This is a genomic window from Sphingomonas rhizophila, from assembly GCF_014396585.1.
Taxonomy (GTDB): domain Bacteria; phylum Pseudomonadota; class Alphaproteobacteria; order Sphingomonadales; family Sphingomonadaceae; genus Sphingomicrobium; species Sphingomicrobium rhizophilum.
The window spans coordinates 57,672-168,309 of the sequence record NZ_CP060717.1; the positions used below are offsets into that span (position 1 = coordinate 57,672).

A 110,638-nucleotide genomic window follows, 5' to 3' on the forward strand; every position below is an offset into this window, starting at 1 on the left:
AAGGGGGCGCCGTCGACGCGTCCCTTGGCCGGGCAATTCGCGCTGCTGGGATCAGCGGAGCATCGTGCGGTCGCGCGGCAGGCCGTTCGCGAATCGCTCGTCCTGCTCAAAAACCAGGGCCAGATCCTTCCCTTATCGCCGAAGGCTCGTGTGCTCGTCGCGGGCGATGGCGCGGACAACATTTCGAAGCAGTCGGGCGGTTGGACGATCACCTGGCAGGGCAGCGACCTGACCAATGCGGACTTTCCCAAAGCGGATTCCATCTTTGCCGGAATCCGCGAGGCCGTCACCGCGTCCGGCGGAACCGCGACGCTGAGTGTCGACGGTGCCTATTCCCAAAAGCCGGACGTCGCGATCGTCGTCTTCGGCGAGAATCCTTACGCAGAGATGGTCGGCGACCGGCCGACGCTGGAATATAGCCCGACCGACAAGCAGGACCTCGAGCTGCTGCGCAAGCTGAAGTCGGCCGGTATTCCGACGGTTGCGGTGTTCCTGTCGGGTCGCGCCATGTGGGTGAACCCCGAACTCAATGCTTCGGACGCGTTCGTTGCGGCATTCCTGCCCGGCAGCGAAGGCGCGGGCATCGCCGACGTCCTGTTCAAGGATGGCGCCGGCAAGACCCGCTACGATTTCCGCGGCAGGCTCAGCTACAGCTGGCCGAAGCGCGCCGACCAGACACCGCTCAACCGCGGTCAGGCCGGATACGACCCGCTGTTCGCCTATGGCTACGGCCTGACCTACGCCGATCGTGGCGACCTGCCGAAACTGTCGGAGGTCAAGCCGCCGCGGCCGGACGACGGAAGCGACGGCATCTTCTTCGCGCGCGGCACATTGCCGGCGGGCTGGACGATGTCCGCCACGGCACCGGCCACGGTTCGCGGAATCGACCGCCGCAACCAGGAGGATGCGCGGATCGTCAATTTCACCGGCGCGGGCATGCAAAGCCTTCGCCTGACCGCCGCCAGGCCGCTCGACCTGTCGCGGGAAACCAACGCGCAGCTCAGCCTGATGTTCGACATCCGGCGCGAGTCGGGACCGAGCGCGGAAGTGACATTGGCCATGGCGTCGGGCACGGCCGCCGCGCTGCCGATCGGTGGCCGCATCGCCGCGGCGCCCGTGGGACAATGGCAAACGATTTCCGTGCCGCTGGGCTGTTTCCAGCGGGCCGGCCTCGACGTCACGAAGGTCAGCCAGCCGTTTGTCCTGTCGACCGGCGGCGCGCTGCGTTTGAGCATTTCCGATATCCGGATTGCCAGCTCGACCGGCGGGCAGGCGACCTGCGCCTGGCCCAAGCTATGATCGAATGAACTTCGCGGACCATCTTTTCCCGGAAGACGCCGACCGGTCGGTGCTCGCCGGCCGGCTGTTGCTTGCCGACGGTCCCACCCCGGTCATCATCCGGAGCGGGGAGGTGTTCGATGTCTCGCGCGCCGCCGCGACCGTCGCCGACCTGCTTGAGCTGGACTCCCCGGCTACCGTCGAGGGGAAGCGCCTTTTTTCGTCTCGAGAACTGGCCGATCTCCCGGCGCGCCAGTTCCTTGCCCCGTTTGACTTGCAGATCGTCAAGGCGGCGGGGGTCACCTTCGCCGTTTCGGCGCTGGAGCGGGTGATCGAGGAAAAGGCGCGTGGCGATTTTCGCGAGGCGGCCGCGATCCGGGCGCGGTGCGAAGAGGTTATCGGCGGCGCGCTGCGCTCCGTCGTTCCGGGCAGCGACGCGGCGGCACGCCTGAAGGAATCCCTGATCGCTGACGGCCTGTGGTCGCAATATCTGGAAGTCGCGATCGGGCCGGACGCCGAGATTTTCACGAAGACCGCGCCTTTGGCCAGCGTCGGGACGGGCGCCATGATCGGCGTTCGTTCGGACAGCGACTGGAACAACCCGGAACCCGAGATCGTGCTGGCGGTCGACAGCAGGGGGCGGATCCAAGGCGCCACCCTCGGCAACGACGTCAACCTTCGCGACTTCGAAGGGCGGAGCGCGCTGCTGCTGAGCAAGGCCAAGGACAATAATGCGTCGTGCGCCATCGGTCCCTTCATCCGGCTGTTCGACAAGCATTTCTCGATCGATGACGTGCGCAACGCCGTCGTCGAGCTTCGAATCGAAGGCGAGGAAGGCTTCGTGCTGCAGGGCCGAAGCGTGATGAGCGAAATCAGCCGCGATCCCCAGGAACTGGTCCGCCAGGCGATGAGCGAACATCATTATCCCGACGGCTTCGCCTTGTTCCTGGGGACATTGTTCGCACCGGTGGAGGATCGCGACGTGCCGGGCCGTGGCTTCACCCATCGCCGCGGCGATTGGGTGCGGATTTCGACGCCCGCCATCGGCGGCCTGGTCAACCGGGTGACGACATCCGCCGACGCGCCGGCATGGACCTTCGGATCGCGCGACCTGATGCGAAACCTGGCAGAGCGGGGACTATTGGGGGCGACGGGTCAATGAATGTTCAAAAGGAAAGCGGCCCCTTCAGTGACGAGCGACCGTCGATCATGAAAGCGATCTATCCGAGCCTCAAGGGCAAGCGCGTGCTTGTTACCGGCGGTGGATCCGGGATTGGCGCCGGATTGGTTGAAGCGTTTCGCCAGCAGGCTTGCGACGTCTGCTTCTTCGATGTCAGCGCGGAAAGCCGGGCGGTGGCCGACGCGACGGGCGCCACATTCATTCGCACGGACCTCCGCGACATCAGCGCGACCAAGGCCGCCATCGACAGGCTGATCGCGGACGGCGGACCGATCAATGTCCTCGTCAACAACGCGGCCAATGACGACCGCCACGCCATCGCCGACGTCACCGAAGAATATTGGGACGACCGCATTGGCGTGAACCTGAAGCACCTGTTCTTCTGCGCCCAGGCCGTTGCGCCGGACATGAGGGCCAGCGGGGGCGGATCGATCATCAACCTGGGGTCGATCAGCTGGCACCTCGCGCTGCCGGACCTAGTCCTTTACCAGACCGCCAAGGCGGCGATCGAAGGCATGACCCGCGCGCTTGCCCGCGATCTCGGTCGTGACAACATCCGCGTCAATTGCGTCGTCCCTGGCAACGTCCGAACACCGCGCCAGCTGAAATGGTATACACCGGAAGGGGAGGCGGAGATCGTCGCCGCGCAGTGCCTCGACGGTCGGTTGGCCCCGGAGGATATCGCGGCGATGGTATTGTTCCTGGCATCCGACGACGCGCGGCTGATGACCGGCCACGAATATTTCGTCGACGCAGGCTGGCGCTGATCATGGCGGCACCGGCGATCATCTGGGACCTCGAGGCCGAACTCGGCGAAGGCCCGCTTTGGCATGACGACGCGCTGTGGTTCGTCGATATCAAGAAGCCGGCGGTTTATCGCCATGACCCCGCGACCAATGACCGTACGTCTTGGGCGGCGCCGAAGGCGGTCGGGTTTATCGTTCCGCGCAAACGCGGCGGTTTCATCGCCGGGCTGAGCGATGGTTTGTACGCCTTCGACCCTGCACGCGGATCGTTCGACCGGATCGTCGAGGTGGAGCCGCACCTCCCGGTAACCGACTCAACGACGGCTGTGTCGATCCCTCGGGCCGGCTCTGGTTCGGGACGATGGACAATGGCGAAGGCAGTAACAGCGGCGCCATCTATTGCTACGACGGGAAGCTGCGCGAAACGGGGATCAAGGGTGTCACCATCACCAACGGTCCCGCGGTGTCGCCCGACGGCCGAACGCTGTACTGGGTCGACACGCTGGAGCGGAAGATTTCCGCCTGCGCTATCGCTGCTGACGGGTCGCTTGGGCCCTCAAGGACCTTTGTAACAATCGACAAGGGCTATCCCGACGGACCGATCGTCGATTCTCAGGGCCATGTGTGGATCGGCCTATATGCGGGCTGGGTCGCGCGGCGCTACGCCCCCGACGGGACGCTGGTGTCGGAAGTCGCCTTCCCGGTCGGCAACATCACTAAGGTCGCATTGGGCGGCCCGGACCTGCGCACCGGCTTCGCGACCAGTGCGCGCCAGTTCCTGAAGGCTGACGAACTGGCGCGCCAGCCGCGGGCGGGAGCGCTTTTCCAGTTTTCCGTCGACGTACCGGGGGTGCCATGTCCGTCCGTCATCGATTGATCGCCGCCGCGCTGGCCGGCGCGGCAACACCGGCGATGGCTGGAGTCGGCCTTCCCGCAACACTGTCGGATCATGCCGTCATCCAGCGCGGCACGCCGATACCCATTTGGGGAACGGGAACGCCGCGGACCCGCGTGACGATTACGTTCAATGGCAGGACGGCACGCTCGGTCGTCGGCGCGGATGGGCGGTGGCGCGCGCAATTGCCGGCGATGAAGGCGGGCGGCCCCTACCGTCTCGATGTCACGTCCAGCGACGGTTCGCGGGCCAGCGCCGACGATATACTGGTCGGCGATGTCTGGCTCTGCTCCGGGCAATCGAACATGGAATATCCGCTCCGCCGCACCTTGGACGGCGATGGCGAAGTGGCGGAAGCGGATGACCCGCAACTGCGGCTGATGAAGGTCGAAAGGCAATTGGCGGACAGCGCGCAAGCGTCGTTCGCGAAAGCGCCGCAATGGCAACGCTCGACCCCCGGCAGCGCCCGCGATTTCTCGGCGGCCTGCTTCATCATGGCGAAGGATCTGCGCGACAGCGGCGGCGTCGCGATCGGCGCGATCGACGACAGCTGGGGCGGTACCCCTGTGCGGGCCTGGATGAGCGAAGGTGCGGCGCGGGCCAGTGGCAATGCCGAGCCTGCTGCGCTGCTCGACGCCTTCCGGCGCGACCGGCCGACGGCGCTCCGTCAATTTGGGGAGCAGTGGGGGGCGTGGTGGCGCGGCCAGACCGGCGACAAGCCCGGCGAAGAACCGTGGAATGCGCCGGGCCGGTTGGCGTGGAAACAATTTCCGTCGATGGCCTACTGGAACGACTGGGGCGGCGACTGGCCCAAGTTCGACGGGCCGATCTGGGCCTATCGCACTGTCGACCTGTCTGCGGCTGAAGCGGCGCAGGGAGCGACATTGTCACTCGGCGTCATCGATGACATGGACCAAAGCTGGATCAATGGCGTCGCCGTGGGTGGTAGCAGCGATCCCGCCGCGCCGAGGGTTTACAAGATCGCCCCAGGGGTGCTGCGCGCGGGCCGAAACAACATTGTCGTCTATGCCCGCGACTTGTGGGGCCCGGGCGGTTTCAAGGGGCCGGCGGAGGTGCTGGAGCTGACGCTGGCCGACGGAAGCCGTAAACCGCTGGGGACGGGCTGGCGATACACACGAATGGCCGAGAATGACGGCCCGCCGGTGCCCCCCTGGGGCAACTCGTCTGGCGTCTCGACGATCTACAACGCGATGGTCGCGCCGCTCGGACCGATCCGCCTGACCGGCGTTGCCTGGTATCAGGGCGAGGCTGATGTCGGGCAAGCGGGCTACGACCGGCGGCTCTCGGCGATGATGGCGAATTGGCGCACCCAGTTCGGCGACCCGAAACTGCCGTTCCTCATCGTCGGGCTCGCGGCGTGGGGCAAACCTTCGGCCACGCCCACCGACAGCGGCTGGGCGGCGACGATCGACGAACAGCGCCGCGCTGTGGTCGCGGACCGCCGGTCGGCGCTGGTGAGCGCGATCGATCTTGGCGAATGGAACGACATCCACCCGGCCAACAAGACGGACCTTGGCCATCGTCTGGCGTGGGCCGCGAATACGCTGATCGCTGGCGGAAAGTCAGGCAAGGTCGGACCGCTTCCGCTTCGTGCCGTCCGCCAGGGCGGCGACGTCGTCGTGACCTTTTCGAAGCCCTTGCAGGCTCTGAGTTCGTCGCGCCCAATCGGCTTCGAACTGTGCGCGGCGACCTGCCGCTACGCAGAGGCGTCGATTGAGGGGGCGACAGTGCGCTTGAGCGGGACGGGCACCAGCGTTCGCTACGCCTGGGCCGATGCGCCAGTGGTCAACCTCTACGACCTCGACCTTCTGCCCGCGCCGGTTTTCCAGATCCCCGTTCAGTGATTGTGCCGCGGCACCTTCCTGGAGGTGCCGCGATACTTCACCGTGAAGTCGAGCACCGCGCCGTCGGCTAGCTGCCCGGTCATCTGCCGGTAAAGCTCCTCCCACGGGGTATTGCTTTGCGGAATTTCCGGAAGGCCCTCGCCCCGGCGCCGCTCGATCTCCTGCTCGTCGACCAGCGCGTCGCATCGCCCCTTGTTGAGGTCGATGCGGATGATGTCACCGGTGCGTAGCCAGGCAAGGCCACCGCCGGCCGCGCTTTCCGGGGAAGCGTTGAGGATCGAGGGACTGTCCGATGTCCCCGACTGACGCCCGTCACCCAGCGTCGGAAGGCTGGTGATGCCGCGCTTCAACAGGGCATCGGGCGGCTGCATGTTGACCACCTCCGCGCTTCCCGGCCAGCCGATCGGGCCCGATGAGCGAATGACGAGGATGCAATGCTCGTCGATCTGAAGCGCCGGGTCGTTGATGCGGTGATGATAATCGTCCGACCCGTCGAAGACGATTGCGCGAACGTCGAACACGCCTTCGGATCCTCGCGTCGAAAGATACCGGGCGCGGAAATCATCCGAGATGACGCTGGTCTTCATGATCGCGAAATCGAACAGGTTTCCGCTAAGCACGAGGAAGCCGCCGTGGGTCATCAGCGGCTCGCCGTACGGCCTGACGACCTCGCGGTCTGATGATTCCCGCCCCGCTAGGTTGTCGGCCTGCGATCGACCGGTGCAGGTTAGCGCCCCGCCCGAAAGCTTTCCGGCTTGCAGCAATTCCCACATCACAGACGGTACGCCGCCGGCGCGATGGAACCGCTCGCTAAGGAATTTGCCCGCCGGCTGGACATTGGCGAGCAGCGGGATTTCATACCCGTACTCGGTCCAGTCCGATGGCGTCAGTTCGACGCCGGCATGGCGGGCCATGGCGACGATATGCGGCTGGGCATTGGTGGACCCGCCGATTGCGCTCACCGTGCGGATGGCGTTGAGGAAGGCGTCGCGGGTCAGGATCTGCGACGGGCGCAAATCCTCGTACGCCATGTCGACGATCCGGCGCCCGGTTTCGTAGGCCATCTGCGCGCGCTCCCGGTACGGCGCGGGAATGGCGGCATTGCCGGGCAGGCACATGCCGAGCGCTTCGGCGACCGCATTCATCGTCGATGCGGTCCCCATCGTGTTGCAATGACCCGCCGACGGCGCACTGTCGGTGGCGCGGCGGAGGAACTCTTCTTCGTCGATTTCACCCGCGCCGAGCAGTCGCCGCGATCGCCAGATGACGGTGCCCGAACCGACCAGCTCGCCCTCATGCCATCCGTCGAGCATCGGCCCGCCCGACAGGGTGATGGCCGGAACATCGACCGTCGACGCGGCCATGATCCCCGCCGGCGTGGTCTTGTCGCATCCGGTCGTAACCACCACCGCGTCGATCGGGTAGCCGTTGAGAATCTCGACGAGCCCGAGATAGGCGAGGTTGCGATCCAGCGCCGCCGTCGGCCGGCGGCAATTCTCGAATATGGGATGGGTCGGAAACTCCATCGGAATGCCACCGGCATCGCGAATGCCCTCGCGGATGCGCTGCGACAGTTCGAGATGGATGCGGTTGCACGGAGTCAGGTCGCTGCCCGACTGGGCGATGCCGATGATCGGTTTGCCGGACCGCAGCTCCTGTGCGGTCAGGCCATAGTTCATGAACCGCTCCAGGTAGAGCGCGGTCATGTCGCTACGCCCCGGCGCGTCGAACCATTCGCGTGAACGGAACGGGCGGCGGGGCGTACGCGTCACCTTGGTCGTCCCTAGCCCTGCATTTCCTCAAGCTCCTTGCCCTTCGTTTCGTGGACGGCCCACTGGACGAGGAAGAAGCTGATGACGGCGCAGATTGCATAGAAGGCATAGCTGGTGGTCAGGCCGAGGCTCGCCGCCATCACCGGGAAGCTCATGGTGATGAGGAAGTTCGCGAACCACTGGAAGAATCCCGCCACCGCCAGCGCCGACCCGCGGATCTGGTTGGGGAACATCTCTCCTAGCATGACCCACATCACCGGGCCCCAGCTGACGTTGAAGAAGATGACGTACAGGTTGGCCGCGACCACGGCGATGGTGCCGAGTTGCTGCGACAGCTGCAGATTACCGTCCGCATCGAGCGAACCCTGGCTGAAGGCGTAGACCATTACGAACAGGGTGACGGCCATGCCGGCCGACCCGATCAGCAGCAGCGGCTTGCGGCCGATCTTGTCGATTACCGCGACGGTGATCAGGCACGCCGCGATCGAGACCGCGCCCGACACGATATTGATCAGCAGCGACTGGTCTTCGGTGAAGCCGGCCAGCTGCCACAGTGTCGCGCCGTAATAGAAGATGACGTTGATGCCGACGAGCTGCTGGAACACCGCCAGCATGATGCCCGCCCACACCACCGGGCGGATGCCGCCGCCGGGCGACTTGATGTCGCTGAGGCGCGGGCGATGGTCTTCGGCGAACGTGTTGCGGATTTCGACGAGCTTGGCATCGGCGATTTCCGCACCGAACAGCGAGGTGAGCACGCCGCGCGCTTCCTGGTCGCGATTCTTCGAGACGAGGTAACGCGGGCTTTCCGGAATGAAGAATAGCGCGACCAGGAAGATCGCGGCCGGCAACGCCTGCATCAGGTACATCCAGCGCCACGCCTCGATCCCGGCCCAGTGGACGCCCGTCGACGTGCCGGCAGACTTGGCGAGGAAATAGTTGACCACGAACGCCGCCGTCAGGCCGGTGATGATCATGATCTGCTGGATGGTGGTCATCCGGCCGCGAATGTCGGCCGGCGCGACTTCGGAAATGTAGGCGGGGGAGAGCACGCTGGCCGCGCCGACCGCCATGCCGCCCATAATGCGGGCCAGCAGGAACAACGTGTGATCGTGCGCAAAACCCTGAAGCAGCGCGCCGACGAGGAACAGCACGGCAGCGATCCGCATCACGCTGCGGCGTCCGGCAAGGTCGGCGAGCCGGCCGGCGAAGAATGCGCCGATGGTGCAGCCGATCAACAGGGACGCGACCGTAAAGCCAAGGCCGTCACTGATTGAAAAGCTTCCGGGGACGAGGCCGAACGCAGCTTTCAGTCCATCCTGCGTGCCGTTGACGGCGCCGCTGTCGTACCCGAACAGAAAGCCGCCGATGGTCGCCACCGCGACGATCGAGCTTATGAAGCCCATGTTGGCACGTTGCGATACGGTGTCGGTCATTCCACTCCCCTTGAATGCCATCGCCCGTTCGTCCGGGCTTCATTGTTACCGGTAACTTCTCCATCCTTCGCCGCGAAATGCAACCGCGCCGGCAATGAAAATTTGCGCGTGGGTCAGGCCTGCGGCGGGGCAGCGGATTCGCGAATTACCAATTCGTAATCCAGGATGCGTTCCTCGGGCGCCGGCTCCTCGCCGCTTCGGCGCAGGCGCAGGTCCGCCAGCAACAGTTCAAGGGCCGAGCGGGCCATGGCCGACACCGGCTGGCGGACGGTCGTCAGTTCGGGCCACACGGCGGTTGCGAGGTATGTGTCGTCGAAACCGACCACACTGAGGTCGCGGGGCACGTCGAGCGATCGCCGGTGGGCTACGCCGATGACCGCAGCCGCCATGTCGTCGTTACAAGCGAAAATCGCCGTCGGCGGGGTGGGCAGGTCGAGCAGCTTTTCCGCGGCTTCCAGCCCGGAGCGAAAGGTGAAATAGCCCTGGGCGATCAATTCCTCGTCCACCGCAATTCCAGCGTCGGCCAGCGCGGCGCGATATCCGCGCTCGCGCTCGATCGTGGCGATATGATCCGGGCTGCCCTTGATGAATCCGATCCGCTGATGCCCAAGCGACAGGAGGTATTCCGTCAGATCGACGGCCGCCTTGCGATCGTCGATCCGGACATTGAGCGGATTGGGGTGTTGTTCGCCCATCGCGACGGTCACGACAGGCGTCCCGCTCGCCGCCAATTCCTTCAGGATCGGTTCGGCCTCCGACAATGGCGGCGGAAGGATGACGCCTTCAACGGGACCGGTCGCAATATGGCGGGCCACCGCCACCCGGTCGGCGTCCGCGTCGGTTTCGCAGGCTTCGATGACCAGATGGCAGCCCGCCGCCCGCGCACCTTCCAGCGCGCCGACCAGGAACTGGCTGAGGTAGGCGGCGCTGGGGTTGGAATAGATGAGGCCGATATGTGTCGCTTCCCCGCGGCCAGGCTTCGGGCGGCGGTGTTGGGCGTGTAGCCAAGTTCGGCGATGCTGCGGTGGACCTTTTCGCGGGTCTTTTCGCGGACATTCTTTTCGTCGTTGACCACGCGCGAAACCGTCATCGCGGACACGCCGGCATGACGCGCGACATCCTGGATTGTGACCGTGCCGCGGCTGCGGCGGGTCTGCTTTGTCATGGGCCCTCCAGCCGCGACCCTTAGGCTTGGCCCAAAATCATTGCAACGCCACCGGGAGCGCCTATGGTAGCGCTATCAATAAGAAGAAGACGTTCGGAGGGGACATGAGCCGGAAATTGTGGGCGCTGCCAAGCCTGGCGGCCATTGGACTGACGCTGGCCTGGCCCATAACCGGCGCCGACGGCGCCCCGGCGAAGGCCGTTTCGTCCGCGATCTACAAGGATCCGAAACAGCCGATCGAACGTCGCGTTGAGGATTTGTTGCGGCGCATGACCCTCGAGGAAAAGGCCGCGCAGCTGCAGACGATCTGGGAGCAGAAGGCGAAGGTCCAGGATGCCGCCGGGACGTTCGATCGGGCCGCCGCATCGCGTAACTTCCCCGACGGCATCGGCCAATTCGCGCGGCCCTCCGACCGGCGCGGTGTCAGCCAGTCGAACACTGGCGCGGCCGGCGCGGCCAGCGACGGCCGCAACCGTACCGCTCGCGAGACCGCGGACTATGTCAACGCGGCGCAGCGCTGGGCGGTCGAGGAAACGCGGCTGGGCATCCCGATCCTGATGCACGAGGAGGCGTTGCACGGTTATGTCGCGCGCGACGCGACCAGCTTCCCGCAATCGATCGCGCTCGCCAGCAGCTGGGACCCGGTATTGGTCGAGCGGGTGTTCGGCGTCGCCGCACGCGAGATGCGTGCCCGTGGCGCGACCCTGGCGCTGGCGCCCGTCGTCGACGTTGCTCGCGATCCGCGCTGGGGACGGATCGAAGAGACCTATGGCGAGGACCCGTATTTGGTTGGCGAGATGGGTCTGGCGGCGATCCGCGGCTTCCAGGGCAGGACCCTGCCGCTGGCCAACGACAAGGTGATGGTGACGCTGAAGCACCTCACGGGTCATGGCCAGCCGGAAAACGGCACCAATGTCGGGCCCGCTGAAATCAGCGAGCGTACCCTTCGCGAGAATTTCTTCCCGCCGTTCGAACGCGCGGTGAAGGAGCTGCCGATCCGGTCGGTGATGGCGTCGTATAACGAAATCGACGGCATCCCCAGCCATGCCAACCGCTGGCTGCTGACCGACGTCCTGCGCAAGGAGTGGGGGTTCAAGGGCGCGGTGGTCAGCGACTATTTCGCGATCAACGAGATGATCACTCGCCACAAGCTGTACGGCACCACAAGGGTGGCGGCCGAGCAGGCGATCAAGGCGGGCGTCGATAGCGAGACGCCCGATCCGCAGACCTTCCCCGACCTTCCCGCGCTGGTTCGCGACGGCAAGGTGCCGCTGGCGCTGGTCGATGCTTCGGTGCGGCGTATGATGCGTCTGAAGTTCGAGGCTGGCTTGTTCGAGCATCCCTATGTCGATGCAGGGTCGGCGGACTCGAAGACCGCGACGCCGGACGCGGTGGCGCTGGCGCGGCTCGCTGCGCAGCGATCGATCGTCCTGCTGAAAAACGAGCGCCAGCTGTTGCCGCTCGACCCGTCCCGCATTCGCCGGATGGCGGTGCTGGGCACGCACGCGCGGGACACGCCGATCGGCGGCTACAGCGATGAACCGCGGCACGTCGTCAGCGTGCTGGAAGGGCTGCAACGGGCGGCGGCGGGCAAGTTCGCCGTCGACTATGCCGAAGGCGTGCGGATCACCGAGGAGCGCATCTGGGCGAAGGACGAGGTCAAGCTGGTCCCGGCCGACGTCAACCGCCGCCTGATCGCGCAGGCAGTCGCGACGGCGCGCAAGGCGGATGTCGTGGTCATGGTGCTGGGCGGCAACGAACAAACCAGCCGCGAAGCGTGGGCGGACAATCACCTTGGCGATTCTTCCGACCTGAACCTGCCCGGACAGCAGGAAGAACTGGCCCGGGCCGTGCTGGCGCTCGGAAAGCCGACGGTTGTCGTGCTGCTGAATGGCCGGCCTTTGTCGGTCAACTATTTGGCGGAGCAGGCGCCGGCGATCATCGAAGGATGGTACCTGGGCCAGGAAACCGGCCACGCCATTGCCGACGTCCTTTTCGGCGCGGTCAATCCGGGTGGGAAGTTGCCCGTTTCCATCGCCCGCCACGTCGGCCAGTTGCCGATCTTCTACAATCACAAGCCGACGGCGCGGCGCGGCTATTTGTTCGATACGACCAAGCCGCTTTATCCGTTCGGCTTTGGGTTGAGCTACACCCGGTTCGACATGTCGGCGCCGCGCATCCTGACGCCGTCGATTGGCAAGGGGCAGACCGCACGAGTTGCAGTTGATGTGGCAAACGTCGGCGCGCGAACGGGCGACGAAGTGGTGCAGCTTTACGTCCGCGACGATGTCGCGACCATCACCCGGCCGGTGCTCGAGTTGAAACGGTTCCAGCGGATCACGCTCGCCCCCGGTGAGCGTCGCACGGTGACGTTCGACCTGACCCCGGACGACCTGTCGTTCTACAACATCGCGATGAAGCGGGTGGTCGAACCCGGCACCTTCACCGTTTCTGCCGGTCCGAACTCGGTCGAGCTCAAGTCGGCGACGCTGACGGTCAAGGAGTAGAGGTCGCCGGACCCGCGCCCGGGCACATCGTCATCACGCGCGAATAGTCGGGCTCCGGCGGAAGGGCGATGCCCAAGTCGCGGGCGCGCGGCGCGAAGAACTGGTTGCGCGGCGGCAGGCGCGGGTCGTTATCCTCGGCATAGGCCGGATCGGATTGGGCTTCGGCCAGCGACACGAACTGAAAGCCTTCGCGGCGGTAGAGATCGAGAAGGCGCGGCATCATGTGCGCGGTCATGCCGCCGACATGCAGCAGCAGGACGTGCGGGATGTCGCGCCCGTACATTCGCTTCGAGACCAGCCGGCTGTAGTCGATGTCGGCTTTCGCCGCCTCCATGTAGGTCCGCTCGAGTTCGGCCATGGCGGCGCGATCGCCAGCCGCGGTGCAACGCGCGTAGGGCGCCGACCACTGCCAATCGCTGAAGCTCATCGACACGCTGGCAATGCGATAGCCGTGGTCTGCAAGCCAGGTCCGAACGGCAAGGCGCTTGGCCGGATCATCGCCCTCGGCAAGGTAGGGGAAGCGATACCATTTGAAATCGTCGCGGCCATTCAGCGCTGCCAGGACAGGTTCGTTGCGTTCGATCTCGCGTTCGTAATCGGTGACGGTTAGGTCGTTGAGGTTCTTGTGCGACCAGCCGTGGTTGCCGAGCGGGATTCCGGCATCCCGCCACGCGTCCAAAGCCTTTTCGGTCGAAGGATCGACCTCGACCGAGGCGGCATTGACGAACGCGGTCACGCCAGGGACTCGAGCCTTCACCAGCGCGTCGATCAATTGAAAATTGACGTCGTTGGGCGAGACGCCGGGCGGGAACGGCGCGTGCGTCGGAAGGTCGTCGATGGTGATCGCCATCTTCGGGGCCGACGTCGGTGTCGTGGTGGCGGCACAGCCCGTTAGAAGGGCGGCAAGCATCAGCGTAATCGGTTTGGCAATCATCTGGGCGTCCCCGGAATGCTGTTGAAACGGAGCGAACGATAGGTTTCGAGAGAGTGCAAGGGCCGTGCGTGACCAGCGGGGACTTTTAAGCCCGATTGTCGTTCGAAATAGGCCAGCGAAGCGTCACGCCACCATTGCGCTTCGCGTCGCTGCCGGCTGAGCCTTGCCGAGACCGCATCGAACCGCTGGCGATCGACCCGGCCTTGCAGCGACGCCCAATCCATTTGCATCCGATCAACCTCGCCAAGGCCGTGGTCGTACCGGTTGGCCAGTGCCTGCCACAATGTTTCGCCCGACCGCATCCGGTAGGTCCATGGCACGTGGTGGAACCACAGCAGCAGCCGATCGGGCACACAGCCGAGCGATGACCAGCATGAGGCGACGGGCGCGGCATATTGATCCGCCGCGCCGCCGCCGCGCGCGGTCCGGTCGAAGCCGATGCCGCCGCGATCCGCCTGATGATAATAGGTGGGGTTCCAGTCGGGGCGCGGCATGTTGTCGACCCACGGCGCCGGGCCATGATGATGATCGCTTCCCATCAGATGGGTCAGGCCCAGCGGCGTCATGGTATCGACAACCGCTTCGCGCGACCGCAGCATCATCGACCGGATGGTCGCGACGACCGCGGGGTCGAGGCCCCAGGTCTGAGCGATCCATTCGTCGGCGATCGCGGCCGGATCGAGCGACGGATCCCATGCCATGCGCCCGAACGCGTACCAGTTGGCCTGGTCGAAGTCGGATCCGGTCCAGTTGCGATCGTCGCCAACGTTTGAAACGCCGCTCATCGCGGCGAGATGGCCGGCGACGTCGTGGCCACAGGCGGGGCGGCACGTATCCGCGGCCAGCACTTCTTTCCACAGCGGGGCGAGGAACGCGAGGTGGGTGGAAAAGCCGAGGTATTCCTTCGTCACCTGCCCTTCGAAGGCCAGCCGCGTTCGCGGCATCGCGCCGAACAGGGGATGGAAAGGCTCACGCGGCTGGAAATCGAGCGGTCCGTTCTTGACCTGGACGATGACGTTCGACCGGAATTTGCCGTCGAGCGGCGCGAATTCGTCATAAGCCTGGCGAACCCGGTCAGTCGTCCCGGGCGTGTAGACGAACGCCCGCCACATCACGACACCGCCATGCGGCGCCAGCGCGTCGGCCATCATGTTCGCACCGTCGGCGTGGCTTCGGCCGTATTGCTGCGGACCCGGCTGGCCTTCGCTGTTGGCCTTGACCAGGAATCCGCCGAAGTCCGGGATGGCGCGGTAGATTTCGGCGGCCTTCGCTTTCCAGAACGCCCGCACGGCGGGATCGAGGGGTCGGCGGTCGTCAGTCCGCCGATCTCGATCGGCGCGCTGAACCGTGCCGTCAGATAGACGCGCATTCCCCATGGCCGAAGGATGTCTGCTACCGATGCGGCCTTGCGGATGAAGGCCGGCGTAAGTATCGTCGCGCTGGCGTTGACGTTGTTGAGCACCGCGCCGTTGATTCCGATCGACGCATTGGCGCGGGCGTAGTCGGTCAGTCGCCGGTCGGACGATGCTGGCAGCAATGACCACCGGAAGATGGAGCGGCCGGCGTAGCCGCGTTCCACGAACCCATCGAGATTGTCCCAGTGATTGAGCAGGCGGAGTGGGTAGCGCGGCTTGTCCGCTTGCTCGATCCGCGCCCCGGCCGCGCCGGTTTGGACCAGGCGGAGATAGGCGAATGCGCCATAGAGAACGCCGGCCGGCTGGTTGGCCGCAATCACGATGGCATCGCCGCCGCCGACGCGGAGAGTGCGGATCGAATATCCTTCCTGGCCGAGGGCGCTCAGATCCAGTTTGAGCGATGCGATGGCAGGACTGCGCGGCGTCCCGACGATCAGCCTTTCCGGCCGTCCGCTCAGTCCCCGGCGAAGTTCGTCGACCGCCGACCGGATGATCGGGTGACGCTCACTCGCGGCGATCGACGGCGCGGCAGCACCGGGCCGTTCGTCGTGGTAGCGAAGCCATAAGCGATAGCCATCCTCCGCCGCTGCCGGGCTTGCGGCGAACAGGATCAACAGGAGGAACAGGACACGCAATCGATACACTCCGGCGACACTTCCGTTGAGCGACGCGGCGAAGCCTGTTAGCGCTACCGCAAGAAATCAAGCGGAGCCTTCGTCCATGTCGTTTTCCATCGATCGTCGTGCTGCGCTTGCCGGTATGGGCGGTGGCCTGGTTGCTGCCTGCACGCCGCTTCCACCTTCCAGGACCGTCGCACCCGATTCGCTCGACGGGCTGGCGCGGCGCAGCGGGCGGCGGTTCGGTTCGGCCGTCGCCTGGGGCCGTCCGGGCGCCGATCGCGGCAGCTTTGCCAACCCTGCCTACGCCGCGATCCTTGAGCGCGAATGTTCGCTGCTGGTGCCGGAAAATGAGCTGAAGTGGCAGTGGACCCGACCGTCGGCCGACCGCTTCGACTTCGCCCAATTCGACGAGATCGCCGCCTATGCGAAGGCCGGGAACTTCGGGCTTCGCGGACACACGCTCTTCTGGTTTCCGCAAAAATGGTATCCATCCTGGCTCGCGCGCCATGATTTCGGCGCTCGGCCATCCTTCGCCGCCCAGCTTCTGACCAGCCATGTCCAGACGGTTTGCCGGCGTTACGGGAACGCGATTGAATCCTACGACGTCGTCAACGAAGCGATCGAGCCCGCGACCGGCCAGATTCGCGACACCGTCATTTCGCGGACCCTTGGCGGGGAAGCGGCCATCGACCTCATGTTCCAAACGGCGCGGGCGGAGGCGCCTCACGCCGAGCTTGTCTACAACGACTATATGAGCTGGGAGCGGACTGGCGAGGACGAGACGCACATGCGTGGCGTCCTGAAATTGCTCGAAGGCTTTCGTCGGCGCGGGATACCGGTCGACGCGCTCGGCATCCAGTCGCACATCCGACTGCTCAAGAACCAGCCGGTCGCCGCAATCGTTCGCGAATCCGGGGGACCCTGGCGCCGTTTCGTCGAGGAAGTGGTTGCGATGGGTTACCGGATCCATCTCACGGAATTCGACGTGAATGACAAGGCGGCACCGGACGACGTCGCGGTTCGCGATTCGATGGTCGCTGACTTCGCTGGCGCGTACCTTGACCTGATGCTCAGCTTCCCGGCCGTGCGTGACGTCCTGGCTTGGGGAATGGTCGACCGTTATAGCTGGCTGACCGATTTCGACCCGCGTGCGGACAAGTTGGTAAAGCGCGGTACGCCCTACGATTCGCAGTTCCGTCCCAAGCCGCTGCGCGCGGCCATCGCGCGCTCGCTGGCCGCGGCCCCACGCGCGGCCTCTTGATTGATGGCCACGCCAGGTTCAGTTTGATAGCGCTAACGGATCGACGCGAACCATCCGAAGCCGCGTGAGAGGATTGAAATCATGAAGTCGAAAATCCTGGGCCTTATCCTTGCCATCGGCGTTTCCGGCCCCGCCCTCGCGCAGGCCACCGGCGCCGCCGTTCCGGGTGGCGGCGATGCGTCGCGCATCACCAACAACAACCGCCTGGAAAACAGCAATTACAACCGGGTCGTTTCCAAGATCGACCCGGTCAAGCCGGCCGATGAGAAGCCCGTCGCGGTCCGCAATGCCCGGCCGGCCCAGCCCGCCGAGGTGGTGGCCGGCAGCGCGCTTCGCGACGTCAACGGAGTTCCGGTCGGCAAGGTCGAGAGCGTGGAGTCGGATGGCGCGATCATCCTGTCCGGCGAAAAACGGGTGAAGGTGCCGCTGACGGCCTTCGGCAAGGATGACAGCGGATTGCTAATCGCCGTGACGCAGACCAAGCTCAACGAGCTGATCGCGAAGGTTTCGAGCGCGAAGTAGGCCGTAGCCGGGGCAGCGTCGTGGGATTGTCACCGCCAATCACTGACCGGGCGTTGCCGGAAATCACGTCGCTGACAGCCGACGGCCTTGAGCAGGCGATCGGCGATGCCCGACCGCTGGTGTGGCGCGGCGCGGCGAAGCACTGGCCGGCGGTGGCGGCGGGACGGCAGTCGCCAGCCGGCCTTCGCGATTATCTGTCGTCCCTGTCGAACGAGAGCAAGGTGCAGTCGTTCGTCGCCGAACCGACGGTCGGCGGGCGCTACTTCTTCGACCATGGGCTTGATCAGTTCAATTTCGAGGTAATCGAGACCAGCCTTAACCGGTTGCTGCTGACGCTCGACGATATCGATCGCAAGCAACATGGCCACACGGTGTACATGGGTTCGACCCCGACGCGGGCGATCATGCCGCGCTTTGCCGCCGAAAACCCGATGCCCGTCCTGGCGAACAAGCCAACCGAACCCCGCGCCTGGATCGGCAATTCGAGCCGCATCGCCCCGCATTACGACGAGGCGGATAATATCGCGGTCGTGGTCAGCGGACGGCGGCGGTTCACGTTGTTCCCGCCAGAACAGGTCCGGAACCTGTACGTCGGACCGATCGACCGGACGGTGGCTGGCCAACCGACCAGCATCGTCGATGTCGCTGCGCCCGACCTGGAACGATTCCCGCTGTTCCGGGAGGCCATCGATAGCGCGATGGCGGCGGAGCTTGATCCCGGTGACGCGATCTTCATTCCCAGCCTGTGGTGGCATGCGGTGGAAAGCGACGGGCCGCTCAACCTGCTGGTCAACTATTGGTGGGCCGATGGCCCCCCGGACGCCGGATCGCCGATGCATGCCATCGTCCACGGCTTGCTGACGATCAGCCACCTTCCCGCCGACAAGCGGAAGGCGTGGCGGGAGATGTACGACCATTTCGTGTTCCGTCTGGACAGCGATCCGGTCGCTCACATTCCCGAAAATTCGAGGAGCATTCTCGGTCAGACGTCCGAAACGCTTCGCCGCCGCATTCGCCATTATCTGATGAATGTCCTGCGGGCACTCGACCGCTAACGTCACATATTGAGGGGAAGCAGATGATGATCAGGCGACGGGGCAAGTGGCTTTCCGGTTGTCTCGCGGCGGCGCTGATGACCGTCCCGGCGGGCGCGCAGGAATTCGACCCCAATCATTTGCCCCCGTCGAAGGACCCGGCGCGAGTTCCCAACGGCTTGGCCAAGACGCCGCCGATGGGCTGGAACAGCTGGAACAAGTTTGCGTGCGACATCAATGAACAGACCGTCCGCGCCAGCGCCGACGCGATGGTGTCGAGCGGCATGAAGGACGCTGGCTATACCTATGTGGTGATCGACGATTGCTGGCACGGTGAACGCGACGCCAACGGCTTCATCCAGGCCGACCCGGTCAAGTTCCCGTCGGGCATCAAGGCGCTCGCCGACTATGTGCACTCAAAGGGCCTGAAGTTCGGAATCTACTCCGACGCCGGCCGGATGACCTGCGGCAAGCGTCCCGGAAGCCAGGGGCATGAGTATCAGGACGCGCTGACCTATGCGCGGTGGGGCGTCGATTATCTCAAGTACGACTGGTGCTACACGGGCACGCGCAATGCCGAGGAAGCCTACGCACTGATGGCCGATGCCCTAAAGGCAAGCGGGCGCGAGATTATCCTGTCGATCTGCGAATGGGGCACCAACAAGCCGTGGCTGTGGGCGTCGAAGATCGGCAATTTGTGGCGGACTACGGGCGACATTGGCGACTATTGGTCGGGCAAGCGGGAATGGCGTCGCGGGATCCTGGACATCGTCGACGAGAATGAGCCGCTGGCTCCCTATGCCGGGCCGGGACATTGGAACGATCCCGACATGCTGGAAGTCGGCAACGGCGGGATGACCACCGCCCAGTATCGGTCGCATTTTTCGCTTTGGTCGATGATGGCCGCGCCGCTGATTGCCGGCAACGACATTGCCAACATGGACGCCGCCACGCGCTCGATCCTGCTCAACCGCGACGTCATCGCGATCAACCAGGATGTGCTGGGCAAGCAGGGCCGCCGCATCCGTCGGCACGGCGACCTGGAGGTGTGGTCCCGGCCACTGTCCGGTGGACGGACAGCCCTGCTGTTCTTCAACCGCGGCGCGGCGGCGGCGCCGGTTGCCGTGCGCTGGTCGGAGCTGGGGCTGACGAGCGCGCGGCCAAAGGTGCGCGACTTATGGGCACACCGCGAGCTGGGCCGAATTGCCAACGGTCATTCGGCGACGCTCGAGCCTTATGGCGTGGCGATGTATACGCTCACGCCCTGACGGTGGGGAGGGCGCTAAGTTCCGCGGCGTGGCGGCGAAGCAGGTCCTGCGTCGAGGCATCGCCGTCGAGCACGCTGTACCATCCCTGCGGCTCATGCGGGGATCGCCAAGATAGCTGCTGTCGCCGGGCTTGAAGGCGAAGTCGGCATGGGCGGCGCGGCCTTCGCCGCCCCACGCCCAGAAGTTCGTCCCGGCCACCGGTCCGCCGGCGCGCATGCTGTCGAGCGCCAGTTCGAAGATGAGGCCGTAGAAGCGGTCGCGCCATCGCGTCGAGGCCGAGCGCTCGAAACCGCCGCTGTCGCGCGGGAAGCCGAATTCCTCGACCACCAGTGGCTTGCCGAGTTGGCTCGCGATGGCAATCTGTCGGGCGAGATAGGCGCGCGTGTTTGTTTCGACCTTCGGCCAGCTGCCGGCCAGGTCCTTGGGATCGGCCCACTCCCAGTTTTGCGGCCAGATGTGCGCGGTGACATAATCGATCGACGGCGCCGAATGCGCGTTGATAACGCAGGCGTCGTCATCTAGGCATCCTTGAGTCCCCTCGCTTCCGGTCGAGACGAGATGGTTGGAATCGAGCGACTTGATCAGGCGCGACGTGTCGGAAATCCACGCGAGATAATCGCGCAAATGATTCAGTCCAACCTCCTTGCCGCCGCCGGGCCGCGGCTCGTTGGCAAGCTGCCATGACTGGATGGTCGGGTCGTCGGCATAGCGGATGCCGGTCACGCTGTTGGTGCGCGTCACGACGGCGCGGACATAGTCGTGATATTGCGCGACAGCCTGCCGGTTGGCGTAGAACTGCGAGGACATGTCGGCGAATTCCGGCCACGGGTGGGCCGGGTCGTTCATGTTGATGAAGCGGCCGCCGTTGTTCCAGTAGAGATAGGTCATCATCCCGCCGGACCATTCCCAGAAATTGGTCAGGTAGATGACCGCACGGAGGCCGCGTTTGCCCATCTCGGCAAGTGTAAAATCGAGCCCTTTCAGAAGGGTCTCGCTGTAAGCCGACGTTCGATCGCGAAACGTGGGCGTGACCGAATTCTTGAGCGGCGAATCTTCCGACGAACCCAGCAGCCTGATGTTGGTCAGTCCCAGCACGGCGATCCGGTCCAGCTCCCGCTGCAACCGGCCGCGGTCGCCGTACGCCGCCTCAGCACCGAGATAGGCAGCGTACCACATGTTCGTTCCGACATAGCGATAGCGCCGCCCGTCGAGCGTCAGCGCCGTGCCCGATCGTCCGACGAACGGGCGGGCGACCGGGGCACCAACAGGAATGGCGCATGAAGCAAGCGCCGCGGCGGTCCCGCCGACGAAGGTGCGCCGGCCGAGCGGCGTCGACAGAATGTTGCGCGGTGATGTCATGATGGATTTGCTCCCCTGGGGACCCCGGCCTCTCCGGACCGGTTGTGACAAAATTGCTGCACTAAGCGGATGCCGTGTCGCGTTTAATCAGAATGCACATTGCGCGGTTAATTGATAGCGCTATCATTCAAATCGACTCGTAGAGATTGCGGCCACGATTCGTGGACCGCGGCCGGAGTTCATAGGGGAGGGCATCCATGATTTCTCGCTCGGTTCGTCTTCGTGCGCGGTCGCTCGCTGCGGGGCCTCTTCGGTCGTGCTTGCGACGATGTTCCTGCTGCCTGGCCATGCCTTTGCGCAGCAGACCGATGACTCGGCCTCGGCGACGACGTCGGTCAGCGCTCAGACCGACCCTGACGCGGGCAACAATCCGGAAACATCGCCCGCCAATGCAGCGACCGACGATCCGACAACGGTCATCGTGACCGGCCAGCGCCGCGCCCTCGCGACGTCGCGCAACATCAAGCGCAACGCCGACACGGTCGTCGATTCGATTACCGCGACCGACATCGGCGCCTTTCCCGACAAATCGGTGGCGGAAGCGCTCCAGCGCGTGCCCGGCATCACCGTCAACCGGTTCGCCGCGACCAGCGACACCGCGCACTTCTCGGCTGAACCGTCGGGCGTCATCGTCCGCGGCCTCCCGCAGGTCCGCTCCGAATTCAACGGCCGCGATTCGTTCAGCGCCAACAGCTCGCGCGGCCTCAGCTGGGGTGACATTACGCCGGAACTGATGGCGGGTGTGGACACCTACAAAAACCAGACCGCCGAAATGATCGAAGGCGGGATCGCCGGCTCGATCAACTTGCGTACGCGCGTGCCGTTCGATGCGACCGGGCAGCTGTTCCAGGTCGGCGCGAACATGAACTACAACGACCTGTCGAAGAAGTGGACGCCCGACGCGAACGTCTTCTACAGCAATCGCTGGCAGACCGGCATCGGCGAAATCGGCCTGATGGGCAACGCGGCCTACTCGCGGGTCGTCACGGCCTCGCAGGGCATCCAGTATGGCCGTGCCGCGATCATCGACAACGGCTTCGGGCCGGACGGTCCGGACACGGCCTACATCCCCTATTCGATCAACTTCCTCGACAACGAATATGACCGCAAGCGCACCGGCATCGCGCTCGCCGGCCAGTGGCGCAGCAACGATCGCAAGCTGCTCTTCACGACCCAGTTCAACCGGTCGGTGTACAAGAACACCTGGCAGGAACGCTCGTTCGGCGCCTTCGGCCTTGGCCCCGACCTTTTCGGTCAGGATGTTCGCGCCCGCGTCGTCGGACCGCTCAATGGGTCTGGCAATCTGAGCGGACGCGTTCCGATTCCGGCACCGGGGACACCTGACTTCACGTTCGATTCGGACGGGAATTTCCAGTCGGGGACATTCAACCGCGACAACAGCGCGGGCAATTCTGGTGGGGCAGCCCGGACGCGAACCAGGGGTTTGGCGCCAACGACCAGGGCGAGCCGATGTTCAACGCCTGCTATAACTGGGGCGGCGCGGCGAATTGCGAATATCGTGCGCCCGGCCAGCCAAGCTATGCGTCGGAAGTCGGCACCGGCAGCCGCATGAACCAGAACCGCAACATGACGATGGACTTTGCGGGCAACCTGAAATGGGAGGCGACCGACCGCCTGCGGTTCAATTTCGACGGCCAGTATGTGAAGTCGGAAATCGACAACTACGACATCTCGGTCGAACATCACTCATTCGCCAACGTCTTCCTCGATGCGACGGGCGAATATCCGCGCATCGAGCTGTCGGCCCCGACCAACGTCAACCAGTCGGCTGGCGGCCTCGCCAACGCCAACAACTGGTACCTCCGTTCGGTCATGGACCATCTGGAGGAAAGCGAAGGCACCGAATGGGCCTTCCGCGGCGATGCGGAATATGACCTCAACACCAATTGGCTGTCATCGCTGAAGGTCGGCGCTCGCTATGCTGATCGCGACCAGACGGTGCGGTGGTCGACCTACAACTGGGGCAATGTCGCCAACACCTGGGGCGACAACCAGCAGGCGTATTGGAACCTCGACAGCCCGGTTTATCCCAGCGGCCTCTTCGAAATTTCGCCGTTCGGCCAGTCGTTCTTCGGCGGCAACCTCGGCGAATTCCCGTTCGTGCCGGTCGACGCGCTGAAGGCGCACCGGACCGACGAATACAGCTACGACAACATCGGGGTTGGTTCGCAACAGTGGCGCCCGATCTGCACCCGCCTGAACGAACTCCCGGACAGCTGCTTCGTCGACAACGAAATCGCCGACGTGTCGGAAACGACCAAGGCGCTGTACGCCATGCTGCGTTTCGGCGGGCCCGATGCCCAGATCGGCGGGATGACGATTTCGGGCAACGTCGGCGTTCGTTACGTCAACACGAAGAATGTCAGCTCGGGCTACACCCGCTTCCCCCAGAACAACTACGTCTATTTCGAAGGCGATCCGCCCGAGGCCGTTTGCGACGGTGTCCTGGAAGTCGATCCGGAGCAGCCGCCGCCTCCGGCGGGCACTCCGGCAGACCCGGCGTTCTGCTACCTGTCGGACGATGACCTGGCCTTCATCAACGGTGCCTCGACCTCCAGCACGGCCAAGGCTTCGCATCATCAATGGCTGCCAAGCTTCAACGTCAAGGCGGACCTGTCGCCGGGCTGGCTGGTGCGCTTCGCCGCGTCGAAGGCCATGTCTCGTCCCGACATGGGGCTCCTGAAGAACTTCACGTCGGTGACGACCGGCCTGCCCAGCGACGCCAGCGATCCTCGCTACATCCGCGAAGGCAACAGCCCGACCGGCGAAGTGATCGGGGTCACGCCGACGTACGAGGCGAATGCCTACAACCCGTATCTGAAGCCGACGACCGCGTGGCAGTTCGACCTTTCGCTCGAACATTACTTCGGGAACGCCGGCCTGTTCAGCTTTGCCGTGTTCCACAAGAGCTTCAAGGATTACATCCAGTACGGCATCTTCAACCTCGACCTGACGAATAACGGGGTCACGCGGACCGTCCGTGTCCGTGGTCCGGCCAATGGTGGCGGCGCCAAGATCAAGGGCTTCGAAGTGGCCTACAACCGCTTCTTCGACTTCCTGCCGAAGCCGCTCGACGGTCTCGGTATCCAGGCCAACTACACCTATGTGAAGAACAGCGGGGTGCCGAATTCGGCGCTGACCCCGGTGGGTAGCACCGGCGGCAACCAGACGAACGACGGCAACGCCGGAACGGCCTTGAACCCGGGTTCGCTCGAAGGACTGTCGAAGCATTCGGCCAACCTTGTCGGCCTGTATGAAAAGAACCGTCTGGCGGTTCGACTGGCCTACAACTGGCGGTCGAAATATCTCGTCACGGTGGTCGACTGCTGCGTCTATCTGCCGGTGTGGCAGAAGTCGGCAGGCTTCCTCGATGGCTCGATCCGCTACGGGCTTAGCGACAATATCGAATTGAGCTTCCAGGGCAGCAACCTGCTCAACACCAAGACCAGGCTCTTGCAGCAGGTGACCGACGAAGACAGCCCCGAAGGGCGCATCGTCCTGACGCCGAATGCCTGGTTCCAGAACGACCGCCGCTTGACCATGGGTGTCCGCGTCCGGTTCGGTAAGTAATCGTTCGTCACGATCAGGGCGCCACTCCTCCGGGTGGCGCCCTTTTTCTTTCTGCGCCAAAGTGAGGCGGTGAACGCTTGCGCGAACGGTGGGGCCGACAACCGTGAATGAACCGATCGATGTGATCATCCTTGGCGGTGGCACGGCCGGGTGGATGGCGGCGACCGGCCTCGTTTCGCTCCTGCCACCAGCCCGTTGCCGGGTGCACCTGATCGAAAGCGACGAAATCGGGATCGTCGGCGTCGGCGAAGCGACGCTCCCGCAGATGAAGTCGTTCAACGACCTGTGCGGCATCGATGAAGCTGAAATGATGCGGGCGACCAACGCCACCTTCAAGCTTGGCATCCAGTTCGTCGATTGGGGCTCGCTCGGCTCCTCCTACATCCACCCGTTCGGGATTCATGGCCCGCCAGGCACCGAGCATATCTTCCACCACAAATGGCTTCGCGCGTCGCGGGAAGGCCTTCCCGGCCAGATCGACGATTTCAGCTTCGCCTGCCGGGCAGGAGTGGCGAACCGTTTCGACTTCCCGCCCAAATCCAGCCAGTCCATCGGCAGCAGCTACAGCTACGCCTACCACTTCGATGCCAGCCTGTACGGCCGATACCTTCGCACCATCGCCGAGCGCCGCGGCGTCCGCCGGACCGAAGGCAAGGTCGCCAACGTCGAGACCGACGCGGAGAGCGGCAATATCGTCGCGCTTCGACTGGAGAATGGCGAAGAGATTCGCGGCGATTTCTTCATCGACTGCTCTGGGTTCCGTTCACTCCTGCTGGGGCAGACCCTGGACTCGCCGTGGGAGGACTGGACGAAATGGTTGCCCTGTGACCGCGCCCTGGCTGTTCCGACCGAACGCGCCGGCGAGTTGACGCCTTACACAAGGTCGACGGCGATGGAGGCAGGCTGGCGCTGGCGCATTCCGCTTCAGCATCGCACGGGCAATGGCTACGTTTTCTCGTCGCGCTTCATCGACGAGGACCGCGCTGCCGAACAGCTGCTGTCAGCGCTTGACGAACCGACCCTGGCGGAACCGCGACTGCTGAAATTCGGCGCTGGTCGCCGGACTGAATCCTGGCGCAAGAACTGCGTCGCGCTCGGTCTCTCGAGCGGTTTCCTGGAACCGTTGGAATCGACCAGTATCTACTTGGCGCAGATCGCCATCATGCACTTCGTGCCGTTGTTCCCCGAACGTCGCGCGGACCCCTCGCTCGCAGCCGAGTTCAACCGCCGGGTCGACCTTGAATATGATCGCATCCGTGACTTCCTGATCCTCCATTATCATTTGAACCAACGCGACGATTCCGAACTGTGGCGCTATTGCCGGTCGATGAGCGTGCCCGACAGCCTGACCGAGAAAATGGAGCTGTTCCGCCATTCCGGGTTCGTCGAGAAATATCGCGACGGCCTGTTCACGCCGCCCAGCTGGCTTGCGGTCTATTTCGGCCAGGGCCTCAGACCTGAGCATTACCATCCGCTCGCCGATGCCATCCCGGCGGCTGCACTGATGGACGAAATGGACGACCTCCGCGCTGACATCGATGATCGTGTCGACGCCATGCTGAAGCATTCGACCGTCGTCGAGCGCTACGCCGGGATCAACGGATGACGGACCGCGTGCGCCGCCTGGTTGTCGTCGGTCGGGACATCCCGCTCTGGCTTTCAGCGATCGGCCTCCAAAGCGCACTTGGCCGCGCGGATCTCGAGGTCCGGGTCGTCGAGTTGCCAAGCTATCTGCAGCCGACCGACGCCCTTGCCGCCGTCCCGTCGATCGTCGCGCTGCACCGTACACTCGGGATCAGCGATGCGGTGCTTCCCCGGCTGTGCGGCGCGGTGCCGATGGTCGGGCAGCGGTTTGCAAACTGGTCGGGCGGGGCGCCGCCGTTCGTGCTCGGCTTCGACACCGAACCGCCCGGCGACGGCGACATCCCGTTCGCACAATATTGGGCAAAGGGCCGGCTGGAGGGTCTTCGCGTTCCGCTGGAGGACTTTTCCCTCGGCTCGGTGGCCGCGCGTCAGGGCCGGGTGCCCGGCCTGTCTGACGAGACGTCTGGGCCGCTCAATGCAGGTTTCGGCTACCACCTCGAAGCCGGGCCATATGCAGCCGTCCTCCATCGCTTCGGCCAGCAGGCGGGCATCCCGTCCACCTTTACGAACGGCGTAACGGTGGAGCGCGAGGGCGACCGGATCGTCGCGGTCGTCACGGCGGAGGGCGAGCGCATCGAAGGCGACCTGTTCATCGACGCGTCGGGACCGGATGCGGTGCTGTCGTCGCCGCAGCACGACGATTTCGAGGACTGGAGCCGCTGGCTTCCGTGCGATCGGATCCTGACCGCGTCCGCCGCCCAGTTGCCCAACCCGCCAGCCTACAGCCAGGTGTCTGCTTTCGCGCAGGGTGGGTCGGCCTGTATCCGCTCGCTCGGCGAACCGGGGTCATGGCCGCTTTCTCGTCCGCGCATATCGACGAACGGCGCCTTGCCAAACAGCTGCCGGCGCTGACCGGTCTGCCGCTCGCCGGCGACGTCGTGGTCGCGGCGCTGCGCCCCGGCATGCGGTCGCCGTGGCAGGGCAATTGCATCGCCATTGGTGAGGCGGCTGCCTCTCTCGATCCGCTCGATGCGATGGCCATCCACGTCATCCACGCCGGCCTTTCGCACCTGATCGCCCTGTTCCCGACGACCAAGTCGTCATTTCCCGAGGCGGCGGCCTACAATCGCCAGTTGCGCGGACTGCTGACCGGCATTCGCGATTTCCAGGCGGCGCACTACGCCCTGAACCGGCGCTTCGACGAGCCATTGTGGGATGCGGTTCGCGATGCCGCCCCGCCCGAGACGCTGGAACGAAAAAGCCGACTGTTTGCCCTGCGCGGCGACGTCCCCATCCTTGACGAGGAACCATTCGACGCGGCGCGGTGGACCGAGTTGTTCGTCGGTCACGGCGTGGTGCCGGAGTCTTACGACCCGCGCGTCGACCTATTGCCGGATGCCGCGCACATCCAGCGGGTCCAGCAGCGGCTGCGCGATATCGCGACGCTTGTCGAGGCAATGCCGACCGTGACGCAATTCTTGCGCGGCTTCCAAACCGAGCCTGCCCAGTGACCGCAGATCCCGTCCGCGACGTTGTCATTGTCGGCGGTGGAACGGCCGGCTGGATGGCCGCCAGCGCCTTGATCAAGGCGCTGGGAAACAAGATCACCGTAACCCTGATTGAATCCGATGAGATCGGTACGGTCGGCGTCGGTGAAGCGACCATCCCGCCGATCATGTTCTTCAACAAGCTGCTTGGTCTCGACGAAAATGAGTTCGTTCGCGAGACCAACGCGACCTTCAAGCTGGGCATCGACTTCGTCGACTGGCGCCGCCTTGGTCATCGCTATTTCCACAACTTCGGATTGCTCGGCGCGGAGATCCGCAACGGCACCGGCTTCATCCAATATTGGCTGCGATCCATCGCCGGCAACGCCAGCGCCGACCCGTCCACGTTCAGCGCCGAGACGCTGGCGGCCGCGCAAGGGCTGTTCGGGCGGGCCGGCCGCGACAACAGCGGCCTGCCCAACATCAATTACGCCTTCCACTTCGATGCATCGACCTACGCCGCGTTCCTCCGCCGCTATTCCGAACGGCGCGGAGTGGTTCGGCGCGAGGGCAAGGTGGTCGGGGTCGAGCAGGATGGAGAGAGCGGCAATATAACTTTCGTGACGATGGCCGACGGGCGGCGAATCAAGGGCGACCTGTTCTTCGATTGCTCCGGCTTTCGCGGCCTGCTGATCGGCGAGACCCTTGGCTCCGATTACGAAAGCTGGAACCATTGGCTGCTCAACGACCGCGCCATCGCGGTGCCGTGCGAGCGGACCGAGCAGACCACGCCCTACACCCGCGTGACCGCGCGCAAGGCCGGGTGGCAATGGCGCATCCCGTTGCAGCATCGCATCGGCAACGGCCATGTCTTCGCCGACTCCTTCATCAAGGAAGACGAGGCGCGCGACATCCTGCTCGCCAACGTCGACGGCAAGCCGCTTGCCGATCCTCGAACGCTGCGATTCACGCCGGGGCGCCGGCGCCGCTGCTGGGTCAAGAATTGCATCGCAATGGGCTTGTCGAGCGGTTTCCTCGAGCCGCTGGAATCGACCAGCATCCACCTTATCCAGGTGGCGGTGATGAAGCTGATCGCCTTCTTCCCCGACCGTCGCTTCGATCCGATCGTCGTTGACCGCTACAACGACGAGATGAACCTGTTGCTGGAAGCCATCCGCGACTTCCTCATCGCCCATTATCACGTCACCGAACGCGACGATTCCGACTATTGGAATTACCTCCGGACGATGGAAATTCCGACCTCGCTCGCCGACAAGCTGGAACTGTTCCGGACGCGCGGTGAAACCCTGCCGGGTCCCAACGAACTGTTCAGCGAGATCAGTTGGTTCGCGATCCTGTGGGGGCAGGGCATCCGGCCCACTGGCTATCATCCGGTCGCGGACGCCATGCCGCAGGACGACCTCAACCTTACCCTCGACCGTATTCGCGCCGCCATTCAGCAGCGCGTCGCCGGGCTGCCCATGCACGACGATTACATCCGCCAGAACTGCGCGTCGGCGACCTAGCGCCGCGCCTTCGGCAAGCGGGCAAGGACAGGTTCCAGCACGCCCTCCATCGCTCGGTAGCCGGCGATGGTGGGATGGACGCCATCATCGGCGTAGCCGGCCTTCATGCCGCCAGATCGGTCGGCCATCGCCGGGTGATAATCGACGAACGTCAGTCCGCGTCCGCGCGCAAAGTCGCGCAGCCAGCGGTTGAGCGACGCGATCGGCGCCAGCGTTTCGACACCCGGCCGCCACGGGAATGAAGCGGCGGGCGGGATCGACGCCAGGACCAGGCGAACGCGGTGGGCGGCGGCGATGTCGGCGATCATGGCAACGTTATTGCGGCTCATCGCCTCGGTCATCGGCCCGGTGTTTCCGGCGATGTCGTTGGTGCCGGCCATGAAGTGCATCGCCCTCGGCCTCAATTCCACCACATCGGCAATCATCCGCAGCAACATCTGCGATGTCGTCTGGCCGCTTATCCCACGGCCGACCCGGCCAGGGCTGAAAAAGCCTGGCCGCGATCCGCGCCAGCCTTCGGTGATGGAATCGCCAAGGAAGACAATATCGACCGGTTCGCCCGCGGCCAGGATGCGCGCGTTATCGTCGCGATACTTGGCCAACTGGGCGAAGTCGGTGAGCAGGGTGCGCTTGCGCTGCTCTTCCCAACTATCCTCGGCCAGGGCCGGCGTCGCGGCCAATGCCAGCGGCGCGGCGAGGGCCCCGCCAAGGATAGAACGACGATGAAGGCTCATCACAGCCTTTCCAGCTTCGAGCAGATTTCAGGCCGAAGGTCGCCCCGGATCGTTGCGCCGTCGGCGTCGAACAGGACATGCTTGCGGTCCTTGCCGTCGAACCGCGGCCACTCGGGAAGGCCGCGCCCGTTCGGATTCCCAGTGGTGATGAAATTGACCCAATAGGGCTTCAGCGACAACCCGGGCTTTAACTCCCGGTCGCCAAAGGCATAGCCGATTTCGAGCGCGTGGGTCGTACGGCCGCCACCCGGCGCCGCGTCGAATTCGTAGCGCCACACCCGCGATCCGGTCGCGGCGAGCAGGCGGGACAAGGTTCCCGCGGGACAGCGAAACGTCACGTCGGTCGCGATCTGCTGATCGAGTGTCCCCAAACGCGGATGCGGTTCGGGATCGGGCTCGCTCGCCTTGTAGAAGGAGCGGGCGAAAGCATCATTCCTGCCGAACGCCTTGGCAATGAACGCGTCGCGGCGGACCCGGCCCCCGGGCAGGTCGAGCTCCAGCGCATTGCTGCCGACGATCACCGGGCGCGGTGGTGCCGTGCGAAGCAGCCGGTCCGGCGACGCGGGCAGGACCCGACCGTCAATCGTCGTCCTGAGCCAGAGATAGTCGTCCGCTTCCAGCGCATCGTCGTGCAATTGCTTGTCGGCGGCGAGCAGTGCCGGGGCGGACATTTCGCGCAACCGCAAAATGTCGCCGCCGCTGGCCATCAGCCAGTCGAGCTGATCGCCGAGGCGCAGCGCGTCTTCCAGCGGCCGGAAGGGAAGGCCGAATCCCGGCGTCCCGCTTTCCATGATCGCCTGGGCGAACAGGCCCCTGGCGGCCGGCGAGGCGAGCAACAGCGACGTATCCTGCGAGCCGGCGCTTTCGCCGGCGATTGTTACGCGCGCCGGATCGCCGCCAAAGCGCGGGATGTTCCGGTTGACCCATTGCAGGGCGGCGATCTGGTCCATCAGGCCGTAATTGCCGGACGCACCGCCTCCTTCCGCCGCGGCCTGGCGGTGGGACAGGAAGCCGAAGATGCCGAGGCGATAGCGAACACCGACGACGACGATGTCCGGGCCCAGGTTCGCGGTGACGATATCGTTGGGTCCCCCCGCGCGGTTGCTGCCGCCGTGAATCCACACCAGCACCGCCCGCTTGCCGGTGAGCGACGGCGTGCGCACGTCGAGCGTCAGGCAGTCCTCGCTGCCGATCAGGAAGTCGCCTCGGTTCCAGCCATAGTCGTTCTGCAGGCACGACTTCGGTTGGGCGACCGGCGCCCGAACGCCGGTCCACGGCACGGCCGCCTGCGGCGCGCGCCAGCGAAGAGCGCCGATAGGCGGAGCGGCGAATGGGATGCCTCGGAAAATGACGCCGCCGTTGTGCGGACTGCCCTGCACTTGCCCGCTGGCCGTCTGGACCACTTGCGCGTGCGCCGTGGTGGAAATCAGCGCACTCAATGAAAGAAACAAGAATCGGAGCACCGGCACATCCCCCTTGCGATTGAGCCGGACGGTAACGCTACCGTTCGCCCTTGTGCCATCGGTTTTTCGCTGCCACTCCTTCGCGACCATAAAAAGGGGAGGAATGGGTGGTCTCGGAAAGCAAGCCGACCTCTGGCGTCACCGGCGCGTTCATCATCGTCACATGCCTGTTCTTCGCGTGGGGCTTCATCACCGCCCTCAACGATCCCTTGGTCGCCGCGGTCAAAGGCATCTTCACACTGACGCGCTTCGAGGCGCAGTTCGTCGCCTTCGCCTTTTTCATCGCCTACGGCCTGATCTCCTTCCCCGCCGCCGCATTGCTGTCGCGGGTGCGGGCGATGCCGTCGATCATCGCGGCGCTGATCGCGATGATCGTAGGCTGCCTGATCATCCTGCTGGCGGCCAATGCAGCGGTATTCACGCTGGTGCTGGTCGGCCTGTTCGTCCTGGCGAGCGGGATCACGATCCTTCAGGTCGCGGCCAACCCGCTGGTCGCCGCTCTGGGCGATCCGTCGAAAAGCCACTTCCGCCTGACGCTCAGCCAGACGTTCAACTCGCTGGCGACGTTCATCGCCCCGATCCTCGGCTCCCACCTTTTCCTGAAGGGGCTGGAGGTCAAGGAAGGCGTCGTCGTGACCGAAGAAGTGCGGCAACGCGCGCTCGGCGGCATCGACACCGCCTATGTCTGGCTGTGCGGGATGATTGCCGCGCTGGCGCTGTTCATGTGGATTTATCGCCGCACGGTCACCGCCGCGCTTCCCGCCCCGGCGGCTGACAGCGGGCAGGGCGTCGGTGCGCTTATCAGCGACGCCCTCTCATCGAAGTGGGCGCTGTTCGGCGGCGCCGCGATCTTCCTCTACGTCGGCGCGGAAGTCGCCATCGGGACGCAGATGACCGCGTTCCTCAACGACAACGCCATCTGGGGTCTGTCCGACGCCCCGTTCGCTGTTCCATTGCTCGGTGCGACGATGGGCAGCGACGGCATCGCCGGCGTCTCGGTCGAGGAGGCAGGCAAGGCTGTCGGCTTCTACTGGGGCGGCGCGATGGTCGGCCGGGCGATCGGTTCGGTCCTGCTGGCGCGCTTCTCGGCGCCGAAGCTGCTGGCCGTGTTCACCGCCATCGCCGCGGCGATGTGCCTCTATGTCGTGATGGTCGGCGGCGTCAGCGCCGGATTCGTCGCGTTGGGCATCGGCCTGTTCAATTCGATCATGTTCCCAGTGATCTTCACGATCACGCTCGAACGGTCGACGGCCAGCACCGAAGCGACGTCGGGCCTGCTGTGCACGGCGATCGTCGGCGGCGCGCTTCTCCCGCTACTGGTCGGCAAGGTGTCGGAAATCACCAGCTACCACGCGGCGCTGATCGTTCCGGCCGCCTGCTATGCCCTGCTTTGTGTGTTCGCGATTGCGTCGCACAAGGCCAAGGTCACGCTGCGCGACGAACCAACCGCCGCGACGGTTCACTAGCTTGCGACGGCGCGGTCGATAAACTCGGAAGCCGAGGGCATCGACCGCGCCGTGTCGGCGTAGGCCGCTCGAAGTTCCGTCATCGCTGACAGGACGCCGGCGTCGGGCAGGGCGTCCGCGACCGGATCGATCCCGCGCGGGATCAACCCCTGGCCGATCATCACCGCCACCCAGCTCGAGATGTCGAACAGCTCTTCGTTGTAACGGAAAACGCGGCCATGCTCGGCCCACAGGTCGAGCTTGTGCTGCAAACTGTCCGGGACGGCCATCTCGCGGCGCTCGACCCAGAACGGCTCCGTCCGGCGGTTCGCCTTGTAGTGCAGGATGATGAAGTCGCGGATCGGCTCATAGCTTTCGACCATGTGCCGGTTGTACTCGTCCCGCTCCACCGTCATCGACCGCCTGTCGGGGAACAGCGCGATCAGCTTCTGAATGCCGCGCTGGATAAGGTGGATGCTGGTCGACTCCAGCGGCTCAAGGAAACCGCTCGACAACCCGATGCCGACGACGTTGCCGGCCCAACTCCGCTCCCGCCGTCCCGCCTTGAAACGAAGGCGGTTGACCGCCGCGATCGGCTCACCGTCGAGCGATTCAAGCAGCAGCCGCTCCGCTTCGTCGTCGCTCATGTGGGCGCTCGAATAGACATGACCGTTGCCGGTTCGGTGCTGCAGCGGGATTCGCCATTGCCAGCCCGCGGGGCGCGCCGTCGACCGGGTGAAGGGCGTCATCGGATCGGTCCGCGCCGACGGAACGGCCGCTGCCCGATCGCACGGCAGCCAGTGGCTCCAGTCCTGGAAAGGAACGCCCAGCGTCTCGCCCAGCAGCATGCTCCGGAATCCCGAACAGTCGACGAACAGGTCGCCGCGGACCTTGCGTTCCCCTTCGATCGAGACCGCGGCTACATCGCCTGTTTCGCCGTCGCGGTGGATCTCGACGATGCGGCCCTCGATCCGTTCGACACCGCGCGCTTCGGCAAATCCTCGTAGGAACTGGCCATAGAGCGACGCATCGAAGTGGAAGGCGTACGACAAGGCGTTGAGCGGGGAGTTAGGCTGGCCCGTCGGCCAGGCAAACCGGCACTGGGCCGCGGCGGCGCCCGACATCGAATAATCGTCGAGCGGACCGACCCGACTGTCCGAACGGTGCTTCAGCCACAATTGGTAGAGCGCGGATCCCTCGAGCGGATGGCCGATATCGCCGAATTGGTGAAAGTAGCGATGGCCCGGTTCGAGCCATTCGTCGAAAGAGATGCCAAGTTTGTAGCTTGCCTTCGTCGCACGCAGGAATTCGCGTTCGTCGATGCCAAGCGACCGGTTGAATTCCAGGATGGGCGGGATCGTCCCTTCGCCGACGCCGACCGTGCCGATCGCATCCGATTCGATCAGGATGATCCGGCGTCGGCCGCCGCCCAGGAACCGCGACAGCGCGGCGGCGGTCATCCAGCCGGCGGTGCCGCCGCCGACAATCACGATGCGGCGAATCTGATCCTCGCGCGACACGTCACTCCCCCCGATCATTTCAGCGGTAAGGCACCCAGTCCTGCAAGTTGCAGGTGGGCCCGGCGATGATTGCGCCAGGCTCTGCCGCGCGCACGCGATCGCCGCGGCAAATCTCGGACCCGCCGCGTTCAACGATCACCAGATTGTGGGGATCGAGCGACGGGCAATTCGCAAGCAGGGTATTCACCCAGAGGGTGCGCCCGTTCTCGTAGGCGACATGACGCGAGTCGATCACCCGAATGTTTTGTGACGGCGTGGTCGACACGCAACGTTGCGCTGCGCCTGCGGTCCGGCCCGCCAACGCTTGCGCCAGGATGTCGTCGTTCCGCTCGACGGGCACCGCACAGGCGGTGATCGCCGCGATCGCCGGGAGGACAATGGTCGTACGCATGATGGTTCCTCGTATCCTGCTCCGCCGCCGCCATCGATTGAGCACCGTTCCGGCATTCATCGCAAGCGAAAGCATGGCACGGCCATTGCCGCATCGGCCCGGTTGATGATAGCGCTATCACAAAAATGGGGAGAGTGACGATGAAGCGTATATTGGCGGCGCTTGCCGGATTGGCCGCAGCACTCGCTATGCCGGGGGCCGCAGCGGCAAAGGATGCGCCGGCGGCCAGCGAATTCCGGCGGGGCGTCAACGTGCTGGGCTACGACCCCTATTGGAAACACGAGGCGAGCGCGCGTTTCCAATGGCGTCATTTTGCCGCGCTGAAGTCGGCGGGCTTCGACCATGTCCGTTTGAACCTGTTCGTCTTCGACAAGATGGATTCGAAAAACCGGCTTCCGGAGGCGTGGCTTCGCAAACTCGATCGGGTCGTCGACGAGGCGTCGAAGGCGGGGCTGGGCATCATCCTCGACGAACATGACTTCAACGCCTGCGCCAAGGACGTCGCGACCTGCCGCGTAAAGCTTGGCGCCTTTTGGGAACAGGTTGCGCCGCGCTACCGGTCGCGCCCCGCCAGCGTTGCCTTCGAGCTTCTGAACGAGCCGCACGCCAAGCTGGATGCGGCGGCGTGGAACACCATGCTGGTCGAGATGCTGGCGATCGTCCGGCGGTCGAACCCGACGCGAAAGGTCATCATCGGCCCGACCAGCTGGAACAGCTTTCGCGAGCTTCCGTCGCTCAAGCTGCCGGCCGACGACCGCAACCTCATCGTCACTTTCCATTATTACGACCCGTTCCGCTTCACCCACCAGGGGGCAAGCTGGACCGACCTGCAGGAATTGCGCGGTGTGACCTGGGGCAGCGAGGCCGATCACCGGCAATTGTCGGAGGATTTCGCCAAGGTCGCGGACTGGGCGAAGGCCAACAATCGCCCGATCTACCTCGGCGAATTCGGCGCCTACGACAAAAGCGGGACGCCGACCGATCAGCGCGTCGCCTGGACGTCGGCAGTGGCGCGTGAGGCGGAGAAGAACGGCTTCACCTGGGCCTATTGGCAGTTCGACAGCGACTTCCTGCTGTGGGACATGAAAGCAGACCGCTTCGTCGAGCCGATCCGGGGCGCACTCATTCCCCGCTAGGATGGCGTCCAGCGCAGGGGAAAATGCCACGTCCTGCGCTCCCCGGGCGAAAGCACCGCCATCGCTTCGCGGTCGCCGCGGCCCAGGGCATCCGGAGGATGGGTGACGGGCTCCACGCAGAAGTGCGCGAGACCCGTGGGAACGTAGAGGTGAAAGCCGGCGGCGTCGCCGAGCGGGATCTCGATGTCGCCTGCGGGCGCGGAAATGCGAACCGGGTCCGACGCCGGGAAGAAATGGTCGAGGCCTTCCAACTCGTCGACGCTTCGGCTGCCATCAGCGAAGCGCGTGTCGTCGGCCGAGGCGACGGCCAGCCCGCTGGCGTCATTGTCCCATCGCTGCTTGGCGACTGCCGTGACGCGACTGGTGACGAAGCGGGGGAAGTAGGGGTGTATGCCGGCACCGGCTGGCATCGGTTGCGGCGAAAGATTCTCGATGGTGATCGCCGTCCGAAGCTCCAGCGGATCGAGTTCGATGTGCTGGCGGGCGCGATAGGTCCAGGGCCACGCGTCATCGCCGGGCCGTTCGAATTCCAGCATGACCGAACGATCGGACTGGTCGACGACGATCCAGGCGCTTTCCCAGCCATGACCGTGAAGCGCATGCGGATCGGCGACCGGGTGAGGGCCGGGTAAGGCGTCGATCTCGTCGAAACGGAATCGGCCGTGAGCGATGCGATTGGCGAACGGCACCAGCGGAAAGCTCGCCAGTTCCAACGGCGAGACGGCACCGGCCGCGGCGGGCCGCAATATGTCGATCCCGCCGATCCGCCACGCCAGGATCGATCCGCCAAGCGCGGGCGCGACGAGGCACTCGGCCGGGCCGTTGCGCAACGCGACCGTTGGCGTCACCGAAGGCCTTTGCGGACCAGGAACCGCCGCCCCCGGTCCAGCGATCGGACAGCGTCCTGAGGATCGTCCCGTTCGATATAGGCATGGGTCACGCCGGCGGCGCGGGCGGCCCTCATCAGCGCCGGCCAGTTGAGGCAGCCGTCGCCGACGTCGGCAAAAGCGCGCGTCCGGCAATCGATGTCCTTGAGGTGGAGCAGCGGCGTCCGGCGGCCGAGCGACCGGACCAGCGCAACCGGATCGCGCCCTGCCTTTGCCGCCCAGTAGACGTCGATTTCGAAGTCGACGAGGCGCTGGTCCAGCCCGTCGCGGAGTAGGTCGAACGGGACGATTCCGTCCACCTGCCCGAATTCGAAGTCGTGCGGGTGGTAGGCCATCCGCAGGCCGCGACGCCTGGCTTCGAGCCCTAGGCGATTGAGCCGCGCGACCCACACACGCCACTGCGCCGCCGTCGCCCGTTCCTCCGGGGGCAACCAGGCGAGGACGACGAAGCGCGCTCCCAGAATGCGAGCATCGGTGAAGACGGACGCCGGAGTATCGCGGAGTAGCTTCCAGTCGGCGTGGAAGGCGTGGGCGCGAAGTCCGGCGCGGTCGAGCGACCGCCGGAGGCGGGCGGCGGGAACTTGGCCAACGCCAGCAACTTCGACATCGCGATATCCGCTTTGGCGAATGGCGCCCAGGGTCCCGGGCAGATCCCGGGCGAGCGCGTCGCGGGCGGTATAAAGCTGCGCACCGACGATCATGCGCGCCGGGGCCGCCGGTGGAGCGGCGGCGACCAGCAAGGCGGCGAGGCAGAGGCGAAACCTGGTCATGACGCGATCGCTGCGTCTTCGAGATGCATTTCCGCGGCATTGCCCCCGTTCCATTCGTCCCGGCGGATGGTCCCGGCGAGATACCAGCGCGAATCCGCCGGGGCGGACAAGATGGCCTGGCCCAGCGGCGTATCGGCGGCGCGGAAGGCGATCAGCTTGAACGACTTGCCGTCGTCGCCGATTGCAACCGCCCGGACGTGACCGTTGCCGACAACGCCGGGGCGCAGCAGACGTGCCGGACCCGCCGCGACGCGCGGCGCCGGCCAGCCGGCGCCATAGGGCCCCGCCTGATCCAGCGCATCGCACAGCGAGGCCGCGACGCCCCCGGGCGCGACCAATGCGTCGAGCGTCAGTGCACGCTGGCCCCGCGCTTCGGCAATGGTCGCCGCCAGCCGTTCGTTGAGGAAATCGGACAGCGCAGCGACGCCGCCGGGCGCGACGGTCACGCCCGCCGCCATGGCATGACCGCCGCCGGCGACCAGCAGGCCGTGATCCTTCGCGGCGAGCACCGCAGCACCGAGGTCAACGCCGTTGATCGATCGGCCGCTCCCCTTGCCGGTGCCTTCCTCATCCTCGGCGATGACGATGGCGGGGCGTCCGTATTTTTCCTTCAGGCGGCTGGCGACGATCCCGACGACGCCGGGGTGCCAACCGCGGCCCGAGACGATGATCAGCGGCGCGTCGGCCTGCGCGTCGGCAGCGGCGGTGGCCTGTTCGGTGACGATCATTTCGATCGCTCGCCGTTCCTCGTTGAGGCGGTCGAGTTCGGCGGCGATGGTCCGCGCTTCTTCGGGATCGGTGGCGGTCAGCAGGCGCACGCCAAGGTCGGACTTGCCGACCCGGCCGCCGGCATTGATCCGCGGGCCCAGCGCGAAACCAAGGTCGCGCGACGACGGCGGTTTCACCAGCCGCGCGGCTTCGGCCAGCGCGGCAAGGCCGATGTTCTGCCGTCCGGCCATGACCTTCAGGCCCTGGGTCACAAAGGCGCGGTTGAGGGTTTTCAGCTTGGCGACGTCGGCGACGGTGCCGAGCGCAACCAAGTCGATCAAATCGAGGATCTTGGGTTCCGGGCGGCCATCGACGAAGCGGCCCCGGCGGCGCAATTCGCGTAGCAGGGCGACCCCGAGGATGAATGCCATTCCCACCGCGGCAAGGTGGCCATGAGCGGCGCCGTCCTCGCTCTCGTCGAGCCGGTTGGGGTTGATCACCGAATGGGCGGCCGGCAGAGTCGCGGCGCATTGATGGTGATCGCAGACGATGACATCGAGCCCCGCGGCCTTCGCCTCGGCCAGCGCATCGAACGCCTGCGCACCGCAATCGACGGTCACCGCCAGCGAGGCGCCCCGTTCCTTGAGTTCGACCAGCGCGCGGCCCGACGGGCCGTACCCTTCCATCAAACGGTCCGGGATGTAGACCATCGGTTCGACACCCAGCCGCCGCAGCAGCAGGGTTAAGAGGGCGGCGGAGGTCGCGCCGTCGACGTCGTAGTCGCCGAAAATGGCGATCGTCTCTCCGTCGTCGACCGCATCCGCCAACCGCGCCGCGGCCCGGTCCATGTCGGCAAATCGGGACGGATCGGGCAGGAAATCGCGGAGCGTCGGCGCGCGGTGGCGGACAAGGTCGTCCGCCGCGATGCCGCGGGCGAGCAGCAACTGGTCGGTCAGGTCGACGTCAAGTTCATCGCCACCCCGCCGCCGCCAGCGCCACGGCTGGCCGGTGACCGACTGGGCCACGCCGCAGGCCAGGTCGTCGAGCGATTCGCGGATCGATTGGGTCGCCATGTCAGGCCTGAAAGTTTCCTAAGTTTACGGCACGTCCCCCCACCTTGCCATCGCGCGACCGCAGTCGGGTCGGTCGCGCGGGGGAACCCAAGGTCAGCATTCGAGCATCATGGCGCAAAGCAGCAGCGTAGGACAGTGGGCGCGCTGACGTTCTGCTTTGGGTGGAATGCGGACGCGAAGCTTTCGCAGTGCGAGATTACGGCCCCTGCGGTGCCGTATCCACCAAAGCAGTGACCGCATTGTACAGATGCTTGGTCATGCCGATCAGGGCCTCGTCTTCGGCAAGTAAGAGAACTGCTTCGGAGAGCAAAGGAAGCTCCAGCCGGCAAAGACGAAAGCCAATCCGTGGGGTAATCGACTTGCAGCGCGGGCGAGCCAAGCGGGCGATCCGCTGCTCTAATAGTCACGGGAGCGCAGGCCTGGCGAAACATCGCGATCCCGACGGGAAAAAAATTCTTGGCTATCAATTATTTAATTTATCGCTTAAAGCAGGCAAGCTTTCAGTCGCAATCGATGGTCTTCGGCGCTTTGCGGCTCCGCTTCCTTCCCTGGCCTCTCATAGCTGAGGAACCGATGTCCGGTTTCTCAATCGAAGGAATGTATTATGACCACCGGCACCGTAAAATTCTTCAATGACGCCAAGGGTTTTGGCTTCATCACTCCGGAACAGGGCGGGAGTGACGCCTTCGTCCACATTTCCGCCATCGAGCGCGCGGGTATGCGCACGCTTAGGGAAGGCGATCGCGTCTCCTACGACCTCGAAGAAAATCGCGGGAAAATGAGTGCCTGCAATCTGAAGGCCGTCGAGCCTTCGGCCGAGTAGGCTTTGAACAGCAACTCCCTGCAATTTTATCGCGATCGCGCCGACCAGGCGCGCCGCGAGGGTGAAGAGGCTACGCTTTCGCATGTGCGTGAGCGTTGCCTTCGCGCCGAGGAGGCGTGGACGATCCTGGCGGATCGCATTGCCCAGACCGCTGCCAAGCGACAAGCCAACGAAAGAGAGAAGGCGGCATTGCCGCCCCAAGATCATGAACAATGAAACTTCGCGGACCGATCGAACGGTTCGCATCCATCATCCCGATCCGAAGACCTTGCGGTTGTATCCGCCCCAGCGAAACCGGCTGGCATATGCCGCCGCGCTGGAGGTTATCGGCTAACCGAGTAGAACGGTCCGCCGCCCCTAATCCCAAGGGCGGCGGTCATCTGGCCCGTGATTAGGCCCGTTGACCGCACTGTGTTATGAGCGTTCATCGCACGAAATCGTTTCAGGCAATGTGCGACTGAGAGACCGCCCGCGCTCCCGCTTTCCCGGGAGCATTCATGGACCTGAATTTCATTTACCGCGAACATTGCATTGCACGGATCGGCGCCGCGAACGCTCCGTCGGAGCAAGCGCGCGCCGTCCACCAGAGGATTGCAGATCGCCTTTTCGGCCTGATCGAGCGTGCGAAGCTCGACGGCACGATTGGCCTTGCCTCGTGAAGGCGGCTGATCCGGCGCCGGTCGAGCAGCTTCGGGAGGATGCCGAATCGTGCCGCCGCCTTGCCGCAAGCAGGCTCGCATCCGACGGTGGGCAAATCTTCTTGAGCATTGCTCATTATCTCGAAGATCACGCACGCAGCATCGAACGATTGCGCCAGCGCGGATGGTGACCGCGAAGGGCGATGTCAGGCGAGTAGATCTGGGTCGCAATGAGCCGCTTCCCGCACAAGATAGGCTATGGCCGGAAGGCCCCATCAAGAGAATGGCAAATGTTATTTCTGCAAACTTCGAGCGGCTTCATATCCGAACGATTCATCATCAGGCTTGAGGAACGCTCCTCCGACCGATGGGTGGTGCTGTACCAGGTTGGCATGGAAACACGTCTAGCCGACGTGCATGCCAAGGATGCGCGGGCGCTACTCCAGATTGAAAAGCTCAGCGGGCGCTTCCCGGGACGCCGCTCGATCGCCTGATACCTGAACTCGCTTCAGGAGCTATCCGTTAACGCGATGCGACCGCTTCGACCTCGGCCGCTCGCGCGTAAAATTCGCTCTTCAAACTGTAGACTTGAAACGTGCGCGGGTCCGCGCTCTGTGCCGCCAACCGCAGATGGTCAGTCGCTAAACCCACATAGCGCGCGATCCGGTCCGGCGTTGACAGGCCAGATTCGCCAGCCGTCACCAGATTACGCGCCGGCTGGTCAGGGCAAAACGGGCTGCATCGTCCGGCATCAGTTTCGTTCGAAGGCTATGGCGCATCTTGGCCGCGCCATCGATACTCATGCAAACCAGCCTGACCCTCCACCCGGCAGGGGCTCAAGGGTCGAGATGTCGACATCGATTTTCGAACAGGCCGACTTGATGTCGGCGGGCGACATTTGCACGTTCATTGCCCGGCTCATCGGGCGATGCCCTTGTCGGCGCATTCACCGGTGTGATGCAATGCTCCGCCAAGGTTCCTGATCATTTCGCCATAGGCTCGCGACAGCTGTTGATGGGCAATCCGTGCCCCGGGATCGACCGCTGCATCGGCGTTCACCAGCGAAATCTGGTGGCGGGAATAGAGATAATTGAGGTCCATCGTGGCCTCCCATGCGTAAGCGAGAGCGCGACGTCTCCCAGCCCCGCCTGGCCTACAAACCAATATGGCGCGATAGGTCCTTGTAACACATGGCTGACGGATCGCCTAACGGGTGCCTCAGCCTAAGAACGCGATTCTCAGTCCCTCTTATCGTCAAGCACCCGCCGAGCGCCGACTTCGTGGCGGTCACCATCGGGGAAACGGGCGCCTAGGCGACGCCCTTGCGATGTTCACCGGTGATGCGGCGGACGGTGCCGCTGCTGGCGCGCATGACGATGGATTCGGTGCGGATGCAGTGGTCCTTGCGGCGCTTGACGCCTGACAGCAGCGATCCGTCGGTGACCCCGGTGGCGGCGAAGATGCAGTCGCCCCGCGCCATGTCCTCCAGCTTGTAGACGCGGTCGAGGTCCTCGATGCCCCAACGGCGGGCGCGGGCGCGTTCGTCCTCGTTGCGGAACACCAGCCGGCCCTGGATCTGGCCGCCGACGCAGGCCAGCGCCGCCGCCGCCAGCACGCCTTCCGGCGCGCCGCCCTGGCCGATGTAGATGTCGACGGTGGTGTCGGGGTCGGTGGTGGCGATGACGCCCGCGACGTCGCCGTCGGGGATCAGCATGATACCGCAGCCCAGCGCGCGCAGCTCCGCGATGATCGACGCGTGACGCGGGCGATCGAGGACGCAGGCGATGATCTCGCCCGGTTCGACGCCCTTGGCCGCGGCCAGCGCCTGCACGTTGTCAGTGACAGACTTGGTGAGGTCGATCGTGCCTTCGGGATAGCCCGGGCCGATCGCGATCTTGTCCATATAGGTGTCGGGCGCGTTCAGCAGGCCGCCCCGCTCGGCGATGGCCAGCACGGCCAGCGAATTGGCGCCGCCCTTGGCGGTGATGGTGGTGCCTTCCAGCGGATCGAGGGCGATGTCGATCGCCGGCCCGCTGCCGATCGCACTGCCGACCTTTTCGCCAATGTAGAGCATCGGCGCTTCGTCGCGCTCACCCTCGCCAATGACGACCGTGCCGTCCATCGGCAGTTCGTTGAGCGCAGCGCGCATCGCCTCGACCGCGGCGGCGTCGGCGGCTTTTTCATCGCCCCGCCCGACCAGCGTGGAGGCGGCGATGGCGGCCGCCTCTGTCACCCGGACCATTTCAAGGACGAGAACGCGGTCGAGGACCGAAGACGGACGAATCATGACTGGTTAAGCCCCCGGATCAGGCAATGCATACGAATGCACGGCCCGATAGGCGGGCGCCGCGCCCCTGTCGAGCAGGGGCGTCGAGCCCGCCGCCCGGTCCGGCGTTACTTGCCCTTCTTGGGTGCGGGCTTGTCGGCCGCCTTGGGCGTTTCCTTCTTCGGCGGCTTGGGCAGGTGCGCGGTCGCGGCGGCGATCCGCATCATCGCGCCTGGCGCGGCGTATACCATCTCCGGCATCGTCCCCATCATTGAGCGCATCATTTCCGGATCGAACCACAGGCCGAGGAAATGCGCGCCCATCGCCTTGCCGCTGTCGGTCGCCAGGAAAGCGTTGATGTCGGCGAGCTGCTTGTCGTTGAAGCGGCGCGCAATGCCGCGGGCAAGGCCCTCTCGGAGTTTCGGCTCGATCACCACCGACAGCTTGTCGAGCTCGGTCATGATCGCGCCGCGGGTGAGGCGATAACGTTCGTCGAAGTGGGGATCGTCGGCGGCAAGCCGCTGGCGAAGGGTCAGGTTGCTGGTGACCTTGGCCGGCATCGGCTTGCCGTCCTTGCCCACCTTGGGCTTGTCGAACATCTCGAAGTCGGAGCCCTTGAGCGCGAGGACGCGGGTGGCCATCCCGTCCATGAACTCGCCCATTCCCTTGCCGTAGGAACCGGGCGGAAGCAGCGCCATCGCGGTCGATTGCGCCGCGGCCAGCCGCCGGGGTCGGGCGCCGGTAGCGGCGGGAAGAATTTGTCGAACATCTGCATGACCTTCGCCATCTCGGCGAACGGATCGACGGCGGGCGTGGAATCGGCCGGCTCCTTGGCGTCCGATTTCGGCGCGACGGTGATGACCTTCGGCGGCGCTGAGGTGGCGGGCTGGGCGACAGGCGTGGCGGCGGCCAGCGCGACGGCGGCGAAAAGCATGGTCGTGAAAACTCCCCCTTTGAAGCGCTCCTTCTAACGTCGCCGGCGAGGCTCGCCAATCGTCATTCGGCGTCGTCGGCCTGGTGCATCAGCACTTCGGAGCGGATGCGCACCGCGCGGCCGGCAAGCTGCGTTTCGTGGAGGAAGATGGCGAACGCCGCGCCAACCGCGATCATGGCGGCGATGAACAACAGGGCCACCGCCGTTCCCAGCGCCCAGCCGGTCAGGAAGGCGGCGAACAGGAGGACGACGACAGCGCAGATCAAGAGGGCCGAGAGGACCGAGAAGAACACCGTCCGGCTGACGAGGCGCATGCGGCGGTCGAGCAGGCGGATCTCGCCGACCAGCCGGTCATGTTCCGGCCCGCGGCTGGCCAGCAGCCGCGGCTCCAGCTGGCGCGCGCGGTCGACGATGCGCGCGAGGCGGCCGGTGGTGACGTTGAGGAAGGCGCCGACGCCGGCCAGCAGGAAGACCGGCGCGACGGCCTGGCTGATGATCGTCGCCAGTCGGCCAAGGTCGGGGGCGTGGGGCAGGATCGACGGTTCCATGCCCGGGCTATGCCCCAGGCGGCGCGCAAAGGCGAGGCGGTCCTAGCGGTAGGGGTAGGGGCCGTACCCGTCGGGATAGGGGCCGTAATAGCCGTTACCACGCCCCGTCTCGAAGCTGACGGCCGCCGTGCCCTGGCTGCCGATCGGGACGACGGCGGTGCCGAAGGCAGAGCGATAGCCGCCCGTGCCGACGGCGAATCCCATCTCGCCGTGAAGGGGACGTACCGGCTTTTCCGGTTCCAAGGAGGGTGCGATCATGTCGGTGTGCCGAGTGTAACCGGCGTCCTGCGCCTCTCGCTTGGCCGCGGCCTCGTCGAGTACCCTCTGGATCTCCGCTTCGCTCAGGCGGTGTTCGCCCTTGATATCAGCGGCCTGCGCGACACCGGGCGCGGCGAGGGCGATCACCAATACTGCCAATCGCAATCTCACGCGCTTCTCCATTTGGCCAGAAGATGAGCGCCATCGCCTTTCAATCGGATGAACGAGTTTCATGACGTCCTTGTCATTCGTCGTTCTGTGCCATCTTCAGATAATGCCCGGCCAGCGGCAGCACCTCGTCCGGTCGTTCGGCAACGCAGTGCGCGCCGGCGTCGGTTAACTCCTCTCGCTCGTGGTATCCCCAGGCCGCGCCGATGGCGCCGCACCCGGCGTTAATGGCGCAGCCCATGTCCCAGGCAGTGTCGCCGATGAAAACCGTATGCTCGGGAAGCGCCGATGCTTCCTCCATCGCCGCCAGGGCCATGCCCGGCGCGGGCTTGGACGGGTTGCGGTCCGCGGTTTGCAGCGTGACGAAGCGATCGTGCAGGCCGTGACTGTCGAGGCAATGGCGGAGGCCGCGGTCACTTTTGCCGGTGGCGACGCCCAGCGCCCATCCGTCCGCTTCCATCGCATCGAGCAAGTCGACGATGCCCTCGAACAGCGGCTCTTCGACCTGCCCGGCGCCGCGCAGGCCGATAAACGCTTCCTTGTAGGTTTCGGCCAGCGCGACATGGTCACCGTCGGGCACCAGCGCGGCCATTGCCTCGACCAGGCTGAGGCCGATGACCTTGCGGGTCAGCTCGCGCGGCGGGCAGGCGAGGCCGTGGGCGGGCAGCGCCAGTTCCAGCGCACGGTGGATCGTCGCGCCGCTGTCGACCAGCGTGCCGTCGCAATCGAAGATCGCCAGCCGGGTCACTTGCGCTTGGTCGGGCGGCGGGCCGGCCGCTTGGGCGCCGGTTGGCTGCCCCGCGCGCGCCGCTCGCCCTTGCGGGCCTTGCGCGCTGTCTTGGCGGCGGCGGCGGCACGGCGCGCCTTGGTCTCGGGCGCCTTGGCGGGATCGGGCGTGTCGAGCGGCATCATCTCGCCCGCCATCGTCTCGAATCCCAGCGTTTCCAGGCTTTCGGCGAAATGCGGCGGAAGTTCCGCCGTCAGGTCGATCGGCTTGCCATCCATGCCGTCGACCTTCAGCCGGCGGGCATGGAGGTGCATCTTGCGGCTGATCCCGCCGGTCAGGAATGCAGCGGCGCCGCCATATTTGGCATCGCCGATAATCGGGTGGCCGATGGCCGCCATGTGGGCGCGAAGCTGGTGCGTGCGCCCGGTCAGCGGCTGCAGCTCGACCCAGGCGGCGCGATTGCCGGCGCGGTCGATCAACCGGTAGCGGGTGCGCGCGGGCAGGCCGTTTTCCTCGTCGACGTGCATCTTTTCGCCGCCGGTTCCCGGCTGCTTGGCGAGCGGCGCATCGATCTGCCCTTCCTCCAGGCTCGGCACGCCGACCACCAGCGCCCAATAGACCTTGCGCGCGGTGCGACCCGAAAAGGCCTTGGCGAAATGCCCCGCCGCGCGTGCCGATCGTGCGACCAGCAGCGCGCCGCTGGTGTCCTTGTCGAGGCGGTGGACCAGCTTCGGCCGATGCCCGTCGTCATCGGCCAGCCCGTCGAGCAGGCGGTCGAGGTGCTGGACGGTCTTGGTCCCGCCCTGGGTTGCCAGGCCGGGCGGCTTGTTGAGCATGAACCAGTCGCGGCCGCGGCCGATGACCATTTCGCGCACGAATTCCATCTCGTCGTCGCTCAGCGGCTCGACGATCCGCTTCGGCCGCGCGCCCGGCCCCTCCGCCTGGGCGGGTTCGGCCGGAGGGACGCGCAGCACCTGCCCGGCTTCCAGCCGATCGCCCGGGGTGGCGCGCTTGCCGTCGACGCGCAGCTGTCCGGTCCGCGCCCAGCGCGACACGAGGTTGAAGCTGACGTCCGGCAGGTTGCGCTTGAACCAGCGGTCGAGACGAATGCCGTCGTCGTCGTCGCCGACGGTGAAGCTGCGAACATTGTCGCCGGTGGCGGGGGTGGACATGGCGGCGCCTTAGCCGTTCGGCGAACTTTCTGCCATTGCCCAATGATCGAACGTCACCTGTTGCAGTTTTCGAATGAATCGCGCCGCCTGCGGGCCCTCCCACGGACCGGTGTAGCCATGAGGCTTGCCACCGCCGCCGATCCACCAGCCTTGCCCGGGCAGGCCGTCCGACTGGCGAACGACCAGCACCGCCAGCTCCGGCTCACCGCGCTCCGCCGCTTCTTCGTCGACCACGGCCAGCGTCTTGCACAGAGCGCGCATCCTGGGCCGCGAGAAATGGTGGCCAAGCCGTTCCAGCAGTTCCGAATAGGTCAGCGGGTGACCGGCGGCCGCCGCGGCGACGAGATGCGCCCGAACATCGGCCGCATCGCCGATGTTCATGGGGCGGGCTGGTCGGCGACCGGGGTCAGTTCGAACACTTCCAGTTTCGATCCGTCCTGCGGGAACGGAATGACGAGGCGCCAGCGGAACGGCGCGATCCGTTCGAACAACCCGGCCATGTCACGCTTCGGATCGTCGCCATAGGCGCGCGCCTCTTCCTCGTTGCCCAGGGCGAGGGTGCCGAGGAAGACGAGGCGGTTGGGCGAGTCATCCTCCCACAGGCGGCCGGCCGGCCGCTGGCTTCCGGTCTGCTTGACGATGGTGAACAGGTCCCCTTCCAGCCCGATGTAGCAGAAGAACGGCTTGAACCGCTCGAACGTCGGGCCCTTTTTCGAATCGCGGCCCAGGGTGACCAGGCGGCAGCGATAGCTGCCCGGGGTTGGCGCCGGCCGCGGCAGGGCGGCATTCGGCTTCAGCAGGTCTCCTTCGTCGGCGACCTCCTTCGCATGGGCGCGCTTCGCCTCGGCAAGACCTTGCGCCCAGGCGATCGACGATCGGTCGATCCGGCTCTTGTCGGCCAGGCTTGCGATGCCCTGCCAGGCTTTCGCCTTGGTGACCTCCTCCACCGCGACGGGTGGGGCGGACTTCGGCGCGGGCGCCGGGACGCAAGCCGACAGGGCCGCAAGGCCCATCAGTGCAGGCAGGGCAGCAATGGAAATCCGGTGCTTCAGGCGCAAAACCATTCTCCCATCCGCAAACGCCAACGCTCCGGTCCGGGCTCCAAGGTGGCAGGCGGCGAAGCCGCTGGCAACTACCGCGCCATTGACCACATGCCTTGACTTGGCGTTCTCCCGGACTAGCCCGCGCCCGATGAACGACGCAGCCCCCCTGTCGGCGGACCACCACCGCCATCGCGCCCGTGCCGGGGTCGGCTTTGGCCTCGCGGCCTATGGCCTGTGGGGTATTCTTCCGGTCTATTTCAAAATGGTTGCGGACGTGTCGCCGTTCGACATCGTCGCACACCGGGTGGTCTGGTCGATGGTCCTGCTGGGACTGGGCATCACCCTGTTCGGCCGATGGGCGGTGGTCCGCGCCGCAATCGCCGATCGCCGCAGCATTCGCCTGCTGGCGGTCACCGCAACTCTGATTGCCGGCAACTGGCTGCTCTACGTCCACGCGATCAATTCAGGGCACATCCTCGCCGGAAGCCTCGGCTATTACCTGAACCCCCTCGCCAACATCCTGCTGGGCCGGTTCCTGCTGTCGGAGCGGTTGACCAGGCTGCAATGGCTGGCGGTCGCGCTTGCGGGGGCGGGGGTCGCGGTCCTCGCCGCCGGCGCGCTGGAGACGTTGTGGATCAGCCTGACGCTCTGCTTCAGCTTCGCCTTCTACGGTTTCTTCCGCAAGGGAATCGCGGTCGACTCCGTGACCGGACTGACGATCGAAACCATGATGCTGTTTCCACTCGCCACCGCCTGGCTGGCGTTGGGCCTCGCCGACGGCCGCGCGGCGCTTGGAGACGATGCGGCAACCTTCGGGCTTCTGGCCAGCGCCGGCGTCCTGTCGACCGCGCCACTGCTGCTGTTCACCGAAGCGGCGAGGCGCCTGCGCTATTCAACCGTCGGCATGCTGCAGTTCATCGCGCCGACACTGCAATTCCTGCTGGCGGTGTTCATCTACGGCGAGCCGCTTCGCCAGGCGCATATCGCCGCGTTCGCCGCCATCTGGATCGCTCTGGCGCTTTACATTGCCAGTTCGGTTCACGCCGCGCGCCGGGTGCCGTTGCCGGAATGATTCACTCAGGTTAGTCTTCGCGCCATGGCCACGCGCGACCCCCGTATTGACGCCTACATCGCCGGGAAGAATGCGTTCGCTCATCCGATCCTCCAGCACATTCGTGATCGCATCCACGCGGTGGTGCCGGATGTCGAAGAGACGTTGAAATGGGGTGCGCCTGCCTACCTCAAAGACGGGTCGATCCTGGCGATCACTGCCGCGTTCAAGGCCCATGCGGCGCTCAATTTCTGGCGAGGCGGCGAGATTGCCGGTGGCGATGCCAAGGCCGGCGCAATGGGGCAGTTCGGAAAGCTCCAATCGGTCGACGACCTTCCCGCCAATCTTGACGAGATCATCGCGGAAGCGGCAGCCTTGGCGGCGACCGCCCCCGCCTCACGCAGGCCGAAGACGGCGGACAAGGCGCCGGTCGAGCTTCATCCCGAGTTCGCGGACGCGCTCGCCGCCAATCCGACTGCCCGGGCGACGCTTGACGGTTTCAGCTCCAGCGCGAGGCGCGACTATCTGGAATGGATCGCGGAGGCCAAGCAGGACGCCACCCGCGCCAAGCGGATCGCGACCGCCGTCGAATGGCTGGCGGAAGGCAAAAAGCGCCACTGGAAGTATGAGAATTGCTGAGCGTCACGCTCCTGTGCGTACCGGTCCACCTATTTCGCGGGGGTTGCGGGCATGAGCGAGGGCGAGGTTCCACGGCAAGGTGAGCGGCGGCCGCTGAGCTGCGAGATCGAGTTCCGGCGGCGCGGCGATGTCGCCTATCGGGTCGACCTGATCGACCTGTCACCGCAGGGCTGCCGCATCAATCCGCCGATCCGGGTCAATCCCGACGAAGGCGTGTGGCTCAAAATCCCCGGCATGGAAGCCATCCCGGCGCGGGTCGCCTGGGCCAAGGAATGGGACGTCGGCATCGAATTCGAACGGCCGTTCTACCCGTCCGTTTTCGACATGGTCGTGCAACGCCTTGAGGGCTGAGGCCTAGCGGGTCCGGACGTAGCGCCCGGGCGCGTCCTCGATCGCCTTCAGCTTGCCTTCGCCCGGGATTCGAGCGCCCTTCGCCTCGACCATCTTCGGCGCCTGCTTGCGCAGCCACTCGATCCAGTCGGGCCACCAGCTGCCCTTATGCTCGGCCGCGCCGGCGATGAACTCGTCGAGGCTGGCGGGTTCCTCATCGCCGTCGTTGATCCAGTACTGATACTTGCCGGCGGCCGGCGGATTGACCACCCCGGCGATGTGCCCCGATCCCGCGAGGACGAAGCGCTTCGGCCCCGAAAGGACCTTCATCAGCTTCCACACGCTTCGAACCGGCGCGATATGATCTTCCTTGCCGGCCTGGATGTAGGCCGGGGTCTCGATCTTCGTCAGGTCGATGGGCACTCCGCCGAGCGTGATGGCGCCCGGCTTCATCAATAGGTTTTCGCGGTACAGCCGCATCAGATAATCGCGGTGCCATTCGCCGGGCAGGTTGGTCACGTCCCCGTTCCAGTGCAGCAGGTCGAACGGCGCTGGGTCGTTCCCCATCAGGTAATTGTTGACGACATAGTTCCAGATGAGGTCGCGGCCGCGCAGCAGGTTGAACGTCGCGGCCATCACCCGGCCGTCGAGGATTCCCGTGTCAGCGGTGAGTTGCTGGAGCGAAGCCATCGTCTCGTCGCCAAGGAACAGCTTCAGCTCGCCCGCGTCCTCGAAATCGACCTGGGCGGTGAAGAAGGTCACCGACCTGGCCTTGGCTGCCTCGCCCTTGGCCGCCAGCATGGCGAGCGTCGCGGCCAGTGTCGTCCCCGCCACGCAATAGCCGATGGTGTGCACCGCCTCGACGTCCAGCAGGTCGCGGATGGTGTCGATCGCATCGACCTGCGCCGCGACATAATCCTCCATGCCGATGTCGCGGATGCTTTCGTCGGCCGATTTCCAGCTGACCATGAACAGCGAGACGCCCTGCTCGACGCACCAGCGGACGAAGCTCTTCTCCGGCGTCAGGTCGAGGATGTAAAAGCGGTTGATCCAAGGGGGAAGATGACCAGCGGTGTTTCCAACACCGTGTCGGTCGTCGGCGCGTAGTGGATCAGCTGGTAGAGCGGCGTTTCGTGGATGACCTTGCCCCGCGTCATGGCGAGGTTCCGGCCAAGCTCGAACGCGCCCTCTGGACTCTGCGTCACCTGCCCGCGCGAGATGTCGGTGAGCATGTTCTTGAGCCCGGCGAGCAAATTCTCGCCCTTGGTCTCCATCGTCCGCTTCAGCACGTCGGGGTTGGTCGCAGCGAAATTGGCGGGGCTCATCGCGTCGACCAGGCCCTGCGTGGCGAAGCGCAGGCGGCTGCGCGCGGCGTCGTCCAGGCCCTCGATCTCCTCGACCGTTCCGAGCAGCTTGTCGGCGACGGCGAGATAGCCCTGGCGGATAGTGTCGAACATCGGGTTGGACGACCATTCCGGGCTGGCGAAGCGGCGATCGCGCGCCTCGCCGGCCTTGGTCGCCTGGCCGATCATCTGGCTCCACGCCTCCAGTCCCTTCGACCAGGCTTCCGCACCCGCGCTCATCCACTGCATCGGGTCGGCTGCGTTGGCCGGCGCACCCAGGCCGAACCCCGGCATGGTCGACGCCTTGCCGAGGTTGTCGGCCCACGCCTCCATGATCATCTGCTGGGCCCGCGCCATCAGCAGCGTCCAGTGCTGGACGTCCTCGACTCCGGGCATGGCGGTGGTGGTGGTCGTGTCCTCTTCCATGGCGCCGATATAGCTGCTCGCGATCGGGCTGTCGAAGCAGCGCTTTCATGACGCTTCGCGAACGACTAGGGCGACTGACATGGACCCGCCTGCCATCCCGCCCGACGCGCTCGTCCTGCTCGATTATGTCGGGATCGCCGTGTTCGCGGTGTCGGGAGCGCTGCTGGCCGCGGAAAAGCGACAGACGCTGGTCACCTTCATCTTCTTCGCGGTCGTGACCGGGGTCGGCGGCGGCACGTTGCGCGACCTGTTGATCGGCGCACCGGTGTTCTGGGTCGGCACCAATTCGACCCTGCTGATCTGCATCGGTGCTGGAATCGCGGTCTGGATGTTCTCGCGAAAGATGTTCGCAGAGCGTGCGCTGCTTTGGTTCGACGCCGTCGGGCTTGCCGCCTATGCTACCTACGGCGCGGCCAAGGCGCTCAGCTATGCGGTTGCCCCGGTGCCGGCCTTCGCGATGGGCGTGATGACCGCCTGTGTCGGCGGAATCATTCGCGACGTCCTGGCGGGGGAGCCTTCGATCCTGATGCGGCCCGAGCTTTACGTCACCGCGGCGGCGCTGGCGTCGGGCCTTTATGTCATCGCCAGCCTGGCCGGTGCGCCGCCCGCACTGGCGGCGTTGGTCGCCGGCCTCGCCGGCTTCGCCCTGCGCGGTGCCGCCATCGCCCGCGGCATCAGCCTCCCCGCTTACGACCGCTAGCCGGTTGCCGCACTGCACAATCGCCGCCATGATGGGCCGATGACCGACGATTTCTACCGCATCCAGCGCCTGCCGCCGTACGTCTTCGCCGAGGTGAACGCGATGAAGGCAGCGGCGCGCGCACGCGGCGAGGACATCGTCGACCTTGGCATGGGCAATCCCGATGGCGCCCCGCCCAAGCATGTCATCGACAAGCTGGCCGAGGTCGCCGCCAAGCCGACCGCCCACCGCTATTCCGCGTCGAAGGGCATCCCCGGCCTGCGCAAGGCCCAGGCGGCCTATTACAAGCGGCGTTTCAACGTCGACCTCGACCCCGACAGCGAAATCATCGTCACCCTAGGCAGCAAGGAAGGTCTCGCCAACCTGGCGCAGGCGATCACCGCGCCGGGCGATGTCGTGCTGACCCCCAATCCCAGCTACCCGATCCACCACTTCGGCTTCATCATCGCCGGTGCCGCGATCCGCTCAATCCCCGCCGTTCCCGGTCCGGATTTCTTCGACCGGCTGGAAAAGGCGATGCGCTACACCGTGCCGCGCCCAAAGGTGCTGGTGATCGGTTACCCCTCCAACCCGACGGCGCAGGTGGTCGGCCTCGACTTCTACGAAAAGCTTGTCGCCTTCGCGCGCGAGGCGGGACTGATCCTGATTTCCGACCTTGCCTATGCCGAGATCTACTTCGGCGACACGCCGACCCCGTCGATCCTTCAGGTCGAGGGCGCCAAGGACGTCGCGGTCGAATTCACGTCGATGTCGAAGACCTATTCGATGGCCGGATGGCGGATGGGATTCGCGGTCGGCAACGCGCGGCTGATCGGGGCGCTGACCCGGGTGAAGAGCTACCTCGACTATGGCGCCTTCACGCCGATCCAGGCCGCGGCGACCGCGGCGCTCAACGGGCCGCAGGATATCATCGACTTCAACCGCGCCCTCTACAAGAAGCGCCGCGACGTGATGGTCGAATGTTTCGGCCGCGCCGGCTGGGACGTGCCGGTACCGGAAGCGAGCATGTTCGCCTGGTCGCCGATCCCCGAACCCTTCCGCCACCTCGGCAGCGTCGAATTCGCCAAGCGGCTGATGACCGAGGCGCACGTCGCGGTCGCCCCCGGTGTCGGCTTCGGCGAGGAAGGCGAAGGCTTCGTCCGCCTCGCGCTCGTCGAAAACGAACAACGCCTCCGCCAGGCAGCCCGCGGCATCAAGCGCATGATGGCAGGCGCATGAACGCGCCTCGATCGACCGACGAGGAATTGTGGCGGAAGCGGTTTTGGCTGTTTGCGCTGATCCGCGTCGGCGGGATCGCCGTCATCCTGCTGGGCGTCGCTATCGCATTCACCGACATCGTCCGCGACGGCGGGCATCGCTATCTCGGAGCGATCCTGATTGTCCTCGGCTCGATCGACCTGTCGTTCGGGCCCGTCCTGCTCAAGCATCTGTGGAACCGCCAGCCGTGAAGCGGTTCTGGACGTCGGTCGACCTGACCGAGGCGGACAGCGGTTTCGGCATTTCCCTCGACGGCCGTCCCGTGCGCACGCCGGCCCGCGCCTTGCTGGCATTGCCGACGCGCCCGCTCGCCGAGGCGGTGGCGGAGGAATGGCGGACGCAGGGGGAGGCGATCGACCCGCGTTCGATGCCGCTCACCGGGCTTGCCAACGCGGCGATTGATCGCGTCGCGGCGGACCCGACCGGTTTTGCCGGAACGCTGGCGGGCTACGGCGAAAGCGATCTCCTCTATTACCGCGCCGACCATCCCCGGCGGTTGGTCGAGCGGCAACGCGCGGCGTGGGACCCGTTGCTCGCCTGGGCGCGGAGGCGGTTCGACGTCGACTTCAGCACCGGCAGCGGAATCATCCACCTGCCGCAGGACGAGGCGACGCTGGCGCATCTTCGCCATGCGGTCGCGGCGCTCGACCCGTTTCGCCTCGCGGCCCTGTCGCCGTTGGTGACGATCAGCGGATCACTGATCGCCGCGCTGGCGGTGATCGAAGGGGCATTCCCAGTCGACGAGGTGTGGCAGGCGGTGACCGTCGACGACCGATTCCAGATGGACGAGTGGGGCACCGATGCGGAGGCCGAAGCCGCGCTGGAAAACCGCCGCCGCGATGTCGAAAGCGCCGCGCGCTTCGTGTCGCTACTCGCCTAGTTGGGGCGCTCGACCAGCTCGCGGACGAAGCCGAGCAGATAGGGCTGGCGTTCGCGCCGAAGCCGCTCCGCCGCGACGATCGCCTGCACCGCCCGCGTGCATTTCTCGACGTCGTCGTTGATCAGCACATAATCATATTCCGCCCAGTGCCCGATCTCGGCGGCGGCGCGGTCCATCCGGAATCGGATGACTTCCGCATCGTCGGTGCCACGATCCGCCAGGCGGCGTTCAAGCTCGGCCATCGACGGCGGTAGGATGAAGATCCGTACCAGGTCGGTGCGGAAGGCATATTCCAGTTGCTGCGTGCCCTGCCAGTCGATGTCGAACAGCGTGTCGCGGCCGTCCTTCAGCGCTTCCTTGATCGGCTCCTTCGGGCTGCCGTAGCGGTGTTCGAAGACGTACGCCCATTCGGCGAACTCGTCGTCGTCGACCATTTGCTGGAACCGGGCATCGTCGACGAAGTGATAGTCGACGTCGGCCACTTCCCCTTCGCGCATGCCACGAGTGGTCGCGCTGATCGACATGGTGATGGTCGGATCGCTCTCCATTAGCTTGCGGCTGATCGTCGACTTGCCCGCACCGGATGGCGAGGAAAGGACGATGAGGAGGCCGCGGCGGCGGTTGAGGGCGGTCGGGGAATGGTCGGCCATGGGCGCTCTTGCCGTGCCGCACCGCTTGCCGTCAACCCGCGCCCGAAACGAAAATGGTGCACCGCACAAAAAAGCTTGCAACTGTCCGCCGCAATGACTATTGTGCACTGCAGCAAAGGAGTTTTACGTGGCTGACGAAACGAACATCGAGACCAAGGCCGAGACCGTCGTCGACGCCATTGCCGCACCGGTCGAGGCGGTTGCCGCCAAGGTCGAAAAGGCCGTGGCCAAGCCGGCCGCCGCCGTGAAGGCCGTGGTTGCCAAGCCGGTCGCCAAGGCGAAGCGCGCTGTCGCCAAGCGCAGCGCCCGCAAGGCACCGGTTCGTGTCGCCGCCGCCGTGACCAAGACCAACCAGCGCGTCGCCAAGTCGGCGCGCAAGGCGACCAAGGCCACTGCGGCCGTCGCCGCGACCCAGATCGAAAGGACCACCGAAATGACCTACGACTTCAACAAGCTGTTCGCCGGCTTCCAGTTCCCGACCGCCGACAAGTTCCAGACCCTGTTCGCCGATGCCGGCGCCAAGGGCCAGGAATATGCCGCCAAGGGCCAGAAGGCCGCTGAAGAAGTGACGGAACTGGCCAAGGCCAATTTCGAAGCCATCGCCGAGGCCGGCCGTATCGCCGCTTCGGGTGCCAAGTCGATCGGCCAGGACGCGATCGCGTCGAGCAAGGAAGGTCTCGAGCTGGCGTCGCAGAACGTCAAGACGCTCGCCGGCGCGACCTCGCCGACCGAGTTCGTCCAGCTCCAGTCGGAACTGGCCCGCGCGTCGTTCGACCGCTTCGTGACCGAGACCTCGAAGTGGACCGAGCAGGTCGTCAAGCTCGCCGGTGAAGCGATCCAGCCCATCTCGAACCGCGCCAGCCGCAACGCCGAGCGCATCAACGAGCTTCTGGCCTAACCCCTCCCTCTCCATAGGGTTGGACCAGACCGAGCGGCCGCTCCCCAATGTGGGGGCGGCCGTTTTCGTTTCTCGCCATTTTGGGACGCCATGTCGCAACCTCCCTTGCGGGCGCTCGCGGCGATGCCATATTCGCAGGCACAGCATGACTGACTTGACGATTCTGATGGCCGGCGATGAGCCGGGCCGCGGCGACGGGCTCGACGAGATCGAGACCGGCGTCGTCACTCGCACGCGGCCCAAGACGAAGAAGCCGTCGAATTACAAGGTGCTGATGCTCAACGACGATTACACGCCGATGGAATTCGTTGTGCTCGTCCTCCAGAAATTCTTCACCATGGACATCGAGGACGCGACCCGCGTCATGTTGCAGGTCCACCAGCAGGGCATCGCCGTATGCGGGGTGTTTACCTACGAAGTCGCCGAAACCAAGGTCAGCCAGGTGATCGACTTCGCGCGCGAGAACCAGCACCCGCTGCAGTGTACGCTGGAAAAGGCCTGACGGCTTGCGCGCCGCGCCGTGACGCGTAAAGCGCGGCGATGGATTCCATTCGCATCACCGGCGGCAAGCGCCTGGAAGGTCAGATCCCGATTTCGGGGCGAAGAACAGCGCGCTGACGCTGCTGCCCTGCGCGCTGCTGACCGACGAGAAGCTGACGCTTAGCAACCTGCCGCGTCTCGCCGACGTCGACAACTTCTCCCACCTTTTGAATGGCCTCGGTGCGTCGACCTCGGTCGCGGGCGTCAAAAAGGGCGAGATCGGGCGGCGCATGACGCTTCATGCCGCGGAGATCGCCTCCACCGTCGCGCCCTATGACATGGTGCGCAAGATGCGGGCGTCGATCCTGGTGCTCGGCCCGATGCTGGCCCGCGCCGGCGAATCGACCGTGTCGCTGCCCGGCGGTTGCGCCATCGGCGACCGTCCGATCGACCTGCACCTTCGCGCGCTGGAAGCGATGGGTGCGGAGATCGAGCTCGCCGCCGGTTACGTGAAGGCCAGCGCGCCCAAGGGCCGCCTTCCGGGCGGTGAGTATAGCTTCCCGGTGGTGTCGGTCGGCGCGACCGAAAACGCGCTAATGGCGGCGGTGCTCGCCAGCGGCCAGACCCAGTTGTTCAACGCCGCGCGAGAACCGGAAATCGTCGACCTGTGCAACCTGCTGGTGGCGATGGGCGCGAAGATCCAGGGCATCGGTTCGTCGCACCTGATCATCGACGGGGTCGAGGGACTTCATGGCTGCACCTATGCGGTCATGCCCGACCGTATCGAGGCGGGAAGCTACGCCTGCGCCGCGGGGATTACCGGCGGGTCGATCGAACTGGTCGGCGCCCGTCCGGCCGACATGCTGGCGATCACCAACGGACTGGCGGCGGCCGGGCTGGTGGTGGAATTCACCGACCGGGGCATGCGCGTCACTGCCGACAAGCCGCTCAAGCCGCTCGCCGTCTCGACCGCGCCCTTCCCGGGATTCCCGACCGACATGCAGGCACAGTTCATGGCGATGCTGTGCGTCGCCGACGGCCAGTCGTTCCTTGAGGAAACGATTTTCGAGAACCGCTACATGCACGTCCCCGAACTGCGCCGCATGGGCGCGGACATCGAAGTCCACGGGCGTTCGGCGATCGTCCATGGCGGCAAGCCGCTGACCGGCGCTCAGGTCATGGCGACCGACCTTCGCGCCTCAATGAGCCTGGTGCTTGCCGGCCTCGCCGCCGAAGGCGAGACCGAAGTGCTTCGCGTCTACCACCTCGACCGTGGCTACGAACGGCTCGAGGAAAAGCTGAGCGCCGTCGGCGCGACCATCGAGCGAGTGTCGGCAGGCTAAGTCCGCACCGGCTGCTCCACGGCTAAAATCCGGATCCGCCGTTGCTCGCCCGTCCGGTCGGGCCAATCGATCGTCTGGCCTGCGCTCAGCCCGTACAAGGCTGCGCCGATTGGGGTGAGGATCGAAATGCGACCGAGGGAGATGTTGGCGTCGCCCGGTAGCACCAGCGTGACCGTCCGAAGGCGGGCGGTTCGTTCGTCGACGAATTTCACCGTTGCGCCAAGCGTGACTACATCGCCAGGCAGATTGGCGTCGTCATGGATTTCGGCACGGTCGATTTCGGCCAGCAGCATCGCCGCGACCAACGGCTGCCGATGCTCGGCGCGGACGGCGAGGTTGCTGACCAGGTCGGACTCGCGCTCGCCGAGATGAAGCGGCGGCCGCTCGCCGCCGCCGGTGAGGACTTCGTACATTGGATACACTTCCATTCCCGATAATGATGATCGTCGGTCCCCGGCGCAGTCGAAGCACGCGCGCCGGGGTCAGGGTCGCGCGGGAAGCTGGCCCGAATGGAGGACGAAACGCCGGAAGAAGTTCATCACGAGCGGCATGATCGGATGATGGGGATTCAAACGGTCGAAGTCAAAGGACCGCGCGGATGGGCAAGAGTCAGAAATGCTTGGCGAAGCGCAGGCTGGGCTGGTCGTAGCCTAGCGCGGTGTAGAATTTATGGGCGTCGAGGTGGCGCTTGTTGCTGGTGATCTCGATCAGCTTGCAGCCCGCGCGGCGCAATCGTTTCTCCGCTTCCTCGACCAGCATTCGCCCAAGGCCGCTGCCGCGCTGATCCTCGGTGACCACCAGGATTGCAATCCGCCCCACGGGATAGTCGCGATGGATGTGCGTCGTCATGTCGAGGCCGCACAATCCGACGATGTCCTTGCCGAGCGTGGCGACCAGCGTCGGCGCGGCGACCGACTTCAGCCGCTTGCGGACGCCGGCCGCGCTGACGTTATGGTCCAGCAACTTCATCAGCGCGACCATCGCGTCGGCATCGGCCGCCTTCGCGTCACGAACTTCAGGCCTAAGCGGGTCGGGCGGGGGCTTGGGCGCGGCCTTGCGTTTCGCCTTGGGCACCGACGCCAGGCCGAGCGATTCGCTCCAGTCGCTGCTTTCCTGCTGTCGAAGGTATTCGCGGACCTCGTCGGCGGACGCGCTCGGGTGCTTGCCATTGCCGAGGACGGTCGTGCCCTTCGAATCCTGCAACGCGAACTTGCCGAAAGCGCGCTTGCCCGGCGTCCGCACGCGGGAGCGGACGAGCTTCAGGCCGCGATTGCGCGCGGCCTCGGCAAGGGCATCCGCTTCCTCGGTCACAGCGTGTCGGCAGCGTGGAGCAGCAGGCCGACCGTGCCGCCGACCAGCGTGCCGTTGATCCGGATATACTGGAGGTCGCGGCCGACGGCGTTTTCCAGCCGGTCGGTGATCGTCCGCGCGTCCCAGCGGCGAACGGTCTCGCTGACCAGCTTGACGATCGACCCGCCGTAGCTGGCCGCCATGCCGGCGACGGCGCGGCGCGCGAACTGGTTAATGGCGCGGCGCATGCGCGGGTCGTTCTCCAGGCTCTGGCCCATCGATTTCAGGACGTCGCCCAGCTTGCCCGCCATCGCCGCGTCGGGATTTCGCGCGGCGCGGATGATCGCCTCACGGCCCTTCTGCCACAGCGTGTCGATCCATAGGCCCACCGACCTGTTCTCGAGCAGGTCGAGCTTCAACTGCTCGACTTTTTCGCGCGTCTCCGGCTTGGTCTGGAGGTCATTGGCAAGGTCGGCCAGTGCCTGCTCGATCCGCACCCGTACCGGGTGGGCCGGATCGGTGTGCATGTCGGCCGAAAGCTTGCGCAGGCCATCCAGGATCGAGTCGGACAGGCGGGTATCGACCCCGGCCAGCTTCAAAATCCAGTTGGTCCGCTTCTTGACCATGTCGCGGATCAGTTCCTCGTTGGCGTCGAGGGCGCGGGCGATCCAGCGGATCGCGGCCTCCAGCATCGGCACGTGGCGATCTTCGTTGATCGCGGAGGCGAGGGCATGGCCGAGTAGCGGCGACACTTCGGCATTGCGCAGGCGGGTCGAGATGGCGCCCTTGACCAGACCGCCCAATCGCTCGTCGTCGAGGCTTTCGAACAGGTCCGCAATCAGGCGGCTGGCACCTTGGCGAATGCGGGTTTCCTGCCCCTGCGGCGCCTGCAGGAACTTGCCCGCCGCCCCGGCCAGGTCGATGTTGCGCATGCGCCGCGCCACGACCGGCGCAACCAGGAAGTTGTCCTTGAGGAAATTGGCGAGTGAATCGCCGATCCGGTCCTTATTGCGCGGGATGATCGCGGTGTGCGGGATCGGCAGGCCCAGCGGATGGCGGAACAGGGCGGTGACCGCGAACCAGTCGGCCAGGCCGCCGACCATTCCGGCCTCCGCGAATGCCTTGACCCAGGCCAGCCACGGGTAGCTCGCCTCGAACGCCCGCGCCCCGAAGAAGACCACCGCCATGACCACCAGCAGGCCGGTCGCCGCGGCTTTCATGCCGGCGGCGCCGGGCTGGGCCGCGCTGAAGCGGCTGGCGGGCAGGGGGGCGGTCATCTTCCGCCCGTCTAACGCGCGAGCGGTCAAAGTCACTCCGCCGGGACGGGCTCCGCGTCGGGACGATGCTCCTCGCCATTGTCGACCAGGCTGGAGAAGCGCTTTGCAAGCCACTGCTCGATATCGATGGCGATCGAGAAGAAGGCCGGCACCAACAGCAGCGTGAGGATGGTCGAGAAGATGAGGCCGCCGATGACCGTCACACCCATCGGCGCGCGCCAGCTGGCGTCACCGGAGAGCGACAGGGCAATTGGCAACATGCCGGCGATCATCGCCACCGTGGTCATGACGATCGGCTGGGCGCGCTTGTGACCGGCCTCGTAAATCGCCGTGTTCTTGTCCATGCCGTGTCCGATCATCTCGACCGCGAAATCGACCAGCAGGATCGAGTTCTTGGCGACGATGCCGAACAGCATGAGGATGCCGATCAGCACCGGCAGCGACAGCGAGTTGCCGGTGACGAGCAGGGCCAGCGCCGCGCCGAGCGGTGCCAGCACCAGTGAGCCCATGTTGACCAGCGGCGACAGGAAACGGCGATAGAGCAGCACCAGCACCGCGAACACCAGCAGCACGCCGGAAGCGAGTGCGATCCCGAAGTAGTAGAACAGTTCCGCCTGCCACTTCTGGTCGCCCAGGTTCAGGCGAGTGATGCCCTGCGGCAGGTTCTTGACCGACGGCAGTTCGTTGATCTTCGTCCACGCGTCGCCCGAGACGAGTCCAGGCGCGAGATCGGCCGTGACCGCGATGCGCCGCACCTGGTTGGTGCGCTGGACGGTGGTCGGACCGGCGCCGAAGCCGAAGTCGGCGACAGCCTTCAGCGGAACCGATCCGCCGCTGACTGTCGGCACCGGCAGGTTCTGCAGCGTGGCGATGTCGCGGCGGCTCGATTCGGCCAGCGACACCTTGATCGGCACCTGGCGGTCGGACAGCGAGAATTTCGCGCTGTTCTGGTCGATGTCGCCGAGCGTTGCGATGCGGATCGTCTGGCTGAGCGCAGCGGTGGTCACGCCGAGGTCCGCGGCGAGGTCGAAGCGCGGCTTGATCAGGATTTCCGGACGGACGAGGTCGCCGCCGACGCGCGGGGCGCGCAGCTCCTTCATCTTTTCCATGTCGGCGGAAATCTTGTTGGCGTGCTCGAACAGCTTCTCGGGGTCGTCGCCGCCAAGGAACAGCATGATGTCGCGCCCGCCGCCGCCCGGTCCGCCGCCGCCCTGACTTTGGAAGTTGACGCGGGCGTCGGCGATGGCCGACAGTTCGGGCGTCAGTTTGCGTTCGAACTCGGTGCTGGTTTTCTCACGGTCCTTCTTGAGGACGATGTTGAGGTTGCCCGAGCCCACGAAGACGCGTTCGAAGACGCGATCGACGTCGGGATCCTTCTTGATGATGTCGGCGGCGCGGTCGACCACTTCCTCGGTTTGCGCCAGAGTGGTGCCCGGCGGCATCGCGATGCGGACGTTCGAGAAGTCGAGGTTGAGCGGCGGCTGGAACTGCACCGACAGGGACATGAACAGCGCGACCTGGATGACCAGCGCGGCGATGCCGGCACCAACCATGGTGAAGCGATGATCCAGGCGCCACGCGGCGAAGGTTTCGCCCATGTAGGCGTACCAGCGCGAGAAGCCGTTATCGAACATCCCGAGGATGAATCCGATCAGCATCCCCAGCAGGATGAACACGCCGATCGCAACCAGGCAGCCGATGACCATGTTGACGCCGGTCAGCGGAATGAACGTGCCGAGCAGGCCCATCACCATGCCGATCGCCATGAACGAAACGATGACCCGAACGGCCGTCAGCAGGACGCCGAACAGCCAGTACAGCGGCGTGCTGTCCACTGGCCGGAGGGTCGCGAATTTCGCGTCGGCCTTTGACGTGTCGAGGCTCCATTTCAGGATGCCCAGATACTTGTCCATCGCCTTGCCCGACGCGTGCGGCTGGATGCCCTTGGCGCGAAGGAAGTAGGCGGCGATGAGCGGCGTGATCATGCGCGCGACGAGCAGGCTCATCAGCACCGACAGGACGACGGTATAGCCGAAGCTCTTGAAGAACTGGCCGGAGATGCCGGGCATCAGCGCGACGGGCAGGAACACCGCCACGATCGACATCGTCGTCGCCAGCACGGCGAGGCCGATTTCGTCGGCGGCATCGATCGATGCCTGGTATGCCGATTTGCCCATGCGCATATGCCGGACGATATTCTCGATCTCGACGATCGCGTCGTCGACCAGCACGCCGGCGACAAGGCTCATCGCCAGCAGCGACAGACCGTTCAGCGTGATCCCCATCAGGTCCATGAACCAGAAGGCGGGGATCGCCGACAGCGGGATGGCGAGCGCCGAAATGGCGGTGGCGCGACCGTCGCGGAGGAACAGGAAGACAACGAGCACGGCGAGCGCGGCGCCTTCGAACAGGCCCTCCATCGCCGAATGGTACTGCGACTTGGTGTAGTCGACCTGGTTGACGATTTCGGAAAAGTGGATCCGCGGATCGTCCTTCTCCAGCTTGTGGAGTTCCGCCCACGCCGCGTCGTAGGTGGTCGTTTCCGACGCGCCCTTCGACCGCTGGACGTTGAAGCTGATCACCTGCCGCCCGTTCATCTTGGCGATGGTGCGCTGTTCCGAATAGCTGTCCTTGACCTGGCCCAGGTCGGCCAGCCGGACACTGCGCCCGCCGCCGACGGCGATCATGGTCTGCGACAGGTCGTAGGCGGTGCGGGCGTTGCCGAGCACGCGAACCGACTGTTCGCTTCCGGCGATCTCGGCGCGGCCGCCGGTGGCGTTGAGGTTGGTCTGGCGAAGCTGCTGGTTGACCTGCGCGGCGGTGATGCCCTGCGCCTGGAGCGCGGCGGGATCGAGGATCACGCGGATTTCGCGGTCGACGCCGCCTTCGCGGCTGACCGCGGCGACGCCCTCGACGCCCAGCAGCCGCTTGGAAACGGTATTGTCGACATACCAGCTGAGCTCTTCGAGGCTCATGTCGGTCGTCTCGGCGGCGACGAACAGGATCGGGTCGCCGGAAATGTCGACGCGGCTGATCTGCGGTTCGAGGATTCCTTCGGGAAGGTCGCTGCGGATTTGCGCGATCGCGTCGCGAATATCGTTGACAGCGCGATCGGTCGGGGTGCCAATGTCGAACTGGATGAAGGTGTTGCTGGCCCCTTCGTTGACCGAACTGTTGATCTCGTCGATGCCGTTGACCTGACGGACGGCCGCCTCGACCTTCTGCGTGACCTGGGTCTCAAGCTCCGACGGCGCGGCGCCCGGCTGGACGATCGTCACGTTTGCCGCCGGGAAGTCGATGTCCGGGTTGTTGTTGACGTCCATCCGGCTGAACGCGACCAGTCCGGCCAGCATCAGGCCGATGAACAGCACGATCGGCGGCACCGGGTTGCGGATGCACCATGACGAGATGTTGCGGAAGCTCATGACCTGGTCTTCTACTTAGCGGGCGGCCGCGGCGGACGAACGGCGCGGGGCGACCTTCTGGCCGGGGTTAAGGAACGGCCCGGCCGACACGACCACCGATTCCCGGCCCGTCAGGCCGGAGCGGATCGACACGCCCTGCTCGTCGACCGAGCCGATTTCGACCGCACGGCGCTCGATTTCGTTCTTGGCGTTGACGACGTAGACGTAGTTGCCCTTCTCGTCGCTCAGCACCGCGCTCTGTGGCAGCAGCGGGGCGGTCGAGGAACCGGCGCCGATGCGGGCTTCGGCGAAACCGCCCGGCCGGACCGAAGGGTCGTAGGGAATGGCAATCTTGACCTCGCCCTGGCGCGATTGCGGATCGATGATCGGCGCGACTTGCCAGATGGTGCCGCTGAAGCTGCGATCCGTCCCGATCGGCGTCACCGACGCCGGCATGCCGACGCGGACGAAGGCCAGGTCCTGCTGCGACAGGCTGGCGCGGAGCTCCATCTCCCCGCCACGGGCGAGGCGGAACAGGCCGCCGCTGCCCGGGCTGACGATCTGGCCGACCTCGATGCTGCGCGACAGGATAAGGCCGGCGGTGGGCGCGCGAATGTCGAGGCGTCCGACACGGTTGCGCGATGCGGACAGCTGTGCCTGGGCGACGCGGACCCGCGCCGCGGCGGCGTCGCGGGCGGCACGCTTGCGGTCGAGGTCGGCCTTGGAGACGAAGCCCCGCCCGACCAGCGCCTGGCTGCGTTCCAGCTCGTTTTGGGCAAGCGCGGCATCGGCCCGCGCGGCCTGGACCGACGCGGCAAGCTGCGCCGTCTCCTGGACCTGCACCGACCGGTCGATCGAGGCCAGAACCTGGCCCTGGCCGACCCAGCTGCCGGCGTCGACATAGACGTTGGTCACCCGGCCGCCTTCGCCGGCGACGCCGATCGGCTGGTCGCGGCGGGCGGCGAGGGCTCCAGAAGCCGTGATCGTTCGGCCGACCTGGGTCGTGCCGGGAACGACGACAGACACGGTCGGGATCTGCCCGCCACCGGCCCCGGGACCTTTGGCCGCCTCCTCGCTCGCGCCCTTGTCGCCGGCGAAGAAATAAGCGGCAAGCAGGAGCGCTGCGACGGCGACAGCGGCGGCGATGATGATGTTCCGCCGTCGGCGGCTGCGGTCCACCACAATCAGCGTGTCGGAAGCTTGCATCGAGGTTTCCCGGTTCATGGTCGCGTTCGGTCCTATCATTGACGCCGCGGGCGGCGCACCCCCACTGTATTACCGCTATAAGGCAGTCTCGGCAACTGCGCTTGCCCTTTCGGACGCGAAAGGGATTTTCGACCAACGACGGAAACGCTACCACCGACGGGCGTTGATGACCGGGACGGTATCCTTCCGTCGCGATCGAGAGACGCCTGTGAAGGCCGTACTAGTGGACCTTATTAGGGAGTTTAGCAGGCATGATCGAGAGCTATGGCATTTTGGGCTGGATCGTCATCGGCCTTCTTGCAGGGGGATCGCCAAGCTCCTCATGCCCGGCAAGGATCCGGGCGGCTGCATCGTCACCATCCTGCTGGGCGTCGCCGGCGCGCTGCTGGCCGGCTTCATCGGCAAGTCGATCGGCTGGTATGACCAAGGCGAAGCCGCCGGCTTCATCGCCGCCATCGTCGGCGCGATCCTGATCCTGGTCATTTATCGCCTGATCCTTCGCCGGCGCTAAGTCGCCGGCCCGACAGTCGTTCAGCGAGCGTCCATCGCGTCGCGGCCAGCCTGCGGCGCGATGTTTGCTGTCATGGGAGAATGGCCAATGAAAACGAAGATGCTCGCTTTGCTGGCGGCGGCGGCGGTGGTCGCCCCGGCCGTGGCCGCGGCGCAGGACGTGGCGGCGGTGCGCCCCATTTCGGGCACCCGGCTGGACGTCAGTGCAACCGGATCGGTCACCCGCGTGCCCGACGTGGCGATCATCTCCGCCGGCGTCCAGACGCTGAAGCCGACCGCCAGCGCGGCGATCGAGGACAATGCGGTGATGATGGAGCGCGTGCGCGCCGCCCTGAAGCGCGCAGGCATCGCCGACAAGGACATCCAGACCTCGTCGATCAGCCTAAGCCCGGAATACCGCTATACGGATGGCCAGCCACCGGTGCTGACCGGCTATCGCGCGTCCAATTCGGTCAACGTCAAGTTCCGTGACCTCAAGCGGACCGGCGCGATCCTCGACGCGCTGGTCGCCCAGGGCGCCAACCAGATCAGCGGCCCCAACCTCACCATCGACAAGCCGGAAGAAGCCCAGAACGAGGCGCGGCTGAAGGCGATCGCCGACGGTCGCGCCCGGGCCGACCTCTATGCCCGTTCGTTGGGAATGCGGGTCGTTCGCATCCTGTCGATCAGTGAAAGCGGCGGTTATGTCCGCCCGCCGATGCCCTACGCCGGCGATGCGGTGATGGTTTCGAGCCGCGCCAAGACCGAGATCGATCCCGGCACGCAGGATATCCAGGTCGGCGTGTCGATGAGCTTCGAGCTTCAGTGATCCAATGAAAAAGGGCCGCCAGGCAAATGCCGGGCGGCCCTTGTTCTTTCGTCCGGATGGACGGGGCTTAGCGCACCGATCCGCGGCGGACGAGATTGACGATGGCGAGCAGGATCACCGCGCCGAGCAGCGACCACAGGATGTTGGTCAGGTCGAGCGGGTTCGAATTGTTGATGTTGCCGCCGCCGAAGATCAGGCCGGCGATGACGGCGCCGACGATGCCGACGACGATGTTGAGGATGATGCCCTGCTGACCGTCAGTGCGCATGATGAGGCTGGCAAGCCAACCCACGATACCACCAACGACGAGCCAAAGAATGAAACCCATGTTGCAGTCCCTCCTGTTCACGCCGCCAGAATTAAGCAGCGGCTTCCGGCACCAAGACGCCTGATGCCCGCTGATTGTTCCGGATAAAGAACGGGAAGTCCAGCCGGAGCCGTAACGAATTGGGGCCTGCCGTTTCCGGCAGGCCCCCTAGGGTATTTCAGACAGGAATGGACGGATTAGTAACGCTGCTGGCGCTCATACTGATCGCGGTAATGCTTGATCCGCGTGACGCGCAGGCCGGGCATGCCTGAACGATCGACGGCGCGTTGCCAGCTGGTGAATTCCTCGAGGCTCAGCGTGTAGCGCTGGCAGGCTTCGTCGACGGTCAGCAGACCACCGGCGACGGCCGCCACCACTTCCGCCTTGCGGCGAACGACCCAGCGGGTCGTCGATGCCGGCGGCAGCGAATCTAGGGTCAGCGGTTCGCCGAGCGGACCGATAACCTGTGCTGGCCGAATCTTCTGGTTCTCGAGCATTCACGTCCTCAATCATTAACTTGCTGTCGATGGCCCCTTGTTAAACGCAAGGCCTTGCGAAATTTTGAAGCGCGCTGGTAACCGCGACCTTCATTTCCCCTTACCGCCCGTTAACCCTGTCGCCTTCTCGACCGTCCCGGCGAATGCCCCGCCAAGATGGGCCGCGGCGTCCTTCCACCCTTGCCCGCCAGAGAGGAAACAGGCGATTGCCTGCCTCCGCCCTTCGTCGCTCGGGCTGCCCGTCGCGAGTGCCTTGAGGAGCTCGACCTCGTCGATCGAAGCCCCGTCAGCGGCATGAATTTCCCCCTCGAAACGCGACAAGCCGGACACCTTCCCCCTGTTAATCCAACCTTCGCTCTAGCCGGACAGGGTGAATTTCAGGTAAAGAACGACGCAAATGATCCCCGATTTCGGACTTCCTGCCGCCGCCATCCGGCGCGCCCGCATCGTCGTCGCCATGTCCGGCGGGGTCGACTCGTCCGTCGTCGCCGCGCTCGCGGCGCGCACGGGGCATGAAGTCATCGGCGTGACGCTCCAGCTGTACGATCATGGCGAGGCGGTGAAGCGGTCGGGCAGCTGCTGCGCCGGCCAGGACATCTACGACGCCAAAACCGTTTGCGACCGGCTCGGCATCCCGCATTACGTGCTCGACTATGAAAGCCGCTTCCGCGCCGGCGTCATCGACCGTTTCGCCGACGAATATGCCGCGGGTCGGACACCGGTGCCGTGCAGCCTGTGCAACCAGGGGGTGAAGTTTACCGACCTTATCGCCTTTGCCCGCGACCTTGGCGCCGATTGCCTGGCCACCGGCCATTATGTCCGCCGGGTCGAGCGCGAAGGGCGCGTGGAGCTGTGGAAGGGCCGCGATCCGGCGCGCGACCAGAGCTATTTCCTCTATGGCACCACTGCCGACCAGCTCGCCTTCCTGCGCTTCCCGCTGGGCGACCTGCCCAAGAGCGAGGTCCGGAAGCTGGCGGCGGAAGAGGGGTTGATCGTCGCCGACAAGCCCGACAGCCAGGACATCTGCTTTGTCCCCGACGGCGACTATGCTGGCCTCGTCAAGCGCCTGCGACCGGAAACCGCCGCGCCGGGCGACATCGTCGGCCTCGACGGTCAGGTGCTCGGCACCCACGCGGGCGTGGTCCATTTCACGATCGGCCAGCGTCGCGGGATCGAGATCGGCGGCCAGCCCGAACCGCTCTACGTGGTCCGGATCGAACCGGACGAGCGGCGTCTGGTCGTCGGCCCGCGCGCCGCGCTGGCGGTCGCCTCGGCCAGCGTCGACGGCATCAACTGGCTCGCCGAAGACCAGTGCGCCGTCGAGGCCAAGGTGCGCAGCCTAGCGCGGCCGGTGTCGGCGAGTTGGGACGGCGGTACGCTAACCTTCGCCACACCGGAATATGGAGTTGCACCGGGCCAGTCGGCGGTCTTCTACCACGGCGACCGCCTGCTCGGTGGCGGCACCATCGTCGCCACCCAGCCCGCGCAGGCACACGAAATGGCCGCCGCCTGAGGTTGCAACCTCAAGACGACGGCCGGGAAATTTAACGCCTTACGAGTTGGCGCCCTCGAGCGAATGCTTGAGGTCGCGGACGCGGTCATGGCCCTCGACGACCGAGCGATAGGCCGTCTGGATCGCATCGCGGCCCTGCGGCTCGATGTCGTCGGCCTTCAGCGCGGCCTCGAACTTCTCTTTCAGATAATCTTCACCGCGCTCGACCTCGTTGATGATCGCCTTGTCGTCGCGGCCGGTGATTGCGGCCTTCACGTCCAGCCAGCGTTGGTGAAGCGAGCCGAGGACCGATCCGTCGCTGTCGTCGGCGGCCGTGCCGGCCGCGGCGCGGATCGTCGACAGCGCCTGCTCGCGCTGCGCACCAAGGTCGGTGAACAACTGCTTGTACTGCGGATTTTCGACATGCTCGGCGGCGTCGCGGTAGCCATTGACGCTGTCGGCCAGCGTATCGATCAGGGTTTTGAGGACGGTGGTTTCGGTATCACGTTCGAACATTGCACAGGCTCCTGGAGCGAATGGAAGGGGGAGCCCTAAGAATGTTTGCGGTGGCGCCGCGTTCCGCCTGCCTGCTGGCGATCCGCCAATCAGTTCCGAAACAGGGCTCAATGGCGCGGTCGCGACCAAAGGCGTGAATCCAGTCCGGGAGAAGTGAAGCGGGCGTTCGTGCGGCTGGCCTTGCAACTGTCACATACCATTTATAGCGAGCGCGAATGACCAAACCTCCAAGGTTGACCAAGCGCATCGCCGCGGAAGGGCTTGGCAGCTTCTTCCTGTTCGCGACCGTGATCGGGTCCGGGATCATGGCCGCCAATCTTTCCGGCGGAAACGATGCTGTCGCGTTGCTCGGCAATACGCTTGCGACCGGCGCGATGCTCTTCGTTCTCATCACCATGTTTGGCCCCGTCTCGGGCGCTCACATGAACCCGGCCGTTAGCTTGATTGCGGTTGCTCGCGGGGATCTGAACGGGACCGATGCAGCAGCCTACATCGCTGCTCAACTGACGTTCGGTATCCTCGGCGCATGGGCCGCACACCTGATGTTCGACCTTCCGACTCTGCAATTGTCGGTCAAGGCACGGACCGGTCTTGGCCAGTGGATGGGGGAAGCGATCGCGACATTCGGCCTGATCCTCACGATCCTCGGAACGGTGAGACACCGGCCAAATTGGATCCCCGCGACCGTCGCGCTCTACATCACCGCCGCTTACTGGTTCACCTCGTCGACCAGCTTCGCCAATCCGGCGATTACCGTGGCTCGCAGCTTGTCCAACACCTTCGCCGGGATCGCGCCCGATGACGTTCCGATGTTCGTTCTCGCCCAGTTGGTTGGGGCAGCGCTGGGCGCGATCACCGGGAAAGCTGTCTTCGACTAAACGCTGGCTTCACCCTGCGTCGAACTCGGGCGCGGCGGGAATGGGTGGAAACCGGACGCTTCGGCAAGCGCTCAGGTCACCACCGCCAAGTCAACAGCAACGTGCAAAGAGCCAAGACGAATGCAGTGTTCAAAACTGGCTTCCACATTGGCAGCCTGCGTTGCGCGTTGAGCGCGTATCCAGCGCCCGCCGAATGCGACGCTACGACAATGACAGCAAGCACTGCAGCTTCTGCGACGTGATTCAGTGCCATTGTCCCAAGCTCGCATGGGCACCGAATGTCCGCAATGGGTCGAGAGCGGACGCGGTAAGTGGGTGGAACTCGGCCATACGGACGCATACACCAAAGCGTGATCTCTCGAACATGCCTCGTCCCGCTTTGCGTAATCTCGGCGTGCGCCACTCCTGGTGTCAACCAAGGTTCACGTCTCCTTGAGTACGGTTGCGACGATCTCGTCGTCATACGGCCGTCCCGGATACTGGGTATGGAGCCGGTCGAAAATTCCTATCCTCTGCCGAACTGGCAGTCTCTCCAGAGGCTACAGATCGAGATCAAACGTGTCTTACGTGGGTCAGAACAGCGCCTGTCAGTGCCGGCCACTGTGATTTCCCACGGCCAGGCACGTGAGGACTTGGACTTCTTGATGGTCCTGAGCCCGAGGCCTTCAGGCGTTTACGCCTTCAAAACCGGAGCGATTTGGGATGGCGCCCATCCGCAACTTCGCGAGCCTTGTTCCTAACGTCCGCAATGGGTCGAAAGCAGACGCTAGGCCGATAGCAGGAACCGCCCCTCGATCGTCGTTATGCAGTGCCCGCCGAGGATGACGCGGTCGCCCGCCACTTCGCAGTCGAGGTGCCCGCCGCGGCGGCTGGCCTGAAGCGCGGTGAAGCGGGTGCGGCCAAGGCGGTCTGCCCAGAAGGGAACGAGCGCGGCGTGGGCGCTGCCGGTGACCGGGTCCTCGTCGATGCCGTGATAGGCGGCGAACACCCGGCTGGCGATGTCGGTTGCCTCCCCGGGTGCCGTCACGATGACCAGCCGGTCGATCGTGCGAAGCGCGGCGAAATCCGGCGCGACGGAACGGACCGCGGCCTCGTCGGCGAGCAGCGCAATCGCGGCGCCATTCCCGCCGCGACCGAGGTAGGTCGGGGTGCCGGCGGGCAGGCCCAGTGCCGCGAGCAGGCCCGGCTCGGTGGCGGGTTCGACACGGTAGGCGGGCAGGTCGAGCTTCAGCAGACTGCCCTCGCCGCGGGTCACGGCGAGGATCCCCGAGCGGGTGGCGAAGCGCACGCGCTCGCCGTCGATGACGACGTGGGCGCTGGCCAGCGTGGCGTGGCCGCACAGGTCGACCTCCACCTTCGGGGTGAACCAGCGCAGGTCGTAGTCCGCGTCGTCGCGGTCGGAACGGACCAGGAAGGCGGTTTCGGACAGGTTATTCTCGGCAGCGATCGACTGCATCGCCGCGTCGGGCAGCCACTCGTCGAGCGGCATCACCGCCGCCGGGTTGCCTTCGAACGCGCGGCGGGCGAAGGCATCGACCTGATAGAAGGGCAAGCCGCTCATTTCGTCGCTTCGGTCAGGGTCGAGGGCAGCATCGTCTCCCGGTCGGTGTGCCCCTCCGGATCCAGGTGGATGATGATCTCGGTCCCCGGAAACCGCGCCTGGAGCGCTTCTTCGCAGGCGTCCATGCGGTCGTGGGCCTCGCGCACGGTCCAGTCCTCGGGGACCCAGACATGGAATTGCGCGAAGCGGTGAGCGCCCGACGAGCGGGTACGAAAGTCGTGAAGGCCGGCCAGTTCGGGATATTCACGGGCGGCGGCGAGAAAGGCGTTGCGCTCGTCCTCGTTCCACTCGCGATCCATCAGCTGGTCGATCGAATGGCTTGCGGCGCTCCACGCGCCGTAAAGCAGCCAGGCGGCGATGACGAAGCCGAGCAGCGGATCGGCCAGCCGCCAGCCTAGCATCTGGTCGAGCACCAGTCCGACGATCACCGACAGGTTGAGCAGCAGGTCCGACTGGTAATGGACATGGTCGGTCTGGATCGCGACCGATCCGGTTTTCCTGATGACGTGCCGCTGATACGCAAGCAGCGCGAACGTCGCGACCATGGCGATGACCGAAACGCCGATGCCCAGTTCCAGCCCCTGCGTCGCCTCGCCGCGAAGCAGCCGGTCGGCGGCGCGCCAGCCGATTCCGATGGCGGACACGGCGATCAGGATCACCTGGACCAATGCGGCAAGCGCCTCCGCTTTGCCGTGGCCGAAGCGGTGCTCCGCGTCGGCCGGCATCGCCGCCCAGCGCACCCCAAGCAGGGTGACGAAGCTGGCGACGAGGTCGAGCGCGGTGTCGGCAAGACTGCCGAGCATGGCGACGGAACCGGTTTTCCAGGCGGCGTAGGCCTTCAGGAATATCAGGAACATGGCCATCGACACGCTGGCCATCGCCGCGCGGCTGGTCAGCGTCGCTCGTTCGCCGGCCGAGTGGTGGTGGCCGTGGCCGTGACCGTGGCCGTGGGAGTGATGATGGTGGGCGCCGCTCATGGGTAGAGCAGGCCCTCGTCCCAACCGCCGCCGGGCCGGGCCATGAACAGGCGGCGTTCGTGCAGCCGGTTCGGGCGGTCCTGCCAGAATTCGATCAGCAGCGGGACGACGCGGTAACCGCCCCAGTGCGGAGGCCTTGGAACGTCGCCGCCGTCGAACCGCGCCTTCATTTCCTCGAACCGGCTCATGAATTTTTCGCGGCTGGCCAGCGGGCGGGACTGTTCGGACGCCCAGGCACCAAGCTGCGAGTCGCGGCCGCGACTGGCGAAATAGGCGTCGGCCTCCGCGTCCGGCACGCGTTCGACCTCGCCCTCGACGCGCACCTGGCGGCGCAGCGACTTCCAGTGGAAGAGCAGGGCGGCGTGAGGGTTCTCGGCGAGCTGCTCGCCCTTGTGGCTGCGCTCGTTGGTGTAGAAGGTAAAGCCATCCGGGCCGTGGCCCTTGAGCAGCACCATCCGGACCGAGGGCAGGCCGCCGTCGTCTGCCGTGGCCAGCGCCATCGCCTCCGGATCGTTAGGTTCCGACGCCCTCGCCTCCGCGAACCACGCGTCGAACAGGGCGAAGGGGTCTTGGGCGGGATCATCGGCCATCGGCGCCTGACTAGGGAGGGGGCGGGCGGCGGGCAACCCCGCCGGTGCTTGCCGTGGGGCAGCGTACAACCCATCTGGCCATGACGCACGGGTTGCGGCAAGGGGATGCGATGGACCTGTACCAGAGACTTGGGATCAACCGCGGCGCGACCGACGCGGAGATCAAGAAGGCGTACCGCAGCCTCGCCAAGCAGCTTCATCCCGACCGTAACAAGGACAATCCGAAGGCAGCGGAACGCTTTGCGCAGGTGACGCACGCCTATGACCTCCTGTCGGACAATGCGAAGCGGGCGCAGTACGACCGTGGCGAAATCGACGAGGACGGCAACCCAAAGATGCCGTTCGGCGCAGGCTTCGGCGGCACTCGTCCGGGCGGAGGTTATTCGGGCGGATATCCCGGCGGCGGCAACGGTGGCGGCGGGTTCGAGGGTTTCGGCGGCGCGGAAACCGCCGACCTTAGCGACCTGTTCGAAGGATTGTTCGGGGGCGCCAGCGGCCGCCAGCGCGGCGGGGGCGGTTTTTCCAGCTTCGGGCGCCGCGCCGCGCAGAAGGGGGCCGACGTCGCCTACCGGCTGAAGGTACCGTTCGTCGACGCCGCCCGGCTCGAGCCGCAGCGCGTCACGCTGGCGGGCGGCAAGACCCTGGACCTGAAGCTGCCGAAGGGCGTCGAGGACGGGTCGAAGATCCGGCTGGCGGGGCAGGGGCAGGAGGGTCCCGGCGGGCGCGGCGACGCGATCGTCACGGTCGAAATCACGCCGCACCGGGTATTCACGCGCGAGGGCAAGGACATCCGGCTGCTGCTGCCGGTGACGCTGCGCGAGGCGGTGCTGGGCGCCAAGGTCAAGGTGCCGACCCCGGACGGGTCGGTCATGCTGACCATCCCCAAGGGTTCCAGCAGCGGCAAGGTGCTGCGCATTCCCGGGCGGGGGTTTACCGGCAAGGACGGAAAGCGTGGCGACCAGCTGGTCCAGCTGAGCGTCGACCTTCCGGCCGGCGACGCCGCGCTGGAGGAGTTCGCGGCGAAATGGGAATCTCCGGGCAGCCCGCGGGACGGTCTGGGCGTTTGATCCTTTCGTGAAGGAAATGCATCCCCATAGTCCGGAGGAGCGGCGCAAGCGGCTCGCCACCCTCCACGCCCGCTTCGGCGCCGAATATGCCGAGCGCCTGAAGCGCGAGCAGTTGGCGCCTTGGGAGGTCGTCAAGCGCGTCGCCGTCGGCGTCTATGACGACGGCTTCATCCATGCCGGCAACCTGGCCTACCTGGCGATGGTCGCGCTGTTCCCGTTCATCATCCTTGCCGCGGCGATCGCCAGCCTGATCGGCCGGCAGGAGGACGCGCAGCTGACCGTCGCGACGATCCTGGCGCGGATGCCGGGCGAGGTCAGCGGGGTGCTGAGCGGCCCGATCAACGAGGTTCTGGCGGCGCGCGCGGGCACGCTGTTGTGGGTCGGTGCCGCGGTTGGCTTGTGGACCGCCGGGAGCTTCATCGAGACGATCCGGGACATTTTGCGCCGCGCCTATGGAGTCAAATATTGCGCGCCCTTCTGGGAATACCGGCTGGGGTCGATCGCCGTCATCCTGGTGTCCGTGCTGCTGTTGATGGCCGCATTCGGCGCGACCGTGGCGCTGACCAGCGCCCACCATTTCGTCGTCACCTACCTACCCTTTTCGAACGGGCTGGCGCACACGCTGGGACTGTACCGGCTGGTGCCCGGGGTGACTCTGTTCGTCACCTTCTACTTCATCTTCCTGGCGCTGACTCCGTCGCGTTATCGGAAGATCAGCTGCCGCAAATGGCCGGGTGCCCTGCTGGTGACCGTTTGGTGGCTGGTGACGGTCGAACTGCTGCCCAACGCCATCGCGGCGTTCGGTGGCTACGACCGGACCTACGGCAGCCTGGCCGGGGTGATGGTCGCGCTGCTGTTCTTCTTCGTCATCGGGCTTGGCGTGGTGATGGGAGCAGAGCTAAACGCGGCGCTGGCCGACCATGGCGACGTGGCGCTGGAAGGCGAAACATATGAGGGCCCGTACACCGAGGATCTCGAGGTGCAGCCGGCCGATGCCGACGAGAAAGTCGAAGAAGGGGTGATCGGATGACGGGATTGATGGCGGGCAAGCGCGGGCTGATCATGGGCCTGGCCAACGACCGGTCGCTGGCATGGGGGATCGCCAAGGCGCTTTGCGACCAGGGCGCGGAGCTTGCCTTCAGCTACCAGGGCGAGGCGCTGGAAAAGCGGGTCCGCCCCCTGGCCGAGCAGCTGGGCAGCGACGTACTGATCGATTGCGACGTTAGCGACATGGCTGCGCTCGATGCGGCGTTCGAAGCGCTGAAGCAGCGGTGGGACAGCCTCGATTTCGTCGTCCATGCCATCGGCTTTTCCGACAAGAATGAGCTTCGCGGCGGCTATGTCGACACCAGCCTCGACAACTTCCTGATGACCATGAACATTTCGGTCTACAGCTTCTGCGCGGTGGCGCAGCGCGCGCGGGCGATGATGAGCGCGGGCGGCAGCCTGCTGACGCTCAGCTACTACGGCGCGGAAAAGGTCATCCCCCACTACAACGTGATGGGCATCGCCAAGGCCGCGCTGGAAACGTCGGTGAAATATCTCGCCGCCGACCTCGGCCCCGAGGGCATCCGCGTCAACGCGATCAGCGCCGGGCCGATCAAGACGCTCGCCGCCAGCGGCATCGGCGACTTCCGCTACATCATGAAGTGGAACGAATATAACGCGCCGTTGCGCCGCAACGTGACGATCGAAGACGTCGGCGGGGCCGGGTTGTACCTGCTTAGCGAGTTGGCGAGCGGCGTGACGGGCGAGATCCATCACGTCGACAGCGGCTACAACGTCGTCGGCATGAAGGCGGAGGACGCGCCGGATATCACGGTCGCCTGACCGAGCGCAGCAAACGATTGCGCCCGCAATCGCGACGCAGCGCGAAGAGATCAGGCGAGCCGGCCGGCCTGCGGCTCCGCCGACAGGACCGACGTCACGGATTCACTCCGTGATGGCCCACGGAGGACGAACGAAATGACCATCGCTCGCCACGTCATCGTTACCGGGACGGTGCAAGGCGTCTTCTTCCGCGCTTGGACCAAGCAGCAGGCCGAGGCGCTCGGCGTTTGCGGCTGGGTCCGGAACTTGCCCAATGGTTCGGTCGAGGCGCTGGTTGAGGGGGAAGAAGCGGCGGTCGCCGAGCTGGTCGAGCGGATGCGGTCGGGGCCTTCGGGGGCGGCGGTGGCGTCGCTGGAGGTGACGGAGGCCGTGGCTTCTGGCGCTACTCGGTTCGAGGTTCGGCATTAGCCGTCACGGAGTGAATCCGTGACGTCGATCCGGTCGCTGGAGCGCCGGTCGGCCGGCCTTCGCCGTCTCTCGACATAGCGACGCCTGCTTCGCGCCGCTTACGCTATGCTCGGCGGCTCAGGACGCAAAAGGATCCCGGACCAGAATCGTGTCGTCGCGCTCTGGCGAGGTGCTGACCAGCGCCACCGGGCAGCGGATCAGCTCCTCGATCCGGCGGACATATTTGATCGCCTGTGCGGGAAGGTCGGCCCATGACCGCGCGCCGGCGGTGGTGCCGCTCCACCCTTCCATCTCCTCGTAGACCGGGACCGCGCGGGCCTGGTCGGCGGCGTGGGCGGGGAAATAGTCGAGCGTCTGGTCGCCGATGCGGTATCCGGTGCAGATCTTCACCGTCGCGAACCCGTCGAGCACGTCGATCTTGGTGAGCGCGATGCCGGTCACGCCGCTGACCGCCGCCGACTGGCGGACCAGCACCGCGTCGAACCAGCCGCAGCGGCGCTTGCGGCCGGTGACCGTGCCGAATTCATGGCCGCGCTCGCCCAACCGCTGGCCGGTTTCGTCGTCCAGCTCGGTCGGGAAGGGGCCGGAGCCGACGCGGGTGGTGTAGGCCTTGACGATGCCGAGCACGAAGCCCGCCGCGCTTGGCCCCATGCCGGTGCCGCTGCCGGTCGTCCCGGCGACGGTATTGGACGAGGTGACGAACGGATAGGTGCCGTGGTCGACATCGAGCAGCACGCCCTGCGCGCCTTCGAACAGGATGCGGCGGCCGCGCTGCTTGGCCTCGTCGAGGTCGCGCCACACCGGGCGCGCGAAGGACAGGACGAAGTCGGCGATCTCGGCGAGGTCGCGCTTCAACCGTTCGCGGTCGACCGGCGGCTCGTTGAATCCGGCGCGCAGCGCGTCATGGTGGGCGCACAGGCGGTCGAGCTGCGGATCGAGCTCGCCAAGGTGGGCGAGGTCGCAGACGCGGATGGCGCGGCGGCCGACCTTGTCCTCATAGGCCGGACCGATGCCGCGGCGGGTGGTGCCGATCTTGCCCGCGCCGCTGGCGTCCTCACGCATGGCGTCGAGATCGCGGTGGATCGGCAGGATCAGCGGGCAGGTCTCGGCGATCATCAGCACGTCGGGCTCGATTCGTACGCCCTGGCCGCGCAGCTTTTCGACCTCGGCCTTCAGTGCCCACGGATCGAGCACGACGCCGTTGCCGATCACCGACGGCGTGCCAGTGACGATTCCGCTGGGCAGGAGGGAGAGCTTGTAGACCTTGTCGCCGACCACCAGCGTGTGGCCGGCGTTGTGGCCGCCCTGGAAGCGAACGACCATGTCGGCGCGGCTGGCGAGCCAGTCGACGATCTTCCCCTTGCCCTCGTCGCCCCACTGCGCGCCGATGACGGTGACGTTGCCCAACGTGATTCCCCTGACGGTTGCGGCAGCGCCTTAGGGGAGCCGGCGGCGAGGGTCAAAAAGGATGGGAGCTAATGTCCGGAATGGGTGGAAAGCGGGCATTGCGCTCGCCCGACTTCCGGAGCACCTTCCTTAAGGATGGTCAAACATTTCTGGGCCGGCGAGAATTTCTGGGGCGGGAACATTAGCTCTCACGACGCCTGCGCTGACGGCTGTTTCAGCCGCGGGGTGGGACCGGCTTTCCGCCGCCCGAGAACAGACGCGGAAGTTCATCGTCGATGGAGTTCCATCGCTATCGGTAGCAGTTATCCACCGTGGGATCCCGATGTGGGTCGAGGCGTTCGGCTGGGCCGATCGGGATCGACGGCTGCCGGCCCACGCGACGACACCCTATGCGATCGCTTCCGCGAGCAAACCGTTTACCGGCATGGCGGTCGCCAAGTTGATCGCCGACGGGCGTGTGTCGCTGGAGCAACCGATCGAGCGATATATCGAAGGCGTTACCATCAGAGCGCGCGGCGGCTTTCCGGTGACCGTCCGGCAAGCACTCCAGCATCAATCAGGCATTCCGCGCCATTGGCGAAATTTTTTCGCCGGCCAAGGCAGACCACCGACGTTCAGGAACGTCGCAAGAGAGCACGCATTCGCGACCGCAGCCCAAGGCAAGAGATACGTTTATTCAAACATGAACTATGGCCTGCTTGCCGCCGTGGTCGAAACGGTAGCGGGTCGGCCATTTCACCAATTCCTGAACGAGATCATTTTTCAGCCGCTCGCGATCACGACGGCAAAACCACTCGAAGCGCACTTCCCTAATTGGCATGCCGCCGTTCCTTACGAAGAAGACGGCACTCCGATTCCGCCCTATCTCGTTGACGAAACGGGGGCCCGAGATCTCGTCATGACCGCCTTCGACCTTGCTCGGGTCGGCCTCGCTAACCTGAATGGACGACTTGGGCAGGTCAGTCAGTTGATGCTTCGTCACCGAGCGCCATTGAGCCCCAGCGGTGCGAGCAAAGCCTCGTACGGACTGGGCTGGGTCGTCGAGGAAGATAGTCCTGCGGCGCTGTTCAGCTATGGCCACACCGGTGAAGGGCCGGGGGCGGCTGCAAGCCTCACGATCGTTCCTGGCGAAGAACTTGTAGTGGCGACGATCGCCAACCAGCAGGGGGCGCCGGCGTACATGCTGAACGAGATGATCGTGGACGCAATGAGCCCACAGTTTGCCGCGCGCCGAAAGGCGCACCCGTTCGTTTCTGCGCCGGCCGACGAAGAGGCTTTGCAATCACTCGCGGGTCGTTGGGAAGGCCGGGTCGAATCATCGTCGGGTGTGCATCTCGTGTGGATCGAAATTGACCCCTCCACCCGATCTGCATTGTCCATCGGTCAGCAAAAATCGCCGATCACACATCTTGTGGTGCGCGACGGCGTGCTGACGGGGCGCGCGGAAGTCACTCTCCCCGTGCCGGACGCCCGGTCTTGGCCGCATCAATCGAGGTTATCCGTGGAGCTTCGCGCAAACGAACTCGACGGGACGATCGCGGCCTACGCGAATCGAGGCAAAGTTGCGCATGACCAGTTCTGGCTGAGCTATCCCCTACGACTACATCGGGCGTGAACGAAAGTTTCCGCAACGGGTCGAAGCGGACACACCGGCTCGAACCGCATTCCATCAAATCACCAGCGGGACGACCTTCCTCACCCCTTCGAGCGCGCACAGCGTCTTGACGACGTCCGGGCCGATCTTGCCGTCGACCGCGACCAGCGAGGCGGCGTCGCCGCGGGCCTTTCGGCGGCCGAGGTTGAAGGTGGCGATGTTGATGCCAGCCTCGCCGAGCGCGGTGCCGAGCTTGCCGATGAAGCCCGGCGTGTCGGTATTGACGATGTAGAGCATCGAGCCGCCAAGCTCGGCCTCGATCTCGATCCCGAACAGCTCGACCAGGCGCGGGTTGGCGTTGCCGAACAGCGTGCCGGCGACGCGGCGCGTGCCCTTCGATGTCGTCGCCTCGACCGCGACCAGCGTGTGATAGGCGCCCTCGCGGTCGTGGCGGACCTCGCGGACGTCGAGGCCGCGTTCCTTGGCCAGGAAGGGCGCGTTGACCATGTTCACCGTGTCGGAATAGGTGCCCATCAGGCCCGCAAGCACTGCGCCGGTGATCGGCTTCGGATTGAGCTGTGCCGCAGCGCCCTCGACCTCGATCGCCACCGCCTTGATGTCCTCGCCAACGACCTGGCCGACCAGCTTCCCAAGGCTTTCGGCCAGCGCCATGTAGGGGCGCAATTTCGGCGCTTCCTCAGCCGACAGGGACGGCATGTTGATGGCGTTGGTGACGCCGCCGAGGAGCAGGAAGTCGCTCATCTGCTCCGCGACCTGAATGGCGACGTTGACCTGCGCCTCGCTGGTCGACGCGCCGAGGTGGGGCGTGGAGATGAAGTTGGGGGTGCCGAAGAGCGGCGACGCCTTGGCGGGTTCGGTTTCGAACACGTCCAATGCCGCGCCACCGACCTGGCCGCTGTCGAGCGCGTCCTTCAATGCCGCCTCGTCGATCAGGCCGCCGCGGGCGCAATTGATGATGCGCACGCCACGCTTGGTCTTGGCGATGTTGTCGCGGCTCAGGATGTTGCGGGTCTGGTCGGTCAGCGGGGTGTGGAGCGTGATGAAGTCGGCGCGCTTCAGAAGCTCGTCCAGCTCCACCTTCTCGATGCCAAGGTCGACGGCGCGTTCGGGCGTCAGGAAGGGATCGAACGCAACGACCTTCATCTTCAGGCCCAGTGCACGGCTGGCGACGATCGACCCGATGTTGCCGGCGCCGATCAGGCCGAGCGTCTTGCCGGTGACCTCGACGCCCATGAAGCGGTTCTTTTCCCACTTGCCGGCCTGGGTCGACAGGTCGGCCTCGGGCAGCTGGCGGGCGAGCGCGAACATCAGGGCGATGGCGTGTTCCGCGGTGGTGATCGAGTTGCCGAACGGGGTGTTCATGACGACCACGCCGCGCGCGGTGGCGGCGGGGATGTCGACATTGTCGACGCCGATCCCGGCGCGGCCGACGACCTTCAGATTTGTCGCCGCGTCGATGATCTTCGCGGTGACCTTGGTGGAGCTGCGGATGGCGAGGCCTTCGTACTGGTCAATAATCGCAGCGAGCTCTTCCGGGGTCTGGCCGGTGATCTCGTCGACCTCGATCCCGCGTTCGCGGAAGATGGCCGCGGCCTTGGGGTCCATCTGGTCGGAAATGAGGACTTTGACGGTCATTATGCTTGCTCCCTGGCCCAGTCGAGCCACGGCCCGAGGGCCTCGATATCGGCTGTGTCGACGGTTGCGCCGCACCAGATGCGAAGGCCCGGCGGGGCGTCGCGATAGCTGGCGATGTCGAACGCCGCGCCTTCCTGCTCGAGCAGCTTGGCGAAACGCTTGATGGTGTCGGCGTCGGCGCCCTCGACGGTCAGGCAGACGCTGGTCTTCGACCGCGTGGCCAGATCGGCGGCGAGGTGGCCGAGCCAGTTGCGCTGCTCGACGATCCGGTCGAGCGCGGCGGCATTGGCTTCGGTGCGGGCGATGAGGCCGCGAAGGCCGCCGAGCGATTTCGCCCATTCCAGCGCGACGATCGCGTCCTCGACCGCCAGCATCGATGGCGTGTTGATCGTCTCGCCGACGAAGATGCCCTCGGTCAGCTTGCCCTTCGACACCAGACGGAACAGCTTGGGCAGCGGCCGGTCGGGCGTGAAGCTTTCCAGCCGCTCGACCGCGCGCGGGCCGAGGATGAGGACGCCGTGCGCGCCCTCGCCGCCGAGCGCCTTCTGCCAGCTGAAGGTCGCGACATCGATCTTGGACCAGTCGATGTCGTAGGCGAACACCGCGCTGGTCGCGTCGGCGAAGGACAGGCCCTCGCGGTCGGCCGGGATCCAGTCGGCGTTTGGAACTCGCACGCCGGACGTGGTGCCGTTCCAGGTGAACAGGACGTCGTTCGACCAGTCGACCTGCGCCAGGTCCGGCATGTCGCCATAGTCGGCGCGGATGACGGTGGGGTCGAGCTTCAGTTGCTTGACCGCGTCGGTGACCCAGCCTTCGCCGAAGCTTTCCCACGCCAGCGTCGTCACCGGGCGGGCGCCCAGCATCGTCCACATCGCCATTTCGAAGGCGCCGGTGTCGCTGCCCGGCACGATGCCGATGCGGTGGGTGTCGGGAAGTTGCAACATCTCGCGCATCAGGTCGATGCACAGGGCGAGGCGCTTCTTGCCCAGGCCGCTGCGATGCGAACGGCCGAGGACGGCGGTGTCGAGTTGGTCGGGGCTCCAGCCGGGCGGCTTGGCGCACGGTCCGGACGAAAAATGCGGACGCGCGGGGCGCGTCGTCGGCTTGTCAGTCATGTAACTCTCCTCACAGAGAGCGCGCGCCGCGTTGGGACGGCGTGGCCCGACGCCGGAATGGCCGGATTTGCCCGCCGGAGCAAGCGTTTATTTCGCAAGTGCAGCAAGGGATTCGCGTCCGACGAATCGACGAAACGCAGCGAAATTGGCCGAAAATCTTAATCTCGATCAACCGAATCCATCCGTTCATCCCGATGAACGGACGGTTCATCCCTGGAGGGGGAACCGACAGTTGAATTCATTAACCAATGCGGGCCAGTTTCGCCTCTCCAAGACGCGCACGGGCAATTTGCGTATCTGGAACCGGGGCTGGGGAGCTCCAGACAGACGTAAAACCGGTCCGCGCCATTAGCGCCGCGGGCTTGAGGAATGGAGCGATACGGGGATGACCACTTTGACCGGGGCCAAGCAAGGCGTGTTCCGCCGTCGCGACCTGTTCGTGCATGACGGTAGCCACCTGCGCCGCATCAGCCTTACCGCCCCCGTCCAGGCCGCGATGGCCGTCCTCCTTCTTTTTGTCGTGGGCTGGTCGGCCTTTGCCACCGCCCGAATGGTCACCGCTTCCCCGACCGCCGTCCCCAAGCTTCTGTCTCCCCCGAAATCGCCCGCCTCGCCGCCGCCACCCAGGAACGCGTTGCCCGGATCGAACAGCGCCAGCAGCTGATCGCCGCAATGCTCGCCACCGACGAAATCGACCCGGCGATGGTTCGCCGCCTCGTCGCCTCCTCGTCGGCCGAGGGCGCGCAGGGCGGCCCGTTCGAGCCGGTCAAGGGCGGCGACGCCACCTTCAAGCAGCTGTTCACCAGCTGGAAGAAGCTCGACAATCTGGCCGATGGCGCGATCGCGGTCCCGTCGGAAAAGCCGGTGCGCAGCGCCGAATTCACCTCGGGCTATGGCGTCCGCAGCGACCCGTTCAAGGGCCGCGCCGCGATGCACGCCGGCATCGACCTCGCCGGACCGCTCGGCACCCCAATCTACGCGACCGCTGATGGCGTCGTGTCGACCGCAGGCTACAACAGCGGCGGCTATGGCAACCTCATCAAGGTCGATCATGGCAAGGGCATCGAAACCCGTTACGGTCACTTGTCGTCGATGGCGGTCCAGGCCGGCCAGCGCGTCACCCGCGGCCAGCTGATCGGCCGCATGGGCTCGACCGGCCGCTCGACCGGCAGCCATCTTCACTATGAAGTCCGGATCGACGGTCGCGCCGTCAACCCGATCCCGTTCATGAAGTCGAACGATTATCTGCTCGCCATGCAGCAGAAGGGCAATGCGTCCCATTCGATGGACGCCGTCGCGCTGGGCGGCCCGAAGCGCTAAAGCGCTGACGGCACTTGATCCGGGGCGCCCGCCGCCCCAATTCACGACGGTGACCGATACCCCGATCAGCCTGACGTCCAGTGCCGCGCGCCGAGTGGCGACGATCGCGGAAAAGCAGGGCAAGCCCGCCATCCTGCGACTGTCGGTCGACGGCGGCGGCTGCGCCGGTTTCTCCTACAAATTCGGGTTCGGCGAGATCGAGGAGGGCGACGCCATCGCAGTTCGCGATGGGGCGACGCTGGTCGTCGATCCGGTCAGCCTCGACCTGCTCGACGGAAGCGAGGTCGATTACGTCGAAGGTCTTGGCGGCGCTTCGTTCAAGGTGACCAATCCCAACGCGGCCAGCGGCTGCGGCTGCGGGTCCAGCTTTTCGATCTAGGCCGCGTCGGCTAGGGCGAAGGCCATGAAGCTCGCCACGTTCAACATCAACGGAATCCGCGCGCGCATGCCGCGCCTGCTGGAATGGCTCGAACGGGAACAGCCCGACATCGCCTGCCTGCAGGAATTGAAGTGCGCCGATGACGCCCTGCCCATCGCCGACATCCAGGCGGCCGGCTATGGCGCGGTGTGGCACGGGCAGAAAGGGTTCAACGGCGTCGCCATTCTCAGCCGCGGCGAGGATCCGGTGCTTCGGATGACCGGACTACCGGGCGATCCGGACGACACCCACAGCCGCTATATCGAGGCGGAAGTGCACGGGCTGATCGTGGCGTCGATCTACCTTCCGAACGGCAATCCGGTCGGAACGGAAAAGTTCGACTACAAGCTGCGCTGGATGCAGCGGCTGGCCGAACGCGCCGACGAGTTGCTGGCGCTGGAGCGGCCGACGGTTCTGGCCGGGGACTACAACGTCATCCCGGAAGACCGTGACACCTTTTCGCGGCGGGCGATGGCCAACGATGCCCTGTTCCAGCCGGAAAGCCAGGCCGCGTTCCGTTCACTGGTCAATCGCGGCTGGACCGACGCGCTTCGCGCACTCCATCCGCACGAGCCGAAGTTGTTCACCTTCTGGGATTACACCGCCGGCGCCTGGCCGCGCGACGCGGGGTTTCGGATCGACCACTTGCTGTGCTCGCCGCAAGCGTCGGACCGGCTGGTCGGGGCGGAGGTTCACAAATGGGCGCGTGACCAGGAGAAAGCCTCCGACCACGCGCCGGTCGCGATCGAGCTCCTTTAGCCGTTGACGACGTGCCCGCCGTTGGGGTGGAGCACCTGGCCGCTCATGTAGCTGGAATCCTCGCAGGCCAGGAACAGGAACGCCGGCGCGACCTCGTTGGGCTGGCCGGGCCGGCCCATCGGCGTGTCTTCCCGAAGGTCTTCAGCTTTTCAGGTGACGCACCGCCCATCGGGTTGAGCGGTGTCCAGATGGGGCCCGGCGCGACACCGTTCACGCGAATGCCGTCCTCGATCAAATTCTCGGACAGCGAGCGGGTGAAGGCAGTAATGGCGCCCTTGGTCGAGCTGTAATCGAGCAGCTCCTTGCTGCCCTGGTAGTTGGTGATCGAGGTGCAGTTAATGATCGCGCTGCCCTTCTTGAGATGCGGACGCGCCGCCTGGGTCAGGAAGAACATCGAGAAGATGTTGGTCTGGAAGGTCCGGCGAAGCTGCTCCTCGGTAATGTCACGGATGTCCTTGTCGGGATGCTGCTCGCCGGCGTTGTTGACCAGGATGTCGAGCCCGCCGAACGTATCGACCACCTTGGCGACGAGTTCGTCGGCGAAGTCTTTCTCGCCGAGATCGCCGGCGACCGCGATGGCGCGAGCGCCCTCGGCTTCGCACAGCTTCCTGGTCTTTTCCGCATCGTCATGCTCGCACAGGTAGGCGATGGCGACGTTGGCGCCTTCGCGCGCGAAGAGGACGGCCGTGGCGCGGCCGATGCCGCTGTCGGCGCCGGTGATCAGCGCGGTCTTGCCCTCCAGCCGACCGGAACCCGGATAGCGCGGCTCCCAGTCGGGCTTCGGCTGCAGCTCGCTCTCGTGCCCCGGAAGCGCATCTTCGTGAATCATCGGTTCGTGGGTGTCGGACGTCATGGTCATGGCGCGGGATTCTCCTTTCCCGCGCCAACGCGCCGCGACCGGCCCTGTTGCGACCGTTACAGGGCCTTATCGTAAATCCGGTAGACGTGGTTGGTGTCGGCGCCCGGCAACTGGGCGATCGACATCATCCCTTCATTATCCTCGAGAATCCAGCCGAACTCCCCGCGCTGGACGCCGTAATGGTCCCGGCTCGCCTTGCGCACCCGCTCGATCAGCAGGAATGCGAGCTGGCCGGCGAGGCGGCTGCCGTGAAGTTTGCGGAGCACGCCCATCAACGGCACGCGGACCCGCTTCACCCGCGGTTTGTGCAGCCGCCACAGCAGCTTGGCGAAGCCGAACGGGAACAGGCGGCCGTCGAGGTCATCGGTCATCTCGTTGATGTCGGGAATGGTCAGGATGAAGGCGACCGGTTCCCCGTCATACTCGGCGATCTGGACGAGGTCCTCGTAGATGATCGGCTTCAGCTTCTTGCCGGCGTAAGCGATCTCGGCCGGGGTCAGCGGCACATAGCCCCAATTGTCGGCCCAGGCGTCGTTGAGGATGGTGAGGATGGTCTGCGCCTCGGCATCGAAGTTCGACTTGTCGACGTCGCGCAGGCGGATACGGGGATTCTTTTCCCCAATCTCCAGCAGCCGATTGATCGCCGGCGGATAGTCGATGCTGGTCGGCACCTCGTAGGTGACGAGGTCCTTGGCCTTCGCATACCCGGCCTTTTCGATCCAACCGGCATAGTGGGGCAGGTGATGGCCCATCATCACCACCGGCTTGTCGGCGAAGCCCTTGATGAGCAGGCCCGGCTCGTCCCAGATCGACAGCGAGATCGGACCCATGGCGCGGGTCATGCCCTCGCCGCGCAGCCAATCCTCCGCGCGGGCGATGAGAGCGAGCGCCGCGTCCTCGTCGAGCGCGTCGAAGAACCCCCATTGACCGAGGCCCGCCTGCATATGTTCCAGCACCAGATCGTCGACCTGCGCGCTGATCCGGCCGACGACTTCCCCGTTGCGGCGGGCCAGGAACAGCGCGGCCCGGCCATGGCCGAACCAGGGATTTTTCTTCGGGTCGATCAGGCCGCGGACCTCGTCCTTGAGCGGCGGGGTCCAATAGGGATCGTCCTTGTAAACGGTCCAGGCGAAGTCGACGAAGGCCTTGCGGTCGGCCTTGGAAGCGACCGGATCGATGGTGAGCGCGGAAACGGGCATGGGTAAGGGGCTAGCGGGCGATGGCTGCAGCGACAAGCGCGGCTTCAAGCGCGGTTCAGGAGACGCCTGCTACCTCCGACCGCCTTGATGGTGCCATTTTCCTTTGCGAGTGGCGCCGACTGAAACAGCCCATGATGAGCGAAATGGCCCTGCACGATCCCATCGTTGAACCCGCGACGACGCGCGTGACCCGCGACGACAAGGCGATGCTGAAGGCCGCGGCGAACCTGACCCGCGACCTCAACGTCGCCAATCCGCGCGTTTACTGGGCGGACCTGATCGCGTCGGCGACGATCGGCTATGCCGGGCTGGCCGCGGCGATCCTGGCGCCGACGACGCTCGCCGCCGTCGCCTGCGGTCTGGTCGCGGTGCTGGCGCTGTACCGCGCCGGAAGCTTCATCCACGAACTGACCCACATCAAGCCGAACGCCGTTCCCGGCTTTCGCGTGATATGGAACATGATTGTCGGCGTTCCGCTGCTGATCCCGTCCTTCATGTACGAGGGTGTCCATAACCAGCATCACGGCAAGACCTATTATGGCACCGTCAACGACCCCGAATATCTCCCGCTCGCGTTGATGAAGCCGTGGACGCTTCCGGTGTTCCTGGTCGCCGCCCTGCTGGCCCCTGTCGCGTTGCTGTTCCGCTTCGGCGTTCTGGCGCCGCTGTCGCTTTTCGCGCCGAAGCTGCGCGACCTTGTCGTGGCGCGCTATTCGGGGCTCCAGATCAACCCGTTGTTCCGCCGCCAGCGGCCGACCGGGACCTTCGCGCGCGACTGGGCGATCCTGGAAACCGCCACCAGCATCTGGGCGATCGCGCTGGTGGCGATGGTCGCGACGGGCGTCATTCCGCTGCGCGCCTTCTTGATCTTCCTCGCCATTGCGTCGGGGACGATGTTCCTCAACCAGGTGCGGACGCTGGTCGCGCATCTGTGGGAAAATGACGGCGAGCCGATGAGCGTCACGGCGCAATATCTCGACAGCGTCAATGTCCCGCCGCCGGGCACGCTGCCCGCGCTCTGGGCGCCGGTGGGGCTGCGGTATCACGCGCTGCATCACCTGCTGCCGGGCCTGCCCTATCATGCGCTGGGCGAAGCGCACCGCCGGCTGGTCAGGGAGCTGGAAGCGGGATCGAGCTATCACGAGGCAACCCACCGCGGGCTGTCGCCGCTTGTCGCTCGGCTGGCACGCAGCAGTTGGACCTCGGGCCGCTAGCTACTCCTCGCTCCGGATCAGCACCGTTTCGCCGATCAACAGGAACAGGAAGAAGGGTGCCCAGGCCGCCAGCATCGGCGGATAGGCCCCGACATTGCCCAGCGCGAGGCTGAAATTGTCGACGACGAAATAGGCGAAGCCCAGCGCCATGCCGATCGTCGCGCGCAGCAGCACCTGTCCCGACCGCGCCAGCCCGAACGCCGCCATTGCCGCCAGCAGCGGCATCAGGATCGCCGACATCGGCCCCGACAGCTTGTGCCACCAGCCGGTCAGCGCCTCGTCGGTCGGGCGACCGGCAGCCTCCAGCTCTGCGATCGCCTGCCTCAGGTCGAAGAAGTCGCGCTCGGCGGGGACAACCTTGGCCAGCGTGAAGCGGTCGGGGCAACGCCGGGCAGCGCGGCCATCGAGTCGAATCGGCGCACCACGCCCTGCGCGGCGTCGTACCGGCGCCCGTTGCGGAGCGTCCAGCCGTTGGTGGCGGGATCGCGAACGGCGCTCTCGGCTTCGGTGATGCTGACCACCGATCCGCCGCTGCGGCCATAGATGTCGACGCCCTGCAGGGTCAGGCGGGCGCCGCGTCCGGAAAGCTGGTCGACGTGGACAAGGTCGTCACCGGCGCGCAGCCAGACGTTGCTGGTGACGTTCGATTGCGGCGGGACCTTCCGGTAATCGGCATTGCTCCAAGCGGTCACTTCGCGCTGTGAGCGGACGACGACCGTCTCGTTGAAGACGAAGGTGGCGATCGCGACGAAGAAGCTGACGATGACCATCGGCGCCAGGATCTGGTGGGCGGACAGGCCGGCGGCCTTCATCGCCACCACCTCGCTGTTCTGGTTGAGGCTGGTGAAGGCAATCAACGTGCCGAGCAGTACCGAAAACGGCAGGAAGCGCGCGGCGAGCAGCGGCAGGCGCAGGCCCACGTAGCGCCACAGATCCGCCTCGCTGTTCCCGGGCACCGCCAGGATTTTTCCGGATTCGCCAAGCAAATCGAGCGTCATCAGCACCAGTACGAGCGCGATCAGAACCGCAAGCGAGCGGGTCAGGAACAGCCGCGCCATGTAGAAGGTGATCTGGCGCGATGGCAGGAAATCGAAATTGATCATGCCGCCGCCGGCTCCCGCTTCGTGCGCTTGAGCAGGCGCTGGAACGACTTGCCGAGCTTGGCGAACGCGGCCTCCAGCGCGCCGATCGGCTGGCCGCCGGGGCGATGGGCGATGATGTGGTACATCCAGCCGATCAGCGCGACGAAGCCGATGAACGGCACCCACAATGCGACCTCGGGCATCACGCTTCCGCGCGATCCCATGCCTAGCGCGTACTGGTTGATCTTGTGGTAGGTGACCACCATCACGATCGCGACGAAAATGCCGAGCGCGCTCGACGATCGCTTGGGCGGCACCGCCAGCGCGATCGCCAGCAACGGCAGCATCAGCATCATCGCCACCTCGACCAGCCGGAAGTGAAATTCCGACCGTGCCGCCAGCCGGTGCTCACGGGTTTCGTCACCGGATCCGTAGGCGTGCTGCGCCACCTCGGTAATCGTCAGCTCGTCTTCGTCCGACCCGCGTCCCCGGAAGGGGTCGATGGCGGGCAGGTTGATGGGCAGGTCGTAGCTGTTGAACGACAGGGTTCGCGGCGTGACGAACTTGTCATTGTCCTGGATCAGGCGGCCGCGCTTCAACCGGAAGATGATGGTGTCAGGATCGTCGGTCGCCAGGAATTGCCCCTCGGCCGCGGTGGCGGAAACTCGAGTGCCGTTCTTGTCATCGAGCGCGGTGAAGATGCCGTAGAGCTTCGTCCCCTTCTCCTCGCTGCGGTCGATGCGCAGCGTCATCCGCTTGGAGAAGGTATTGAACTCGCCAACCTTGATCGCCGCTCCGAGGGCACCGGAGCGAAGGTCGAAGCGCAGCCCTTCGTAGCGGTAACGCGAATAGGGCTCGGCCCAGCCGACGATGAAGATGTTGAGTGCCATCAGCCCGATGGTGAACATGTAGGGCACGCGAAGCAGGCGGCCATATCCGACGCCGATTCCGCGCAGGGCGTCGAGTTCGGACGACAGCGCCAGCTTGCGGAAGGCGAGCAGGATGCCGAGCAGCAGGCCGATCGGGATGCCGAGCGAGAAATATTCGGGCAACAGGTTGGCCAGCATCCGCCATACCACGCTGACCGGTCCGCCGGCGTTGATGACGAAATCAAACAGGCGCAGCATCTTGTCGAGGACGAGCAGCATCGCCGCCAGGATCAGCGTTCCGACCAGCGGGACGGTGATCGTCCGCGCCAGATATCGGTCGATCAGACCCAAACGTCCCACTTTTTGTCGTTCCTGCACCATGATTTGGCCGCAAAGCAGCCGGAAAACGGCAACTGGCGCACTGCAAGGGCAAGGGCGCTGTCGTGCCTATAGCCCAATGGATGCCGATTTCATGCGGATTTCTCGCTTCCCTGCTGATCCGATGCGCTTCGGCGGTGGTGCGGGCGCCCGAGTCGCAGGCGGCGCCCGATGAGCAACCGTCCCCGCATCGCCCTGCTGTCGAACCCCAAGTCCACCGGCAACATCAATCAATTGCCGAGAATTCGGGCGTTCTGCGACGAGAATCCGGACGTATTCCATTACGAGGTCGAGCGCGCCTCGCAGATCGGCGAGGCGATGGCGACGATCGCGCGCGTCCAGCCTGCGTTGCTGGTCATCAACGGCGGCGACGGCACGGTCCAGGCGGCGCTGACCGAATTGCACAACGGCGGTCACTTTGCCGAAGATGCCCCGCCGGTTGCGGTGCTGCCGAGTGGCAAGACCAACCTCATCGCGCTCGACCTTGGCGCGGCCGGGGATCCGGTGGTGGCGCTCGGCCAACTGCTCGCCATCGCGCGGGGCGACATCAAGGCGCACATCGTGGCGCGGGAATTGATCGCGCTATCGGGGGGGTCGGATTCCTCGCCGCCGGTGATCGGCATGTTCCTCGGCGGCGCTGGCCTGGCCGACATCATGCTGTACTGTCGTCACCGCATCTATCCGCTGGGCCTTCCAAACGGCATCAGCCATTTCATCACCGCGATCGCGGTCATCCTGCGCCAGGTGTTCGGGCTTCGCGCCAGCTTCCTTCCGCCCGAGCCTGCGCAGCTCAGCGTGTCGATCCGCCGCGAGGGCGAGCTTCGCGGACGCTTCGCGCTGATGTTCGTGACGACCCTGGAAAAGATCCTCCTGTCGAGCGAAATTGCCGCCAAAGGCCATGGCGTGCTCAAGTTCGTCGCGGTGGAACAGAAGCCGCTGTCGCTGCTGCGCGCCTTTTTCGCCAGCCTGGTCGGACGGCTGGGCCGGGTGAAGATGCCGGGCGTCCATATCGAGGAAGCGGACGAGATTTCGATCGAGGGCGACCGCAGCGAAGTCATCCTCGACGGCGAGACGTTCCGCGCCGAAATCGGCAAGCCGATCCTGCTGCGGCGGACCAATCCGCTGTCGTTCGTCCGCCTCGCCGCCTGAGCCCATGCAAAGCCTGACCGACCTGGTCGCCGCCGAGCTGGCCGAGCCGGTCGACGCGCGGGTTTCGGCCATGGCCGAGGCGATTGCCGCCCGCCACGGCGCGGCCAGCCGGGCGGTACTGTTCTACGGGTCGTGCCTTCGCGAAAAGCAGCTCGACGGCCTCATGCTCGATTTCTACCTGATCGTTTCCGACTACCGCGCGGCCTATGACAGGCGCTGGCTGGCGACCGCCAACAGGTTGATCCCGCCCAACGTCTTCCCATTCCAGCATGACGGGCTCGCCGCGAAATATGCGGTGTTGAGCGAATCGGACTTCCACCGGCTGTGCGGCCCGGAAACCCGCAACGTCTCGGTCTGGGCGCGCTTCGCACAGCCATCACGGCTGGTGTGGTCAGCCGACGCAGCGGCGCGCGGCGCCGCAGCGAGGGCAGTTGCGCGGGCAGCGCCGACGCTCCTCGCGGCCGCCGGAAAGGTGACGGGGGAAGCGCCGCTCGACTGGTGGCGGCGTGCCTTCGCACTGACCTATTCGTCGGAACTCCGTGCCGAGCGGAAAGGCCGCAGCCAGTCGGTGGTCGATGCCGACCCGGACCGTTACCGTCGATTCAGCGAACCCGCCATTGCGGCGATTCCGGCGAGCGCCATTGGCGGGGGGTGGGCGCGGCGCCGGATCGAAGGGAAGGCGCTGTCAGTCCTTCGCCTGGCCAAGGCCAGCGCGACCTACGCCGGCGGCGCGGAATATATCGCGTGGAAGATCAACCGCCACGCCGGAACGAACATCACACTGAAACCTTGGCAGCGGCGGCACCCGCTGCTGGCCGCTATCAGCCTGCTGCCGCGCTTGGTTCGCTCGGGCGCGATCCGCTAGACCGGCGCGCGAGCGAGGTGGCGACCGCCGAGGCGAGGGCCCCGACCGTGAAGGGCTTGCGAAGCAATTCGTAGCCGATCAGGTCGTCGGTTTCGCCCTCTCCGACATAGCCGGTGACGAACAGGACGGCGATATCGGGCCGGCGCTGGCGAAGCTCGCGGACCAGTTCGGGCCCAGTCATTTCGGGCATGACCACGTCGGAGATGACAAGGTCGAAGTCTTCTTCCGCGAACCGCTCCATCGCTTCGGCCCCGCCGGAACATGCGACCGGCTCGTAACCAAGGTCTTCCAATGCATCGACGGTCGCGTTGCGCACGCGCGCGTCGTCCTCGACCAGCATGATCCGCGCGCCGGGGACGGTGAAGTCCTCATCGACCCGCTGGGCGGCCGGGTGGACGGTGACGTTGGTCGCCTGCGCTTGGGTGCGCGGCAGGTAGAGGGACACCGTCGTGCCCTTACCAACTTCGCTTTCGATCCCGACCTCGCCGCCCGATTGATGGGCGAAGCCGAAGATCTGGCTGAGGCCGAGGCCAGTGCCCTTGCCGACTTCCTTGGTGGTGAAGAACGGTTCGAACGCCCGCTCCCGGACCTCTGGCGTCATGCCGCAGCCCGTGTCCTTGACCGCGATCTCCAGATAGTCGCCGGGCTGGATGTCGCCGACGGCATTGGCGGTCATCGTCCGATTGGCGAGACTGATGGTCAGCGTCCCGTCACCGTCCATCGCGTCGCGCGCATTGACGGCGAGGTTGAGGATCGCGTTTTCAAGCTGGTGGCTGTCGACGAACACCGGCCAGGCGTCGTCCAGCAGATCGGTTTCGACCTTGATCCGTTCCCCGAGTGTACGGTCGAGCAGGTCGCGCATGCCCATGATCAGCATCGGGCTTTCGACCCGTTCGGGAAGCAGCGGCTCGGAGCGCGCGAAGGACAAGAGGCGCCGGGTCAGCGCCGCGGCGCGAGTGGCACCCTCCATGGCGTTGTTAAGGTGGAGCTGAACATCGCGACGCGGCCCGGAAAGGCGCCGCCGGGCAAGGTCGATACCGCCAACGACGACGGCCAGCATGTTATTGAAGTCGTGCGCGATTCCGCCGGTGAGCTGGCCCACCGCCTCCATCTTCTGCACCTGGCGAAGCTGCGCCTCTGCCGCCTGACGTTCTATCGCCTCCGCCTTCAGCGCCTCGTTGGCGTCACTCAGTTCCTGCGTACGTTCGGCAACCGCTCGCTCCAGCGCCAGCGCGCGCTCGGTCTCGTCCTCGACCTGGCGGCGTGCGAGCGCGTTCTGTCGAAGTGCGACCACGGCGACGGCGCCAAGGAAGATCGCCATGACGCCGACGATCAGGCCGAGCCAGCTCAGATAATCGGTAAGCCGGTCGGCACGGGCCGCGAAATATTGGGTTTCCTGGATCCTGTTGGTGAGGGTCTGCCGCTCGGCGTTGGCAATCTCGGCAAGCTTGGCCCGTAGCGCCTCGCCGGTCGCCGAGCGCGACGCGGCGTAATAATATCCGGTGCCCCCGGCCCCCGTCCCGCCGCGGTGGCCCGCGCGGCAAGCGCGAACTCCTCGCCGCGCTTCTGGTAAAGTCGCTGCAACTCCTCGATCCGGGGACGTTGCTCCGGTTCCTTGCGGATCAGCCGCTCGAGTTCGTCAATCTGCTGCCCGGCCAGGCGCCATTGCCCCAGATAGATGTTGCCGCTTCCCTCGACATTTTCGTCGAGGACGAAGCGGCCGAGCGCCGCTTCCGAGCGCGAGATGGTCGCGTCCAGCGTCCGCGTGAGCAACGTCACGTCGTAGGTATGGCGTTCGTCGTCGAGCGCGGTGTCGCGGGCCTGGTTGGACATGGTGACGAGAAACACCATGCCGAGCAGGATCAGCGCGGCGATAAGGCCGCCAGCAGCCGCGCCCCCCCGGCGCCAGTCCATGCGCTCCTCTTCGGCCGTCATCCCGTCGTTCTAGACCTCAGCGGCACGGCGCGAAACCCCCAAGCAACTCAGCCGATGCACCCCGTCGCCCGGCCTGCCGCTTCGAACATGCCGAGGATCTGGTCGACCTGCTCGCTGCTATGTTCGGCACAAAGGGAGCAGCGCAGCAGGGTCATGTTCGCTGGAGTCGCGGGCGGGCGCGCCAGGTTCACGTAAAGACCCTCGTGAAGCAGCGCTTCCCACATCGCCGCGCCCTTCTCGAGGTCGGGCATGATCACCGCGATGATCGCCGATTGCGGCTCGTCGGTGCCGAGTTGGAAGCCGAGCGCCTTCAGGCCCGCGTGAAGCTTCTTCGAATTTTCCCACAGGTGCGCGCGCTTGTCCGCGCCGTGCATCAGCTTGCGGATCGAGGTCGCGGCGGTGGCGACCACCGACGGCGGCAGGGAGGCGGTGAAGACGTAGGGTCGGCACACCAGCCGCATGATTTCGAACTTCGGGTGGTTCGAGACGCAGAAGCCGCCGACGGTGCCGACCGACTTGGAAAAGGTGCCGATGATGAAATCGACGTCGTCGATGCAGCCCTGGGCCTCGGCGACGCCGCGGCCATGTTCGCCGATGAAGCCCATCGAGTGCGCCTCGTCGACCAGCACCATGGCGCCGTGCGCCTTCGACACCGCGACCATCTCCTTCAGCGGCGCGATGTCTCCGAGCATCGAGTACACGCCCTCAAGCACGACCAGCACGCCAGCGCCCTCGGGCAGGCGCTTCAGCCGTTTTTCGAGGGCATCGATGTCGTTGTGGCGGAAGGGGACGATGTTGGCATTGCCCAGCGCGCAGCCGTCATAGATAGAGGCATGGCTGTCGATATCGAGGACGATGTAGTCGTCCTTGCCGGCGATGGTCGAAATGATGCCAAGGTTGGCCTGGTATCCAGTGGAAAACACCATGGCATGGTCCATGGCGTAGAAGTCCTTGAGCGCTTCTTCGCACGCCTTGTGCCCGGCGTAGGTTCCGTTGAGCACCCGGCTGCCGGTCGTGCCCGAGCCATATTCGTCGAGCGCCTGCTTGCCCGCGGCGATGACATCCTGGTCGAACGTCATGCCCATGTAGTTGTAGGTGCCGAGCAGCACCGTTTCACGGCCGTTGCAGATCGCGACAGTCGGGGACACCACCCGCTCCATCACCAGATTGAACGGATCGGTGAGGCCAGTCGCGAGCAATTGCTCACGCGTTTCGATCAGCGGGTCGAACTTGGAGAAGAGGTCGGTCATCGACCGCTCAGCCCTTGAGCTTCTCGACCGCGTCGACCAGCTGGCCGACGGTCTCGATCTCGGCCTGCTGGTTCATCGTGATGAGGATGTCGAACTCGTCCTCGATGTTGGCCACGAAATCGAGGACGGTCAGGCTGTCCCATTCGAGGTCCTGAGCGAAGCGCGTGCTGTCGGTCACCTCGATGCCCTTCTTGTTGAACGGCTCGATAAGGCTTTTGACCTTGGCGTCGGTGTCGGCTCGGTTCGTCATGCGCTGCGTCCTAATCGGGAGGGGCGCCTTTCGCAATCAAATCGGGCGGGAAAGAGGCGCGGGGGCTTGCCTTCGCGGCCATTAGGCTGTTGCATGAGCGCAGGGGGCGCTGATGAGCGAGGATCGGCCGGAGCTATCGTCTGAGAAGGCCGTGATCGCGGCCTCGCCGCCGGCGCCGCGAAAGCCGGTACTCGGCGACCCGGACTATGAATTCCCGAAGGAGGTGCACAACCTCCTGATGGCCGCCAACCAGACCAACATGACGCTGTCGGAAATGGCGGATTCGAAGGCGTCAATCCTGCTCGGCGCAAGCTTCGTCGTGTTCTCCATCTCGATCGGCAACCTCGCCGAGGGCAGGACCGACCTGCCCATCCTGGCGCTGACCAGCTTTTCGTTCATCGCGACGCTGTTCGGAGTGATGACCGTGCGGCCCAACCGAATGCGGAAAGCCAAGGCGCCGATCCCGGCTAGCAAGGTGAACATCTTGTTCTTCGGCAGCTACATCGACTGCCCGCGCGAGGAATATGTCGACGAAGTGATGCGCGTCCTGTCGTCGGAGGAGGAGGTTTACCGTCGGCTGGCGCGCGACCTGTGGGATCATGGCCACGTCCTTCGCGACAACAAATACAAGTGGCTCTACTGGAGCTACACCTTCTTCTTCTACGGCATGGTCGTGACGGCCATCGTCCTGATCTTCCAGCTCGCCATGCGCTAGAGCCAACCCTTGTCCCGATACCAGCAGGCAGTGTCGGCAAGGCCCTGCCTCGTGTCGATGGCCGGCCGCCAAAGCGAGGCATCCGGACGCCGCGCCGGGTCGACGACCCAGTCTGGGTGGGAGAAGTAGGAGGCGCGGTCGGGCGTGAGCTTGGCCCGCGAACCCCGCAGGATCGTATCGGCCTTCGCCGCCCATTGCAGCACGGGACGCGGAGCGGACAGGATGAGCGGCTTGCGGCCGACACTATCGCCGAGGGCTTCGCCGAATTCCCTGTGGCTCCATCCACCGGGACGTTCGTCATCAGGCTCGACCGTCAGTCCACTCGGTGCGTCGGGCCGGGCGAGCGACAGGAGCAAGCGCGCGAGGTCGTCGACGTGGATAAGCGACAGGCGCCCTTCCGGCGGCATCAGGATCACCCCGCGCTTCGCCATCTTGAACAATTCCAGCGTCTCGCGGTCGCCGGGGCCATAGACGGCCGGCGGGCGGACGATGGCCGAAGGCAACGGCGATGCCGTGACCAGCGCCTCCGACCGGGCTTTCGAGCCGCCGTAGTGCGACAATTGCGGCTCGCGCGCCGACAGGGAGCTGACGTGGGCGAAGCGGCCAACCCCGGCCTCGCGCGCGGCGGCAAGGACCATCCCGGTGCCGATGACGTTGCCCGCTTCAAAACCAGCGCGGTCGGGCGCATTGATGACGCCGGCGATGTGGATGACCGCGTCAGCCCCGGTGGAAAGAACGCGCAGGCTTTCGGCGTTGTCGAGGGCGCCCTCGATCCAGTCGATGCCCTCGCGGGGCGCCTGCGGTCGGCGGGTGAGGGCCCGGATGCGGTGGCCGCCGGCAAGCGCGAGGTCGATCAGGCGCGATCCGACGAAGCCGGTGCCGCCGGTGACCGCCAGCGTCACAGGGGCGACCAGGGCTCTTCCTCCGCCGGCGCATCATCGCCGCCTTCCTTGGCCAGCGTCAGCCGGTCGAGCAATGCTTCGAGCACCGCGTCCACTCCGATGCCGCCGGCCGCGCTGAGCGGCAGGACGGGGAGGCCGCTGGCCTCCTCGAGCTCCGCCGACAGGGCGTCGATCAGTTCCTGGTCGAGCGTGTCGACCTTGTTGAGCGCGAGTACCACCGGCTTGTCGGCAAGGCCGGCGTCATAGGCCTCGAGCTCGCCGCGCACGATATTGTAGCTGGTCGCGACGTCCTCGTCATTGGCATCGACCAGGTGAAGCAGGACCTGGCAGCGCTCGATATGGCCGAGGAAGCGGTCGCCGATCCCGGCGCCTTCCGCCGCGCCCTCGATCAGGCCGGGGATGTCGGCGACGACGAATTCGCTGCCGCGATGGCTGACGACGCCAAGCTGCGGCCTGAGCGTGGTGAAGGCGTAGGCGCCCACCTTCGCGCCGGCATTGCTGACCGCGTTGATGAAGGTCGACTTGCCCGCGTTGGGCAGGCCGACCAGGCCGACGTCGGCGAGCAGCTTGAGGCGTAGCCAAACCCACATTTCCTCGCCCGGCCAGCCCAGACCGTGCTGGCGCGGGGCGCGGTTGGTCGACGTCTTGTAGCTGGCATTGCCCCGCCCACCGTCGCCGCCCTTGAGGAAGTGGATGCGCTGGCCCTCCTCGGTGAAGTCGGCGAGCAGCGTGCGTTCTTCGTCGTCGGCAAGGATCTGGGTTCCGACCGGCACCTTGATGACGAGGTCGCGACCACCGGCGCCTGTCATGTTGCTGCCCGCACCGCCCTTGCCGCGCGGGGCGCGGAAGTGCTGCGTGTAGCGGAAGTCGATCAGCGTGTTGAGGCCGTGCGCGGCCTCGAAAACGATGTCGCCGCCCTTGCCGCCGTCACCGCCGTCGGGGCCGCCATACTCGATGAACTTTTCGCGCCGGAAGCTGACCGCGCCGGGACCGCCCGCGCCGGAGCGAATGAAGATCTTGGCCTGGTCGAGGAAATGCATGGCTGCGCCTTTAGGCGAAGCGACGGGCAAAGGCCAACGGAGGAGTCGGTCAGGAGTTCATCGGCGGATGATGAGGACTCCGTCATGGCGCGGGGTGCACGGGCGGCAGCACCGTGACCCCATCTCGAACGAGGGAGGAAATGATGAAGGGACGACTTCTTCTGGCCGCGGCGGCAACATTGCTGGCGCCGACTGGCGCCGAGGCGTCGACGACATTCACTGGAGTCATGAGCGGGCTTGGCGTCGCAGGGCCTTCGGCGACCTGCGCGCCGCTTCCGTTCGGCGGCTCGATCGATCCGGCGACGACCACCGGCACCTCGAACATCGGCAATTTCACCTATGGGCACACCATATGCCTGGCGAGCGCGGCGGGCGGGCCGATCGTCGGGACCTTCACCCTGAGCTTCGCCGAGGGCAATCTGCTGGGCAGCCTGTCGGGAAGTTCCGCACCGACCGGAACGCCGGGCCTGTCGGCCATCAACCTCGACTATCTCGTGACCGGCGGTACCGGCCTGTTCGCCGGGGCGACCGGTGCCTTCTCCGGCATCGGCACGACCAACAGTGCGGTCAGGCCGTCGATCGTCAATTACGCCTTCGACGGCCAATTATCGATCGCGCCGGAGCCGGGGACATGGGCGATGATGTTGCTCGGCTTCGGCGCGATCGGTTTCGGCCTCCGCCGGCAACGACGTTCGGTCCTGCAGGCCGCCGGATGATCAGGCGTCGGCGAAGGCGTCCGCCTTTTCGACGATGGTGATCTCGCGCAGCAGCGCATCGACGCTCTGCGTGAGTTCCGGCAGGAACGTGATCTGGTGCCTGGCACCGCGGTAGGATTCGACCAGCAGCAGCGCGTCGAGCAGGATCGGCACGACCAGCGTTTCGGCATCGTCCATTTCCGAAAGCGCTTGCAGCTTGGCGAGTGCCTTTTGCCGCGCCCGTTCCGGGTTCGACACTGCTTCCGTACGCCCGATCAACCAACCCATCCGACTCTCGCTCCTTCTTGAGGACCAAGGATAGGCGCGATGGGCGGATAAAGAAGTTCGGACTGGCGTTCCGGGGCGCCCGTTCGGCGTAAGCGCGTTAGTCGCGTTTGCCCGCGAGCACCGCGATGACCTGGCTGACGCCGATGTCGCGTGCGGCCGAGCGGGGCAGGCCGCAGGCGCGCGCGACCTCCGAGCCGGCAAGGCTGTCGCCGATGGCAAGCAGGACGAGGCCAAGGGTTGCCTGGTCGAGAGGACGCGAATCGCCGGGTTCGGAAATGTCGCGGACGACCCCGGCGATGGCATCGACGACCGGCTGCAACGCCTCGCGCTGGCGGGTGAGGACCACCCACGCCATCAGCTCGCCAACGCGCTGTTCCTCGAACGCGTCGAACATTTCGCCAATAACGTCGCGCAGCCGAACTTCGCCGCGCCGCATCCGGCCGATCGACCCGGTGATCGACCCGGCGACCTGATGGGCGATGTCTTCGGCCAGCGCCCGGTGGAGGCCGGCGACCGACCCAAAATGGTGGAGAAGATTGGCGTGGGTCCGGCCGATGCGAAGTCCGACCGCCTTTAGCGTGATCGCTGCCACCCCCTCGTCGCGGAGCAGGGCGCGGGCCGCCGCGACCGCCGCGGTACGGCTTTCGTCGGAACTCATCCGTTTACGAATCGGCAATGTTATTGACATTTATGTCAGCAATAAGCATTTTCGAACATCAAGAGAGTGTGGAGTGGTTCGATGACTGCCGCAAGCGTGACCCCGACCGACCTGACCATCATCCCGCGCGATCGCCGTTTCGGTCGCGATGAGCAGACGCCGCGTTGGTGGCTCAATGGCGACCCGGTCGGCACCGCGCTCTACAATGCACTGTCGGCGACCTTCCCGCTGGGCGAGGCCTTTTTCGTGGAGAGCGTCCGCGCCTACCGCGACGGCGTGCCACCGCGCCTTGCCGAGGACATCCGCAATTTCACGACGCAGGAAGTCGTCCACAGCCGCGAACATCTGGCGTTCAATCGACGGGCGGCGGACTCCGGCTACGACCTCACCCGGCTTGAGGCCAAGGTCGCCGAGCGGCTGGCCGTCACCAAGGGCAAGCCGCCGATCGTCAGCCTGGCCGCCACCATGGCACTGGAACATTTTACCGCAATCCTGGCCCACGCCCTGCTTGCCGATCCGCGCCACCTGAAGGACGCCGATCCCCAGACCGCAGAGCTGTGGCGGTGGCACGCCAGCGAGGAGATCGAACACAAGGGCGTCGCCTACGATACCTGGCTCCATGCGACGAAGGACTGGACGCGCCGCAAGCGGTGGACGGTCAAGGCCAAGGTGATGCTCTACGTCACCCGCAACTTCATCGTCGACCGCACCGCCGGCGCGCTCGAACTGCTTCGCCAGGATGGCATCACCGGGCCGCGCGCGGTGGCGCGGATGCTATGGTTCCAGTGGGTCGCGCCGGGCATGTTCCGCAAGATCTTTGGTGCCTGGGCGGCCTTCTTCATGCCTGGCTTCCACCCGTGGAACGAGGACGACCGCGCGCTGATCCGCGAATATGAGGCAATGGCGACCCCGTCGAACCCGTCCGCACGACAGGTTCGCCGGGCCCACAAGGCGGCTTAGGCGGCTAGCGCCGGCGGGGACAGTCCTCGCACCCGCGCGACACCAGCGACAGGCGGTAGAGGTTGGTCACGACCTCGGCTCCGCGGGCGCAGCTGAAGCGGGGCGCGCTCAGCCCGGTCGGACGGAACCCGAGTTTCTCGAGCACTCGCGCCGAGGCGGGGTTGTCGACAAAGTGGCCAGCTTCCAGCCGGTCGAGGCGAAGCGCACGCGCAATGTCGATCAGTGCCGTGCCCGCTTCGCTGGCAAAACCGCGACCCCAATCGCTGCGGCGGATCCAGTAGCCCATTTCAATCGCGCCGGATGGCTTGCGGTTGAGGCCGCAGCCCCCGACCAGGCGCGGCGCGGCGGCCGTCCGTTCGAAGATCAGCATGCTGGGAAGGCCGGGATCCTGCGGCTTGGACAAGCCTGCCTTTGCGTCGGCCAGGCCATAAGGCCAGGGAGCGCTGCCGAGGTTGCGGACGATCTGTTCGTCGGCAATCGCGCCGGCCAGCGCGGGCGCGTCCTCAGGGAAACCGGGTCTCAACAACAGTCGTTCGGTGCGGGCGAACATCACTTCCTCCTTCTCCCGCAGCCCAGCTAGGGCCGCTTCGTGACAGTTTCGGGAGAAGAGTTGGACGCATGAAAAAAGGGAGGAGAGGGGGCTTCCCTCTTCTCCCTTTTCGAGTCCGCTTTCGTGGACCTGTCCGGGCGCCCCCTCTTGGGAGCGGCCCTTTATCGACCGGTCCCGATTACTCCGCTGCCTCTGCCATAATGGCTTCGACGTGTACGAATTTGCGGCCTTGGCGTCCGTCGCGGAAACAGACGCGACCGTCCGTAAGCGCAAAAAGGGTATGGTCCTTGCCCAGGCCGACGTTGTCGCCCGGGTACCAGCGGGTGCCGCGCTGACGCACGATGATGTTGCCGCCGCGAACGACTTCGCCGCCGAACTTCTTCACGCCGAGGCGCTTCGATTCCGAATCACGGCCGTTACGCGACGAGCCGCCTGCTTTCTTATGTGCCATGACTTACTTCTTCTCGGTCTTGCTGGCGGCGGCCTTCGGGGCTGCCTTCTTGGCTGCGGCCTTAGCAGGTGCAGCATCAGTTGTCGACGATTCCTTGACGGCCGCGGGCTTGGCCGCCTTTTCGGCCTTGGCCGGGGCGTCCGCCTTGGTCTCGACCTTGGGCGTGTCAGCCTTGGTCGCGGCTTTCGGAGCGGCCTTCTTTTCCGCCTTCTGGCCGCCGATCGACACGATCTCGAGGATCGTGTGCTGCTGGCGATGACCCCGCTTGCGGCGATAGTTGTGGCGGCGGCGCTTCTTGAACACCGTGACCTTTTCGCCCTTCGCCTGCGCGACGATCTTGGCGCCGACGGTCAGGCCGTCGGTTGACTTCAGGTCGGAACCTTCGCCCGCCAGCAGGATGTCGGTCAGGTCGATCGTGTCGCCGGCTTCGCCAGCCAGCTTTTCGACGACGATCTTGTCTCCGGGGGCAACGCGATACTGCTTGCCACCCGTGCGCACGATAGCGAACATGGGCTCTTTCACTTTCCGTCAGAAATCTTTGCCGCGCGAGGAAAAGCGCCGCGTGGCACAGACGCCCCGCGCGGGAAGCGTGCCGCCTATGGGCTCATGCCGATTCTGTCAACCGCGCGGGAAGCGCGGATCAGTGTTTCAGGCCGGGCTTCAGCTTGTAACGCTGTCCGTCGAAGCCTTCGAACATGGAATCGAGCGCGGGATGGTCGACCTCCTCAGCCTCGTCGTCGAGCACCAGGTTCTGCTGGCTGACGTAGGCGACGTAGCTCGATTCCGCATTCTCGGCGAGCAGGTGGTAAAACGGCTGCTCCTTCGCCGGGCGCATATGTTCCGGGATCGCCTGGTACCATTCCTCGCTGTTCGAAAATTCCGGATCGACGTCGAAGATCACGCCGCGGAAATCGAGCAGCCGGTGGCGAACCACTTCGCCGATGGTGAAGCGGGCGGGGGAGGTGGTGGAAGGCGTGGGCGCGGACATGCTTCATATGTAATGCCGCCAGCGGGCGAGGCAAGCATCAGGCGGGGACCGGATGGCCCTTCCAGTCAAGGCACGCGCCGCTGTCTGCTGGCGTCAGCGCGTCGATGACGCCGATCAGGGCCCGGGCGCTCTGCGTCGGCGTCAGCAGCTGTCCGTCGGGCAGGTTGCGCTGGAATGGCGCCGACAGGCCCGTGTCGACCGTGCCGGGGTGGAAGCCGACCAGGATCAGGCCGGGCCGGGTCCGCGCCAGTTCGATCGAAAAGGTCCGGATGATCTGGTTGAGCGCGGCCTTTGACGCGCGATAGCCGACCCAGCCGCCAAGCCGGTTGTCGCCGATCGACCCGACCCGCGCCGAAAGGATGGCGATGACGGCTCGGCCGTCCGTCCGCATCAGTGGCAGGAAGTCGCGCACGACCAGCGCCGGTCCAGTGGCATTGACCCGGAAATAGCGGTCGAACGCCTGCTGGCTGGTCATCCGGATCGCCTTTTCCGGCTCGATCCCGTCACCGTGGAGCAGGCCGCTGGCAACGGCCAGCAGGTCGAACGGCCCCTTGCCGGACAGCCCGCCGCGGCCGCACCGATCGACGCTTCGTCTTCCAGGTCGATGGCGGGCACCGACCGGCGCGACAGCCCGGTGACTTGATCCCCTCTCACTCCCAGCGCCGCTGCGAGGGCACCGCCGATGCCGCCCGACGCGCCGATGACGATGGCTTTCATGGCCCTTATCAGACCCGCGCGACGCGGGCTTTGCAAGCAGCCAAACCGCTGCTAGAGGCCGCCGCGACCTGAAGCGCCGGCACGTCCGGCCAGCACCGTCTTGTCATGCGGAGAGGTGGCTGAGAGGTCGAAAGCACCGCACTCGAAATGCGGCGTGCCGGCAACGGTACCGTGGGTTCGAATCCCACCCTCTCCGCCACGCACCCCTGAAACCATTCTCTTGTCCGAGAGCCCTTAGCTAAGCCTCGGAACAGGCGCGTACAATTATCCGCGTATCGGGCCTTGGCCTTCCTCGAATAGGCCGAAACAGGGGCAATCCGCGATATAAACCGATGGCCAGTCTCCGGTCGGAGGCTAGTCGGTACCCTTTGACCTGTTTGGCTGCTAACAGGGAAAATTCGTCAAATCGGGCTCCGAAACAGGCATCCTGAGCCGACGCGTGGCGCGTCTGCTATGAAAATTTCCTCGAAAACCGTCATTTCCTGTTCGTCGGAAGCCCCTCCCTCTTATTCGCCATAACAGGGCATTTAATCGACCATATCAGGGTATTTGATCGCTCGGATCAGGCAATTTCGCGGGAAAACAGGTCAGGACGAAAGTTGCTGGATCCAGCGACGCTGTGCGTCCCAATCAGATGGCATGGGGTTGCGGACCAGGTCTTCCAGCTTGAGGCCAGCAGGCTGCCGCCCATCGATGATGTCGCGCTGGATATCGGGCGCCAGGAAGGCGAGCCGAATGACGCGGCGATCGTACCTGGGGGCAGGCACCGTCTCGAGAGTTGGAATGCCATTTCGACAATGGGCAAGCATACCGTGCGCGGCACGAAGCGCCTTGATCAATACGTCGTCGCGCTTCGGTGCAAAGGACTTCGTTGCACGGATCGACGGACCGCGACGAGTCATCCCAAAGGTTGCCGGCACGCGGACGGAAATCAGATCAGCGTCAGTCGGGTGGGGATCGATCGATTGGTCATGGCTGAGGTTCCGTTTCAGCGTTCGCGCGAGCCTCGCCGGAAAGCTAAGAGCCATCTCGCCATCGCTGAGCTGTGCCCTGTACACCGTCTCGATCGGATCGGCTGCGTCGGGCAAGAGCGCCATAACGGTTCCGCGTACAAAGCCCTCAAGCTGCTTGGCCGGAATCCGAACCGACGAGCCTGGCGCACTGGCCCGATGATAGTAGCGATAGCGGACGCCGCGAGCGCCGCGCGAATGGGTCGGTGACAATCGCCGACCACTCGCGTCGAATAGCTTGCCTGCCAGCGGGCTGATCTCGGTAAGCACTATGACCCGTTCACGACGGTGGGAGGCGAGCATCGCCTGAACCTGATCGAACAGGTCAGCATCAACGATGGCTTCATGCTGACCCCGAAGGTCTGGCTCTTGTGAACGATGTCGCCGACGTAAACGCGATTCTGAAGCAGGTGAAACATGGCTCCGCGGCTAAAGGGCTGCCCGCCAAGCTTTCGACCTTTCGCTGTGACCCGCATCTTCGAGCGGATGCCCTCCTGTTCGAGATGGACAAGGAGACGGTGGACCGACTGCAGGTCGAGATAAGTTCGGAAAATCGACCGAACGACCTCCGCTTCGGCTTCATTCACGACCAAAGCCCGGCTACCGTTTGTCGGCAGGTCGTAGCCGAGCGGCGCTAGACCGCCCATCCACATGCCCTTGGCCTTCGATGCGGCGATCTTGTCGCGGATGCGCTCGCCAGTGACCTCGCGCTCGAATTGGGCGAATGAAAGCAGGACGTTGAGGGTCAGTCGACCCATGCTGCTGGTGGTGTTGAACGCCTGGGTGACGCTGACAAAGCTGACGTGGGCGGCATCGAAGGTTTCGACGATCCGCGCGAAGTCGGCCAGCGAACGGGTGAGACGATCTATCTTGTAGACGACCACGACATCGATCTTGCCAGCGCGAACGTCGACAAGAAGCTGCTGGAGGCCGGGACGCTCCATCGACCCGCCCGAGTAACCGCCGTCATCATAGAGTTCGGGGAGAGCCACCCAGCCTTCACAAGCCTGGCTGAGGATATACGCTTCCGACGCTTCGCGCTGAGCGTCTAAGCTATTGAAGCCCTGTTCGAGGCCTTCCTCGGAGCTCTTGCGGGTGTAGATAGCGCAGCGCTTCATGGACGTAATCCGAAGAAGCGGGGGCCATTCCATTTGGACCCGGCAATCGCTGTCGCCGCGGCGGACAGGCTCTTGAACTCCCGGTCGCGCCAGCGGAAGCCACCGGGCGTGACGGTGACCTCGACCTCTTCGCCCTGCCACTCGCGCCTCAGTGTCGCGCCGACGCCAAGGTGCTTGCCCTCGGCCTCGACCGCGCCCCGTCTTCGGAGAGCTGCACGAGTTTCCCCGTCGAGCCCTCCGTGCACGGCTGCCTGCATTCGCCAGGCCAGCATCAGGCGCAGTAGGGTTTCGGACCGGAAGCGTGGCGCAGGACCGAATCTACGTTCCCATTCTGCGCGAAGCTGATGGAGGTCGAGCTGCTCAACGGCCGCTACTTCCTCTTGGAGCAACGTGCTCACGCGGACAGCTCCGTGCGATAACGGCGGATGCCGTCGATCTTTTCGGACGTAACCGTGAAGCCCTTCTTCCTGAGCGAGCCGGACATGGCGCCCCGGACAGAGTGCTTTTGCCATCCGGTGACGACGACGAGCTCATCGATCGTTGCACCGCCCTTCTTGCCTAGCGCCGTGACGAGCAGGTCCAGTTTTGATGGCGGTCGCTCAGGCGCAGTGTGGGCAGTCTTCATCTTCGATTTAGGCTTGGTCATCTTCGTTCTCCGGCTCGGGCGCCAGAAGTTGGCGCCGCTACCGAGACGAGCCCCGCGTCGGGGAGAACAAACCATGCCCAATATCCACAGGCTCATCCAGTCCGAAATAGGTTACCGCTTTGAAAAGAGTGTAGGTTCGCGCTATGTTCCAACGCATGAGCAAGAGTGTCGCGGGGCGCACCCCAGTCGCCGCGATCTGTCGGTAATCTACCGGCCGATCGCTGATCTCAAACCGGATCCACGCAATGCGCGGACCCATCCCAAGAAGCAGATCGAGCAGCTGTGCTCGTCGATCCGGAATTTCGGGTTCACCAACCCAGTCCTGGTCGACGAAACCGGCACGCTTATTGCCGGGCACGGCCGACTAAGAGCGGCCAAGGAGCTTGGCCTTTCCACAGTACCCGTCATTGAACTTCTCGACCTTAATGAAGCGCAGAAGAAGGCGCTTCGCCTTGCCGACAACAAGATTGCCCTGAATGCTGGTTGGGACCTCGAAATCCTCAAACTCGAATTGGCGGACATTGCCACGCTCGACGTCGACTTCGACTTGTCGCTGACCGGCTTCGCTTCCGGCGAGATCGACGTGGTCCTGAAAGCCGCCAACGACCCTGCAGAGGAAATCATCCCGGCTGTCCCGAACGATCCAAAGACGAAAGTTGGGGATATCTGGATCCTTGGGGATCATCGCATCGGATGCGGAGACGGCCGCGATGTCGAGTTCCTCCAGCGGGTCGTCGGCGATGGCCAGTCGATCGACGCCGCCTTCATGGACCCGCCCTACAATGTGAAGATCAACGGCCACGCCAACACCAAAGGCAGGCATCGCGAATTCGCGATGGCGTCCGGTGAAATGACCGACAGCGAGTTTCGCACGTTCTTGCGCGAGACGCTTGGCGCTGCCGCAAAGGTCTCTCGAAACGGCGCAGTTCACTTCATCTGCATGGACTGGCGTCACCTCGACGACGTCAGCGCCATAGGCGCCGGCATTTACGATGAGCTTCTCAACATCTGTGTCTGGAACAAGAGCAACGCCGGCATGGGCTCGCTCTACCGGTCGAAGCACGAGATGGTGTTCGTCTATCGGGTAGGCTCGGCGGCGCATGCGAACATGGTTGAGCTCGGCAAGTATGGCCGCAACCGGACCAATGTCTGGGATTACCCGTCCGTCAATTCGATGGCCGGCAGTCGGCGTGAGGACCTCGCCCTTCATCCGACCGTCAAGCCCGTCGCAATGGTGGCGGACGCCTACCAGGACGTTACGAAGCGAGGCGACCTCGTCTTCGACATGTTCCTGGGATCGGGAACCTCATTGATTGCTGCCGAGCGCACAGGTCGCCGCTTCCGCGGCTGCGACATCGATCCTGCCTACGTCGATGTTGCCGTCGAGCGATGGGCCCAGATGACGGGCGGCACGCCTCGACTGGAGAAGGCGGCATGAGTGGCGGTCGATTTGTCAAAGGACAGAGCGGCAATCCCAATGGCCGTCCCAAGGCACGACGACCAAATGTCTCAGCCTTCGACATCATCTTCGACAAAAAGCTGTCTTCCTCCCAAGGTGGCGTTGAGCAGGAGATTTCGGTCGACGAAGCTCTCGAGTTGCAGACGTATCAAGGAGCTTTGAAGGGCAGCAAAATGGCCGTGCGCGCGGTGCTCAAGATGATCGCAAAGCGAGAGGCGGCAGTCTTGAAGACTGCGCCTCCCGGGCTCCATACGCGATGGAATGGAAGTGGGAAGAAGACCCGCGAAACGCCGACGATGCGATGCTGCTGTTGGGGATAACCGTCCCTGATCCCAAGTGGACCGATCGCCTCTGTAAATATGGCACACGAATGAAGATGTCCGATTGGGCAGCTCAGGCCGGCATCAGCCGACCTGGTCGTCGTGTCCTCGATACCAAGGACATTGAGGGCATTAAGATGTGCGCCCTCAATCCGCAAAATCTTAAATGGTCGCGGGGTTCCAGATAATGACTCAATCAAGGCGTGATGAGCCTGAGCTTGGCTATGGGAAACCGCCGGTTTCTAATCGCTTCAAGAAGGGTCAAAGCGGCAACCCGAAAGGTCGCCCTAAAAATCGGAAGCGGGGCCTCCCGTATGACCACATTCTCGGCCAGATGGTGACGATCCGCGAGGGAGGTCGCGAGCGTCGGGTTACTGCTGCGGAGGCGTTCCTGTTGCATCTCACAAAAAAAGGGTTGGAAGGGGACAGTGCCGCCGCCCGAGCAGCCTTAGCTGCGATCGAGGACGCGCGTAGCAAAAGGCCGGAGGAACAAACGCTAGCGCGCACAATCGTTTGCAAGTCCGTCAGTCCAGGAAGTGTCGGCCAAGCGATAGATGCGCTTGGAATGGCCGTGAAGCTCCATCCCTATACTAAGGACGCACGCTACGCTCTCAAACCTTGGATTGTCCAAGTTGCCGTCAATAGGCTGAAGCCGGGCAAACTGACCTTGGCTGACCAACAGGTCGTGGTAGCCGCCACGCGAACGCCAGAGAAAGTGGTCTGGCCCGACTGGTGGGAAGCGCGTTCCTGAACGCCTGCTTTGCGCCCTTCGCGGTCATTCAGAGCCAAAAATTGCTTTTCGGAAAGCAGACATTCGATCCCGATGCTGCGAAAAGGGGTTTGAACCAACCGGAGGTCCAGTTCCACGCAAACTGGCACAAGATTCGATTTCCGGTCTGAAGAATAAGCGAGTTTCGCAAGCCCCGCCGTCCCATCAAAGATGTTTTAGAGACCGCGTTGCACGCCGCGACGAAGCAAAGGGAAGGCAGAATCATTATTCGAGGCTAGGAATTGCGATGTATCCATGTTCGCAATATCATCAGCGCGCCGGCAGCTGCGCTGCAAACAGCCAAAACTGGCCAATCAGATGAGAGAATCGCAGCCGAAATCAACAGTGCTGCCGGTATCACGCCTGGATTGCTCGCTGGCTTTTTTTCAAAGGCCCGCGAAAGGATTTGAAGATCGGTCGCGGAAATGGTCACGGGTATTTTCCCAGTGCGAGCGAATTTATCGATTTGCCCGATGATTTCCGGAGTGCTCAGCGTTGCACGCGCTAAGGCCACTCCGATCTTCTTTGCTTCCTTCTTGAGCGTGATAAGGCTCGTTCGTTCGGCGATCAGCTCTCGTGCGACCGGCGCCAGTTCATCAGCGATATTGAACGCCGGGTCCAGTCGACGAACGAACCCTTCGGCGGTCAATAACGTTCGTAGTACGAGAGCAAGATCTGGCGGCAATGCCAGCTGAAACTCCCGCAGCAGACGGAAGACCTGCTCGAAGATTTTGGAAAGATCGACGTTCGAGAGCACAACATCCTTGAAGCTATCGATCAATTCGCCCAGCGCGAACTCCAGCCGGTCCCGATCCACTTCAGGATCCCCCGCCCAGATCATCAGGATGTCTGCTACCCCGGCAACATCGTCGGACGCGATAGAAAGGGCGAGCTGGACCAGTTGATCACGCCGCCGCGGCAAAAGCGTACCAACCGCGCCAAAATCGATGAAACCAAGCGACCCGTCTTGCAGCAAAATCACATTGCCCGGATGCGGGTCGGCATGGAACTGCCCGTGGAAGATGATCGACCGCAAGATCGCCTGTGCGTAAGTGCGCGCTACGGCCTGTAAATCGACCCCGGCCTCACGCGCACGATCAAGATCTGTCGCAGGCGTACCGATCAATCGCTGCTGGACGTTGACGCGCCTTCCACTCAACTCCCATTCAAAAGAAGCCGTACGGACGCCTAAGGGGGCGAGAAATGCGCCAATGGAGTCGCTTGATCGCCCTTCGGCCGACAGGTCCATTTCGCGGTCCAGGCTCTCAG

108 protein-coding genes, 1 tRNA gene and 8 pseudogenes (2 of these 117 only partly in view) are annotated in these 110,638 nt (G+C 65.3%); 55 read left to right on the top strand and 62 right to left on the bottom strand.

Annotated features, from left to right (window positions below; translation table 11 throughout):
• The 6 genes and pseudogenes from H9L12_RS00265 to H9L12_RS00285 form a co-directional block, all read left to right on the top strand.
• Positions 1–1,299 carry the 3' portion of a glycoside hydrolase family 3 protein gene (locus H9L12_RS00265; protein ID WP_246450446.1) on the top strand. The gene continues 1,011 nt to the left of window position 1, outside the view, so only the last 1,299 of its 2,310 coding nucleotides appear in the window; the start codon falls outside the window, past its left edge; it ends in the stop codon at positions 1,297–1,299.
• Positions 1,300–1,303: 4 nt separating this feature from the next.
• Positions 1,304–2,440, top strand: a complete 1,137-nt coding sequence (locus H9L12_RS00270) for a fumarylacetoacetate hydrolase family protein (RefSeq protein WP_187542136.1) — start codon at positions 1,304–1,306, stop codon at positions 2,438–2,440.
• A gap of 44 nt (positions 2,441–2,484) precedes the next feature.
• Positions 2,485–3,225 carry a D-xylose 1-dehydrogenase gene (gene xylB / locus H9L12_RS00275; RefSeq protein ID WP_187543092.1) on the top strand — a complete coding sequence of 247 codons (741 nt, stop codon included), beginning with the start codon at positions 2,485–2,487 and terminating at the stop codon, positions 3,223–3,225.
• 2 nt (positions 3,226–3,227) lie between these two features.
• Positions 3,228–3,440, top strand: a pseudogene (locus H9L12_RS14010) (SMP-30/gluconolactonase/LRE family protein); the annotation flags it as partial.
• The gene (locus H9L12_RS00280; RefSeq protein ID WP_343060418.1) at positions 3,368–4,081 is read left to right on the top strand and encodes an SMP-30/gluconolactonase/LRE family protein; all 714 of its coding nucleotides are present in this window, start codon (positions 3,368–3,370) and stop codon (positions 4,079–4,081) included. The pseudogene H9L12_RS14010 and the gene H9L12_RS00280, both read left to right, overlap by 73 nt.
• The gene (locus H9L12_RS00285) at positions 4,060–5,964 is read left to right on the top strand and encodes a sialate O-acetylesterase (RefSeq protein ID WP_187542137.1); all 1,905 of its coding nucleotides are present in this window, start codon (positions 4,060–4,062) and stop codon (positions 5,962–5,964) included. The genes H9L12_RS00280 and H9L12_RS00285 overlap by 22 nt, the downstream gene beginning before the upstream one ends.
• Here H9L12_RS00285 and H9L12_RS00290 read toward each other — a convergent pair.
• From H9L12_RS00290 to H9L12_RS00300, 3 genes and pseudogenes are all read right to left on the bottom strand, one after another.
• Complete coding sequence (locus H9L12_RS00290) at positions 5,958–7,670, bottom strand: IlvD/Edd family dehydratase (RefSeq protein WP_246450754.1); 1,713 nt, start codon at positions 7,668–7,670, stop codon at positions 5,958–5,960. The genes H9L12_RS00285 and H9L12_RS00290 overlap by 7 nt on opposite strands.
• Positions 7,671–7,747: 77 nt before the next feature.
• A complete protein-coding gene (locus H9L12_RS00295) occupies positions 7,748–9,172 on the bottom strand; it encodes a sugar porter family MFS transporter (protein ID WP_187542139.1) in 1,425 nt (474 codons plus the stop codon).
• 113 nt (positions 9,173–9,285) lie between these two features.
• Positions 9,286–10,337, bottom strand: a pseudogene (locus tag H9L12_RS00300) (LacI family DNA-binding transcriptional regulator).
• A 104-nt stretch (positions 10,338–10,441) separates the two neighbouring features.
• Here H9L12_RS00300 and H9L12_RS00305 point away from each other — a divergent pair.
• The gene (locus H9L12_RS00305) at positions 10,442–12,844 is read left to right on the top strand and encodes a glycoside hydrolase family 3 N-terminal domain-containing protein (RefSeq protein WP_187542140.1); all 2,403 of its coding nucleotides are present in this window, start codon (positions 10,442–10,444) and stop codon (positions 12,842–12,844) included.
• On the opposite strand, the gene H9L12_RS00310 is transcribed toward H9L12_RS00305, so the two are convergent.
• Together H9L12_RS00310 and H9L12_RS14275 are read right to left on the bottom strand one after the other, a co-directional pair.
• Positions 12,834–13,778, bottom strand: a complete 945-nt coding sequence (locus H9L12_RS00310) for a polysaccharide deacetylase family protein (protein ID WP_187542141.1) — start codon at positions 13,776–13,778, stop codon at positions 12,834–12,836. The genes H9L12_RS00305 and H9L12_RS00310 overlap by 11 nt on opposite strands.
• Positions 13,775–15,837, bottom strand: a pseudogene (locus H9L12_RS14275) (alpha-glucuronidase family glycosyl hydrolase). The gene H9L12_RS00310 and the pseudogene H9L12_RS14275 overlap by 4 nt, the downstream one beginning before the upstream one ends.
• A 76-nt stretch (positions 15,838–15,913) precedes the next feature.
• Between H9L12_RS14275 and H9L12_RS00320 the strand changes: the two are divergent.
• The 4 genes from H9L12_RS00320 to H9L12_RS00335 all read left to right on the top strand — a co-directional run bounded on the left by H9L12_RS00320 (position 15,914) and on the right by H9L12_RS00335 (position 19,898).
• Positions 15,914–17,074 carry an endo-1,4-beta-xylanase gene (locus H9L12_RS00320; RefSeq protein ID WP_187542142.1) on the top strand — a complete coding sequence of 387 codons (1,161 nt, stop codon included), beginning with the start codon at positions 15,914–15,916 and terminating at the stop codon, positions 17,072–17,074.
• 81 nt (positions 17,075–17,155) lie between these two features.
• On the top strand, positions 17,156–17,596 hold the full coding sequence (locus H9L12_RS00325) for a hypothetical protein (protein ID WP_187542143.1): 441 nt from the start codon (positions 17,156–17,158) through the stop codon (positions 17,594–17,596).
• 20 nt (positions 17,597–17,616) lie between these two features.
• Entirely contained in the window at positions 17,617–18,651 is a 1,035-nt protein-coding gene (locus H9L12_RS00330) for a cupin-like domain-containing protein (protein WP_187542144.1), read from the top strand.
• Positions 18,652–18,674: 23 nt separating this feature from the next.
• The gene (locus H9L12_RS00335) at positions 18,675–19,898 is read left to right on the top strand and encodes a glycoside hydrolase family 27 protein (RefSeq protein ID WP_246450447.1); all 1,224 of its coding nucleotides are present in this window, start codon (positions 18,675–18,677) and stop codon (positions 19,896–19,898) included.
• Here H9L12_RS00335 and H9L12_RS00340 read toward each other — a convergent pair.
• On the bottom strand, positions 19,806–21,257 hold the full coding sequence (locus H9L12_RS00340) for a glycoside hydrolase 5 family protein (RefSeq protein ID WP_187542145.1): 1,452 nt from the start codon (positions 21,255–21,257) through the stop codon (positions 19,806–19,808). The genes H9L12_RS00335 and H9L12_RS00340 overlap by 93 nt on opposite strands.
• A 268-nt stretch (positions 21,258–21,525) precedes the next feature.
• On the opposite strand from H9L12_RS00340, the gene H9L12_RS00345 reads away from it, so the two are divergent.
• The 5 genes and pseudogenes from H9L12_RS00345 to H9L12_RS00370 all read left to right on the top strand — a co-directional run bounded on the left by H9L12_RS00345 (position 21,526) and on the right by H9L12_RS00370 (position 29,445).
• Positions 21,526–22,830 (top strand): TonB-dependent receptor plug domain-containing protein, encoded by a 1,305-nt coding sequence (locus H9L12_RS00345; protein ID WP_187542146.1) that lies wholly within the window; start codon positions 21,526–21,528, stop codon positions 22,828–22,830.
• Positions 22,728–24,848, top strand: coding sequence for a TonB-dependent receptor (locus H9L12_RS00350; protein ID WP_187542147.1), 2,121 nt, complete (start codon positions 22,728–22,730; stop codon positions 24,846–24,848). Before H9L12_RS00345 ends, H9L12_RS00350 begins: the two co-directional genes overlap by 103 nt.
• Before the next feature lie 103 nt (positions 24,849–24,951).
• The gene (locus tag H9L12_RS00355; RefSeq protein WP_246450449.1) at positions 24,952–26,454 is read left to right on the top strand and encodes a tryptophan halogenase family protein; all 1,503 of its coding nucleotides are present in this window, start codon (positions 24,952–24,954) and stop codon (positions 26,452–26,454) included.
• Positions 26,451–27,943, top strand: a pseudogene (locus H9L12_RS13215) (tryptophan 7-halogenase). Before H9L12_RS00355 ends, H9L12_RS13215 begins: the two are co-directional and overlap by 4 nt.
• Positions 27,940–29,445, top strand: coding sequence for a tryptophan halogenase family protein (locus tag H9L12_RS00370; RefSeq protein ID WP_187542150.1), 1,506 nt, complete (start codon positions 27,940–27,942; stop codon positions 29,443–29,445). The pseudogene H9L12_RS13215 and the gene H9L12_RS00370 overlap by 4 nt, the downstream one beginning before the upstream one ends.
• Here H9L12_RS00370 and H9L12_RS00375 read toward each other — a convergent pair.
• Together H9L12_RS00375 and H9L12_RS00380 are read right to left on the bottom strand one after the other, a co-directional pair.
• Positions 29,442–30,179, bottom strand: coding sequence for a GDSL-type esterase/lipase family protein (locus H9L12_RS00375; protein ID WP_187542151.1), 738 nt, complete (start codon positions 30,177–30,179; stop codon positions 29,442–29,444). The two genes, H9L12_RS00370 and H9L12_RS00375, sit on opposite strands and share 4 nt — an antisense overlap.
• Positions 30,179–31,642: a carboxylesterase/lipase family protein gene (locus H9L12_RS00380; RefSeq protein ID WP_187542152.1), complete on the bottom strand. Its 1,464-nt coding sequence runs from the start codon at positions 31,640–31,642 to the stop codon at positions 30,179–30,181. The genes H9L12_RS00375 and H9L12_RS00380 overlap by 1 nt, the downstream gene beginning before the upstream one ends.
• A 107-nt stretch (positions 31,643–31,749) precedes the next feature.
• Between H9L12_RS00380 and H9L12_RS00385 the strand changes: the two genes are divergently transcribed.
• Positions 31,750–33,108, top strand: a complete 1,359-nt coding sequence (locus H9L12_RS00385; protein ID WP_187542153.1) for a sugar MFS transporter — start codon at positions 31,750–31,752, stop codon at positions 33,106–33,108.
• On the opposite strand, the gene H9L12_RS00390 is transcribed toward H9L12_RS00385, so the two are convergent.
• On the bottom strand, positions 33,105–34,607 hold the full coding sequence (locus H9L12_RS00390) for a tryptophan halogenase family protein (protein ID WP_187542154.1): 1,503 nt from the start codon (positions 34,605–34,607) through the stop codon (positions 33,105–33,107). The two genes, H9L12_RS00385 and H9L12_RS00390, sit on opposite strands and share 4 nt — an antisense overlap.
• A gap of 19 nt (positions 34,608–34,626) precedes the next feature.
• A complete protein-coding gene (locus H9L12_RS00395) occupies positions 34,627–34,998 on the bottom strand; it encodes a DUF6491 family protein (protein ID WP_187542155.1) in 372 nt (123 codons plus the stop codon).
• Positions 34,999–35,138: 140 nt separating this feature from the next.
• Here H9L12_RS00395 and H9L12_RS00400 point away from each other — a divergent pair, with 140 nt between their 5' ends.
• A complete protein-coding gene (locus H9L12_RS00400; protein WP_246450451.1) occupies positions 35,139–36,134 on the top strand; it encodes a glycoside hydrolase family 5 protein in 996 nt (331 codons plus the stop codon).
• On the opposite strand, the gene H9L12_RS00405 is transcribed toward H9L12_RS00400, so the two are convergent.
• From H9L12_RS00405 to recJ, 3 genes are read right to left on the bottom strand one after another with little or no spacing between them, the layout of a single operon-like run.
• Complete coding sequence (locus H9L12_RS00405; protein ID WP_187542156.1) at positions 36,131–36,982, bottom strand: aldose epimerase family protein; 852 nt, start codon at positions 36,980–36,982, stop codon at positions 36,131–36,133. The two genes, H9L12_RS00400 and H9L12_RS00405, sit on opposite strands and share 4 nt — an antisense overlap.
• Complete coding sequence (locus H9L12_RS00410; protein WP_187542157.1) at positions 36,979–37,791, bottom strand: sugar phosphate isomerase/epimerase family protein; 813 nt, start codon at positions 37,789–37,791, stop codon at positions 36,979–36,981. The genes H9L12_RS00405 and H9L12_RS00410 overlap by 4 nt, the downstream gene beginning before the upstream one ends.
• Positions 37,788–39,572, bottom strand: a complete 1,785-nt coding sequence (gene recJ, locus H9L12_RS00415) for a single-stranded-DNA-specific exonuclease RecJ (protein WP_187542158.1) — start codon at positions 39,570–39,572, stop codon at positions 37,788–37,790. The genes H9L12_RS00410 and recJ overlap by 4 nt, the downstream gene beginning before the upstream one ends.
• 604 nt (positions 39,573–40,176) lie before the next feature.
• On the opposite strand from recJ, the gene H9L12_RS00420 reads away from it, so the two are divergent.
• The 3 genes from H9L12_RS00420 to H9L12_RS00430 all read left to right on the top strand — a co-directional run bounded on the left by H9L12_RS00420 (position 40,177) and on the right by H9L12_RS00430 (position 41,527).
• On the top strand, positions 40,177–40,395 hold the full coding sequence (locus tag H9L12_RS00420) for a cold-shock protein (protein ID WP_187542159.1): 219 nt from the start codon (positions 40,177–40,179) through the stop codon (positions 40,393–40,395).
• 497 nt (positions 40,396–40,892) lie between these two features.
• The gene (locus H9L12_RS00425) at positions 40,893–41,054 is read left to right on the top strand and encodes a hypothetical protein (protein WP_187542160.1); all 162 of its coding nucleotides are present in this window, start codon (positions 40,893–40,895) and stop codon (positions 41,052–41,054) included.
• Between the two features lie 209 nt (positions 41,055–41,263).
• Positions 41,264–41,527, top strand: a complete 264-nt coding sequence (locus tag H9L12_RS00430; protein ID WP_187542161.1) for a hypothetical protein — start codon at positions 41,264–41,266, stop codon at positions 41,525–41,527.
• A 424-nt stretch (positions 41,528–41,951) separates the two neighbouring features.
• Here the strand turns inward: H9L12_RS00430 and H9L12_RS00435 are convergent, their stop codons facing one another.
• The 3 genes from H9L12_RS00435 to H9L12_RS00445 all read right to left on the bottom strand — a co-directional run bounded on the left by H9L12_RS00435 (position 41,952) and on the right by H9L12_RS00445 (position 43,997).
• Entirely contained in the window at positions 41,952–42,134 is a 183-nt protein-coding gene (locus H9L12_RS00435; RefSeq protein ID WP_187542162.1) for a hypothetical protein, read from the bottom strand.
• Positions 42,135–42,342: 208 nt separating this feature from the next.
• Entirely contained in the window at positions 42,343–43,320 is a 978-nt protein-coding gene (gene glpX, locus H9L12_RS00440; RefSeq protein ID WP_187542163.1) for a class II fructose-bisphosphatase, read from the bottom strand.
• A 107-nt stretch (positions 43,321–43,427) separates the two neighbouring features.
• Positions 43,428–43,997, bottom strand: a complete 570-nt coding sequence (locus H9L12_RS00445; protein ID WP_187542164.1) for a hypothetical protein — start codon at positions 43,995–43,997, stop codon at positions 43,428–43,430.
• A gap of 75 nt (positions 43,998–44,072) precedes the next feature.
• Here H9L12_RS00445 and H9L12_RS00450 point away from each other — a divergent pair, with 75 nt between their 5' ends.
• Positions 44,073–44,270, top strand: coding sequence for a hypothetical protein (locus tag H9L12_RS00450; RefSeq protein ID WP_187542165.1), 198 nt, complete (start codon positions 44,073–44,075; stop codon positions 44,268–44,270).
• A gap of 25 nt (positions 44,271–44,295) precedes the next feature.
• Here the strand turns inward: H9L12_RS00450 and H9L12_RS00455 are convergent, their stop codons facing one another.
• The 6 genes from H9L12_RS00455 to H9L12_RS00480 all read right to left on the bottom strand — a co-directional run bounded on the left by H9L12_RS00455 (position 44,296) and on the right by H9L12_RS00480 (position 48,170).
• Complete coding sequence (locus H9L12_RS00455; protein WP_187542166.1) at positions 44,296–44,781, bottom strand: DUF2721 domain-containing protein; 486 nt, start codon at positions 44,779–44,781, stop codon at positions 44,296–44,298.
• Positions 44,782–44,823: 42 nt separating this feature from the next.
• Entirely contained in the window at positions 44,824–45,210 is a 387-nt protein-coding gene (locus H9L12_RS00460; RefSeq protein ID WP_187542167.1) for a hypothetical protein, read from the bottom strand.
• A gap of 73 nt (positions 45,211–45,283) precedes the next feature.
• Positions 45,284–45,955, bottom strand: coding sequence for an HAD-IA family hydrolase (locus H9L12_RS00465; protein WP_187542168.1), 672 nt, complete (start codon positions 45,953–45,955; stop codon positions 45,284–45,286).
• Complete coding sequence (locus H9L12_RS00470) at positions 45,952–47,106, bottom strand: RluA family pseudouridine synthase (protein ID WP_187542169.1); 1,155 nt, start codon at positions 47,104–47,106, stop codon at positions 45,952–45,954. The genes H9L12_RS00465 and H9L12_RS00470 overlap by 4 nt, the downstream gene beginning before the upstream one ends.
• Before the next feature lie 9 nt (positions 47,107–47,115).
• Positions 47,116–47,487, bottom strand: coding sequence for a ribose-phosphate pyrophosphokinase (locus H9L12_RS00475; RefSeq protein ID WP_187542170.1), 372 nt, complete (start codon positions 47,485–47,487; stop codon positions 47,116–47,118).
• Positions 47,484–48,170: a DUF4893 domain-containing protein gene (locus tag H9L12_RS00480; protein WP_187542171.1), complete on the bottom strand. Its 687-nt coding sequence runs from the start codon at positions 48,168–48,170 to the stop codon at positions 47,484–47,486. The genes H9L12_RS00475 and H9L12_RS00480 overlap by 4 nt, the downstream gene beginning before the upstream one ends.
• Before the next feature lie 127 nt (positions 48,171–48,297).
• Here H9L12_RS00480 and rarD point away from each other — a divergent pair, with 127 nt between their 5' ends.
• Genes rarD through H9L12_RS00495 form a run of 3 tightly spaced genes read left to right on the top strand, consistent with a single transcriptional unit; the run spans position 48,298 to position 50,190 of the window.
• Positions 48,298–49,221 (top strand): EamA family transporter RarD, encoded by a 924-nt coding sequence (gene rarD / locus H9L12_RS00485; protein WP_187542172.1) that lies wholly within the window; start codon positions 48,298–48,300, stop codon positions 49,219–49,221.
• Positions 49,222–49,245: 24 nt separating this feature from the next.
• On the top strand, positions 49,246–49,839 hold the full coding sequence (locus H9L12_RS00490; protein ID WP_187542173.1) for a YdeI/OmpD-associated family protein: 594 nt from the start codon (positions 49,246–49,248) through the stop codon (positions 49,837–49,839).
• 51 nt (positions 49,840–49,890) lie between these two features.
• Positions 49,891–50,190, top strand: coding sequence for a PilZ domain-containing protein (locus H9L12_RS00495; protein ID WP_187542174.1), 300 nt, complete (start codon positions 49,891–49,893; stop codon positions 50,188–50,190).
• A 3-nt stretch (positions 50,191–50,193) separates the two neighbouring features.
• Here H9L12_RS00495 and H9L12_RS00500 read toward each other — a convergent pair.
• Positions 50,194–51,938, bottom strand: a pseudogene (locus tag H9L12_RS00500) (PHA/PHB synthase family protein).
• Between the two features lie 79 nt (positions 51,939–52,017).
• Here H9L12_RS00500 and H9L12_RS00505 point away from each other — a divergent pair.
• From H9L12_RS00505 to H9L12_RS00520, 4 genes are read left to right on the top strand one after another with little or no spacing between them, the layout of a single operon-like run.
• Positions 52,018–52,638, top strand: a complete 621-nt coding sequence (locus tag H9L12_RS00505; protein WP_187542175.1) for a trimeric intracellular cation channel family protein — start codon at positions 52,018–52,020, stop codon at positions 52,636–52,638.
• 39 nt (positions 52,639–52,677) lie between these two features.
• On the top strand, positions 52,678–53,856 hold the full coding sequence (locus H9L12_RS00510) for an LL-diaminopimelate aminotransferase (RefSeq protein WP_187542176.1): 1,179 nt from the start codon (positions 52,678–52,680) through the stop codon (positions 53,854–53,856).
• On the top strand, positions 53,853–54,086 hold the full coding sequence (locus tag H9L12_RS00515) for a hypothetical protein (RefSeq protein ID WP_187542177.1): 234 nt from the start codon (positions 53,853–53,855) through the stop codon (positions 54,084–54,086). The genes H9L12_RS00510 and H9L12_RS00515 overlap by 4 nt, the downstream gene beginning before the upstream one ends.
• Complete coding sequence (locus H9L12_RS00520) at positions 54,083–54,775, top strand: ATP12 family chaperone protein (protein ID WP_187542178.1); 693 nt, start codon at positions 54,083–54,085, stop codon at positions 54,773–54,775. Before H9L12_RS00515 ends, H9L12_RS00520 begins: the two co-directional genes overlap by 4 nt.
• On the opposite strand, the gene gmk is transcribed toward H9L12_RS00520, so the two are convergent.
• Positions 54,772–55,425 carry a guanylate kinase gene (gene gmk / locus H9L12_RS00525; RefSeq protein WP_187542179.1) on the bottom strand — a complete coding sequence of 218 codons (654 nt, stop codon included), beginning with the start codon at positions 55,423–55,425 and terminating at the stop codon, positions 54,772–54,774. The two genes, H9L12_RS00520 and gmk, sit on opposite strands and share 4 nt — an antisense overlap.
• Positions 55,426–55,552: 127 nt before the next feature.
• On the opposite strand from gmk, the gene H9L12_RS00530 reads away from it, so the two are divergent.
• From H9L12_RS00530 to murA, 3 genes and pseudogenes are all read left to right on the top strand, one after another.
• Complete coding sequence (locus H9L12_RS00530) at positions 55,553–56,323, top strand: phasin family protein (RefSeq protein ID WP_187542180.1); 771 nt, start codon at positions 55,553–55,555, stop codon at positions 56,321–56,323.
• A gap of 166 nt (positions 56,324–56,489) precedes the next feature.
• Positions 56,490–56,825 carry an ATP-dependent Clp protease adapter ClpS gene (gene clpS / locus H9L12_RS00535; RefSeq protein WP_187543096.1) on the top strand — a complete coding sequence of 112 codons (336 nt, stop codon included), beginning with the start codon at positions 56,490–56,492 and terminating at the stop codon, positions 56,823–56,825.
• Between the two features lie 38 nt (positions 56,826–56,863).
• Positions 56,864–58,146, top strand: a pseudogene (gene murA, locus H9L12_RS00540) (UDP-N-acetylglucosamine 1-carboxyvinyltransferase).
• Here murA and rnk read toward each other — a convergent pair.
• From rnk to H9L12_RS00565, 5 genes are all read right to left on the bottom strand, one after another.
• On the bottom strand, positions 58,143–58,559 hold the full coding sequence (gene rnk, locus H9L12_RS00545) for a nucleoside diphosphate kinase regulator (RefSeq protein WP_187542181.1): 417 nt from the start codon (positions 58,557–58,559) through the stop codon (positions 58,143–58,145). The pseudogene murA and the gene rnk sit on opposite strands and share 4 nt — an antisense overlap.
• Positions 58,560–58,755: 196 nt before the next feature.
• Positions 58,756–59,457, bottom strand: coding sequence for a GNAT family N-acetyltransferase (locus tag H9L12_RS00550; protein WP_187542182.1), 702 nt, complete (start codon positions 59,455–59,457; stop codon positions 58,756–58,758).
• Positions 59,454–60,713, bottom strand: coding sequence for a DUF445 domain-containing protein (locus H9L12_RS00555; protein ID WP_187542183.1), 1,260 nt, complete (start codon positions 60,711–60,713; stop codon positions 59,454–59,456). Before H9L12_RS00555 ends, H9L12_RS00550 begins: the two co-directional genes overlap by 4 nt.
• Positions 60,714–60,745: 32 nt before the next feature.
• A complete protein-coding gene (locus tag H9L12_RS00560) occupies positions 60,746–64,138 on the bottom strand; it encodes an efflux RND transporter permease subunit (RefSeq protein WP_187542184.1) in 3,393 nt (1,130 codons plus the stop codon).
• Between the two features lie 15 nt (positions 64,139–64,153).
• On the bottom strand, positions 64,154–65,341 hold the full coding sequence (locus H9L12_RS00565; protein ID WP_187542185.1) for an efflux RND transporter periplasmic adaptor subunit: 1,188 nt from the start codon (positions 65,339–65,341) through the stop codon (positions 64,154–64,156).
• 304 nt (positions 65,342–65,645) lie between these two features.
• Here H9L12_RS00565 and H9L12_RS00570 point away from each other — a divergent pair, with 304 nt between their 5' ends.
• Entirely contained in the window at positions 65,646–65,834 is a 189-nt protein-coding gene (locus tag H9L12_RS00570; RefSeq protein WP_343060422.1) for a GlsB/YeaQ/YmgE family stress response membrane protein, read from the top strand.
• 87 nt (positions 65,835–65,921) lie between these two features.
• Complete coding sequence (locus H9L12_RS00575; RefSeq protein WP_187542186.1) at positions 65,922–66,641, top strand: SIMPL domain-containing protein; 720 nt, start codon at positions 65,922–65,924, stop codon at positions 66,639–66,641.
• A gap of 67 nt (positions 66,642–66,708) precedes the next feature.
• Here H9L12_RS00575 and H9L12_RS00580 read toward each other — a convergent pair whose 3' ends face one another.
• The 3 genes from H9L12_RS00580 to H9L12_RS00590 all read right to left on the bottom strand — a co-directional run bounded on the left by H9L12_RS00580 (position 66,709) and on the right by H9L12_RS00590 (position 67,766).
• Entirely contained in the window at positions 66,709–66,969 is a 261-nt protein-coding gene (locus tag H9L12_RS00580; RefSeq protein WP_187542187.1) for a GlsB/YeaQ/YmgE family stress response membrane protein, read from the bottom strand.
• Between the two features lie 176 nt (positions 66,970–67,145).
• On the bottom strand, positions 67,146–67,445 hold the full coding sequence (sciP, locus tag H9L12_RS00585) for a CtrA inhibitor SciP (protein ID WP_187542188.1): 300 nt from the start codon (positions 67,443–67,445) through the stop codon (positions 67,146–67,148).
• A gap of 90 nt (positions 67,446–67,535) precedes the next feature.
• Positions 67,536–67,766: a hypothetical protein gene (locus H9L12_RS00590; RefSeq protein ID WP_187542189.1), complete on the bottom strand. Its 231-nt coding sequence runs from the start codon at positions 67,764–67,766 to the stop codon at positions 67,536–67,538.
• A 76-nt stretch (positions 67,767–67,842) separates the two neighbouring features.
• On the opposite strand from H9L12_RS00590, the gene mnmA reads away from it, so the two are divergent.
• On the top strand, positions 67,843–68,958 hold the full coding sequence (gene mnmA, locus H9L12_RS00595) for a tRNA 2-thiouridine(34) synthase MnmA (RefSeq protein WP_187542190.1): 1,116 nt from the start codon (positions 67,843–67,845) through the stop codon (positions 68,956–68,958).
• A gap of 39 nt (positions 68,959–68,997) precedes the next feature.
• Here mnmA and H9L12_RS00600 read toward each other — a convergent pair whose 3' ends face one another.
• Positions 68,998–69,453: a ferritin-like domain-containing protein gene (locus H9L12_RS00600; RefSeq protein WP_187542191.1), complete on the bottom strand. Its 456-nt coding sequence runs from the start codon at positions 69,451–69,453 to the stop codon at positions 68,998–69,000.
• Positions 69,454–69,668: 215 nt separating this feature from the next.
• Between H9L12_RS00600 and H9L12_RS00605 the strand changes: the two genes are divergently transcribed.
• Positions 69,669–70,331 carry an aquaporin gene (locus tag H9L12_RS00605; RefSeq protein ID WP_187542192.1) on the top strand — a complete coding sequence of 221 codons (663 nt, stop codon included), beginning with the start codon at positions 69,669–69,671 and terminating at the stop codon, positions 70,329–70,331.
• A 766-nt stretch (positions 70,332–71,097) separates the two neighbouring features.
• On the opposite strand, the gene H9L12_RS00610 is transcribed toward H9L12_RS00605, so the two are convergent.
• The 3 genes from H9L12_RS00610 to pdxH all read right to left on the bottom strand — a co-directional run bounded on the left by H9L12_RS00610 (position 71,098) and on the right by pdxH (position 73,459).
• Positions 71,098–71,892: a PhzF family phenazine biosynthesis protein gene (locus H9L12_RS00610; RefSeq protein WP_187542193.1), complete on the bottom strand. Its 795-nt coding sequence runs from the start codon at positions 71,890–71,892 to the stop codon at positions 71,098–71,100.
• Positions 71,889–72,770: a cation diffusion facilitator family transporter gene (locus H9L12_RS00615; protein WP_246450755.1), complete on the bottom strand. Its 882-nt coding sequence runs from the start codon at positions 72,768–72,770 to the stop codon at positions 71,889–71,891. The genes H9L12_RS00610 and H9L12_RS00615 overlap by 4 nt, the downstream gene beginning before the upstream one ends.
• Positions 72,771–72,865: 95 nt before the next feature.
• On the bottom strand, positions 72,866–73,459 hold the full coding sequence (gene pdxH / locus H9L12_RS00620) for a pyridoxamine 5'-phosphate oxidase (protein WP_187542195.1): 594 nt from the start codon (positions 73,457–73,459) through the stop codon (positions 72,866–72,868).
• Positions 73,460–73,569: 110 nt separating this feature from the next.
• Here pdxH and H9L12_RS00625 point away from each other — a divergent pair, with 110 nt between their 5' ends.
• From H9L12_RS00625 to H9L12_RS00640, 4 genes are all read left to right on the top strand, one after another.
• Positions 73,570–74,526 (top strand): DnaJ C-terminal domain-containing protein, encoded by a 957-nt coding sequence (locus tag H9L12_RS00625; RefSeq protein WP_187542196.1) that lies wholly within the window; start codon positions 73,570–73,572, stop codon positions 74,524–74,526.
• Positions 74,527–74,542: 16 nt separating this feature from the next.
• A complete protein-coding gene (locus tag H9L12_RS00630) occupies positions 74,543–75,556 on the top strand; it encodes a YihY/virulence factor BrkB family protein (RefSeq protein WP_187542197.1) in 1,014 nt (337 codons plus the stop codon).
• Positions 75,553–76,356 carry an enoyl-ACP reductase FabI gene (gene fabI, locus H9L12_RS00635; RefSeq protein ID WP_187542198.1) on the top strand — a complete coding sequence of 268 codons (804 nt, stop codon included), beginning with the start codon at positions 75,553–75,555 and terminating at the stop codon, positions 76,354–76,356. The genes H9L12_RS00630 and fabI overlap by 4 nt, the downstream gene beginning before the upstream one ends.
• A 135-nt stretch (positions 76,357–76,491) precedes the next feature.
• Positions 76,492–76,764 (top strand): acylphosphatase, encoded by a 273-nt coding sequence (locus H9L12_RS00640; protein WP_187542199.1) that lies wholly within the window; start codon positions 76,492–76,494, stop codon positions 76,762–76,764.
• Between the two features lie 117 nt (positions 76,765–76,881).
• Here H9L12_RS00640 and H9L12_RS00645 read toward each other — a convergent pair whose 3' ends face one another.
• Entirely contained in the window at positions 76,882–78,171 is a 1,290-nt protein-coding gene (locus H9L12_RS00645; RefSeq protein WP_187542200.1) for an adenylosuccinate synthase, read from the bottom strand.
• Between the two features lie 322 nt (positions 78,172–78,493).
• Between H9L12_RS00645 and H9L12_RS00650 the strand changes: the two genes are divergently transcribed.
• The gene (locus H9L12_RS00650; RefSeq protein ID WP_187543097.1) at positions 78,494–79,786 is read left to right on the top strand and encodes a serine hydrolase domain-containing protein; all 1,293 of its coding nucleotides are present in this window, start codon (positions 78,494–78,496) and stop codon (positions 79,784–79,786) included.
• 54 nt (positions 79,787–79,840) lie between these two features.
• Here H9L12_RS00650 and serA read toward each other — a convergent pair whose 3' ends face one another.
• Positions 79,841–81,421, bottom strand: a complete 1,581-nt coding sequence (gene serA / locus H9L12_RS00655) for a phosphoglycerate dehydrogenase (protein WP_187542201.1) — start codon at positions 81,419–81,421, stop codon at positions 79,841–79,843.
• Positions 81,421–82,536, bottom strand: a complete 1,116-nt coding sequence (locus tag H9L12_RS00660; protein ID WP_187542202.1) for a phosphoserine transaminase — start codon at positions 82,534–82,536, stop codon at positions 81,421–81,423. The genes serA and H9L12_RS00660 overlap by 1 nt, the downstream gene beginning before the upstream one ends.
• A gap of 385 nt (positions 82,537–82,921) precedes the next feature.
• Here H9L12_RS00660 and H9L12_RS00665 point away from each other — a divergent pair, with 385 nt between their 5' ends.
• Genes H9L12_RS00665 through xth form a run of 4 tightly spaced genes read left to right on the top strand, consistent with a single transcriptional unit; the run spans position 82,922 to position 85,033 of the window.
• Positions 82,922–83,200, top strand: coding sequence for a hypothetical protein (locus H9L12_RS00665; RefSeq protein ID WP_187542203.1), 279 nt, complete (start codon positions 82,922–82,924; stop codon positions 83,198–83,200).
• Between the two features lie 8 nt (positions 83,201–83,208).
• Positions 83,209–83,856, top strand: coding sequence for a M23 family metallopeptidase (locus H9L12_RS00670; protein ID WP_187542204.1), 648 nt, complete (start codon positions 83,209–83,211; stop codon positions 83,854–83,856).
• 49 nt (positions 83,857–83,905) lie between these two features.
• Positions 83,906–84,235: an iron-sulfur cluster insertion protein ErpA gene (erpA, locus tag H9L12_RS00675; RefSeq protein WP_246450453.1), complete on the top strand. Its 330-nt coding sequence runs from the start codon at positions 83,906–83,908 to the stop codon at positions 84,233–84,235.
• A 24-nt stretch (positions 84,236–84,259) separates the two neighbouring features.
• On the top strand, positions 84,260–85,033 hold the full coding sequence (gene xth / locus H9L12_RS00680) for an exodeoxyribonuclease III (RefSeq protein WP_187542206.1): 774 nt from the start codon (positions 84,260–84,262) through the stop codon (positions 85,031–85,033).
• Here xth and H9L12_RS00685 read toward each other — a convergent pair.
• Both H9L12_RS00685 and H9L12_RS00690 read right to left on the bottom strand, forming a co-directional pair.
• A pseudogene (locus H9L12_RS00685) lies at positions 85,030–85,886 on the bottom strand (SDR family oxidoreductase). The gene xth and the pseudogene H9L12_RS00685 sit on opposite strands and share 4 nt — an antisense overlap.
• A gap of 62 nt (positions 85,887–85,948) precedes the next feature.
• Positions 85,949–87,091 carry an N-acetyltransferase gene (locus H9L12_RS00690; RefSeq protein WP_187542207.1) on the bottom strand — a complete coding sequence of 381 codons (1,143 nt, stop codon included), beginning with the start codon at positions 87,089–87,091 and terminating at the stop codon, positions 85,949–85,951.
• A 143-nt stretch (positions 87,092–87,234) separates the two neighbouring features.
• On the opposite strand from H9L12_RS00690, the gene H9L12_RS00695 reads away from it, so the two are divergent.
• Positions 87,235–88,305, top strand: coding sequence for a fatty acid desaturase family protein (locus H9L12_RS00695; RefSeq protein ID WP_187543098.1), 1,071 nt, complete (start codon positions 87,235–87,237; stop codon positions 88,303–88,305).
• Here the strand turns inward: H9L12_RS00695 and lptG are convergent.
• Positions 88,306–89,408: pseudogene (gene lptG, locus H9L12_RS00700) on the bottom strand (LPS export ABC transporter permease LptG). It abuts the gene before it with no gap.
• The gene (locus tag H9L12_RS00705; protein WP_246450457.1) at positions 89,405–90,616 is read right to left on the bottom strand and encodes an LptF/LptG family permease; all 1,212 of its coding nucleotides are present in this window, start codon (positions 90,614–90,616) and stop codon (positions 89,405–89,407) included. Before H9L12_RS00705 ends, lptG begins: the two are co-directional and overlap by 4 nt.
• 189 nt (positions 90,617–90,805) lie before the next feature.
• On the opposite strand from H9L12_RS00705, the gene H9L12_RS00710 reads away from it, so the two are divergent.
• Together H9L12_RS00710 and H9L12_RS00715 are read left to right on the top strand one after the other, a co-directional pair.
• Complete coding sequence (locus H9L12_RS00710; protein WP_187542209.1) at positions 90,806–91,783, top strand: diacylglycerol/lipid kinase family protein; 978 nt, start codon at positions 90,806–90,808, stop codon at positions 91,781–91,783.
• Between the two features lie 4 nt (positions 91,784–91,787).
• Complete coding sequence (locus tag H9L12_RS00715) at positions 91,788–92,648, top strand: hypothetical protein (protein WP_187542210.1); 861 nt, start codon at positions 91,788–91,790, stop codon at positions 92,646–92,648.
• Here the strand turns inward: H9L12_RS00715 and H9L12_RS00720 are convergent.
• From H9L12_RS00720 to H9L12_RS00730, 4 genes are all read right to left on the bottom strand, one after another.
• Positions 92,605–93,969, bottom strand: a complete 1,365-nt coding sequence (locus H9L12_RS00720; protein ID WP_246450459.1) for an ATP-binding protein — start codon at positions 93,967–93,969, stop codon at positions 92,605–92,607. The two genes, H9L12_RS00715 and H9L12_RS00720, sit on opposite strands and share 44 nt — an antisense overlap.
• A gap of 26 nt (positions 93,970–93,995) precedes the next feature.
• The gene (locus H9L12_RS13220) at positions 93,996–94,562 is read right to left on the bottom strand and encodes a CHASE3 domain-containing protein (RefSeq protein WP_246450462.1); all 567 of its coding nucleotides are present in this window, start codon (positions 94,560–94,562) and stop codon (positions 93,996–93,998) included.
• Positions 94,563–94,630: 68 nt separating this feature from the next.
• Positions 94,631–95,833: a serine palmitoyltransferase gene (gene spt / locus H9L12_RS00725; protein WP_187542211.1), complete on the bottom strand. Its 1,203-nt coding sequence runs from the start codon at positions 95,831–95,833 to the stop codon at positions 94,631–94,633.
• 7 nt (positions 95,834–95,840) lie between these two features.
• On the bottom strand, positions 95,841–96,083 hold the full coding sequence (locus tag H9L12_RS00730) for an acyl carrier protein (protein WP_187542212.1): 243 nt from the start codon (positions 96,081–96,083) through the stop codon (positions 95,841–95,843).
• Positions 96,084–96,195: 112 nt separating this feature from the next.
• Here H9L12_RS00730 and H9L12_RS00735 point away from each other — a divergent pair, with 112 nt between their 5' ends.
• Positions 96,196–96,798 carry a Pycsar system effector family protein gene (locus H9L12_RS00735; RefSeq protein ID WP_187542213.1) on the top strand — a complete coding sequence of 201 codons (603 nt, stop codon included), beginning with the start codon at positions 96,196–96,198 and terminating at the stop codon, positions 96,796–96,798.
• On the opposite strand, the gene H9L12_RS00740 is transcribed toward H9L12_RS00735, so the two are convergent.
• Both H9L12_RS00740 and obgE read right to left on the bottom strand, forming a co-directional pair.
• Positions 96,795–97,700, bottom strand: coding sequence for an NAD-dependent epimerase/dehydratase family protein (locus tag H9L12_RS00740; RefSeq protein WP_187542214.1), 906 nt, complete (start codon positions 97,698–97,700; stop codon positions 96,795–96,797). The genes H9L12_RS00735 and H9L12_RS00740 overlap by 4 nt on opposite strands.
• Entirely contained in the window at positions 97,697–98,740 is a 1,044-nt protein-coding gene (gene obgE / locus H9L12_RS00745; protein WP_187542215.1) for a GTPase ObgE, read from the bottom strand. Before obgE ends, H9L12_RS00740 begins: the two co-directional genes overlap by 4 nt.
• A gap of 140 nt (positions 98,741–98,880) precedes the next feature.
• On the opposite strand from obgE, the gene H9L12_RS00750 reads away from it, so the two are divergent.
• Entirely contained in the window at positions 98,881–99,456 is a 576-nt protein-coding gene (locus tag H9L12_RS00750; protein WP_187542216.1) for a PEPxxWA-CTERM sorting domain-containing protein, read from the top strand.
• Here the strand turns inward: H9L12_RS00750 and H9L12_RS00755 are convergent, their stop codons facing one another.
• Positions 99,457–99,723, bottom strand: a complete 267-nt coding sequence (locus H9L12_RS00755; protein ID WP_187542217.1) for a hypothetical protein — start codon at positions 99,721–99,723, stop codon at positions 99,457–99,459. It abuts the gene before it with no gap.
• A 97-nt stretch (positions 99,724–99,820) separates the two neighbouring features.
• Positions 99,821–100,381: a TetR family transcriptional regulator gene (locus H9L12_RS00760; RefSeq protein WP_246450465.1), complete on the bottom strand. Its 561-nt coding sequence runs from the start codon at positions 100,379–100,381 to the stop codon at positions 99,821–99,823.
• Between the two features lie 81 nt (positions 100,382–100,462).
• Between H9L12_RS00760 and H9L12_RS00765 the strand changes: the two genes are divergently transcribed.
• Positions 100,463–101,341: a metal-dependent hydrolase gene (locus tag H9L12_RS00765; protein WP_187542219.1), complete on the top strand. Its 879-nt coding sequence runs from the start codon at positions 100,463–100,465 to the stop codon at positions 101,339–101,341.
• A gap of 4 nt (positions 101,342–101,345) precedes the next feature.
• On the opposite strand, the gene H9L12_RS00770 is transcribed toward H9L12_RS00765, so the two are convergent.
• From H9L12_RS00770 to H9L12_RS14030, 6 genes are all read right to left on the bottom strand, one after another.
• Positions 101,346–101,891, bottom strand: coding sequence for a GNAT family N-acetyltransferase (locus H9L12_RS00770; RefSeq protein WP_187542220.1), 546 nt, complete (start codon positions 101,889–101,891; stop codon positions 101,346–101,348).
• Between the two features lie 178 nt (positions 101,892–102,069).
• Positions 102,070–102,342 carry a 50S ribosomal protein L27 gene (gene rpmA, locus H9L12_RS00775; RefSeq protein WP_187542221.1) on the bottom strand — a complete coding sequence of 91 codons (273 nt, stop codon included), beginning with the start codon at positions 102,340–102,342 and terminating at the stop codon, positions 102,070–102,072.
• 3 nt (positions 102,343–102,345) lie between these two features.
• Positions 102,346–102,852 (bottom strand): 50S ribosomal protein L21, encoded by a 507-nt coding sequence (gene rplU, locus H9L12_RS00780; protein WP_187542222.1) that lies wholly within the window; start codon positions 102,850–102,852, stop codon positions 102,346–102,348.
• Between the two features lie 130 nt (positions 102,853–102,982).
• The gene (gene hspQ / locus H9L12_RS00785) at positions 102,983–103,330 is read right to left on the bottom strand and encodes a heat shock protein HspQ (protein ID WP_187542223.1); all 348 of its coding nucleotides are present in this window, start codon (positions 103,328–103,330) and stop codon (positions 102,983–102,985) included.
• Positions 103,331–103,367: 37 nt separating this feature from the next.
• Complete coding sequence (locus H9L12_RS14025) at positions 103,368–103,805, bottom strand: SDR family NAD(P)-dependent oxidoreductase (RefSeq protein WP_343060427.1); 438 nt, start codon at positions 103,803–103,805, stop codon at positions 103,368–103,370.
• Positions 103,802–104,047, bottom strand: a complete 246-nt coding sequence (locus tag H9L12_RS14030) for a hypothetical protein (protein WP_343060428.1) — start codon at positions 104,045–104,047, stop codon at positions 103,802–103,804. The genes H9L12_RS14025 and H9L12_RS14030 overlap by 4 nt, the downstream gene beginning before the upstream one ends.
• A 109-nt stretch (positions 104,048–104,156) precedes the next feature.
• Between H9L12_RS14030 and H9L12_RS00795 the strand changes: the two genes are divergently transcribed.
• Positions 104,157–104,246: transfer RNA gene (locus H9L12_RS00795), tRNA-Ser, on the top strand.
• Positions 104,247–104,634: 388 nt separating this feature from the next.
• Here H9L12_RS00795 and H9L12_RS13225 read toward each other — a convergent pair.
• From H9L12_RS13225 to H9L12_RS00810, 4 genes are all read right to left on the bottom strand, one after another.
• Positions 104,635–105,144 carry a hypothetical protein gene (locus tag H9L12_RS13225; protein WP_246450469.1) on the bottom strand — a complete coding sequence of 170 codons (510 nt, stop codon included), beginning with the start codon at positions 105,142–105,144 and terminating at the stop codon, positions 104,635–104,637.
• Positions 105,145–105,326: 182 nt separating this feature from the next.
• Positions 105,327–106,175 (bottom strand): recombinase family protein, encoded by an 849-nt coding sequence (locus H9L12_RS13230; protein WP_246450470.1) that lies wholly within the window; start codon positions 106,173–106,175, stop codon positions 105,327–105,329.
• Positions 106,172–106,573, bottom strand: a complete 402-nt coding sequence (locus tag H9L12_RS00805) for a DUF2924 domain-containing protein (RefSeq protein ID WP_187542224.1) — start codon at positions 106,571–106,573, stop codon at positions 106,172–106,174. Before H9L12_RS00805 ends, H9L12_RS13230 begins: the two co-directional genes overlap by 4 nt.
• On the bottom strand, positions 106,570–106,821 hold the full coding sequence (locus H9L12_RS00810) for a DUF3489 domain-containing protein (RefSeq protein ID WP_223177128.1): 252 nt from the start codon (positions 106,819–106,821) through the stop codon (positions 106,570–106,572). The genes H9L12_RS00805 and H9L12_RS00810 overlap by 4 nt, the downstream gene beginning before the upstream one ends.
• 73 nt (positions 106,822–106,894) lie before the next feature.
• On the opposite strand from H9L12_RS00810, the gene H9L12_RS00815 reads away from it, so the two are divergent.
• The 3 genes from H9L12_RS00815 to H9L12_RS00825 all read left to right on the top strand — a co-directional run bounded on the left by H9L12_RS00815 (position 106,895) and on the right by H9L12_RS00825 (position 109,351).
• Complete coding sequence (locus H9L12_RS00815) at positions 106,895–108,259, top strand: site-specific DNA-methyltransferase (RefSeq protein ID WP_187542226.1); 1,365 nt, start codon at positions 106,895–106,897, stop codon at positions 108,257–108,259.
• The gene (locus tag H9L12_RS00820) at positions 108,256–108,600 is read left to right on the top strand and encodes a DUF5681 domain-containing protein (RefSeq protein WP_187542227.1); all 345 of its coding nucleotides are present in this window, start codon (positions 108,256–108,258) and stop codon (positions 108,598–108,600) included. Before H9L12_RS00815 ends, H9L12_RS00820 begins: the two co-directional genes overlap by 4 nt.
• A 166-nt stretch (positions 108,601–108,766) precedes the next feature.
• Positions 108,767–109,351, top strand: a complete 585-nt coding sequence (locus tag H9L12_RS00825) for a DUF5681 domain-containing protein (RefSeq protein WP_223177129.1) — start codon at positions 108,767–108,769, stop codon at positions 109,349–109,351.
• Between the two features lie 253 nt (positions 109,352–109,604).
• Here H9L12_RS00825 and H9L12_RS00830 read toward each other — a convergent pair whose 3' ends face one another.
• Positions 109,605–110,638: the 3' portion of an ABC1 kinase family protein gene (locus H9L12_RS00830; protein WP_118856151.1), read on the bottom strand. The gene runs 544 nt beyond the window's last position; 1,034 of the gene's 1,578 nt are visible here — the last part of the coding sequence; the start codon falls outside the window, past its right edge — the gene reads right to left on this strand; it ends in the stop codon at positions 109,605–109,607.

Excerpts from the sequence above, each read along its gene's own strand:
- H9L12_RS00610 (WP_187542193.1), bottom strand. The coding sequence starts at position 71,892 with ATGAGCGGCTTGCCCTTCTATCAGGTCGATGCCTTCGCCCGCCGCGCG.
- H9L12_RS00515 (WP_187542177.1), top strand. The coding sequence starts at position 53,853 with ATGAACGCGCCTCGATCGACCGACGAGGAATTGTGGCGGAAGCGGTTT.
- H9L12_RS00490 (WP_187542173.1), top strand. The coding sequence starts at position 49,246 with ATGGCCACGCGCGACCCCCGTATTGACGCCTACATCGCCGGGAAGAAT.
- H9L12_RS00555 (WP_187542183.1), bottom strand. The coding sequence starts at position 60,713 with ATGACCGCCCCCCTGCCCGCCAGCCGCTTCAGCGCGGCCCAGCCCGGC.
- H9L12_RS00750 (WP_187542216.1), top strand. The coding sequence starts at position 98,881 with ATGATGAAGGGACGACTTCTTCTGGCCGCGGCGGCAACATTGCTGGCG.
- H9L12_RS00395 (WP_187542155.1), bottom strand. The coding sequence starts at position 34,998 with ATGCGTACGACCATTGTCCTCCCGGCGATCGCGGCGATCACCGCCTGT.
- H9L12_RS00450 (WP_187542165.1), top strand. The coding sequence starts at position 44,073 with ATGACCTTCGCCATCTCGGCGAACGGATCGACGGCGGGCGTGGAATCG.
- H9L12_RS00445 (WP_187542164.1), bottom strand. The coding sequence starts at position 43,997 with ATGGCGCTGCTTCCGCCCGGTTCCTACGGCAAGGGAATGGGCGAGTTC.
- H9L12_RS00285 (WP_187542137.1), top strand. The coding sequence starts at position 4,060 with ATGTCCGTCCGTCATCGATTGATCGCCGCCGCGCTGGCCGGCGCGGCA.
- H9L12_RS00760 (WP_246450465.1), bottom strand. The coding sequence starts at position 100,381 with ATGAGTTCCGACGAAAGCCGTACCGCGGCGGTCGCGGCGGCCCGCGCC.
- H9L12_RS00510 (WP_187542176.1), top strand. The coding sequence starts at position 52,678 with ATGACCGACGATTTCTACCGCATCCAGCGCCTGCCGCCGTACGTCTTC.
- H9L12_RS00310 (WP_187542141.1), bottom strand. The coding sequence starts at position 13,778 with ATGATTGCCAAACCGATTACGCTGATGCTTGCCGCCCTTCTAACGGGC.
- H9L12_RS13220 (WP_246450462.1), bottom strand. The coding sequence starts at position 94,562 with ATGGACTGGCGCCGGGGGGGCGCGGCTGCTGGCGGCCTTATCGCCGCG.
- serA (WP_187542201.1), bottom strand. The coding sequence starts at position 81,421 with ATGACCGTCAAAGTCCTCATTTCCGACCAGATGGACCCCAAGGCCGCG.
- H9L12_RS00580 (WP_187542187.1), bottom strand. The coding sequence starts at position 66,969 with ATGGGTTTCATTCTTTGGCTCGTCGTTGGTGGTATCGTGGGTTGGCTT.
- H9L12_RS00350 (WP_187542147.1), top strand. The coding sequence starts at position 22,728 with ATGTTCAACGCCTGCTATAACTGGGGCGGCGCGGCGAATTGCGAATAT.
- rplU (WP_187542222.1), bottom strand. The coding sequence starts at position 102,852 with ATGTTCGCTATCGTGCGCACGGGTGGCAAGCAGTATCGCGTTGCCCCC.
- H9L12_RS00815 (WP_187542226.1), top strand. The coding sequence starts at position 106,895 with ATGCCCAATATCCACAGGCTCATCCAGTCCGAAATAGGTTACCGCTTT.
- recJ (WP_187542158.1), bottom strand. The coding sequence starts at position 39,572 with ATGGCGACCCAATCGATCCGCGAATCGCTCGACGACCTGGCCTGCGGC.
- H9L12_RS00615 (WP_246450755.1), bottom strand. The coding sequence starts at position 72,770 with ATGGCCAGCGTGTCGATGGCCATGTTCCTGATATTCCTGAAGGCCTAC.
- rnk (WP_187542181.1), bottom strand. The coding sequence starts at position 58,559 with ATGTACGAAGTCCTCACCGGCGGCGGCGAGCGGCCGCCGCTTCATCTC.
- H9L12_RS13230 (WP_246450470.1), bottom strand. The coding sequence starts at position 106,175 with ATGAAGCGCTGCGCTATCTACACCCGCAAGAGCTCCGAGGAAGGCCTC.
- H9L12_RS00765 (WP_187542219.1), top strand. The coding sequence starts at position 100,463 with ATGACTGCCGCAAGCGTGACCCCGACCGACCTGACCATCATCCCGCGC.
- H9L12_RS00305 (WP_187542140.1), top strand. The coding sequence starts at position 10,442 with ATGAGCCGGAAATTGTGGGCGCTGCCAAGCCTGGCGGCCATTGGACTG.
- sciP (WP_187542188.1), bottom strand. The coding sequence starts at position 67,445 with ATGCTCGAGAACCAGAAGATTCGGCCAGCACAGGTTATCGGTCCGCTC.
- spt (WP_187542211.1), bottom strand. The coding sequence starts at position 95,833 with ATGACCGACCTCTTCTCCAAGTTCGACCCGCTGATCGAAACGCGTGAG.
- H9L12_RS00730 (WP_187542212.1), bottom strand. The coding sequence starts at position 96,083 with ATGACGAACCGAGCCGACACCGACGCCAAGGTCAAAAGCCTTATCGAG.
- H9L12_RS13225 (WP_246450469.1), bottom strand. The coding sequence starts at position 105,144 with ATGGCGCTCTTGCCCGACGCAGCCGATCCGATCGAGACGGTGTACAGG.
- H9L12_RS00720 (WP_246450459.1), bottom strand. The coding sequence starts at position 93,969 with ATGGCGATCTTCCTTGGCGCCGTCGCCGTGGTCGCACTTCGACAGAAC.
- glpX (WP_187542163.1), bottom strand. The coding sequence starts at position 43,320 with ATGATTCGTCCGTCTTCGGTCCTCGACCGCGTTCTCGTCCTTGAAATG.
- H9L12_RS00290 (WP_246450754.1), bottom strand. The coding sequence starts at position 7,670 with ATGACCGCGCTCTACCTGGAGCGGTTCATGAACTATGGCCTGACCGCA.
- H9L12_RS00270 (WP_187542136.1), top strand. The coding sequence starts at position 1,304 with ATGAACTTCGCGGACCATCTTTTCCCGGAAGACGCCGACCGGTCGGTG.
- mnmA (WP_187542190.1), top strand. The coding sequence starts at position 67,843 with ATGATCCCCGATTTCGGACTTCCTGCCGCCGCCATCCGGCGCGCCCGC.
- H9L12_RS00640 (WP_187542199.1), top strand. The coding sequence starts at position 76,492 with ATGACCATCGCTCGCCACGTCATCGTTACCGGGACGGTGCAAGGCGTC.
- H9L12_RS00420 (WP_187542159.1), top strand. The coding sequence starts at position 40,177 with ATGACCACCGGCACCGTAAAATTCTTCAATGACGCCAAGGGTTTTGGC.
- H9L12_RS00320 (WP_187542142.1), top strand. The coding sequence starts at position 15,914 with ATGTCGTTTTCCATCGATCGTCGTGCTGCGCTTGCCGGTATGGGCGGT.
- H9L12_RS00345 (WP_187542146.1), top strand. The coding sequence starts at position 21,526 with ATGTTCCTGCTGCCTGGCCATGCCTTTGCGCAGCAGACCGATGACTCG.
- H9L12_RS00660 (WP_187542202.1), bottom strand. The coding sequence starts at position 82,536 with ATGACTGACAAGCCGACGACGCGCCCCGCGCGTCCGCATTTTTCGTCC.
- H9L12_RS00690 (WP_187542207.1), bottom strand. The coding sequence starts at position 87,091 with ATGCCCGTTTCCGCGCTCACCATCGATCCGGTCGCTTCCAAGGCCGAC.
- rarD (WP_187542172.1), top strand. The coding sequence starts at position 48,298 with ATGAACGACGCAGCCCCCCTGTCGGCGGACCACCACCGCCATCGCGCC.
- H9L12_RS00820 (WP_187542227.1), top strand. The coding sequence starts at position 108,256 with ATGAGTGGCGGTCGATTTGTCAAAGGACAGAGCGGCAATCCCAATGGC.
- H9L12_RS00430 (WP_187542161.1), top strand. The coding sequence starts at position 41,264 with ATGAGCCGCTTCCCGCACAAGATAGGCTATGGCCGGAAGGCCCCATCA.
- H9L12_RS00605 (WP_187542192.1), top strand. The coding sequence starts at position 69,669 with ATGACCAAACCTCCAAGGTTGACCAAGCGCATCGCCGCGGAAGGGCTT.
- H9L12_RS00735 (WP_187542213.1), top strand. The coding sequence starts at position 96,196 with ATGAGCGAGGATCGGCCGGAGCTATCGTCTGAGAAGGCCGTGATCGCG.
- H9L12_RS00770 (WP_187542220.1), bottom strand. The coding sequence starts at position 101,891 with ATGTTCGCCCGCACCGAACGACTGTTGTTGAGACCCGGTTTCCCTGAG.
- H9L12_RS00475 (WP_187542170.1), bottom strand. The coding sequence starts at position 47,487 with ATGAACATCGGCGATGCGGCCGATGTTCGGGCGCATCTCGTCGCCGCG.
- H9L12_RS00340 (WP_187542145.1), bottom strand. The coding sequence starts at position 21,257 with ATGACATCACCGCGCAACATTCTGTCGACGCCGCTCGGCCGGCGCACC.
- H9L12_RS00455 (WP_187542166.1), bottom strand. The coding sequence starts at position 44,781 with ATGGAACCGTCGATCCTGCCCCACGCCCCCGACCTTGGCCGACTGGCG.
- obgE (WP_187542215.1), bottom strand. The coding sequence starts at position 98,740 with ATGCATTTCCTCGACCAGGCCAAGATCTTCATTCGCTCCGGCGCGGGC.
- H9L12_RS14025 (WP_343060427.1), bottom strand. The coding sequence starts at position 103,805 with ATGACCAGCCAGCAGGCGTTCGACCGCTATTTCCGGGTCAATGCCACT.
- H9L12_RS00715 (WP_187542210.1), top strand. The coding sequence starts at position 91,788 with ATGCAAAGCCTGACCGACCTGGTCGCCGCCGAGCTGGCCGAGCCGGTC.
- H9L12_RS00470 (WP_187542169.1), bottom strand. The coding sequence starts at position 47,106 with ATGTCCACCCCCGCCACCGGCGACAATGTTCGCAGCTTCACCGTCGGC.
- H9L12_RS00810 (WP_223177128.1), bottom strand. The coding sequence starts at position 106,821 with ATGACCAAGCCTAAATCGAAGATGAAGACTGCCCACACTGCGCCTGAG.
- H9L12_RS00665 (WP_187542203.1), top strand. The coding sequence starts at position 82,922 with ATGACCACTTTGACCGGGGCCAAGCAAGGCGTGTTCCGCCGTCGCGAC.
- H9L12_RS14030 (WP_343060428.1), bottom strand. The coding sequence starts at position 104,047 with ATGAAAGCCATCGTCATCGGCGCGTCGGGCGGCATCGGCGGTGCCCTC.
- H9L12_RS00400 (WP_246450451.1), top strand. The coding sequence starts at position 35,139 with ATGAAGCGTATATTGGCGGCGCTTGCCGGATTGGCCGCAGCACTCGCT.
- H9L12_RS00695 (WP_187543098.1), top strand. The coding sequence starts at position 87,235 with ATGGCCCTGCACGATCCCATCGTTGAACCCGCGACGACGCGCGTGACC.
- H9L12_RS00435 (WP_187542162.1), bottom strand. The coding sequence starts at position 42,134 with ATGGACCTCAATTATCTCTATTCCCGCCACCAGATTTCGCTGGTGAAC.
- H9L12_RS00755 (WP_187542217.1), bottom strand. The coding sequence starts at position 99,723 with ATGGGTTGGTTGATCGGGCGTACGGAAGCAGTGTCGAACCCGGAACGG.
- H9L12_RS00335 (WP_246450447.1), top strand. The coding sequence starts at position 18,675 with ATGATGATCAGGCGACGGGGCAAGTGGCTTTCCGGTTGTCTCGCGGCG.
- fabI (WP_187542198.1), top strand. The coding sequence starts at position 75,553 with ATGACGGGATTGATGGCGGGCAAGCGCGGGCTGATCATGGGCCTGGCC.
- gmk (WP_187542179.1), bottom strand. The coding sequence starts at position 55,425 with ATGGCCGACCATTCCCCGACCGCCCTCAACCGCCGCCGCGGCCTCCTC.
- H9L12_RS00600 (WP_187542191.1), bottom strand. The coding sequence starts at position 69,453 with ATGTTCGAACGTGATACCGAAACCACCGTCCTCAAAACCCTGATCGAT.
- H9L12_RS00505 (WP_187542175.1), top strand. The coding sequence starts at position 52,018 with ATGGACCCGCCTGCCATCCCGCCCGACGCGCTCGTCCTGCTCGATTAT.
- H9L12_RS00710 (WP_187542209.1), top strand. The coding sequence starts at position 90,806 with ATGAGCAACCGTCCCCGCATCGCCCTGCTGTCGAACCCCAAGTCCACC.
- H9L12_RS00375 (WP_187542151.1), bottom strand. The coding sequence starts at position 30,179 with ATGAGCCTTCATCGTCGTTCTATCCTTGGCGGGGCCCTCGCCGCGCCG.
- H9L12_RS00625 (WP_187542196.1), top strand. The coding sequence starts at position 73,570 with ATGGACCTGTACCAGAGACTTGGGATCAACCGCGGCGCGACCGACGCG.
- H9L12_RS00565 (WP_187542185.1), bottom strand. The coding sequence starts at position 65,341 with ATGAACCGGGAAACCTCGATGCAAGCTTCCGACACGCTGATTGTGGTG.
- H9L12_RS00480 (WP_187542171.1), bottom strand. The coding sequence starts at position 48,170 with ATGGTTTTGCGCCTGAAGCACCGGATTTCCATTGCTGCCCTGCCTGCA.
- pdxH (WP_187542195.1), bottom strand. The coding sequence starts at position 73,459 with ATGGCCGATGATCCCGCCCAAGACCCCTTCGCCCTGTTCGACGCGTGG.
- H9L12_RS00325 (WP_187542143.1), top strand. The coding sequence starts at position 17,156 with ATGAAGTCGAAAATCCTGGGCCTTATCCTTGCCATCGGCGTTTCCGGC.
- H9L12_RS00650 (WP_187543097.1), top strand. The coding sequence starts at position 78,494 with ATGTGGGTCGAGGCGTTCGGCTGGGCCGATCGGGATCGACGGCTGCCG.
- H9L12_RS00495 (WP_187542174.1), top strand. The coding sequence starts at position 49,891 with ATGAGCGAGGGCGAGGTTCCACGGCAAGGTGAGCGGCGGCCGCTGAGC.
- H9L12_RS00575 (WP_187542186.1), top strand. The coding sequence starts at position 65,922 with ATGAAAACGAAGATGCTCGCTTTGCTGGCGGCGGCGGCGGTGGTCGCC.
- H9L12_RS00295 (WP_187542139.1), bottom strand. The coding sequence starts at position 9,172 with ATGACCGACACCGTATCGCAACGTGCCAACATGGGCTTCATAAGCTCG.
- H9L12_RS00630 (WP_187542197.1), top strand. The coding sequence starts at position 74,543 with ATGCATCCCCATAGTCCGGAGGAGCGGCGCAAGCGGCTCGCCACCCTC.
- H9L12_RS00570 (WP_343060422.1), top strand. The coding sequence starts at position 65,646 with ATGCCCGGCAAGGATCCGGGCGGCTGCATCGTCACCATCCTGCTGGGC.
- H9L12_RS00825 (WP_223177129.1), top strand. The coding sequence starts at position 108,767 with ATGGTCGCGGGGTTCCAGATAATGACTCAATCAAGGCGTGATGAGCCT.
- H9L12_RS00410 (WP_187542157.1), bottom strand. The coding sequence starts at position 37,791 with ATGACCAGGTTTCGCCTCTGCCTCGCCGCCTTGCTGGTCGCCGCCGCT.
- xth (WP_187542206.1), top strand. The coding sequence starts at position 84,260 with ATGAAGCTCGCCACGTTCAACATCAACGGAATCCGCGCGCGCATGCCG.
- H9L12_RS00425 (WP_187542160.1), top strand. The coding sequence starts at position 40,893 with ATGGACCTGAATTTCATTTACCGCGAACATTGCATTGCACGGATCGGC.
- H9L12_RS00560 (WP_187542184.1), bottom strand. The coding sequence starts at position 64,138 with ATGAGCTTCCGCAACATCTCGTCATGGTGCATCCGCAACCCGGTGCCG.
- clpS (WP_187543096.1), top strand. The coding sequence starts at position 56,490 with ATGGCCGGCGATGAGCCGGGCCGCGGCGACGGGCTCGACGAGATCGAG.
- rpmA (WP_187542221.1), bottom strand. The coding sequence starts at position 102,342 with ATGGCACATAAGAAAGCAGGCGGCTCGTCGCGTAACGGCCGTGATTCG.
- hspQ (WP_187542223.1), bottom strand. The coding sequence starts at position 103,330 with ATGTCCGCGCCCACGCCTTCCACCACCTCCCCCGCCCGCTTCACCATC.
- H9L12_RS00670 (WP_187542204.1), top strand. The coding sequence starts at position 83,209 with ATGCTCGCCACCGACGAAATCGACCCGGCGATGGTTCGCCGCCTCGTC.